99 protein-coding genes, 5 tRNA genes, 1 other RNA gene and 1 CRISPR repeat array (2 of these 106 running past the window's edge) are annotated in these 115343 nt (G+C 50.1%); of the genes, 52 read left to right on the plus strand and 53 right to left on the minus strand.

Annotation, left to right across the window (positions count from 1 at the left end):
• Window positions 1-1203, minus strand: partial view of a response regulator gene (locus PHT49_03260; protein ID MDD5450897.1) — the 5' end (the start) only. It extends 1902 nt beyond the left edge of the window; 1203 of the gene's 3105 nt are visible here — the first part of the coding sequence; it begins with the start codon at window positions 1201-1203; the stop codon falls past the left edge of the window.
• Window positions 1204-1426: 223 nt separating this feature from the next.
• Between PHT49_03260 and PHT49_03265 the strand changes: the two genes are divergently transcribed.
• Window positions 1427-3721, plus strand: coding sequence for an ATPase, T2SS/T4P/T4SS family (locus tag PHT49_03265; protein ID MDD5450898.1), 2295 nt, complete (start codon window positions 1427-1429; stop codon window positions 3719-3721).
• A 17-nt stretch (window positions 3722-3738) separates the two neighbouring features.
• Here PHT49_03265 and PHT49_03270 read toward each other — a convergent pair whose 3' ends face one another.
• On the minus strand, window positions 3739-5028 hold the full coding sequence (locus tag PHT49_03270) for a cytochrome c3 family protein (protein MDD5450899.1): 1290 nt from the start codon (window positions 5026-5028) through the stop codon (window positions 3739-3741).
• Between the two features lie 362 nt (window positions 5029-5390).
• On the opposite strand from PHT49_03270, the gene PHT49_03275 reads away from it, so the two are divergent.
• Window positions 5391-5478: transfer RNA gene (locus PHT49_03275), tRNA-Leu, on the plus strand.
• Between the two features lie 203 nt (window positions 5479-5681).
• Here PHT49_03275 and PHT49_03280 read toward each other — a convergent pair.
• From PHT49_03280 to PHT49_03305, 6 genes are all read right to left on the minus strand, one after another.
• Complete coding sequence (locus PHT49_03280) at window positions 5682-6989, minus strand: nucleotide sugar dehydrogenase (protein MDD5450900.1); 1308 nt, start codon at window positions 6987-6989, stop codon at window positions 5682-5684.
• Window positions 6990-6993: 4 nt separating this feature from the next.
• Window positions 6994-8046, minus strand: a complete 1053-nt coding sequence (locus tag PHT49_03285) for an NAD-dependent epimerase/dehydratase family protein (GenBank protein ID MDD5450901.1) — start codon at window positions 8044-8046, stop codon at window positions 6994-6996.
• A 289-nt stretch (window positions 8047-8335) separates the two neighbouring features.
• The gene (locus PHT49_03290; protein MDD5450902.1) at window positions 8336-11053 is read right to left on the minus strand and encodes an SUMF1/EgtB/PvdO family nonheme iron enzyme; all 2718 of its coding nucleotides are present in this window, start codon (window positions 11051-11053) and stop codon (window positions 8336-8338) included.
• Between the two features lie 24 nt (window positions 11054-11077).
• Window positions 11078-12550 (minus strand): hypothetical protein, encoded by a 1473-nt coding sequence (locus tag PHT49_03295; GenBank protein MDD5450903.1) that lies wholly within the window; start codon window positions 12548-12550, stop codon window positions 11078-11080.
• 225 nt (window positions 12551-12775) lie between these two features.
• Window positions 12776-13132 carry a PilZ domain-containing protein gene (locus tag PHT49_03300; GenBank protein ID MDD5450904.1) on the minus strand — a complete coding sequence of 119 codons (357 nt, stop codon included), beginning with the start codon at window positions 13130-13132 and terminating at the stop codon, window positions 12776-12778.
• Window positions 13133-13242: 110 nt separating this feature from the next.
• Window positions 13243-13319, minus strand: a tRNA-Ser gene (locus PHT49_03305).
• 167 nt (window positions 13320-13486) lie between these two features.
• On the opposite strand from PHT49_03305, the gene PHT49_03310 reads away from it, so the two are divergent.
• From PHT49_03310 to PHT49_03350, 9 genes are all read left to right on the plus strand, one after another.
• Window positions 13487-14623, plus strand: coding sequence for a site-specific integrase (locus PHT49_03310; GenBank protein ID MDD5450905.1), 1137 nt, complete (start codon window positions 13487-13489; stop codon window positions 14621-14623).
• Window positions 14624-14657: 34 nt separating this feature from the next.
• Entirely contained in the window at window positions 14658-14945 is a 288-nt protein-coding gene (locus PHT49_03315) for a cytotoxic translational repressor of toxin-antitoxin stability system (GenBank protein MDD5450906.1), read from the plus strand.
• Window positions 14946-14964: 19 nt separating this feature from the next.
• Window positions 14965-15267 carry a helix-turn-helix transcriptional regulator gene (locus PHT49_03320; protein MDD5450907.1) on the plus strand — a complete coding sequence of 101 codons (303 nt, stop codon included), beginning with the start codon at window positions 14965-14967 and terminating at the stop codon, window positions 15265-15267.
• 244 nt (window positions 15268-15511) lie between these two features.
• Window positions 15512-16369, plus strand: a complete 858-nt coding sequence (locus PHT49_03325) for a hypothetical protein (GenBank protein MDD5450908.1) — start codon at window positions 15512-15514, stop codon at window positions 16367-16369.
• Window positions 16370-16575: 206 nt separating this feature from the next.
• Window positions 16576-17025, plus strand: coding sequence for a hypothetical protein (locus PHT49_03330; protein ID MDD5450909.1), 450 nt, complete (start codon window positions 16576-16578; stop codon window positions 17023-17025).
• Between the two features lie 127 nt (window positions 17026-17152).
• On the plus strand, window positions 17153-17782 hold the full coding sequence (locus PHT49_03335) for a hypothetical protein (protein ID MDD5450910.1): 630 nt from the start codon (window positions 17153-17155) through the stop codon (window positions 17780-17782).
• A 566-nt stretch (window positions 17783-18348) separates the two neighbouring features.
• Entirely contained in the window at window positions 18349-20424 is a 2076-nt protein-coding gene (locus PHT49_03340; protein ID MDD5450911.1) for an AAA family ATPase, read from the plus strand.
• Complete coding sequence (locus PHT49_03345) at window positions 20415-20723, plus strand: hypothetical protein (protein ID MDD5450912.1); 309 nt, start codon at window positions 20415-20417, stop codon at window positions 20721-20723. The genes PHT49_03340 and PHT49_03345 overlap by 10 nt, the downstream gene beginning before the upstream one ends.
• The gene (locus tag PHT49_03350; GenBank protein MDD5450913.1) at window positions 20714-20977 is read left to right on the plus strand and encodes a hypothetical protein; all 264 of its coding nucleotides are present in this window, start codon (window positions 20714-20716) and stop codon (window positions 20975-20977) included. The genes PHT49_03345 and PHT49_03350 overlap by 10 nt, the downstream gene beginning before the upstream one ends.
• Before the next feature lie 39 nt (window positions 20978-21016).
• Here PHT49_03350 and PHT49_03355 read toward each other — a convergent pair whose 3' ends face one another.
• The 4 genes from PHT49_03355 to PHT49_03370 all read right to left on the minus strand — a co-directional run bounded on the left by PHT49_03355 (window position 21017) and on the right by PHT49_03370 (window position 24513).
• Window positions 21017-21529: a PEP-CTERM sorting domain-containing protein gene (locus PHT49_03355; protein MDD5450914.1), complete on the minus strand. Its 513-nt coding sequence runs from the start codon at window positions 21527-21529 to the stop codon at window positions 21017-21019.
• Window positions 21530-21793: 264 nt separating this feature from the next.
• Entirely contained in the window at window positions 21794-23980 is a 2187-nt protein-coding gene (locus tag PHT49_03360) for a tetratricopeptide repeat protein (GenBank protein ID MDD5450915.1), read from the minus strand.
• Window positions 23981-24348: 368 nt separating this feature from the next.
• Window positions 24349-24425 (minus strand) — tRNA-His (locus PHT49_03365).
• 11 nt (window positions 24426-24436) lie between these two features.
• Window positions 24437-24513, minus strand: a tRNA-Arg gene (locus tag PHT49_03370).
• Window positions 24514-24676: 163 nt separating this feature from the next.
• Here PHT49_03370 and PHT49_03375 point away from each other — a divergent pair.
• The gene (locus PHT49_03375; protein ID MDD5450916.1) at window positions 24677-25600 is read left to right on the plus strand and encodes a selenium metabolism-associated LysR family transcriptional regulator; all 924 of its coding nucleotides are present in this window, start codon (window positions 24677-24679) and stop codon (window positions 25598-25600) included.
• An 11-nt stretch (window positions 25601-25611) separates the two neighbouring features.
• Here the strand turns inward: PHT49_03375 and PHT49_03380 are convergent, their stop codons facing one another.
• Both PHT49_03380 and PHT49_03385 read right to left on the minus strand, forming a co-directional pair.
• On the minus strand, window positions 25612-26154 hold the full coding sequence (locus PHT49_03380) for a TlpA disulfide reductase family protein (GenBank protein MDD5450917.1): 543 nt from the start codon (window positions 26152-26154) through the stop codon (window positions 25612-25614).
• Between the two features lie 3 nt (window positions 26155-26157).
• Window positions 26158-26877 (minus strand): creatininase family protein, encoded by a 720-nt coding sequence (locus tag PHT49_03385; GenBank protein ID MDD5450918.1) that lies wholly within the window; start codon window positions 26875-26877, stop codon window positions 26158-26160.
• 82 nt (window positions 26878-26959) lie between these two features.
• Between PHT49_03385 and PHT49_03390 the strand changes: the two genes are divergently transcribed.
• The 3 genes from PHT49_03390 (at window position 26960) to ssrA (ending at window position 28736) form a co-directional block, all read left to right on the plus strand.
• Window positions 26960-27841 (plus strand): PHP domain-containing protein, encoded by an 882-nt coding sequence (locus tag PHT49_03390; GenBank protein MDD5450919.1) that lies wholly within the window; start codon window positions 26960-26962, stop codon window positions 27839-27841.
• Between the two features lie 80 nt (window positions 27842-27921).
• Window positions 27922-28374 carry an SsrA-binding protein SmpB gene (gene smpB, locus PHT49_03395; GenBank protein MDD5450920.1) on the plus strand — a complete coding sequence of 151 codons (453 nt, stop codon included), beginning with the start codon at window positions 27922-27924 and terminating at the stop codon, window positions 28372-28374.
• 9 nt (window positions 28375-28383) lie between these two features.
• Window positions 28384-28736, plus strand: a transfer-messenger RNA (tmRNA) gene (gene ssrA / locus PHT49_03400).
• A 310-nt stretch (window positions 28737-29046) separates the two neighbouring features.
• Here the strand turns inward: ssrA and PHT49_03405 are convergent.
• From PHT49_03405 to PHT49_03415, 3 genes are all read right to left on the minus strand, one after another.
• On the minus strand, window positions 29047-29292 hold the full coding sequence (locus PHT49_03405; protein MDD5450921.1) for a hypothetical protein: 246 nt from the start codon (window positions 29290-29292) through the stop codon (window positions 29047-29049).
• 239 nt (window positions 29293-29531) lie between these two features.
• Complete coding sequence (locus PHT49_03410) at window positions 29532-30128, minus strand: toll/interleukin-1 receptor domain-containing protein (GenBank protein MDD5450922.1); 597 nt, start codon at window positions 30126-30128, stop codon at window positions 29532-29534.
• A 9-nt stretch (window positions 30129-30137) separates the two neighbouring features.
• Window positions 30138-30395, minus strand: a complete 258-nt coding sequence (locus tag PHT49_03415; protein MDD5450923.1) for a hypothetical protein — start codon at window positions 30393-30395, stop codon at window positions 30138-30140.
• Between the two features lie 360 nt (window positions 30396-30755).
• Between PHT49_03415 and PHT49_03420 the strand changes: the two genes are divergently transcribed.
• Complete coding sequence (locus PHT49_03420; protein MDD5450924.1) at window positions 30756-32120, plus strand: cobalamin-dependent protein; 1365 nt, start codon at window positions 30756-30758, stop codon at window positions 32118-32120.
• Here the strand turns inward: PHT49_03420 and PHT49_03425 are convergent.
• From PHT49_03425 to PHT49_03435, 3 genes are all read right to left on the minus strand, one after another.
• A complete protein-coding gene (locus PHT49_03425) occupies window positions 32117-32995 on the minus strand; it encodes a cation diffusion facilitator family transporter (protein MDD5450925.1) in 879 nt (292 codons plus the stop codon). The two genes, PHT49_03420 and PHT49_03425, sit on opposite strands and share 4 nt — an antisense overlap.
• A gap of 12 nt (window positions 32996-33007) precedes the next feature.
• Window positions 33008-33757, minus strand: a complete 750-nt coding sequence (gene larB, locus PHT49_03430) for a nickel pincer cofactor biosynthesis protein LarB (protein MDD5450926.1) — start codon at window positions 33755-33757, stop codon at window positions 33008-33010.
• Window positions 33758-33901: 144 nt separating this feature from the next.
• A tRNA-Val gene (locus PHT49_03435) sits at window positions 33902-33977 on the minus strand.
• Between the two features lie 403 nt (window positions 33978-34380).
• On the opposite strand from PHT49_03435, the gene PHT49_03440 reads away from it, so the two are divergent.
• The 10 genes from PHT49_03440 (at window position 34381) to PHT49_03485 (ending at window position 42259) form a co-directional block, all read left to right on the plus strand.
• Window positions 34381-35037 (plus strand): hypothetical protein, encoded by a 657-nt coding sequence (locus tag PHT49_03440; protein ID MDD5450927.1) that lies wholly within the window; start codon window positions 34381-34383, stop codon window positions 35035-35037.
• 112 nt (window positions 35038-35149) lie between these two features.
• The gene (locus tag PHT49_03445) at window positions 35150-35791 is read left to right on the plus strand and encodes a sigma-70 family RNA polymerase sigma factor (GenBank protein MDD5450928.1); all 642 of its coding nucleotides are present in this window, start codon (window positions 35150-35152) and stop codon (window positions 35789-35791) included.
• Window positions 35792-36310, plus strand: coding sequence for a hypothetical protein (locus PHT49_03450; protein ID MDD5450929.1), 519 nt, complete (start codon window positions 35792-35794; stop codon window positions 36308-36310).
• Window positions 36303-36854 carry a DUF3106 domain-containing protein gene (locus tag PHT49_03455; protein MDD5450930.1) on the plus strand — a complete coding sequence of 184 codons (552 nt, stop codon included), beginning with the start codon at window positions 36303-36305 and terminating at the stop codon, window positions 36852-36854. The genes PHT49_03450 and PHT49_03455 overlap by 8 nt, the downstream gene beginning before the upstream one ends.
• Before the next feature lie 314 nt (window positions 36855-37168).
• A complete protein-coding gene (locus tag PHT49_03460; GenBank protein ID MDD5450931.1) occupies window positions 37169-38263 on the plus strand; it encodes a sigma 54-interacting transcriptional regulator in 1095 nt (364 codons plus the stop codon).
• Between the two features lie 217 nt (window positions 38264-38480).
• Entirely contained in the window at window positions 38481-38957 is a 477-nt protein-coding gene (locus PHT49_03465) for a PilZ domain-containing protein (protein MDD5450932.1), read from the plus strand.
• 494 nt (window positions 38958-39451) lie between these two features.
• Complete coding sequence (ndk, locus tag PHT49_03470) at window positions 39452-39871, plus strand: nucleoside-diphosphate kinase (protein MDD5450933.1); 420 nt, start codon at window positions 39452-39454, stop codon at window positions 39869-39871.
• 148 nt (window positions 39872-40019) lie between these two features.
• Complete coding sequence (gene thiL / locus PHT49_03475; GenBank protein ID MDD5450934.1) at window positions 40020-41063, plus strand: thiamine-phosphate kinase; 1044 nt, start codon at window positions 40020-40022, stop codon at window positions 41061-41063.
• Between the two features lie 15 nt (window positions 41064-41078).
• Window positions 41079-42068: a lytic transglycosylase domain-containing protein gene (locus PHT49_03480; GenBank protein MDD5450935.1), complete on the plus strand. Its 990-nt coding sequence runs from the start codon at window positions 41079-41081 to the stop codon at window positions 42066-42068.
• Window positions 42065-42259 carry a hypothetical protein gene (locus PHT49_03485; GenBank protein MDD5450936.1) on the plus strand — a complete coding sequence of 65 codons (195 nt, stop codon included), beginning with the start codon at window positions 42065-42067 and terminating at the stop codon, window positions 42257-42259. Before PHT49_03480 ends, PHT49_03485 begins: the two co-directional genes overlap by 4 nt.
• Here the strand turns inward: PHT49_03485 and PHT49_03490 are convergent.
• The 4 genes from PHT49_03490 to PHT49_03505 are packed head-to-tail and all read right to left on the minus strand — an operon-like array spanning window position 42256 to window position 47002.
• Window positions 42256-44436 (minus strand): vitamin B12-dependent ribonucleotide reductase, encoded by a 2181-nt coding sequence (locus PHT49_03490; protein ID MDD5450937.1) that lies wholly within the window; start codon window positions 44434-44436, stop codon window positions 42256-42258. The genes PHT49_03485 and PHT49_03490 overlap by 4 nt on opposite strands.
• Window positions 44412-44951, minus strand: a complete 540-nt coding sequence (locus tag PHT49_03495; protein MDD5450938.1) for a methylated-DNA--[protein]-cysteine S-methyltransferase — start codon at window positions 44949-44951, stop codon at window positions 44412-44414. The genes PHT49_03490 and PHT49_03495 overlap by 25 nt, the downstream gene beginning before the upstream one ends.
• Before the next feature lie 10 nt (window positions 44952-44961).
• A complete protein-coding gene (locus tag PHT49_03500) occupies window positions 44962-45615 on the minus strand; it encodes a TrkA family potassium uptake protein (GenBank protein MDD5450939.1) in 654 nt (217 codons plus the stop codon).
• Window positions 45616-45628: 13 nt separating this feature from the next.
• Window positions 45629-47002: a TrkH family potassium uptake protein gene (locus tag PHT49_03505; GenBank protein ID MDD5450940.1), complete on the minus strand. Its 1374-nt coding sequence runs from the start codon at window positions 47000-47002 to the stop codon at window positions 45629-45631.
• A gap of 371 nt (window positions 47003-47373) precedes the next feature.
• Between PHT49_03505 and PHT49_03510 the strand changes: the two genes are divergently transcribed.
• A complete protein-coding gene (locus tag PHT49_03510) occupies window positions 47374-47574 on the plus strand; it encodes a cold-shock protein (protein MDD5450941.1) in 201 nt (66 codons plus the stop codon).
• A 52-nt stretch (window positions 47575-47626) separates the two neighbouring features.
• Here the strand turns inward: PHT49_03510 and rmuC are convergent, their stop codons facing one another.
• The gene (rmuC, locus tag PHT49_03515; protein MDD5450942.1) at window positions 47627-48889 is read right to left on the minus strand and encodes a DNA recombination protein RmuC; all 1263 of its coding nucleotides are present in this window, start codon (window positions 48887-48889) and stop codon (window positions 47627-47629) included.
• 367 nt (window positions 48890-49256) lie between these two features.
• Here rmuC and PHT49_03520 point away from each other — a divergent pair, with 367 nt between their 5' ends.
• The 5 genes from PHT49_03520 to PHT49_03540 are packed head-to-tail and all read left to right on the plus strand — an operon-like array spanning window position 49257 to window position 54296.
• Window positions 49257-49685, plus strand: a complete 429-nt coding sequence (locus PHT49_03520; protein MDD5450943.1) for an Hsp20/alpha crystallin family protein — start codon at window positions 49257-49259, stop codon at window positions 49683-49685.
• Window positions 49686-49726: 41 nt separating this feature from the next.
• Window positions 49727-52105: an endopeptidase La gene (lon, locus tag PHT49_03525; protein MDD5450944.1), complete on the plus strand. Its 2379-nt coding sequence runs from the start codon at window positions 49727-49729 to the stop codon at window positions 52103-52105.
• On the plus strand, window positions 52098-52946 hold the full coding sequence (locus tag PHT49_03530; protein MDD5450945.1) for a PHP domain-containing protein: 849 nt from the start codon (window positions 52098-52100) through the stop codon (window positions 52944-52946). The genes lon and PHT49_03530 overlap by 8 nt, the downstream gene beginning before the upstream one ends.
• Before the next feature lie 13 nt (window positions 52947-52959).
• The gene (locus tag PHT49_03535; protein MDD5450946.1) at window positions 52960-53532 is read left to right on the plus strand and encodes a flavodoxin family protein; all 573 of its coding nucleotides are present in this window, start codon (window positions 52960-52962) and stop codon (window positions 53530-53532) included.
• Complete coding sequence (locus tag PHT49_03540) at window positions 53529-54296, plus strand: ribonuclease Z (protein MDD5450947.1); 768 nt, start codon at window positions 53529-53531, stop codon at window positions 54294-54296. Before PHT49_03535 ends, PHT49_03540 begins: the two co-directional genes overlap by 4 nt.
• A 38-nt stretch (window positions 54297-54334) precedes the next feature.
• On the opposite strand, the gene PHT49_03545 is transcribed toward PHT49_03540, so the two are convergent.
• Window positions 54335-55309, minus strand: a complete 975-nt coding sequence (locus PHT49_03545; GenBank protein MDD5450948.1) for a polyprenyl synthetase family protein — start codon at window positions 55307-55309, stop codon at window positions 54335-54337.
• A gap of 638 nt (window positions 55310-55947) precedes the next feature.
• Here PHT49_03545 and fdnG point away from each other — a divergent pair.
• The 8 genes from fdnG to PHT49_03585 all read left to right on the plus strand — a co-directional run bounded on the left by fdnG (window position 55948) and on the right by PHT49_03585 (window position 65200).
• Entirely contained in the window at window positions 55948-59007 is a 3060-nt protein-coding gene (fdnG, locus tag PHT49_03550; GenBank protein MDD5450949.1) for a formate dehydrogenase-N subunit alpha, read from the plus strand.
• A 5-nt stretch (window positions 59008-59012) separates the two neighbouring features.
• Window positions 59013-59753 (plus strand): formate dehydrogenase, encoded by a 741-nt coding sequence (locus tag PHT49_03555; GenBank protein MDD5450950.1) that lies wholly within the window; start codon window positions 59013-59015, stop codon window positions 59751-59753.
• 171 nt (window positions 59754-59924) lie between these two features.
• Entirely contained in the window at window positions 59925-60812 is an 888-nt protein-coding gene (locus tag PHT49_03560) for a formate dehydrogenase accessory protein FdhE (GenBank protein ID MDD5450951.1), read from the plus strand.
• A gap of 548 nt (window positions 60813-61360) precedes the next feature.
• The gene (locus PHT49_03565) at window positions 61361-61771 is read left to right on the plus strand and encodes a rhodanese-like domain-containing protein (protein MDD5450952.1); all 411 of its coding nucleotides are present in this window, start codon (window positions 61361-61363) and stop codon (window positions 61769-61771) included.
• Window positions 61772-61785: 14 nt separating this feature from the next.
• Entirely contained in the window at window positions 61786-62289 is a 504-nt protein-coding gene (locus tag PHT49_03570) for a DoxX family membrane protein (GenBank protein MDD5450953.1), read from the plus strand.
• 106 nt (window positions 62290-62395) lie between these two features.
• Window positions 62396-62893, plus strand: coding sequence for a TlpA disulfide reductase family protein (locus PHT49_03575; protein ID MDD5450954.1), 498 nt, complete (start codon window positions 62396-62398; stop codon window positions 62891-62893).
• Window positions 62894-63104: 211 nt separating this feature from the next.
• The gene (locus PHT49_03580) at window positions 63105-63839 is read left to right on the plus strand and encodes a carbonic anhydrase (protein ID MDD5450955.1); all 735 of its coding nucleotides are present in this window, start codon (window positions 63105-63107) and stop codon (window positions 63837-63839) included.
• A gap of 95 nt (window positions 63840-63934) precedes the next feature.
• A complete protein-coding gene (locus tag PHT49_03585; protein MDD5450956.1) occupies window positions 63935-65200 on the plus strand; it encodes a hypothetical protein in 1266 nt (421 codons plus the stop codon).
• A gap of 205 nt (window positions 65201-65405) precedes the next feature.
• On the opposite strand, the gene PHT49_03590 is transcribed toward PHT49_03585, so the two are convergent.
• Window positions 65406-66131 carry a hypothetical protein gene (locus PHT49_03590; protein ID MDD5450957.1) on the minus strand — a complete coding sequence of 242 codons (726 nt, stop codon included), beginning with the start codon at window positions 66129-66131 and terminating at the stop codon, window positions 65406-65408.
• A 487-nt stretch (window positions 66132-66618) separates the two neighbouring features.
• Here PHT49_03590 and xerD point away from each other — a divergent pair, with 487 nt between their 5' ends.
• The 5 genes from xerD to PHT49_03615 are packed head-to-tail and all read left to right on the plus strand — an operon-like array spanning window position 66619 to window position 72631.
• Window positions 66619-67515 (plus strand): site-specific tyrosine recombinase XerD, encoded by an 897-nt coding sequence (xerD, locus tag PHT49_03595; GenBank protein MDD5450958.1) that lies wholly within the window; start codon window positions 66619-66621, stop codon window positions 67513-67515.
• Between the two features lie 11 nt (window positions 67516-67526).
• Window positions 67527-70229 (plus strand): CBS domain-containing protein, encoded by a 2703-nt coding sequence (locus tag PHT49_03600; GenBank protein ID MDD5450959.1) that lies wholly within the window; start codon window positions 67527-67529, stop codon window positions 70227-70229.
• Window positions 70230-70236: 7 nt separating this feature from the next.
• Window positions 70237-70902, plus strand: a complete 666-nt coding sequence (locus PHT49_03605) for a site-2 protease family protein (GenBank protein ID MDD5450960.1) — start codon at window positions 70237-70239, stop codon at window positions 70900-70902.
• Window positions 70903-70931: 29 nt separating this feature from the next.
• Window positions 70932-71945 carry a tryptophan--tRNA ligase gene (gene trpS, locus PHT49_03610; protein MDD5450961.1) on the plus strand — a complete coding sequence of 338 codons (1014 nt, stop codon included), beginning with the start codon at window positions 70932-70934 and terminating at the stop codon, window positions 71943-71945.
• Window positions 71924-72631: a segregation/condensation protein A gene (locus PHT49_03615; protein MDD5450962.1), complete on the plus strand. Its 708-nt coding sequence runs from the start codon at window positions 71924-71926 to the stop codon at window positions 72629-72631. Before trpS ends, PHT49_03615 begins: the two co-directional genes overlap by 22 nt.
• A 208-nt stretch (window positions 72632-72839) precedes the next feature.
• Here the strand turns inward: PHT49_03615 and PHT49_03620 are convergent, their stop codons facing one another.
• On the minus strand, window positions 72840-75149 hold the full coding sequence (locus PHT49_03620; protein ID MDD5450963.1) for a response regulator: 2310 nt from the start codon (window positions 75147-75149) through the stop codon (window positions 72840-72842).
• Between the two features lie 44 nt (window positions 75150-75193).
• Window positions 75194-80281: an AAA family ATPase gene (locus tag PHT49_03625; protein ID MDD5450964.1), complete on the minus strand. Its 5088-nt coding sequence runs from the start codon at window positions 80279-80281 to the stop codon at window positions 75194-75196.
• A gap of 522 nt (window positions 80282-80803) precedes the next feature.
• Here PHT49_03625 and PHT49_03630 point away from each other — a divergent pair.
• A complete protein-coding gene (locus PHT49_03630; GenBank protein ID MDD5450965.1) occupies window positions 80804-81208 on the plus strand; it encodes a hypothetical protein in 405 nt (134 codons plus the stop codon).
• Window positions 81209-81290: 82 nt separating this feature from the next.
• On the opposite strand, the gene PHT49_03635 is transcribed toward PHT49_03630, so the two are convergent.
• On the minus strand, window positions 81291-81854 hold the full coding sequence (locus PHT49_03635; protein ID MDD5450966.1) for a hypothetical protein: 564 nt from the start codon (window positions 81852-81854) through the stop codon (window positions 81291-81293).
• Window positions 81855-81877: 23 nt separating this feature from the next.
• A complete protein-coding gene (locus tag PHT49_03640) occupies window positions 81878-82132 on the minus strand; it encodes a hypothetical protein (protein MDD5450967.1) in 255 nt (84 codons plus the stop codon).
• Between the two features lie 491 nt (window positions 82133-82623).
• On the opposite strand from PHT49_03640, the gene PHT49_03645 reads away from it, so the two are divergent.
• Window positions 82624-82866 carry a crotonobetainyl-CoA--carnitine CoA-transferase gene (locus tag PHT49_03645; protein MDD5450968.1) on the plus strand — a complete coding sequence of 81 codons (243 nt, stop codon included), beginning with the start codon at window positions 82624-82626 and terminating at the stop codon, window positions 82864-82866.
• Window positions 82853-83209 carry a type II toxin-antitoxin system PemK/MazF family toxin gene (locus tag PHT49_03650; protein ID MDD5450969.1) on the plus strand — a complete coding sequence of 119 codons (357 nt, stop codon included), beginning with the start codon at window positions 82853-82855 and terminating at the stop codon, window positions 83207-83209. Before PHT49_03645 ends, PHT49_03650 begins: the two co-directional genes overlap by 14 nt.
• Window positions 83210-83512: 303 nt before the next feature.
• A CRISPR array of direct repeats spans window positions 83513-87445; the repeat unit is 29 nt; unit sequence CGGTTCATCCCCACGCCTGTGGGGAACAC.
• A 73-nt stretch (window positions 87446-87518) separates the two neighbouring features.
• Here the strand turns inward: PHT49_03650 and cas2e are convergent.
• The 14 genes from cas2e to PHT49_03720 all read right to left on the minus strand — a co-directional run bounded on the left by cas2e (window position 87519) and on the right by PHT49_03720 (window position 103420).
• Window positions 87519-87824, minus strand: a complete 306-nt coding sequence (gene cas2e, locus PHT49_03655; GenBank protein MDD5450970.1) for a type I-E CRISPR-associated endoribonuclease Cas2e — start codon at window positions 87822-87824, stop codon at window positions 87519-87521.
• The gene (gene cas1e, locus PHT49_03660) at window positions 87805-88728 is read right to left on the minus strand and encodes a type I-E CRISPR-associated endonuclease Cas1e (protein ID MDD5450971.1); all 924 of its coding nucleotides are present in this window, start codon (window positions 88726-88728) and stop codon (window positions 87805-87807) included. Before cas1e ends, cas2e begins: the two co-directional genes overlap by 20 nt.
• Before the next feature lie 289 nt (window positions 88729-89017).
• Entirely contained in the window at window positions 89018-89698 is a 681-nt protein-coding gene (cas6e, locus tag PHT49_03665) for a type I-E CRISPR-associated protein Cas6/Cse3/CasE (GenBank protein ID MDD5450972.1), read from the minus strand.
• Entirely contained in the window at window positions 89695-90474 is a 780-nt protein-coding gene (gene cas5e / locus PHT49_03670; protein ID MDD5450973.1) for a type I-E CRISPR-associated protein Cas5/CasD, read from the minus strand. The genes cas6e and cas5e overlap by 4 nt, the downstream gene beginning before the upstream one ends.
• An 8-nt stretch (window positions 90475-90482) precedes the next feature.
• Entirely contained in the window at window positions 90483-91751 is a 1269-nt protein-coding gene (gene cas7e / locus PHT49_03675) for a type I-E CRISPR-associated protein Cas7/Cse4/CasC (GenBank protein ID MDD5450974.1), read from the minus strand.
• 17 nt (window positions 91752-91768) lie between these two features.
• The gene (gene casB / locus PHT49_03680; protein MDD5450975.1) at window positions 91769-92269 is read right to left on the minus strand and encodes a type I-E CRISPR-associated protein Cse2/CasB; all 501 of its coding nucleotides are present in this window, start codon (window positions 92267-92269) and stop codon (window positions 91769-91771) included.
• Window positions 92244-93821 (minus strand): type I-E CRISPR-associated protein Cse1/CasA, encoded by a 1578-nt coding sequence (gene casA / locus PHT49_03685; GenBank protein MDD5450976.1) that lies wholly within the window; start codon window positions 93819-93821, stop codon window positions 92244-92246. Before casA ends, casB begins: the two co-directional genes overlap by 26 nt.
• 28 nt (window positions 93822-93849) lie before the next feature.
• Window positions 93850-96501 carry a CRISPR-associated helicase Cas3' gene (gene cas3 / locus PHT49_03690; protein MDD5450977.1) on the minus strand — a complete coding sequence of 884 codons (2652 nt, stop codon included), beginning with the start codon at window positions 96499-96501 and terminating at the stop codon, window positions 93850-93852.
• A gap of 100 nt (window positions 96502-96601) precedes the next feature.
• The gene (locus PHT49_03695; protein MDD5450978.1) at window positions 96602-97138 is read right to left on the minus strand and encodes a 3'-5' exonuclease; all 537 of its coding nucleotides are present in this window, start codon (window positions 97136-97138) and stop codon (window positions 96602-96604) included.
• Between the two features lie 197 nt (window positions 97139-97335).
• The gene (locus tag PHT49_03700) at window positions 97336-97713 is read right to left on the minus strand and encodes a GxxExxY protein (protein MDD5450979.1); all 378 of its coding nucleotides are present in this window, start codon (window positions 97711-97713) and stop codon (window positions 97336-97338) included.
• A gap of 40 nt (window positions 97714-97753) precedes the next feature.
• On the minus strand, window positions 97754-98722 hold the full coding sequence (locus PHT49_03705; protein MDD5450980.1) for a YafY family protein: 969 nt from the start codon (window positions 98720-98722) through the stop codon (window positions 97754-97756).
• A 237-nt stretch (window positions 98723-98959) separates the two neighbouring features.
• Window positions 98960-99424, minus strand: a complete 465-nt coding sequence (locus PHT49_03710) for a four helix bundle protein (protein ID MDD5450981.1) — start codon at window positions 99422-99424, stop codon at window positions 98960-98962.
• A 405-nt stretch (window positions 99425-99829) separates the two neighbouring features.
• Window positions 99830-100486 carry a lysophospholipid acyltransferase family protein gene (locus PHT49_03715; GenBank protein MDD5450982.1) on the minus strand — a complete coding sequence of 219 codons (657 nt, stop codon included), beginning with the start codon at window positions 100484-100486 and terminating at the stop codon, window positions 99830-99832.
• Window positions 100487-100756: 270 nt separating this feature from the next.
• Complete coding sequence (locus tag PHT49_03720; protein ID MDD5450983.1) at window positions 100757-103420, minus strand: cation-translocating P-type ATPase; 2664 nt, start codon at window positions 103418-103420, stop codon at window positions 100757-100759.
• 352 nt (window positions 103421-103772) lie between these two features.
• Here PHT49_03720 and PHT49_03725 point away from each other — a divergent pair, with 352 nt between their 5' ends.
• Window positions 103773-104687, plus strand: a complete 915-nt coding sequence (locus PHT49_03725; protein ID MDD5450984.1) for a peptidyl-prolyl cis-trans isomerase — start codon at window positions 103773-103775, stop codon at window positions 104685-104687.
• Here the strand turns inward: PHT49_03725 and PHT49_03730 are convergent.
• The 8 genes from PHT49_03730 to PHT49_03765 all read right to left on the minus strand — a co-directional run bounded on the left by PHT49_03730 (window position 104629) and on the right by PHT49_03765 (window position 113471).
• On the minus strand, window positions 104629-106323 hold the full coding sequence (locus PHT49_03730; GenBank protein MDD5450985.1) for an FAD-binding protein: 1695 nt from the start codon (window positions 106321-106323) through the stop codon (window positions 104629-104631). The genes PHT49_03725 and PHT49_03730 overlap by 59 nt on opposite strands.
• 146 nt (window positions 106324-106469) lie before the next feature.
• The gene (locus tag PHT49_03735) at window positions 106470-107231 is read right to left on the minus strand and encodes a 4Fe-4S dicluster domain-containing protein (GenBank protein ID MDD5450986.1); all 762 of its coding nucleotides are present in this window, start codon (window positions 107229-107231) and stop codon (window positions 106470-106472) included.
• Between the two features lie 24 nt (window positions 107232-107255).
• Complete coding sequence (locus PHT49_03740) at window positions 107256-108752, minus strand: thiamine pyrophosphate-dependent enzyme (GenBank protein ID MDD5450987.1); 1497 nt, start codon at window positions 108750-108752, stop codon at window positions 107256-107258.
• The gene (locus PHT49_03745; GenBank protein ID MDD5450988.1) at window positions 108752-109897 is read right to left on the minus strand and encodes a 2-oxoacid:acceptor oxidoreductase subunit alpha; all 1146 of its coding nucleotides are present in this window, start codon (window positions 109895-109897) and stop codon (window positions 108752-108754) included. Before PHT49_03745 ends, PHT49_03740 begins: the two co-directional genes overlap by 1 nt.
• A 1-nt stretch (window position 109898) precedes the next feature.
• A complete protein-coding gene (locus PHT49_03750; GenBank protein ID MDD5450989.1) occupies window positions 109899-110174 on the minus strand; it encodes a 4Fe-4S dicluster domain-containing protein in 276 nt (91 codons plus the stop codon).
• Entirely contained in the window at window positions 110174-112135 is a 1962-nt protein-coding gene (locus tag PHT49_03755) for a CoB--CoM heterodisulfide reductase iron-sulfur subunit A family protein (GenBank protein MDD5450990.1), read from the minus strand. The genes PHT49_03750 and PHT49_03755 overlap by 1 nt, the downstream gene beginning before the upstream one ends.
• Complete coding sequence (locus tag PHT49_03760) at window positions 112132-113052, minus strand: CoB--CoM heterodisulfide reductase iron-sulfur subunit B family protein (GenBank protein ID MDD5450991.1); 921 nt, start codon at window positions 113050-113052, stop codon at window positions 112132-112134. The genes PHT49_03755 and PHT49_03760 overlap by 4 nt, the downstream gene beginning before the upstream one ends.
• A 17-nt stretch (window positions 113053-113069) precedes the next feature.
• Window positions 113070-113471, minus strand: coding sequence for a 4Fe-4S dicluster domain-containing protein (locus tag PHT49_03765; GenBank protein ID MDD5450992.1), 402 nt, complete (start codon window positions 113469-113471; stop codon window positions 113070-113072).
• A gap of 435 nt (window positions 113472-113906) precedes the next feature.
• Here PHT49_03765 and PHT49_03770 point away from each other — a divergent pair, with 435 nt between their 5' ends.
• The 3 genes from PHT49_03770 to PHT49_03780 form a co-directional block, all read left to right on the plus strand.
• Window positions 113907-114170, plus strand: coding sequence for a type II toxin-antitoxin system prevent-host-death family antitoxin (locus PHT49_03770; protein MDD5450993.1), 264 nt, complete (start codon window positions 113907-113909; stop codon window positions 114168-114170).
• Window positions 114149-114616: a hypothetical protein gene (locus PHT49_03775; GenBank protein ID MDD5450994.1), complete on the plus strand. Its 468-nt coding sequence runs from the start codon at window positions 114149-114151 to the stop codon at window positions 114614-114616. The genes PHT49_03770 and PHT49_03775 overlap by 22 nt, the downstream gene beginning before the upstream one ends.
• Window positions 114617-115153: 537 nt before the next feature.
• Window positions 115154-115343, plus strand: partial view of a glycosyltransferase gene (locus PHT49_03780; protein ID MDD5450995.1) — the 5' portion only. The gene runs 1685 nt beyond the window's last position; only the first 190 of its 1875 coding nucleotides appear in the window; the start codon lies at window positions 115154-115156; the stop codon falls past the right edge of the window.

The following is a 115343-nucleotide window of genomic DNA, read 5'->3' on the forward strand; positions in this document are numbered from 1 at the left end:
GATGCCTTCAGCCGCATTTTCAAAGATGCCGCGGTATTTTTCCTCTGATGCACAGAGGGCCTCCCCGGAGAGGGAGACCCGCTTTATCTCCTGATGCAGTTTGCCATAGAGATTTTTCAGAGTTGCGGCCATGGAGTTAAATGCCTCACCCAGGGCCTGGATCTCATCCCCGGTCTTAAAATCAAAAAATACCTCCCAGTTGCCGTTGGCGAATTCCTGTGTGCCTTCCTTGAGCGTAAGGATAGGCCTGGTTATGCGGCGGGAGAGATAAAGGGTGGCGGCTATCAGCACGCCGATAGCCGCCAGCAGCCATAATGTGGTCTTGAGAACCGTTCTCTTTATGGGGGCATAGATGCTGGCCAGAGGCTGTTCGACTATTACACCCCAGCCCATAGGTTGGATTCGGGTATGTACACCTATTACCTTCCTGCCGTTCCAGGCCCGGTATCGGTCTGATTTGAAGTTGTGAGCATGGTCTATACCGGACATTATATGTTTCACGGAAGCGACTTCAGACCACTTCTCACTTGTTAAGACATGCCTGAAGTCTGAATGGGCTATAACATAGCCCTTTTTATCCACCAGATAGGCGTAGCCTTCTCCGCCGCCTATCTTTACTGTGGATAGAAGGGTTGAATATTTGGTTATGTCCAGGGTGGTATAAATCATCCCTACCGGCCCCTTATCATTATTGATAGTGGCTACTATATTAGTCATAGGCCGGTCTTGTTTAACAAAGACCGGACCGATATAGGATTCGGCGTCCCCGTTTTGCAGGGCATTAGCGAACTGTTTCTTAAACGGGCCTTTTCCCAACGGGTAGGAATGAGGACAGGACCCGGCGCGAAGGATTTCGTGGCCGTTTTTATCCAGAAGACAAAAGCAGACAAAGTCCGGGAAACGGTGCATGGCACGGGTAAAATAGTTTTTTATGCGCGGTATATTCATCTCCTGGAAGCAGTCATCCTGAACTGCCATGTAGAGAAGGGACTGACTGTCTCTGACCACTTCCCGGACTACCTCGGCTATGCGCTGGTTAATGGCGGCCATAGATTGGCATTGATTATCATAAAGAGTTTGCGTCTGGAGGTAAATGAGCGAGGAGCCGACCACGAGGGCGATAAATACGGCGGAACCCACGATGTAAAGCGAAAGCCGGCGGGCCAGGCTGGACTTGAAATGGGATTGTTTGACGTCGGACAATGCCTCTCCTTTAATCCCTCACCGAAAAGGGCACAGGATACAGGGAGTTAACAAGCTTATATAAGAAACAAATATGGAATGCAAATGTATTTTGTTCACTTATGGGCCTTTCATCTCCGTATCGGCTATCGGCAAGATTCCTTGAACCAAAAACAAACGGATCCGGTTCAGACCGTTCAAGGTAAAACCATACATTTCCGAAGAGTAGATGAGGAGAGGTAAAATGGTTGCGAATCCTGAGGCGGGTAGCGCGGTTATAACCAGCAATAAGGTTGTGGTTCGATTTTTAGACGGCCGCATGATCAAGGGCCGGTGCCTGTCCTTTAATCAACAGAATCCGGTTGTAAAGGTCGAGTCCATAGACCGGTCGAGCTCCTGTGACATCAAATGGGATGACATTAAGGCCGTATTTTTCGTGAGGGAATTTGAGGGCCTGGCCCGACCCGCAGATGACTCAGTTCAGCTTCAGACCTCGCCTGTTTCGTCGGTGGGGCGCCATGTGCAGGTAGAATTTGTGGATGGTGAGGTCATTCAGGGATATGCGGAGGCGCTGAAAACCGGCCTGAGGGGATTTTTTATTTCGCCACTCAATCGGCGGGACAACAACCTGCGGATCTTCGTCCCTAAAACCGCGGTAAAGAGTGTGCGTGTAGCCCCTAAGCTGGGCGAGATCATGGTGAAGGAAGGGATGCTGCGCCAGGAGGAACTGGCGAAAGCGCTGGAAAAACAACAAGAAGATCGGGAGATAAAGCTTGGCGGGGTTCTTGTCCAGGAGGGTGTGACCTCTACAGAGGAGGTGGAACGGGCTCTCAAGGTACAAAAGACGGTAGTCGGACAAAAGATCGGCGAGATACTCGTCCAGGCCGGAATCCTGACCCGGGAAGACTTGGAGAGGGCCTTGTCGGCTCAAAAGGAAAACCGGAGCAAAAAACTGGGCCAGATTCTATTGGAGATGGATCTGGCTACACCGGAATCCCTGGCCCTGGCCCTGGCCCTTAAGTACCGGTTACCTTATGTTGACGTTTCGACCTATCCCGTTGATCCCGTGGCTGTGGCCACGGTTAAGGAGGAGTCAGCCAGGAGATTACAGTTTATCCCCATAAATAAGACCAGTGACACGTTAACCATAGCTATCGCTGATCCCATAAATTTTGCCGCAAAGGATTATATCCAGTCAACAACCGGTCTTAACATTAAGGAGGTGCTTTCTACACCCAACGACATCGAGGAGGCCATAAAGCAGTACTTTGGGGCGCCTGCCCTGGACGATGAGATACAGCGTCTTTCCGAGGTAGTAGCCGCGGAAAAGGGAGAGACGGACGACAAGATGGCCGACCTCATTCAACAGGTGGAAGAGGCCTCCATTGTCAAGCTGGTCAATGGGATAATAAGGATGGCTGTGGCCAAGAGAGCCAGTGATATCCATATCAATCCGGAACGGCGATCGACCGTCATCAGCTACCGCATCGACGGCATCCTTCGTCAGGAAAAGGCCATAGACGAGTACATCCATCCCATACTTATCTCCCGTATCAAGATCATGGGCAATATGAACATTGCCGAGAGAAGACTCCCGCAGGATGGCCGGGCCCGATTGCGTGTGGGAGAAAAACTGATCGATCTCCGTATATCTTCCATACCCACCATCTGGGGGGAGAGTATAGTCATCCGTGTCCTGGAAAAAAGCGCATCGGTTATAGGGCTAGAAGACCTGGGTTTTTTCCCTGATGATCTTGGCTTGGTCCGTTCACTTATAAGCCGCCCCTATGGCATGCTCCTTATAACCGGCCCGACCGGCAGTGGAAAATCTACTACGGTTTATAGCCTGCTCCAGGAGCCGGTTTTTAAGGGTAAAAATATCATCACCATTGAAGACCCCGTGGAATATGAACTGCCCAACGTGAATCAGATCCAGGTCAAGCCCCATATTAATCTCACCTTTGCCAAGGCCTTGCGGCAGATTTTAAGGCACGACCCGGATGTGATTATGGTGGGCGAGATCCGGGATGCGGAGACGGCGCGCATTGCCATTCAGGCGGCTTTAACCGGTCATCTCCTCATCAGCACCCTGCATACCAATAACGCCCCGGAGACCCTGAGCCGGCTGATGGACATGGGTATCGAGCCTTACCTGCTTTCTTCGACCGTGCTGGGCGTAATCAGCCAGAGATTAGCGAGAACGATCTGCAAGTCGCCCGAGTGCCGGCAGGTAGATACAAAGGCGCCGGAATCTTTGGCCGCCGCCGGTCTCGCGCCTGAAAAATACCAGGGGCATACTTTTTACAAAGGGAAAGGCTGTAAGGACTGCACAGACGGTTATAAGGGGCGGACCATTATTTATGAATTTATGCGTATAAATGAGCCTATCAAAAGGGCTATCGTAGAGAAGGTATCAACAGAGGAGATACGCGCCCTGGCCAGGGCAAACGGCATGCGCACCATGGCCGAGACGGCGCTCCTCAAGGCCAAAGAAGGAATTACCACCGTGGAGGAGGTATTTAACAACCTGATAGGGTAGGTAGCCGGCAATGTTTGTTAAAATGTACGCCTGGTGGTAGGAGCATAATCACAATCGGTACGAGAGGACCCGTGAAAATGGCAGTTGCTGCATGTCATGGTAGGCGGACATCCGCCACCGGAGCTATGGCAGCCGCCGCATGACACTTGAGTGTACGCTCTGTCTGTGTCGGAATTATGATGAATGTATTCAAACACAGGCCCCCTGGTTGTGCTGCAAGGACTGGTGTCTTCTTGATGGCATCTGGCGCACAGATATTTCCAGTTCGTTGTTGAAAAGGCAGAAATAGTTGCGTCCAGTGTTCCACCGTTCGCCTCTTTTCTTATCAGAAAGGCATTAGGCGACCCATGAGGTTCGTGGCAGTCGGTGCAGGAGAGGACATAACCCATTGTGGTCGAATAGGGCGCATCCACTGTGATTGCTACTTCTGCAAGACCCTTACCATGTTTTTCGTTGTCCCAATCGATGGTTTTTAAATTGCGTCCCAGATTAGTGCTATATATCGTGTTTGTCGCATTGTGGCAATCAATGCAAAAGTTGTTGTAATCCGTCAGGTTGGATCCATTGGTGGTAGCAGAACCGTCAGGCTCATAGGTTGTAGTAGAACCAAAGCGATAAGGGGCCTGGTAAGAGGCGGTATAGTCGCTCATCTTTTCTCCCCCCCCATCTCCCCACAATCCCCAGGTTGCAAGCGTCGCATGCTGGCTTGGCCGGGAGACAGGATATCCCCTTGTGCCGGAACTCTTGGCAGCGCCGCTTGAGTTTGCAGGGTCTCCCTGGACCGCGTGGGGGTTATGACAGGCGCAGCAGGGATTGGAATCGACAGTATAACCCCACCTGCCGGTCGTGAAGGTCTTTATGTCTCCCAGGTTGTGTGATGAAATACTGGGCGGGTTGGAGAATGCCTCCAGGATGTCATTCAGGGTATCGGCAGTCCAGCCGCCGGCACGAAAACTATAACTCCGGTTTATTATTGCGGTTACCGCCACGGTGGTAGTGTTGTCATGGCATTTAAAACAGAAGTTATCGCTCTGGCTGGTGTGATTGGTATAAAATAAGGTAATTTTTGAGGGTGAACCGCCGGTTGGAGCTGGTTCATTCCCCTCAATACTGGCATGCATTTCATGGCAGTGGCCGCAATTACCCTTTGTGTACCCGGACGTGCTGCTCCGGCTTACGCCATAAGTGGTATTTCCGTGGGCTGAGTCCAGATAGGCGCCGGCCCCCAACGGGCTTGCGGACAGGGTAATGAAGAGAAATGTTGCAAGGCGAACAGCACATTTTCTTATCGTATGCCTGGGCCACATATAGTTAATATATCGGCATAACATGGCTATATCTTTAATTAAATTACATCCGAAAACTCGGAAAATTCCGGCCCTACTTTAAGCGCTCAACAGTCAACATGAAGCCGGTTCACCGTTCAGTGTTGACTGTTTACCGAAAAAATGTCGGACAATGATTAACGGTTAACGGATAACGAACATGCCGATCGCTGAAAGCTTGAACATGCATAGCGAGCGCATTCCCCGCAGCTTGCTGCGGAGAGCTTCAATCCGAAAACGGCAGTTTACGGAAGAACACCAATTCTTCATCGGCCGCCGTCGAGGTCGTTTTTTTCTCTCTTGACATAATAGCGGTCACCAATTATAGATAGACCCAATAAAGTGCCGGAGTGGTGAAACAGGTAGACGCAGGGGACTCAAAATCCCCCGACCCTCGCGGTCATGTCGGTTCGATTCCGACCTCCGGCACCATATAATTTCCCGCATATAGCCTGTGCCATCTTTATTACTGCCGATCCGGACATAACCGTGTTTCCGGCTACACGATCACCGACCAGAAGACAGAATTTAGAAGTCAGGAGTAAGAAATATTCCGGGTTGAAAAAACGCTACTCGTAACCCGTAACCCGCAACTCAAAAAGCTGAATGCTGACTGCTGAGCGCTGATGGCTTCCTTACGCCTTCACTACATTTCTTGTCTTGTCGTTGATTTTGATCAGGTTTCGTGTGTCAACCACGAGTCGGGCGTGCCTCCGGATAAAATCCGGGTCATAGTCGGAATGGTTGGTGGCGATGAGGACGCAGTCGTATTTTTTCAGGTTTTTTTCGGTGAGGGGCACCGATCTCATCCTGAGGTCATAGCGCCTCATCTTGTGGGTCCTGGGGACATGAGGGTCGTTATAATCCACCTTGGCCCCTTTTTCCCTTAATAGCTCGATAAGCTCCAGGGAAGGAGATTCCCGGACGTCATCAATATCCTTCTTGTAGGCCAGTCCGAGGACCAGCACCTTTGATCCTTTCAGGCTCTTGCCCCGGCTATTCAAGGCGTCAATAAGTTTGTTTATTACATAGGCCGGCATCGATGTGTTGATCTCTCCGGCCAGCTCGATAAATCTCGTGGCCATGCCGTATTCGCGCGCCTTCCAGGTGAGGTAGAACGGATCAATCGGGATGCAGTGGCCGCCCAGACCCGGCCCGGGATAAAAAGGCATGTAGCCGAAGGGTTTTGTGGATGAGGCGGCAATTACCTCCCAGACGTCAATTCCCATCCGATCAAAGACCATCTTCATCTCATTAACCATGGCGATATTTACGGAGCGGAAGATATTCTCCATGAGCTTGGTGGCCTCTGCCGCACGGGTGGAGGAGACGGGCACGGTCTTGACCACGATAGTATCATAGAGGGCGCAGGCCGCCTTGAGGCAGTTTTTGGTGTAGCCGCCGACCACCTTGGGTATGGTTCCGGTAGAAAAATCCTTGTTGTTGGGGTCTTCTCGCTCCGGAGAAAAGGCCAGTAAGAAATCCTTCCCGGCTTTGAGGCCGGTTTCTTCCAGGATATGACGCATATTTTCATCTGTGGTACCCGGATAGGTGGTGGACTCCAGGACGATGAGTTGCCCCTTACGCAGGTTGTCCCGGATGGCCCGGGTAGTGTTGAAGACGTAAGAGAGATCCGGTTCCCTATTCCTGTTCAGCGGCGTGGGCACGCAGATGAGGATACAATCCATCCCTTTCAGTCCGGAAAAATTGGCAGTGCAGCTAAAACGCCCCGTGGATAGGGCCTCCCTGACCTTGTCGGCAGAAATGTGTTTGATATAAGACATCCCCGCTTCAAGGGCCTTGATCTTTTTTGTGTCTATGTCAAATCCGGTGACCGGAAACCCGGCCCTCACAAATTCCAGTACCAGGGGAAGGCCCACATAGCCAAGGCCGATGATTCCGACTTGGGCCTGCCGTTTTTTGATGCGATCTAATAGGGTCATGACCTCATTTACCTCGTTTTTTTGTTTTCTTTGTCAGTTTATCGACATACCACGCTACGGTCTCTTCCATTCCCTGTTTCACATCATGCGTTGGCTTGTAGCCCAGGAGGCCCCGGGCCTTTTCAATGTCCGCTTGGGAATGCCTCACGTCTCCAGGCCGAAACGGCCCGTATTCGGCCTCAATCTTTGCAATAGCAGGGTAATGCCGGGCCAGAGAGCCGCGTATCATTGTAAAAAGCCCGTTTAATGTTGTCTTCTCGCCAAAGGCGACATTAAAAACCTGGTTTAAGGCCGCCGGTTTTTTCGCCAGGGCGGACAAGAGATTGGCTTGGATGACGTTGTCGATATAGCAGAAGTCCCGGCTGGTCTCACCGTCGCCGTGGATCGTCGGGGCCTTTCCATCCAGCAAGGCGCCGATCCAACAGGGGATTACGGCGGCATAAGCCCCCTTGGGATCCTGCCTTCGGCCAAAGACATTGAAATATCTCAGCCCGATGCACTCCATTTCGTATGTGCGGGCAAAGACGTCGGCATAGAGTTCGTTTACATATTTGGTGACAGCATAAGGGGATAAGGGCCGCCCGATCACATCCTCTTTCTTCGGAAGCCCCGGGTGGTCTCCGTAAGTGGAGGAGGAGGCCGCATAGACAAAACGCTTGATTTTGGCGTCGCGGGCCGCTACCAGCATGTTCACAAAGCCGTCGATATTTGACTGGTTGGTGGTGACAGGGTCATCAATGGAGCGGGGCACGCTGCCGAGGGCGGCCTGGTGGAGCACATAGTCAACATCGGCGCAGGCCTTCCGGCAGTCGTCCAAATTTCGTATATCCCCTCCGATGAAGGTGAACCGGCTCCAGACCCCGTCGCCCGCTGTATTTTTTACATCCTCCAGGTTATGGAGATAGCCGGTGGAGAAGTTGTCCAGCCCGATGACGTTCTGCCCCAGATTAAGCAGTTCCTCCAGGAGGCCCGACCCGATGAATCCGGCCACACCGGTGACCAGCCACCTCCTGGGTGATTTTCTTAGTTGCGCCTTGATGTTAGCAATCTTCGACATTTTTTAATACACTCTTCGGCCGATTCGGTGTCAGTCTTTATTATTACGTCTCCAAATAAATTGCAAGGACTCTTCTGATTAGTGGTCATCCGGAAACTGCCGTTTCGGAATTCACGCTTTCAGCGATCGGCTTTCAGCCATCAGCATATTTGTTATCCGTTATCCGACATTTTCTTTTGGTAAACGGTCAACAGTAAACGGTGAACCGGCTTCATGCTGATAGCTGAGTGCTTACCGCTCCAGCGGGAACCCCTGGGTCTTCGCATGGAGACTGAATAGCGTCCATTTCTCAATATGCCACGCATCTAAATCCGAGTATATTGGAGTGCATTTCAGCCTCCAGTTTAAAGCGGTTGAACAGGCGTATGTCATTGCCGGAAATCCAACTGCCGCCCTTGGCTACATAGTATTTAACGTCGTGTCTGGCATAGGAAGGCGGGTTACAGGGTTCCATTGTCCACTCCAGTACATTTCCTATGGCGTCAATTATCCCGAAATTATTCCCGGAATCCATGTGTCTGTCCACAGGTGTGGTGTCCGCTATGGAGCTGGCCTCAATATTACAGACATCTCTCTGCCAGTCGTTCCCCCAGGGAAGCGCATAGCCGTCAGCCGTCCGTGTTGCGGCCTCCCATTCATCTTCAGTAGGCAGCCTTTTGCCTGTCCAGGCGGCAAAGGCCATGGCGTCTTCCCGGCTGACCTGAACCACAGGGTGATTTCTTTTATTGTGTATCGTAGTTCCGGGCCCTGAGGGCTGATGCCAGCAGGTCCCATATACTGTCTCACAGCTAAGGCCGGACTGGCAGATAAGTCTTATTGAACCGGTTTTTGCATCTACCGTTTTCTTAAAACGTCCGTAATAGACCTTTCCGTATCCAAGCCTTTCAGCGATGGTTTTGTATCCGGTCTTTTCCACAAAAACTTCGAAGAGCGCGTTTGTAACCGGGAACCTGCCCATATAAAAGGCCTCTAAACGCACTTTTTGTTCAGGACGTTCATCTTTGCCGGGAGACTTATTGCCAACGATATAGTCTCCCGCCGGGATCAGAATATACTGATTGTAAAATCTTTCCCTGTCGCCGAGCAAGCGATTAAATTCCTCGGCCAGGAGCCTGGCCCTCGGTATCTTATCCTCCTCTCCAAAAATGCCGTCCGAATATCCCGCCTCTGAACCGCTGGCGGAGAGGCCTGGCTCTCCAGATTTCTCTGTGATTTCCAGCTCCTCAATGCCTTCCTCGGCCTCATCCTCTTCAACTTCTTCGATGTCTCCCATCTCCTCAGGCTCTAGCTCTTCCTCCGGTGCCTTTTCCATTATCTCTGCTTCATCCGCCACTTCTGCATCATCCTGAGTAACCTCTTCCCCTTCGGGTTTTGTTTCTGCAATTTCATCTACGACCTCGGCTTCTTCAAGGTTATCGGTGAGCTCGGCGGGTTCCAGGTCTTCTGTGCTTCCGGTTTCTTCGGCCTCGATCTCTGGTTGGTCGTCTATGACTTCTGCGAGGGTTTCTTGGACGTTATCCTCGGCGACCTCTTCGACTTCCTCCATCTCTTCCGGTACGGCATCTTCCGGTTCGGCATCCGGCAGGAGGCCGGCTTCATCGACTATTTCTGTGTCCCCTTGCGGCTCTGCCTCTTCCTCTGCTTCCACGATTTCCTGGATGGCTTCTTCCACTTCTTCTTCAACGACTTCGTTAGTATCCTGAAGTTCTTCTGATTCTTCAGGCCCTATTTCTTCGGGTTCCAGGTCTTCGATGAGATCGGCTTCTTCCACTACTGCGGGGACTTCTTCGGCTTCTTCCGGTGCTTTCTCTACGAGGTCCTCTACGACTTCAACTTCGTCGAGGTCGTCACCGGTCTCGTCCGATTCAATATCATCTACGATCTCCGTCTCTGCGAGATATTCCCCGGTCTCCCCGATATTTTCGAGTTTTTCAGATCCCGGTTCTTCCGGTATTATCTCTTCGACAAGCTCGACTGTATCGACTACGTCAACCTCATTCGCAGCGATTTCTTCCGGACTAGCGGCATCTTCGGTTGATTCTGCTGCCGGAGCCTCTTTCGATGTGGTTCCCTCTCGCCCATCAGCTTCACCAACACCAGGTCCGTAGCCTTCGACACCGGACTCGATGCCGGTACCTCCCACCTCGTCTTTATTCTGTTCACTGCCCGTTTCTGCGGCATTTCCTGAAATCCGGGGAAGCGTATCAGTCTTTTCACCTGAAAATCCCCCTGTATCCCCCTTTTCCAAAGGGGGAATTTGGCTTTCTTCCTTTTTCAAGGAAGGAATTGAAAGGCCCCCGTCTCTTCCCAACGGGGGGCTTAATATATCTTCCCCTTTAGTAAAGGGGGGTGTAGGGGGATTATCATTGTCCTTTGTGTCGCCATGTGCCATGTGCGTTTCATACGCCCTGACTTCAGATGGCGCGGCAGGCCCATCAGTCAAATCGCCATGTGCTACTTTTAAACCAATTTGTTGCGACAACCCCTGGATTATATTTTTTAATTGGCTTAGCTTGCCTGTTCTGTCCGAATTCCCCGTATTAGCCAAGGCCTCCGGATCCGACAACACTTCGCGGACAATATTTAAGACCTCGTTTATCTGTTCCAGCGTAACGCCTCCGTCCTTTTTCGCACTGCCGGTAAACGAGGTGAGCATCCGGTCTTTGGCCTCATCGGACATAACAAAGATATTGCCGCGTCCTATGATTATGCCCTCAGGATTTTTTCCATCCTCGTAAAGCCTTTTAAAATCCGCATTGACAGAGGATTTGATACTGCTCAGGTTTTTTCGCTTGGGTTTGATCGCAGAAGGATCGTCTCCGGTGTCCCAGAGCGCCGTGACGAGTCTGTCCGTATCAATGCCCTGGAGGGTGGTGACGGCGTTTTCGCTTTCATAAAATTCCCTGACGGCATGGATCAGCCTGTATTTTAATGTCTTATGGTCTCTATAGTTGAGGTTGGATATCGCCTCGTCGATTCCCTTGAGGGATATTACAGTGGTGGCCACAAGAACCTCCTGTTGCCTATGCCGCTATCGTTTTTTGCGGACAAGAACGCGTCTTCTTACCACTTTCCGGCGAGGGTTGGGAGATGGGGGAGATGGATTTGCAGCGTCATGCCGGGCGGGAACTGCGTTTTCTATTTCACCGGCCAGATGTTGCCGGTAACGGCAGGTCGCCCTCGGACATTTTAAGGATATTTCCCCTGCTGAGTCTTCGGTTTCAATTAGAAACGGATTTTTACACTGTGGACAAACAATGTGATGAGGTTTGCCCCAGCTTATAAGATTACAGTCACTGTTGGAACAGGTGTAGAAAGATTTACCCTTGGCAGTCTGTTTCGTCTCGATCTTGCCGATTCTACATACCGGACACGCGGAGGCCAGGTCCTCGGAGAAGGCTGCGATATGCTTTTCAATGATATCATCCGCGACGGCGGCCTCATCCTGTTCCGAAACAGGTTCGATTTCACTTTTTGCCTCGTCCACTGACTGTAAGTCCTGCATCTCACGCGATGCCTTCTCGGTTTTTTCCACCTCCGTTACTGCCGGACGGTCCGGTTCATCTACGACCGGCGTCGGGGCGGACAGATTCGCATCCGCCGGAGAGAGACGGACATCTTCGACATGGGCGAACAGATCCTGTCCGGAAGTCTCATGTTTTGGAGCTGGCTCCGGCGCTGCCTGTACCGGCACAGGAGATTCTTCAATAGAACGTGCGTCTTCAGCAGCGATTCTTTTTCTTTCCGGCTCAGTTGTCTTTTCAGATTCCCTTAGCCTTTGAACTTTGGTGTCACCGGGTTGGCCTATAATATCTTCGGCAGGAACTTCTTTTTTAGCGAAGAAACTTTGGACCCTGATCTGGCTGATATCCTGGGCCCGGAGCACTGGAGATGCAGTGTCCACGTGTGACCTTGTCTGTTCCTGTCTGTAACGGAAAATTTTTGCCGTCGTTTGTTCCGGTTTTGCCGGGGTCTTTTGTTTTGATAAAGGAACCCCCTGCATCTGTAATGTCTGGTCAAACTGGCTGATCGCGGTTTCCAGTTCTTTACGTCCGGACAACACCTCATCCATGATCTGAACAAGGTAGGCGACAAGATTGACCCCGGGCATTTTGGGGAAGATGCGGTCGACTAAGCGGACCATACTGATGGCCGGTTTCGTGGCGGAAAGACTACTATCTAGGGAGGCATCAATATATCCTTTTTGAATTAAATCCCGGAGGGATGCCTTCAGGTCTTCATCCGGGTCAAGGCCGAATTCCGCCAATTCATTCAGGAATGTTTCCTCTGTAAAACGTTCGGGTGGAAAAGATGAAGCGCTTTCGATATCGGTTTCACGTTCTACGGCGAGGATAAGGCATGGTATGGTCGCTACATTCAGAGGCAGCGAGCCGATTCCATACCTGGTCCCGATCAGCCGTTCTATATGCCGTCCCAAGGCCTCATCAAATCGTGCACGAATATTACGTGTGGAAAGCTGCTCTTGCTCAATATTCTGCTGCATAGGCGATCTCCGTCAGTATCTTCTCTCGGGCTTTTTTAAAGTATGATGGCTTCGCAGGAAGTCCGTTTGCTGCGAAATAGCGATCAGCCATCAGCGGTCAGCTTGAGTCGCCATTCTACTTCCTGAAAGCTGAGAACTGAGTGCTGAATGCTTTTGCATGGTGCATACGGACTTCAGATTTCTTATCGACACAAACGACCGGGAGATTAGCGCGCTAAAGGCAGGCTATGCATCGAGCCATCGAAGGCCGTTGTCTTCGCTTGACTCTTCACAAAGGGAGACTACGTTGAGAAATTCTTCCAAGGCCGCTTTGGCCTTAAGGTCTTTAAAACTAAGGAACATGATGCCTGTCCCACCATTGGCAAGATGCCGGGCCTCCCCGGTCACAAAGACATAGCCGAACCCCGGCACATCTATAGCCAGATCTACCTTATCATTTAAATCAAATACCTGGCAGGCAGGTAAAAAGCAGCCTCTCAGGCTGATATCCTTCGTAAAATGGGCCTCTCCGCCTTTAAGGATAACGACCTTGAGGCCAAAGTCAAAGCGCGGGGTTGTCCTCTGCTCTTTTCCCAAAGACATTACCTCCTTTAGGGCGTTTCGGCATGTTCAGGGGATGACTTTAGATTTTATTTTGTTAAAGAAATAAAAAAAGGGTTATCCGCCATAGGCGGATAACCCTTTGATTTTTCTGGGGTGAGCGGAGGGACTCGAACCCTCGACCTCTGGGGCCACAACCCAATCTTTTGCCTATTTTCGTGTTACTCACAGTTTTTCACTTGACTTCACAACTTACTTACTTTATTATCTTTTTCAATATTAAGACGCTAACCTTAACTTCACTGAATTTCACTAAAAATAACACGATAGGTAACTAATAGGTAACTAATTTGACCTCTGGGTAAAACCCCTGGGTGACTAAGGAGGCCCACCAATATGGCAAAATATGTTTCGGTCGATCCTGTCAGACATCCGGGAGTGGTGTATTACGAATCGGACAACCGGAAGCACAACGGCAAACCCGATAGATGTTTTTATATAACCTACAAAGTAGAAGGAAGGCTGACGCGGGAGAAAATCGGCTGGCTTTCCGAGGGGTATTCGGGGAAACTTGCAGGCCAGATACGGGCGGAACGGTTACGCAGTATCCGGCACGGAGAAGAGTTGCCAAAGCAACGGAAAAAGGTCCCTACCTTTGGAGAACTGGCAAAAGGCTATTTCGACCATTATAAAGGACTGCACGGCAAGATTGATTTGATTGATTTGAAACGCTATGAAGTGCATCTGGCGCCGGTCTTAGGCGATAAGAAAGCCGACCAGATTGACCCTTTAACGATCGACCGCATAAGGATTAACCTGAAGAAAGATGGGCGGGAAGGGAGCGTTTATAATGTCCTGGAGCTTGCCCGTCGAATCCTGAACTTTGCGTTTAAGAAGCGCCTTATAAAGACCGTGCCCGTAAAGATTGGTATGCCCAAACGGAACAATGAAAAGACGGAGTGCCTGACCAGCGATGAATTGACGCGGCTGGTTGAGGTTCTGGATTCATATCCTAATATTCAGGTGGCGGGCATATTTAAACTGGCCTTGTATAGCGGAATGCGACGTTCCGAGCTTCTACGTCTGGAGTGGAGAGACGTTGACCTTGAGCGTCGAACTATCCGGCTAAGAGAGACAAAGGGCGGCATCGACCAATCTATACCCATGAACGATCTGGCATATAAATTATTAAGTGAACATCCGAGGGTTGCAGGATCGCCTTTTGTCTTTCCTGGGAAAGACGGAAATAGACGTTATGATGTTAAGCGCCATGCTGACCATATCCGACGTTTGGCAGGGTTACCTGAAGGGTTCAGGCCGATGCACGGCCTAAGACATACCTATGCGTCTCTTCTGGCGTCAAGCGGGCAGGTCGATCTTTATACCTTGAGCAAGTTACTTACTCACAAATCACCGGTAACGACAAAACGCTACGCTCACCTGGCAGATAAAACGCTACAGCAGGCCACCAATGTAATTAGCAACATAATAAGCCAGGCAAGCATTGAACCGGCTATTGAGGCCAAAAAATAACCTTGACCTATACTAAAAGGTGGTATATAGTCCCATGAAATGGACGGTAACGATCAGCCGGGAAGCCGGGAAACAAATTGCGAAACTCCCACAGATGGTCAGGGATTCGTTGATTGCGTTGATTAAAGAGATTGAGGTGAACGGGCCGGTCAGGGGCAACTGGCCCAACTACAGCGCCCTGACGGGGAACCGTTATCATTGTCATTTGAAAAAGGGCCGACCGACGTATGTTGCCGTCTGGGAGCTTAAGAATAAAAAAGACAGGTCTGTTGAGGTGGTTTATGCCGGAACCCATGAGAAAGCGCCCTATCAGAAACGTTGAATTGCGTTTTAGCGGGCCAGTGAAACACAAGAAGAAGGCTATTGATGCGTTGAGGTCTCTGGGCTTCGCAGAGGTGTTTTTTTCTGGTGAAGCCATTCCATGGCGTGCGGCATTCCCGGAATACACCGACGAACAATTGCCGGGCCGTATTCTGGCCGGAGCGCGGGTAAAAGAAGGGATGTCGCAGGTAAGGCTTGCCAAGTTGACGGGCATTCCACAGCGTCACATCAGCGAAATGGAGAACGGAAAAAGGCCGATCGGCAAGAAGAATGCTAAACTTTTCGCAGAAGCATTGAAGGTTGATTACCGAATTTTCTTATAGGGGTAACTTATGGATCAGAGGAAAAGTAAGAAACCGCAATTAAGGGTATTGCCAAAAAAGTCGAAGCCGTCAGACAGAAAGCCGCTGGTGTACCCGGAAGTGCATTGCCGGATAGGGTTTTTGGATCAGCCGTTGCCAGAGAGCTTGCCACCAAAAAACGGGTTGACTTCACCGGAAGAAGAGTAATCGTCTTGGCCCCCTTACGGGACGCCGGAATATTGAAGTGTTAGAATAAGGAGGCTCCATGAACGTTAAGAATATCAAAACTATCCTGATTGTTTTTGTCTTTTTATTCCCTGCCTGTGCGCCCCAATTAACAGTTCAACATACCTTCTTAACCGCGCGTGGTGTGTTGGTACCAAGGGAAGAATTTGCCCCAATACCTAAGTTTGATTCCACATCCACGTTCCGTTCTGCAAAAAGTGTCAAAGAGAATTCTGTTGTTGAGTTAGGAGTGTGGCGGAAAGTATATATTGAAAGGGAAAAAGTTATCAGGCAGATCTTCCTTGCAGACATTAAAATTACCAATACTTCTACCACACCATACATAACGCCGGAAGAACTGATTATTTTCGATGCGGACAAAAACGCTCTAAGACTACTCCGGCCAGATGAATATGTGTATTACATTGAAGGGATGACATCAGAAGACGCATTAGGACAATCCACAGCATTGTCCGCGTATGCGGCTCGCACTCAGGCAAACCAATTTTATAACACCTACACGGCCCAGTCTTATTACGGGAGTACCTATGGAAGCGATTTTGGGGCTTTTTTTTCGGGCTTTGATTCAGGCATGAGTACCGCTGCAAGTATTCATGCTTTAAGTTTAGCACGCCAGGCAGCCGAAATAAATGAAATTATAAGAACCTTCCGGCTTTGCGCGCTCAGACCTATACTGACCTTGCCTGACAGCAGCAATGTGGGGAGAGTTTGGAGTTTGACGGGAAATTTGCCAATTGAGATACATATTTTTGCAGGTGGAGATCACCACATAATTAAACTAAACCACAATAAACCAGGGCTCGGAGGCACCCTCCCGGGTTTCCGTGGAATTTTGGAGGATGAGGAGGAGGTGATATGTAATGGCAGGTGTCAATAGGGTTATTCTGGTAGGTTATCTTGGGGCCGATCCTGAAGTGCGTTATACGAAAAACCGGGGATCGGGGTCCCTGGCCCCGTATGTTTTATACATGCCCCGGAGATTTTTCAACTTTTTTGGGCTTGTGGGGAGAAATTCCCCTTGACAAAGTGGGACAAAATGTCCCATACTTGAGAAAATTTTTCCCCAAAATAGGTGAAAACGGCGTGGAAAAGAAAAAAATTAAACCCAGACAGATGAAGTTTTTGCAGAAATATGTGGAGCTAGGTGATCTTGGAAAGGCATACGTGGCCGCCGGATATACAGCAAAAAACAAGCATTCAGCGTCTCAAGGTGGCAGTATGATGTTGAAAAAGCTTGATAAACTCATGGATTATCGGGAGATTTTCGACTCGATCGGCCTTACGGAGAGGTTTCTAGCCGAGAAGATGAAGGATTTATTGTCCTCGCCCGACCAGCAGGTGGCCGCCCGCACCCTGGCCGTTGCCACCAAGTGCATAGGCTGGCAGAGGGAAATTATAGGTCTCGATGAAGGCTCTGAGATCGTTATCATGACGAGGAAGCAGGCAGCATCACAGCCCGCAAGCGGCGGTGATTCAGACGACATCCAGGCCAAGACAGCGGCATTGCCTGCTTCCCAGGGTATCATGAGGTAATTTCAACACAGCTCAGCAGGGCCTAAGAAGGATATGGCCGTATCCTTTTACGGGTCTGGCGCTCCACCGCCAGGCCCGGCCCCGATTTATTCTTTAAAAGGTGGAAGCCATTGGTGGAGGTGGGTTAATGTCAAAAAGAAAGACCAGAAGTGACCGGCCTATTTTCCTCGAAAAAACATTTAAACTTCTTTTTTTTGAAAGAAAAGTGCCTGTTTCGCTTAAGATAGGCGCCACGTTACAAGACTGGGAAACCCTGTATACATATTTTTCGGACGATCCTGAAAGTCTGGGAACCCTGATATCCAGCCTCTTCCTGCATCCTGTCTTTAATGAACATCTTAAAGATACTTATTCGCCACGTCCACGGGGGGTGCATTGTGTAGAAGGGAAAGGCGGGGAAACAGAAGAAGAGTTCATGGCAGAAGCCAGACGGTACCTGGCCGCTGCGTATGTCATATGTCAATATTGGTTAAAAAAGGATGAACAGCCGCAATTCTTTAGAGACTTGATGCAGAAAGAGAAAATTGTCACGGCAAGAGGGGGATATAGTGCCATAAGAGCTACCCTGGAACTGTTCGAGGAGAAATTCGGAGAGCGTAGGCGCCAGCTTGGATTGCTTCAAAAAACCAAGCTCCGTGGTTTCAAAGAAACGTATCTAAGACAGAAGACCAACCCGCACCTGGTGCCAGCTCAACACTTCTTTGAAAAAACCGGTCATAAATTGACCATCGATGAACTCACTGACTATCTACCCTAAGTAACATCTATCCAAAACACACAGTCTAAGGCTAACTTGTTTGAGACAGGTTAGCCTTTTTTATTTGGGGGTTTCTAAAATGTCATTTTTGGCATCTTAAGAAACCCCCTAACTAACTGATATACCGTTGATTTTTACGCTAATTGTGATATTATGTTCATCCATAATGAGCACATATCTTAAAGGAGGTTGAATATGCAGAAATCTATCATTCCACAGGCTTTATCCCCCGCTCAAGTCGAGCAATTCTTTGGCATTCCTACCGGGACACTGGCAAATTTGAGGTGGAGAAGGGAGGGTCCCAGATTTTTTCGAAGTTTATCGAGAAAAGTTATCTACAAAACTTCCGATATCCAAGCTTGGCTCTTCTCAAGTCCTGTGCAGACGAGGGATTCGATCGGGAGGTCCGGCGGCCATGAATAGCCTGAGAGGGAATCAGTTAAAGCGATCAGGCCGCCGGGCCTTACGTTGGATGGTTTTAACCTTATTGGATTTGCTGCGCTGGCCCTGGTGCCCGCGGGCTTCCAGGCTACTTGACCGATTGGACAATGAGCGTGGGGCAAGGAATGGATAAACGAGATATTCTTTCACGCCTGGACTTCAAAAACTTCTACAAGAGACTTGTTCCCACCCTTAGGGAGCATGGGGGGCAAGCCATAGGTCTTTGCCCCTGGCATGATGACCGGAGTCCCTCTTTAAGTGTAAATCTCAAAACCGGCCTTTATTATTGCCACGCTTGCGGTGCTAAGGGAGATGTCTTTACTTTCTACCAGCAATTAAACAATGTAGATTTTCACACCGCCTTAAAGGAGATTGGAGAGATGACCAGTATTAAGACTGAACCGCAAAGGGTGGTGTCCCGGTTCGAATACAGCGACCTGGCCGGTAATATCCTGTATGCCAAAGAACGTTTGGAACCTGGCAGTAACGGACGTTCAAAAGAGTTCCGCTTTAAACATCCGGTGGGGGACAAGTGGCAGTCTGGCCGAGGCGGGGAAGCCGTCCCGTACAGGTTGCCTGAGTTGGCCAGGTCAAAATACGCCTTCATCGTCGAAGGTGAAGCGAAAGCCGATCTCTTGCATTCATGGGGCCTGGCGGCTACCTGTCTGGATAGCGGGGCTTCCAGTCCGTGGCATAACCATTATCTTCAATATTTCGCAGACAAGGAAAAGATGGTCATTTTACCCGATAACGATACCCCGGGCCGGGACTATGCCAAAAGGATAGCCGTGGTTTTGCATGGCAACGTAGGGCAGATAAAGATAGTGGCCTTGCCTGGACTTCAAGAAAAGGGAGACGTTATAGACTGGACAACAATAGAGGGCAACAATAAGCAGAGGCTATTAGCCGTTGTTCAAGAAGCCGATGAATGGAAGCCGCAGGCTAAGGATTTAAGCTTTCTGATGAAGGGCTCAGACCTGGCCGGTATGGACATTAAAGTCGAATGGGCAGTCAAAGACTTTATCCCAAAGCAGGGTATAACGCTTCTACATGGCAAGGGTGGTATCGGCAAAACGTGGTTAAGCTTTATCCTGGCTGATGCAGTAAGTAAGGGTATGCCATTTACGGGGATTGAAACCCAGGCCATGCCGGTCGTTTATATTGACCTGGAAAACCCTCTACCTGCTGTAATCGAGCGTGTAAGAAAGATTGGCTGTGATAACGTCCTTTTTTGGCACGCAGGAGGAGGCAAAAAGAAACCACCTAAGTTGGACGGGAAGGATTTCCTTGAGTATGCAGACTTGCCACCCGGGGCATTGCTGATTTTCGATACGTTACGGGCAGCGCAAAGTGGGGATGAAAACAAGAGCCAGGATATGGCCCTGGTTATGAATAATTTGAAGACTCTCAGGGATGGCGGATTTACTATCCTGCTCCTGCACCACACGCCCAAAGGAAACGACCGGACTTATAAGGGGAGCACGGCCATTTTTGACTTAGCCGATCACGTCTTAGGACTTCATAAAGTGCGTAGAAACAACCTGGACGCAGAAGTAGATGACGACGAGGACACGGACTGCTACTACCGCTTTGGAACTAAAGAGAAGACCAGGTATCAGCCCTTTCATGTTTTCCTGGCCTTCGATCCTGAGAAGGGATTTGTCCCGGCGCCTGATCCGGATGAGGAGGCCATGAAAGATTTACATGGGCTAATAGTTGAACTTAAAGCCTCTTCAGGGGATTGGCCTATTCAGGGGAAGATTGTTGAGAAGGCCAAAGAGGTAATTGGACTAAGCAGGGATAGAACCTTAAGACTGCTGGGCAAGGGGGAGAAGGAAAAACTTTGGACTTCCGAAAGCCTGCCCTCTAAGAAGAATGCAAAGGTTTATAGGGCAAGTTCAGTTTTCGAGTTTTCGGGCACTATATATAGCCAGAAAACTAGAAAACTGGCTGAGACAGAAGACCAGTTTTCTGGAAAACATACCCCACCTAATAGCCCTGGAGATAGCATAAATACTGAGTTTTCCAGTTTTCGGGAGGGGTTACAGAAAACTCAGAAAACTGATTCTTCCGGGGTAGGCTGTCTAACCTACCAGGAAACTGGTCGTTGTCCTGGGGCGGATTGGATTGAAGAGCAACTAAAGGACGAGGCTTTATATCTTTCCCTTGAGGAAGAGCAGGGAGCCTTACCATGGAGCTAATCTCTGAACTCAGAAGCCAGGGTATAACTATCTCTCTTGTGGGAGACAGGCTTAAGATCGAACCACGGGAGAAGGTCACACCGGAACTTATCACAAAAATAAAGACCCACAGGCAGGAGATAGCCAGGGAGCTAAGGCAGCCCCAGGAGAAAAAAACGAATACGGCTTACTGCTCATGGCTAAAAAAGAAGGTCGAGGAATGCGGGCCGGTATGTTGTGAGGAACGGCCCGGACGGGGTGTCACATATTGTTGTAACCACTTAAGGACTTATATGGCGAAGATCGGACGGTGGAAGTGATGCAGAGAAAGTCTTCAGAACTTTTAGAACAAGTAAAAGAAATAATTGAAAGCTATGACTTTGCGGTAACTCTGAGACAGATATACTACCAGCTCGTGACAAAACAGATCATACCCAACCAGCAAAAGTATTATGCCAAACTGTCAAGGTTATGCCTGAGCAGAGGCTACCGGGTTGGGATAAGGGCTGTTGGGGATCAATGTCAAGGCCCCGAAGTTTTTGGAGGGCTACAGGGTTGGCAAAACGTAGAATGAGGAGATCGTCAGGGCTGGTTATGCCTGGCTTCCGTTGATCTATATTTTTTTGCTTCTGATTCTGATGCCAGCAAGGACCGCAAGACCAGAGCCGATAAGAAGCATGGTGGCTGGTTCGGGGATGGGGTCGGGGACTAGGTCAGGTACGGGGGCGGCGACATTTCCGTCACGCACGGCAATGGCGTAGTAGTCGCCCCCGCGCGTACCGATCTCGCGCTGGCTGCCGTCGTAAAAATAGAAGCCCAACGCGGACTTCAGAGTGAAAGGATTCTCCGTACTCGACCAGTAGAAGTCGTTAATTAGATTCTGAAAATCACCGGTGTTTATTAAGCCATAGCCCGATTGACGAACGTTGTTCAAGGTGTCACGCCATCCCAGGTTAGCAAGCTCTGTATAGAACAGGTGCCCCATCTCACTGCTCGTGATGTTGTAGCCGAGGTTGGTGGTGCCGTCATAACCCCACACATATAGGCCATCCACTGTTGACGGCAGACGCCAGTCATCATAAATATGCCCGCCGAAATTCACAGTCAAATCAGATGCCCAAGTCATCTGATTTTGCCACCTATCATGGGAATTCGTGTAATCGTACCACGTAATATTAAGGTCATTGTCATAGATAAGTCGATTGCCGAGGATGTCAGTCCCACGGTTGAATAGTTCGGCATGGGCACAGATCGAACCCCCAAAAACCATTACGAACGTAACGAATACCACTAATCCCCTCTTCATCTTTCCCATCCTCTTGCGAATAAGGTCATCACTTACCTCCGAGCGGCGGTCCCGAGGTTTTTGCATGTTACAGATAAGGACAAGCTACTTCTCCTCCTTTTCTTTCTTTAACGGTACATCGGGATAGATTTTAGAGTAAAGTTTTTCGTATAATGGTGAACCTGTCGTGCTGAGGTTATGGAGGGCTCCGACTGCGTTTTCCCGATCGCCTTTTTGTAGATATATGATACCGGCCCTATAGTAATAATCAGCCGCAAGCACCCCTTGACCTCTTCGGCCGTAGCAACATCCGAGATTCAATAATGCTGCGGCTTCGTCCTTATCTATTTCCAGCGCCTCTTTGTACGCACCTTCCTCATCCTCCAGCCTTCCCAGCTTTGAGTAAACAAGCCCGAGATTAAAATAGAGGCTACTGAGGATAGCGCTTGAAAGATCACTCTTGAGATGGATGGCTTTCAAATAGGCTGATTGAGCGCTGTCGTAATTTTTATTCTCATAGTATGCACGTCCTAAAAAGTAATGGGCATACGGGTCATCGGGCGCGGCCTCAATGTACAAGTTAAGGACAGATATGGCCTCTGGATATTGGCTAAGGTTGAAATATGACAAACCAAGCATATGCAGCGCATAAGTGTCTTCCGGGTCAAGTTCTATTACCATCTTATATGCGTTGACGGCCTTGGCATACTCGCCTGTTTGACAATAAGAATAAGCCAAGCGACTGTAAACGTGGATTTGACGACTACCCCTATACTGGCTCCAATCTGGAGATACAGAACCATTTGATATTAGAAATAAGAGCTTTTCGTAACATTGAATGGCTTGCTTATAATTACCAATCTTATAATATCTGGCAGCCAGATACTCTATGTATTCACCGTTGTCAGGTTCAATTTTAACAGCCTGACTTAAGGCTTTTATAGCCTTGTCGTGTTGACCAGATTTCTCGCAAGATCGTCCAAGACAATAGTAAGTCTCCGCTAAAATATCCGGGGAAGCCATTGGATTGGCCTTTAGCTTATCAACTATTTCCTGCAAAGTCTTGGCGGCGTCTTTCTGATGTCCAGTGTTTAGATATGCAAAGTATATCATAACCGAGGTTTGTCTTCGGGGATTTTTTGCGGTCGCGAGAAACGCTTGACGGGCTTTTTGGGGATTACCAGCAACCAGATACGCCCTTCCGAGCCTTACATGATAGCGGGCATCGGGGTTAAGACCTATAGCCTTTTGGTATGCTTTAATAGCCCCGGCGTTATCCCCCGATGCAGATAGGGCTTGCCCCAGGATGTAATGGGGTTGGGCTAAGTCCGGCTTATTCCGAATAATCTTGTTACACAACTCGGTGATATATTGTACGAGTTGAGGGCAACCTACAGGTTCTTCCGGGACTAAGGGTAAGTGTACAGACAAATCTTCTAATAGAGGCAAAGCCCCAGCGTAGTCTTTGCTATTTATCTTATGTAGCGCCTCTTGATACCAGTCATAACATAATTCAGGAGTCATAGGCTCTGTCATAGGCTCTGGAGCGGGAGCTGCCTCAGGAGCGGGAGCTGCCTCAGGAGCCGGAGCTGCCTCAGGAGCCGGAGCTTCGGCTGACAATTTCACAGACGAATTCTCTTCGTTTTGTCCGGGAAGAAGGTTTGCCACATATTTAACAGGGATTGCAAAGTTAAGGTTTTGTCCGCCTTCAACAAGGAAGCTTGCGATACCAATTACTTCGCCCTTTGTGTTAAATACAGGGCTTCCACTGCTCCCCGGTGAGACAGGGGCCGTTATTTGAATAAGGCCACTTTGTCTGCGCACGCCGCTTATAATGCCATTAGAAATCGTAGTTTCATACCCAAAGGGACTTCCTATAACTATGATATCCTCGCCTATCTCTGGTTTGTAGTTTATTGCCAACCTGACCGCCGGGAGTTCTTTGCTTTCTACCTTTAAAATGGCAATGTCATTTTTTGCATCAAATATGATAAGATCCTCTATGCGAAGAACCGCGCCATTTTCCATCTTGACAAAGGACGCCGCCTCTGGTGATTTTGTTGACCCTGTCAACACATGGTAGTTGGTTGCAATAACGCCATTGGAGCCAACAATAAACCCGCTTCCTATAACATCCGCTTGTCCGTCTTTATAAGTATAAATGGTCACAACGGAGTTTTTCTGCTCCAAAACTGCGTCCGGGATTTTAGCATCGGCCAATGAAGCGATAAAAAGAAGAAAGCTGAGGATAAAGAAAAGTTGCTGTAGGTACCCCTTTCTTAGTTCTATCATCATCTCCACCCCCATTTATGTCATTTGATCCTATAAGAGTCTATTAAAACAGTCAACGAATAACTGGCTTATTGTGCTTTGAAAATTTTCGCCCCGGCGAATCTGTTCGCCCAGGTCGAAGATACGCCTTAGGCGTGCGAATCTGACTATGGTGCGACTGGTCAGGAGTGGTTCGTAAGGCAGGGCGTTAACTTAGGCGATTTTCTGGCTGGCGGATATTGCGTAGGAACAAAAGTGTAAGGCTAAAACAGGCTGTATTAGATTCCTGTGCAGCCTGCTTCCGCCTGAATTTTTGCTTCCAGGGTAACTAATAGGTAACTAAAATTAAAAGGGCTAGAAGCTCAATTTCTTCTAGCCCTTGATTTTGCTGGGGTGAGCGGAGGGACTCGAACCCTCGACCTCTGGGGCCACAACCCAGTGCTCTAACCACCTGAGCCACGCCCACCATTGAAGATCTGGCGCGCCTGAAGGGATTCGAACCCCTGACCTACGGATTAGAAGTCCGTTGCTCTATCCAACTGAGCTACAGGCGCAGGCTATTACAGCAGCCATCTTTAACAAGATTTTGGCGCCTTGTAAAGACAAAATTCAGCGCTGGCGTCTGCTTCGGTCGCATATTAAAAAGTTATTGCAAGGTATTCACTTTACCGCTATGGTTACGATCACGCCTCATATCTACGCCAGGGTGAAAAAGCCATGTTTGATCTTCACCAGTTAGAAGTTTTCTGCCGCGTCCTGGAATTAAAGAGCTTTTCAAAGGCTGCGGAATCAGTATATCTTACCCAGCCGACGGTGAGCGGGCATATTCAGGCCCTGGAGCAGTTTTTGGATACGCGTCTCTTTGATCGTCTGGGTAAGGAGGTTGTGCCTACCAGGGCCGGAGAATTGCTTTATAAATATGCCAGGCAGATGTTGAGCCTGCGGTCCGAGGCCCGGCGAGAGTTAGAGCTTTTTCTGGGCAGGGTCAAGGGAGAGATGACCATCGGCGCCAGTACCATCCCGGGGGCATATATCCTTCCTGAGCTGATAGGTTCTTTTAAAAAAGAGCATAGCGACATCTATATCACCCTGACTATAGCTGATACTACGGGCGTTATAGAAAGCCTTCTGGCGGGAAAGATCGAGATAGGGGTGGTGGGGGCTAAAATAGAGGATAAAAGGCTCCAGTACCGGGAGTGGGTAAGGGACGAGATGGTGATTGTAGTCCCCTCCGGCTATAAGTGGGCAGGACGACGTTATGTCGAGGCAGATGAACTCAAAAAAGAGGCCTTCATGCTGCGCGAGCCAGGCTCCGGCACGCGTATGACCAGCCTCAAGGCCCTTGAGAAACTGGGCATGGATGCAAAAGAACTTAACATCATTGCCGAGATGGGCAGCACCGAGGCCGTGCGCCAAGCCGTGAAGGCGGGAATAGGCATTAGTATTTTATCCCGGCGGGCGGTCAAAGACGATATTGCCGCGGGTTCCTTGCACGGACTGAGGGTAAAGGGGTTAGACTTATGGCGTGAGTTTTATGTCGTAGTTCTTAAAGGGCGTACGCTTTCTCCGATTACCGATTCCTTTCTTGATTTTTTGTTTTTGCGTGCAACCGGTTTTACCGGGGAGGAAATCCCGGCATAATGACTCGCCCCTTATCTCTTTAAGAGCGGCGCCATATCCTTTTCGAGGACATCCATTTTAAGCTCGCCTATGTATCTTTTTATTATATTCCCTTTTGAATCAACAAGAAAACTCACGGGGATGTAGTAGATACCCCCGTAATCCTTACATACCGCATTATTGCCTATCAGAACAGGGTAGGTAATGCCGGCTCTTTTGATAAATTCGGCCAGGATTTTCTTGCCGGCAGATGTGGTAACATCGTCAAGCGAGATACTGATAATTTCAAATCCCTTGCTCTTATATTTCTTGTACACAGCAATGAAAGCGGGTATCTCGGCCCGACAGGCAGGACACCCCGTGGCCCAGAAGTTAACCAGGACAACCTTGCCTTTAAAATGGCTGAGGCTTACCATGCGGCCATCCATGTCTTTCAGGGAAAAATCGGCGGCCCTGACGTTTTTTGCCTCTGAATCAGGAGATGTATAAAGTTGTACGGAAACTAACAAGATGAATACTAAAGCAATAAACCACCTTACTGAATGTCCAAAGTAACGACTTAAGTTATCTGCCATGTTTTACTCCCTGAACTGTTCGATTCTTTCTGCCAGGTTGACGAGTTCGTCCGCTGCCGCATATAACAATTTTTTGCCTTTTTCCGTATTGGCCCTGGCCGGGTTGCCCCAGACACCATTCGGCCAGAATTTTCTCTTATTTCTTACCAGGATGAGATTGGGGAATGCCGGATATTCTTCCGGACTTGTGCCCTTGACCCATTCCGGGCGCAGGTAGAGCATGACTGACGTTTCTACCTCTCCGGCATGCGAATCACCGGCTGTTTCTACAAGACCCCGGGCGGCCCTTCCAACAAGATCGAGTATGCTTAAAACCGCTATGTTGGCCTCAGGCAGGGCAGAGAGCAATTCCTCTCCGGCATCGGTAATAGCGGCCAGGTGTGTCCCGCCCGCGTGTCCGGAGATGAGGATGAAATTCCTCAACCCCTGGGAATAGAGGGACGTAACGATGTCTATAGTCAGCCTGCGCAGGGTTCCTGCTTTTATGGTGATTGTGCCGGGATGTCCGCTTGTACTGCGGCACAGGCCATAATGGATGGGCGGAGCCACAAAGAGGGGCCTTTTCGAAGATGCGGCCCTGGCTGTTTCGTAGATATGTACGGTGTCTGTAGAGAGGGGCAGGTGGAAACCATGCTCTTCTACCGAGCCATAAGGGATGACGACCGTACGGGTCTTTTTCAGCCCTTCGACAAATTCAAGCATGGTAAGTTCTTCGAGGAGCATAGTGGAATCTTTGTACGACCTGGAATGACGCCTTTTTTGAAATCTAATTGACTTTCAGGGGCATGTCAATAATAATTGCCGGATGATTGACTTACACATACATACCATAGCCAGTTCCGACGGACAGCACGCCCCGGAGGAGATATTTGCCCTGGCCGGGAGGCATGGCCTTAAGGCTATTGCCTTTGCCGACCATAACAGCGTGGGCAGTGTGCCGGAAGGGGTTCGCCTGGGAAAAGAGACCGGCATAGAGTTCGTGCCGGCCATAGAGATCAACACCTTCTATTCAGACCTTGACCTGCACCTCCTGGCCTATTTTATCGATTATGAAGGCACATCTGTTCAGGACTGGCTGGCTGCCATACGGGTAGAAAAGGAAAAGCAGGCGCTGGGGAGGATCGCCAGGCTGCAGGAATCGGGTTTTGTCCTCACGGAAGAAGATGTACGCAGGCATTCGGGCGGTAAGATTCCAACCGGATATTCTTATCTCAAGGCCATCTTGGACCGAAAAGAAAATAAGGAAGACCCAAGGCTCAGGACATATACTGAAGGAAATGGCGCCAGGTCGCCTTATTATCGATTCTATCATGATTGGCTGAAGGGCGGGAGACCGGCCTACGTGCCCATTGAGGCCCTGGCTACACCCGGCGTCATAAGGCAGGTACTGAAGTGGAAGGCTGTTCCTGTTTTGGCTCATCCCATAGACACGCCGGATGCAGTCATTATGGGCCTTATAGGGGCCGGTTTGATGGGTCTGGAGGTCTATAACAGCTACCACAGCGCGGAACGGGTTAAACATCTCGAGGTCATAGCCGGGAAACACAACCTCCTTATGACCAGCGGCTCTGATTTCCACGGCCAAAAGATGAAGCCGGATATCGAAATGGGGAGATTGCAGGGAAACAAGATGTCCCTCCTTGACGCCCTCAAAGCGGCTAAGGCCCGTCTTGATGCGGCTTCCTGATGTATATTTCCCGGGAGTAGTTCAAGCCGATTGCTTTTTACATGAAATGTATTATTATTTAATCAAAAGGAAGTGTATTCTTGAGTGTAAAGGTAGTCTGCCAGAATAAGAAGGCAGCGCATGAGTATTTTATCACTGAAAGATATGAAGCAGGTTTGGTACTTACGGGAAGTGAGGTCAAGTCTCTGCGGCAAGGAAAGGCAACCCTGGCCGATGGTTATGCGCAGGTGGTCGGGGGTGAGGTCTTGCTGTATAATGTGCATATAAGTCCGTATTCTCATACGCACCATGAGGAGCAGGACCCGACCCGCACACGCAAGGTTTTGTTCCACCGGCAGGAGATAAGAAGGCTGATCGGTAAGATACAGGAGAAGGGATTAACGCTCATACCGACCAAGATATATTTTAAAAATGGCTGGGTGAAGGTAGAGCTGGCCCTGGCCAAGGGTAAAAAGTTATACGATAAAAGAGAGAGTATAAAGAGGAGGGAAGAAGAAAGGGAGATAGCCAAGCGCTATCGAGGTCGAAACTGACATATCCATGGGGGCGAAACGGCTTCGACGGGGATATGGAAGTTTAAGCTGCATACCGAGGTCCTGTTGGCTCGTTAAACAAACAGGAAAAAACAAAAGCAGACAACTGCGAATACGCACTGGCCGCTTAATAGGCCAGCGTCCTTCTGATTCGATCCTGCGGAACTAGAAAGGACGACGGATAGCGGGATAGCATCCCCTCAATCGCCTGCTGAGAGGGGAAGCGAAACTTTATGCGGGCTAATCTCCTGGTTGCCTTGCCCGGGGTGGAACCAGGGGGTGAAATTGAACCCCAGGCTATGTATGTAGATGCTTAAATGGAGTATCTTCGGACGCGGGTTCGACTCCCGCCGCCTCCACCATTTTGATTTAGACAACCCGTTTCTCCGGAGTGGTTCTCCGGGTGAACGGGTTTTCTATTTTCTTCCTGTTTTCAGTCGGAACTTAGTCAAAACAACTATGAAAGCTCTGTACGAACGAGAGTCGAGGACGCCGGGGGCGTCTATACGAGCTTTGCGCGGCATGTTTAATGCCTATATCATAAATAAACAAGAAAAGCATATTTACACGACCGTTGTTCCCTGACCGTCCCCCCTTGTTCCCGTCCCCTCTCCCATTCCCCGCTGCTTGCTACCAGGTTCGACACTGGCGGGCTGCGGGGAGTTTCAATCGTTAGGCGCTTTTTTGATTTTTATAGTGTGAAGCATACCAATCTATAACTTGTCTGATCATCTTTTGATACGAGGTGTGCTGTTTCTTTGCTTCTTTTTTAAAAAAATCAATGCTCGATTTTTTCAAGGCAATCGTTACCTTCACGTTTTCCTCTTTCAAGACCAACTGGTCCGGCGGCAGAAGAAAATCCTTAACAACTCTTAACTCACCCAGCGGTTCATTCGTGTACTTTATTTTGCTCTTCATATATCTGCCTCCTTGGTACGTCGCGCAACGCTGCCATATCGGTGGAATTAAGTCGCAAAGGCTGCTGGCGTCTATCCCGAACCCTGGCCACACAAACCGGCATGACGAATCAATGGCTGAAGGAACAAGGGCTGGTTTCCATCAAAAAACTGTGGGTGGGCATTCACTATTCCGCCTCAGGCGGATGCTAGGTGGTGTGGGGAGGGGGAGAACAAAGCTTCCCCTTACCCGAACACCCTTCAATTCCATTTTTTGATTAGCGCTGTGATCCGATCAGCGACGCCCCAGGCATCGGAGATCTGCGAATTGCTTCGGAGCGCGGCCTTGAGTCGTGACGTAAAGGAAGGCTTCCACGTCTCAAGCTCTTCCAGGTAGCTCAGGTGTTCCTTGGCGGCGGCGAACGTGTTGCTTTGCTCGAAGAGGCTCACCAATGCCTCTGCCATCAACGCCTGCGTCTGCTTGTTCTTCCGATACGTGTCGAACAGTTCGCGGGCCACAATCGCGGCAGACTTACCCGTGCCGTCAAAGGCCTGAAACCGACCGATAAACCCATATGGGTCCTGCCCAAACCGGATCGAAAAAACCGGCACGCCTCGACCCATCCCGAAACCGATCTCCTGATCGGTCCAGTTGCTCTCATGAAAATCAGGATGGAGGAGAGCCACGAGCGCATCGCACGTTGCCAGTGCCGTCTCGATCTCCGTCTGCCATTCCTGTGTCGGCTCAATGTCGTTGTGAGCGACGAAAGCGGAGATGCCGTAAGCCCAGAGCGCTTCCTGGAGATCCGCCGAGAACTTACGATGGGCGGCCAAGTGGGTGACAAACAGCTTAAGCATGCCCGGGCGCTAGAACGGGGGCTCGATGCGGGGCGCGCCGCCAGCAGGCAGTTGGAACCCGACATGACGTGCGAGGTCGACGAGGGTTTCGCCCGAGCCCCCCTCAATCATTTGGAGCACGTACGCGTCCTTGCCTCCACTCCATTCGTTCGTCCACGGAAGCGAGAACTGCTTCAGCGTGACATCGATCAACGGCCAGTCCTCGCCGGCAAGGCGCTGAGAAATCTCCTTCATCAAGACGATTCGCTCGGACGGTGTTAGTGCCATATGGCGGGAGCTTATATATTATATAGACTCTACTTTTTTCATCTGAGCTGAATATGAGAAGTATGGTATAGAAATTTGCTAAAAAACACAACAGGATAAAATTGTAATTAAACGAGGCTCTTGCAAAAGTCCCGGTTCTGTCATTCCCACAGCGATTCTGAGCGGAAATCTGGTTCTAACTGTTCGCTTCGGCGAATCTGCCTTTGACACGACAGAAAAAAAAGCGCTCAGAGATGCTTGGATTACCCACTTGAAATGAGAGAGAACCATTAATGATGATTTGTTATTCGGGGCTGTAAGTGGAACATTCACAGGGTGCCCCGGTTGACGCGGCAGACAGAGTGATTTAGTATGCAGGCCATGCTTGGGCCACGCCTAGTACTTATCAATCCCTGGATTTATGATTTTGCCGCCTATGACTTATGGGCGAAGCCTTTAGGTCTGCTCTATTTGGCGGCCATACTGCGCCGCAACGGATTTAGGGTGGATTTTGTCGATTGTCTTTATACCCGTCACTCAGAGACTTCAGGGGGACTTAAAAGTGGGCGCGGTAAAAGACGAAAATTCGGGACCGGCAACTTTTTGAGAACACCCATCCCAAAACCGGCCGGATTAAAAAATATCCCCAGGACATACAGTCGTTACGGCATAACCCCGGAAGACTTCAATGCCGGACTTAAGGCGATAGAAAGACCCGATGCCGTTCTGGTTACCTCCCTCATGACTTACTGGTATCCGGGGGTATTTGAGGCTATTCGTCTGGCAAAAGAGATTTTCCCCGGTGTCCCGATTATCCTGGGCGGTATCTATGCCACCCTCTGCACGGATCACGCGCGTGAGCGCTCCGGCGCTGACTACGTCCTTTCCGGGCCGGGTGAGGCACAATTATTAGACCTTCTATCGGATATTACCGGTCACAAACCGGCCTTTGTGCCTGAAACAAACACCCTGGACGGCCATCCCTATCCGGCGTTTGACCTCGTAGGCGACAGGGACTATGTCTGCCTCCTTACCTCGCGGGGTTGCCCTTTCCGGTGCGCCTATTGCGCCTCGCATAAGCTGACGCCTTTTTTTACGCAACGTTCCCCGGAGGCGGTGATCGGAGAGATTTATTACTGGCATCAAAACTACAATGTACGTGACTTTGTCTTTTATGATGACGCCCTTCTTATTAACAAAAAGGTCCATATCTGGCCCATACTTGAAGGGGTAATCAGAGAAAAATTGCCTGTAAGGTTTCATACCCCAAACGCCCTCCATATCCGGGAGGTCGATGATTATACTGCCCGTCTCCTTTTCCGGGCCGGGGTTCAGACCATCCGATTCGGTTTTGAGACGGCCAACATGGCGCGGCACAAGGATATGGACGGAAAGATTTGCGAAGGCGATTTGATACAGGCCATTAAGTTTCTCCGGCAGGCCGGATTTGAAGCCAAGGACATAGGTGTTTACATCTTGGCCGGCTTACCCGGTCAGGAATGGCGGGAGGTAGCCTATTCCATTGAGTATGTCAAGGCGGCGGGCGGGGCGCCTTATCTGGCCGAGTACTCTCCCATACCAGGTTCCCCCCTCTGGCCAAAGGCCTTAGAGACCGCCCGTTTCCCCATTGCCAGCGATCCCGTATATCAAAACAACTCCATTTTCCCCTGCGCCGGGGACTTTTCCTGGGAGACCGCGCAAAGGATAAAGATGCAGGCGCGCGCGGCCCGGGGCATAAGCTGCTAAGATGGGATATCCTCCGGCGCGGGCTCGATATGGATGGTGACGTCCTTGACGCCGGGGATGTTTTCCTTGATTGTGTTTTCCACCACATGGGCTATCGCATGCGCCTTTTCTAAAGAGATATCCCGCTTCATGTGACAATGCATATCCACGTGGATATCCCCCTTCCTTCCCCGGCTCCTGATTTTATGACAATATTCAATGCCGTTCACGCCCATGACGATGGCCCGTATCTGTTCTTCATCTATGGCCGCCGCATCAAGTAAAATTTGGGAGCTGCTTCTGATGATCTCAACCCCGGCATAACCGATGAAGATACTGATAAAGAGGGCCACGACAGGGTCAACGATAGGGTAGCCGGCCCGGATGGCCAAAAGCCCGATAATTACCGAGCCGGTCGTAAATATATCGGCTCCGGTGTGGAGGGAGTCAGAGATCAATATCTCACTCTGGAAAACCCGGCCCTGCCTGCGTTCGTAAAGCATCACGAAGATATTGACAATCAGGGTGACTCCCATGACGGCAAAGCTTACCGCATCCACTTCAGGGTGGACAGGATGGTAAAAGCGTTTTATGGACTCACTCAGGACTTCGACACAGACAAGGAAGAGGAGCAGGGCAATGCCCACTGAAGTCAGGGTCTCGTACTTACCATGACCGTAGGGGTGGCGCTCGTCCTTGGGCCTGGAGGCCATCCATATACCGAAGAGGCCGATAATATTGGACGAGCCGTCAGAGAAGGAATGGTAGCCGTCCGCCATGATGCTGGCGCTGTTTATAAACCAGCCGTAAAAGAGCTTGGAGGCGGCCACGGCAAAGTTCAGGATCAATATGATCCATAAGACCTTGCTGATCTGGCGGAATCTATCCTGTTCCATAGTTTATGGCATTTATAACCGGTTTATAAGACCGGCGATATAACCGGCGCCGAACCCGTTGTCTATATTGACTACGGCCACGCCTGCCGCGCAGGAATTGAGCATGGCCAGAAGGGCCGCAATCCCTCCGAAGCTTGCCCCGTATCCCACGCTGGTGGGCACGGCAATAACCGGTTTGTCCACAAGCCCGCCAACTACGCTGGGCAGGGCGCCTTCCATCCCGGCCACTACAATGAGTACAGAAGCAGAGGCAATTTTTTCTTTGTGACTGAGAAGCCGGTGGATACCGGCTACACCCACATCATAGAGATACTCCACCCGGTTGCCCATTATCTGGGCCGTAAGGTAGGCCTCTTCGGCCACGGAGATATCAGAAGTGCCGGCGGAAATGACCATGATGGTCCCTTTGCCGATGATTTCCGGCTCTTTTTTCTTGAGGATCAATAACCGGGATACCGGATGGTAATCGGCTTCCGGGAGAGAGGAACGGATGTGTGCGGCATTGTCTTCACTGATTCTGGTGACCAGAACCCGGTCGCTGTGTTCATAGATGGAAGCAACAATCTTAAGCAGTTGTTCGGCGGTCTTGCCTTCGCCGAAGACCACCTCCGGAAACCCTTGACGCAGGGGCCGGTGATGGTCGATTTTGGCATAGGTCATATCCTCAAAAGGCAGGTTTTTCAGGGCCTGGAGGGCCTGTTCAACCTCTGTCCGGCCTTCCTGTACCGACAAGAGCAGATCTTTCAATTTATCCATATCCATATCAACCGGTTATCCGTTTACACGTTAGCACGTTCGAACGTTAGTTGCATCCCTTACTTGCAAATCTATGCCCCGGTTGCAGGCGCTGTCAAGGTATTTATGACACAAAAGGCCAGTCCAAAGACTGGCCTTTTGTTTTGATCATGGTGGGCGGTGCGGGATTCGAACCTGCGACTTCCACCGTGTGAGGATGGCACTCTAACCACTGAGTTAACCGCCCGGTTGTTCTACTTCTACCCAATACCCGGAGAAATTTCAAGGTTATTTTTGTCCTGCCTACTCTGGCATTAAGGTTTCTGGACTTTCCCCAAAATATCAACGTATTTTATTTAACATATTGATGTTTCTTAGAATATTTCATTCCAAAATGGAATCCGTTGTTCCTTCGCTTCATGGCTTCCGCAGTGACCCTATCGGGATTCGCAGGCGGGGAACACCTGCCCCTTCCCGCCTCTAAAGGGCGGGCTTTCCCCTTCCTGCTCACCCTCGATGGGGCCCCCCTGCTCCAGCAAATTTCGCTCAGGAAAATCGGGTTCCATAAAAAATGGGGAAAGTCCGGTTAGGGTTTCATTTGCGGCCATACTTTGTTATATTATTAATTAGTAACCTGTCTGGAGGAAGCCATGAAATGGATAGCGAAGTTATTCATAGTAGTGTCCCTGGCCGTGTTGTTTCTTCCTGCGTGCGCGGCAGATCGCGAGTTTCAGGTGGGGTTGACTTATTGGCCTCCTACTGCGCTGCGTTCCTGTTACACCTTTAAGGAGCCACCCTCCATAGCCCTGGCGCCCTTTACTGATAACCGTGTCGAAAGAAAGCTTCTCTTTAAAAGATATAATAATCTGGGAGGCGAGGACTTTTATTACCTGAGGGACGAACGGCTGGATACGGAGTTTGCTGCGTCCATAAAGAGGGGACTGGAAGAGGCCGGCATCAAGGTTATTGATATTCCGTCATGGGACCGGAGCGCAGACGGTTTTACGGTCACGACAGTTAACGGCATATTAACCGGAACTATCGAGGAGTTTAGTTGTAAAAGAGAGGTCGGCACCAGTCCACTTTTACCCGCCCTGGTAGGAAAGGCCCGGTTAAGACTTTATTGGGGGGATAAACAGGGCCGGCTCATAAAAGAGGATATTCTTGAGGCTAAATTTCAATCAGAAGAGTTCTTATTTATAACTGAGGCCGAGATAGAGCACATCCTCAACCTGGTTATGGCGGACCTGGTGGAAAAGGCGGTCAAGAGTAAGGCCGTTACCGAGATAATAAAAGGTAATCTCTGACCATGAATGCATATTTTTATAAGGCCGGTCCACAAGTTATTAAAACTGCTGTAAACCATCCGGGACTTTTTTCGTCTAACTTCAGTAAACCGCACCGGAGTCGAATGGCTACATGGATGGACTTTGCACGCAACCGCAGTTCTCATACGTGGATTTTATGACCGATAATCCCTCCTGTCCATCAGTGGTTGCCCGTAAGGATACTTATAAGGACTTTGACGAGTTTGTGGCCAAGTATCAAAAAAGGGCTTTTTTCATCGCCTTCGACCTGGTCAATGATGTAGAGGATGCCCGGGATCTTTCACAGGAGGCGTTTGTCCGCGCCTATGAGCGTCTGGGGCAATTTCGCGATGAGTCCTCTTTATACACCTGGTTTTACCGTATCCTGGTCAACCTGTGTATGGACTTTAGACGTCGGAAAAGGCGCTGGTGGAAGATATTTCAGCCGGAAGGAGATACCAGAGAGGACCCGCGTTGCTCGTTAGCCGAGAAGCCGGCCCTTACCCCCGGCCCGGTGGAAAGATACGATCAGAAGGAGTTGTCGCAAAAGGTAAGGAAGGCATTAGATGTCCTTCCTGCCAAGCAGAAGGCGGTATTTATACTGAAAAACTATCACGGGATGCCCATCAAGGAGATCGCAGCCATCCTTAAGATAGCCGAAGGGACAGTTAAAAGCCATCTCTTTCGTGCCGTGAGAGAGTTGCAGGCAAGGTTAAAAGACGATTACGGCTATAACTATGGAGAAAAGAGTTAAATGAAAAGCTGCCGCCATTTCCAGGATGACGCCATTTTAAGGCACTATAGTGAGCTTCCTGCGGGTGAGGAGAAGAAGCTCACGGAGCACCTGGCCCGTTGCGAGGCTTGTTCAACTTATGTCCGGGACATGGAAAAGATGCTGGCCCTTACAACCAGGGGGAGGAATATGGCCGCGCCTTCATCCGTGTTCTGGCAGGCTTACCAGGCCGGAATTAGAGAAAAGATAGATGAAGAAACAAAACGTTGCTGGTGGTCGAAGATTCGCCTGGGCGGAAAAGTTCCAGCCCTGGCCGCCGTCTTTTCAGTCCTTCTGTTTCTGGGGATCTGGTTTTTGTATCCAGGAGACGTGGCGGAAAGGCCTAAGATGTACGATCTACCTGTGAGTGCGGAAGAAGCGCATCTGGTTGAGCATCTGGATATGCTCCAGGAGTATGATTTGATAAAAGACCTGGATGCTATTGAACAGATACAGGATACCTCACAGCGGTCTGTACCGCAGGGTTATGTCCATGCCTAGGATTATATTTTTCCTGAGTATATGCATTATGTTTTTTGCCGCTTCTGCTCTGAAAGCGCAGGCGGAAGTTCGCCCCGGCGAATCTGCCGGAGGCATGAACGGACTTATTCCGGCTGATAATATGGTAGAGACTGTGAAGCGGACGGAAGAGGAGGCAAATTGGCAGAGATGGCAAAGGCTTTCTCCGGAGGAACGTGCCCGTTTGAAAGAAAGATACGGGGAGTATCAAAAACTTCCAACAGAGGAAAAGGAAAGATTGCGGCGGAATTTTGAGCGGTTTCGCAGTCTCTCTCCAGAAGAGAAAGAGCGTTTGAGGGAACGCCATCGCCTCTGGCAATCCCTGCCGCCGGAGGAAAAGCGTTCTTTACGCCGGCATCAGAGTGGGCAGGAAGGCCCTTCGTCTTCTGAAGACCGGGAAGGGCCGGATAAGAGACAGTTCAGAGGCCCATCCAAATGGCAAGGTTCATCCCCCGGCGAGAGAAGAGGTTTTCCGCATGATATGCGAAAGAGGGATTATATGCGTTCGAGAGGCCACAGGAGGTGACGGCTTCGCAAAAAGTCCATTTGCTGCGTTGATGTCAGCTCAAAGATGAAAGCTCAAAACTGAAGGGAAGAATTGTAGTACCTACCCCTTTTAGCTTTTAGCCTTGAGCTATTTCTACTGTGCCGTCCCAATTTTGACTTTTTACGAGTTTATCAAGCTTGCCTGCCCGATGGGAACACGTATCAGCCTTCCACAACCCTCAGCCGAATATTTTCCGAACGTTCTCCATTTTTTGGGAATCCTTCATTCCTTCACTTCATGGCTTCCGCAGTGATCCGCCTTCGGCGGACTCCAGCAAATTTCGCTCAGGAACATTGGATTCCATAAAAGACCGGGAAATTACCCAGACAATATTTGGGCTTGATTTATCGGTGGTCATCTGTGGTATAATCCAGGCCATGCAGAAGATAAAAACTAACGATATGGGAAGACAGATGAATGTAACGATTTTAGGCCATCCAACTCATGTTTCCCGTCTGACGAGATTTTTTGAGGTTATTGGGGCCAGCGACGGGTCATTGCTGCTTACGGGGCCATTTGGCTGCGGCAAGGAAATCTGGCTTGATTACGTGATTGCCAATAGTAAACGGAGTCAGCAGGCCATCATAAAGGTCAACTGCGCCGAACTGGCCGAGTCCGATGCTACGCGGGAGATATTTGCGGATACTGCCGAGAGTCCGCTTGGCCGGGCGCAGGGAGGCACACTGGTATTGGATGAAGCCCAATATCTGCCTATAGCTACACAGGCAAGTCTGGGCAAATTTTTAGAAGACCGGAAGGTGTCGGATCGACGTACGGGAGAATCACGTTTTATTGATACACGCATAATGGCTATGGCTACAGACAGGAAGGCCTTGGCGTCTATGCTTATGTATCGTTTTACCTATCGGGTGAGCATCCCTCCCCTGGCCGGGCGGAAAGAGGATATCCCGTATTTATTAAAAGGGCTTTTACGTGATACATCCATACGCTATATGCGCTATATCGCCCTTTTAAAATTATTCTACAACCGTTGGGATGGAAATGTAAGGGAATTAAAAAGTTATCTTGCCCAGACTATGGCCTATTACCAGTCCACTGCGGCAGAAAAATTCCATGCCGCAGGCCTCTGGGGTGAGGTTTCCACCCGCTACTTCCAGGATGTTTTTGCCGAGGAGACCTGGTACTATGATTACAATTTTGAAGAGGACTTCCGGAGATATTTTTCAGAGATCCTCACCAGGACGACCTTCCGCGAGGAGATCATAAATGAGGGGCTGGTGGTGCCCTTAGAGAAAAAAGACGCCAGTTATCTCGCGCTAAATATCTGGGAGGAGGATTTTGAAGAAAAGGCCTGGCGTATTTATCGCAAGTTTGCAGACTATCTGGAGAAATGCAAGGCCGGTGTAATTAAGGACACCGGCCTATGATATGGCAGGGGAGAGAGTTTTTCTGAGTACCGCGCTTACAGTGGAATCTTTTTTCCACTTTGGGTGGAAATGAAATTCCCACTTTGTGAATTTTATTTCCGTTTTTTCTTATCTACTCAAGAAATATTTGTAATCTCAAGGGGATTATTGCAGTAAAAAGTTAAATCATATCTGGCATTGAAATTGCTAGTCCAAAAGGTCGTCGAGGAGGTCGGCTATGCAGAGAAAAGATGTGAGCGAAAGGCGCTGTAATGAAAGAGTTCTTCTCTCCGTGCCGCAGGAGTTAGGCCTAGAAAAAGCAAAAAATGTTTACTTGGTGGGCCTCTCTGTCCATGGGGCGGAGATAGCCTGCCTGGAAGAGCCCCGGTGGGATGGAGCCTTACAGTTTTGCCTTCAGTTGCCGGAAGGCATGCATACCCTTTCTATTACGAGCGAGGTAGTCTGGCAGAGAAAGGAAAGGGCTTGGCATGCCGGAATTAGATTTGTTTCTCTCTCCGAGATGGACAGACAAATACTCGAGGCTTACGTAGATTATTTAAAACGGGAAAATGTACTCCTGGAGGCCCGTAAGACCATCAACATGCACCTGGGGACATTTATTAGAAATTTTGAACGGCTTCTTGAACTTAAGGATTTATGGGGAGGCATAAGTAAAATCCCGGATCAGGAACCAAGACCCAGGTATCTGCATTAGAGACATAGCCGTTATCAGGCAGCCTTCTTTATGTTATTGCTTTTTGGGAAGCCAGGAGTCAGCATACAAAATTTAGAAGATAAAGAAAGATGGTTTCGTAACAAGTCGAATTTTCTCGTTTTTCGTCATTCCGGCGAAAGCCGTAATCCAGTATTTTCAATTAGTTAAATGCGTTCTGGACCCCGGTTTTCACCGGGGTGACGACTTTTGCAAGAGGCTCATAATAAAAGAAAAAATATCAGTGATGATCAGCGTAGATCGGCGGCTGAGTAGTTACAAATAAAGAAGTTATAGATTATCACTTGTCCCCACGTCCCCACATTGTCCCATCTTTAAAGTTTTTTCCTGAGAGCTACCCCTGAAACAGCCCCTTGAGAGGCGACAAACCGGTATATACAGAAAGGGCGTTGGATTTAGGATGCGTCGCCGGTTGACAGGCCGCGTCTTTTCTGGTAGGTCGTAAGGTCAATTTCTCAAAGGAGGCTGCTAATAATATGGAACGAACCCTATCTATCATCAAACCTGACGGCGTTTCGAAAAGACTTATCGGTGAGGTCATAAAGCGTTTTGAGAAAAATGACCTCCGTGTTGTGGCTATGAAGATGGTGCATCTGAGCAAGAAGGAGGCCGAGGGTTTTTATGCGGTGCATCGGGAGAGGCCTTTCTTTGACAGTTTGACGGGCTTCATGTCCTCGGGACCGATCGTAGTCATGGTCCTGGAGGGAAAGGGGGCTATAAAGAAAAATCGGAACCTGATGGGCGCTACCAATTACAAAGAGGCCAAGCCCGGGACTATCCGGCACGAGTTTGCCTCGAGTATAGAGCAAAATATCGTGCACGGGTCTGACAGCCCGGAGACGGCGGCTACCGAGATTGCCTATTTTTTTAATGCCCTTGAGATATTTGATTATTAGCAGAAAAGACGGCTTCGTAAAAAATCCAAAATATCAAGCAACGCCGCCGAGTACGCTAAGTTTTTTCTTGGATAAACAATATATTGTCTTCGCGGTCTTTACGCCTTTGCGTGAGAAATCGACTTTTTCGAGTTCATCATAAAAGAGAATGGCAAGATTGAAATCATACCTGAACGGGGCCGATCTAAAGGCCATAGGTGAACAAGGACTCTTATCTATTCTAAAGAAGAACTTTTCCCGTGTGGAGAGACCGGACGTCCTGCGCGGTATCGGCGAGGACTGTGCCGTAATCCCCATGAGCCGCACCCGGTATCTGCTGGTAACCACAGATACGCTGGTTGAAGGCATCCATTTTCGCCTGGATTATACCACGCCCTATCTACTGGGCAAGAAGGCTATGGCCGTTAATTTGAGCGACGTGGCCTCGATGGGAGGGACGCCTACGCACGCCTTTTTAAACCTGGCCCTGCCTGAAGAGACACCTATATCCTTTGTGCGCCAATTAGCTCAGGGCATCAATTTTTGGTGCCGGCGTTATAACGTGCCCATTATCGGCGGAGATACGGTCTCCTGCCTCTCTGGTGTTGTGCTCACTATAACCGTACTGGGTGAAGGATATAGGGGAAAAATCGCCTTGCGGTCCGGGGCCAGGGAAGGGGACCTTATCTTTGTTTCCGGCTGCCTGGGTGATGCGGCGGCCGGACTGGCCTTGCTGGAAGGAAAGCGTAAGCCGGAACCGGCCTACCGGAGACTTTTTAGGGCACAACTGGATCCTATACCGCAACTGGAATTGGGAAGATACCTGGCCGGCCATAAGCTGTCTTCTGCCATGATCGATCTCTCGGATGGTCTGGCTACTGACCTGGCGCATATTGCCGAAGAGAGCGGTGTAGCCGCAGAAATTGACGCAGAGAAGCTTCCGGTTTCCACTGCCTGCCGCAAGCTGGCCGAAGAATCCGGCGCTTCCGCACTGGCCTGGGCCCTTTTTGGGGGGGAGGATTATGGTATTTTATTTATAGTTTCACCGGATCATGCCGAAAAGATAAAAAAAGAAGTGAAATCCTTGACCAGAGTAAGCCCGTTCTGTGTGGGTAAGGTAGTCAAGGGAAGAGGAGTTTTTTTGCGGGAAGACGGATATAAAAAAGATATCACCCATAAGGGGTACGATCATTTCGCAAAAAGGCAACCTTAAAAGGAGGTATCCGGGGTGGCTAATACCAGATTTAATTTTTCCACGATAGCGATCTCTTTGGGCCTTTTCATCGTAGCAGTATTTTTCTTAATCTTCATCACCGGCCAGTCTCCGGTCAGAACTGTGGGTGTTGTGCCCATTTTTGACTTGCCCGCCGGTCTAAGCTTCTGTGGTGAGCCGGTCCCTCTTGAAAGGCAGGACGTCCGGGAGATGCTGGACCGGGAATTTGTTATTTCCGTTTATGACCATGCCCAGGTCATCATGTGGATGAAGCGCGCCAACCGGTACTTTCCTTATATCGAGAAAAGGCTTAAAGAACGGAATATGCCGGGTGACCTCAAATATGTAGTCGTAGTCGAAAGCGCGCTGAAGACCTATGCCTTCTCCGGTGCAGGGGCGGCCGGCCCATGGCAATTTATGGAAAAGACCGCAAAACGTTATGGACTGAGGGTCGATGACTGGATTGACGAACGGTTGAATTTTGAGCGGGCTACCGAAGCTGCCCTGGATTATTTCGGAGATCTTTATCAAAGGTTTGGCAGCTGGACTGTGGCCGTAGCGGCATATAATTGCGGCGAAGACCGGATGAATAGGGACATTACCGGGCAGAATGTTAATAATTTTTATGGTCTTAATCTGCCCCTGGAGACAGAGCGGTATATCTTCCGGGGATTGGCCGCAAAGGTAATTCTTGGCGCTCCTGAACTCTATGGTTATAACGTGCCTGAGAAGAGTCTTTACCCTCCCCTGGAATATGATCGTCTTGATTTTAAGGCGTCAGGCGAGGTACATCTGCGTAACATAGCCTCTGCATGCGGTACGACCTTCAAGGCCGTCAAGGAAATAAACCCGCAAATAAGGAACAGCACTATCCCCGCGGGATGCTATGCCCTGAATGTGCCCAAGGGGACGGCGGAACAGTTTAAGGCTAATTTTGCAAGCGCCTTGTCCCGGGGTAAGCGGGATAACATCTTGATTTGCAAGAAGAAGGACCGGGATAAGTGAAGATTACCGGCGCGCCCGGCTGCTCTCCATACTACCGGTCGAAGATGTCCGCCTTAGGCGGATGCGAGCCTTCGACGCATGCGGGTAACCAGCAGGTGGGCGAGCCGTGTGAGTTCCGGGATACGATAGCGGGCTGTGCAGGCCAGGGTATAGCCCATCCCAGGGGTGCAGGTTATCTATTTTCATCCTAATCGCATCGGGAAAATCCGCAGGACCGGCAGACGAGACATCCGCCTTCGGATTCCAGCGTCCCTCCACAGTCCGGGCAGGCCCCCATGGTCTTGTCATGCGGTGAGATGGGAAGATTGGTCACATTAGCTATGGCGCGGGCCACGGCGTCAGGGCAGGAAAGGATCATTTTCCCCTGATCCCAGATAGGCGATGGGCAACGTATTCCCGAAAGCTGTCTGATGATCGCCTCCACCTTGAGGCCGGAACGTAAAGCCAGAGAGATAAGCCTGCCGATGGCCTCTATTTGAGAGGCAGCGCAACCACCGGCCTTGCCTATCTGGGCAAACACTTCACATATTCCCTTTTCGTCTGAGTTTATGGTGATATACAGGTTGCCGCATCCGGTACGCATACGTTCTGTAATGCCTGTGGTGCGCATAGGCCGGGCGCGCGGGACGATTTCTTTTTTTTCTCCCTCTTTTTTAAAACTTAGCACCTGACCCTTCCGACTGCCGTAGCGATAGATGGTCAGCCCTTTCAATCCCTGTTCATAAGCCAGAAGGTAGACCTTGTGCACATCTTCGATAGAGGCTGTGGAGGGGAAATTGATGGTTTTGGAAACGGCATTATCTGTATGTTTCTGGAAGGCGGCCTGTAGCCGGATGTGCCATTTCGGGCTGATGTCCATGGCCGTCATATAGACCTTCTTCAGTGAATCCGGAATGTCCGGGATGCCTTGAATGGAGCCGCCTTGCGCGATGTCCTCCATAAGCTCTTTGGTAAGGATACCAGCCTTCTTGGCCGCTTCCTTGAAGTAGGGGTGTACTTCCAGGAGTTCGCTGCCATCTAAGACGCGGCGCACAAAGGAGACGGCAAAAAGCGGCTCTATCCCACTGGAACAACCGGCGATGATGCTGATCGTGCCGGTAGGGGCGATAGTGGTAGTGGTGGCATTACGCATAAAAGGGGTTTTTGGATTATCGTATATGCTGCCTTTATAGTTGGTAAAGTTGCCGCGCTTTCCGGCTAAGTCGGCTGAGGCCAGTTTGGATTCACGCGAGATAAAAGACATGACGGTCTCTGCCGTTTTAACCGCATCCTTTGAATTATAAGGAATACCCAGTTGTATGAGCATGTCGGCAAATCCCATTACCCCCAAGCCTATTTTGCGGTTGGCCTTGCTCATGGATTCAATCTGCAACAGGGGATATTTATTGATGTCTATAACATTGTCCAGGAAGTGCACGGCATGATGTATTATTTTTTTAAGGCCGGCATAATCTACCTTGTCCGCCTTAACGAAGCGGGAGAGGTTGATGGAGCCAAGATTACAGGCTTCATAAGGGAGTAAGGGCTGCTCACCGCAGGGATTGGTGGCCTCTATCTCGCCCAGTTGTGGAGTGGGATTGTCCCGGTTTATACGGTCGAGGAAGATTATACCCGGCTCGCCGGTGGCCCAGGCGGCCTCGACTATTTGGGTAAAGATATGGACGGCGGGGACAGATTTTACTTTATGTCCATTCCGCGGGTTGATAAGGTCATATTCTTCGCCTTTGGCCAGGGCTCGCATGAATTCGGCGGTTATGGCCACTGAGATGTTAAAGTTGTTGAGCTTATCCGTCATCTGTTTGGCATTTATGAACTGTTCTATATCGGGGTGATCCACACGGAGTATTCCCATATTAGCCCCGCGGCGGGTCCCCCCTTGCTTGATTGTTTCCGTGGCTATGTCAAAAACCGTCATAAAGGAAACCGGGCCGCTGGATACGCCCTGTGTCGTGCGCACCACATCATTGGCCGGACGGATGCGGGAGAAAGAAAACCCGGTCCCTCCTCCGCTTTTGTGGATTATGGCGGTCTGTTTAATGGCCTCGAAGATGCTGTCAATTGAGTCTTCTACAGGCAGGACGAAACAGGCGGCGAGTTGTCCCAGCCTGCGGCCGGCATTCATCAGGGTGGGTGAGTTGGGCATGAAGAGGAATTCGGTCATCATCCGGTAAAAGGTGTCTTCTGTTTTCTTAACATCGGTCTTTTGGCCATGGATGGCGTCGGCAGCGGCCACGGCGCGGGCCACGCGGAGGAACATCTGTTCCGGTGTCTCTACGGCCTGGCCCTGCTCGTTTTTTTTAAGATAGCGCTTTTGCAGGACAGTGAGGGCATTTGCGGTCAGTTTCAATCCGGTTTTGGGAAGGGGCATGATCTCTTCTCCTTATACGCATTTTCCAGGGTGAGGAGCTTTGTTTTCAAGTTCAGGCCGGAACTAAAGCCGACGAGTTTACCGGTACTTCCTATGACGCGATGGCATGGTATTATAAGCGGGAGTGGGTTGGCACCTGCTGCCTGTCCTACGGCACGGGCCGCCTTCACTTTTCCGACAGCCCTTGCTATTTCCTGATAAGAACGGGTCTCACCGTAAGGAATGGCCATTATGGCCTCCCAGACCGTCTTTTGGAAGGTGGTCCCTGTTACATCCATAGGCACAGAGAAGATGCGGCGTCTGCCGGCAAAGTATTCCCTGATCTGGGTTATGACCGGGCCGTGTATTTCGGCATTTTCTTCCAAAGTTACCGCGCTTGCATGTCTTTTCTGTAGCCCGGCGGGGGTGCAATCCTTGGCCTCAGGACAGAAAATTATATAACATAAGCCCTTGACGTTGGACAGAAAAGTGAGACAGACGGAATTAATTCTGGCCTGCGTAAAAAAGAAGCGCATGATGTTTTTACTATAACTTCTCCAATTTTGCGATGTTATCCCTGTGGCCAATTACAAATAGTATGTCGCTATCTTTTACTACAAAGTCGGCGGGTGGAACCAGGATAAAATTATCAGTAAGGACTTCCTTTACGCCGATGACATAGACGTTATGTCTCACCCGCAGGTCAAGACCGCTCAATGTCTTCCCGATAAAGGCGGTAGGGGGCGCCAATTCTACCAGGGTGTAGTTTTCTACCATAGGGATGAAGTCCAGGATGTTCGGTGTAGAGAGACTCCTCGCCGTCTTCAGGGCCATTGCCTTTTCCGGATAGATTACCTCGGTAGCTCCGATCCGTTCCAGTATCTTGCCATGATCCTCATTCATGGCCTTCACTAAAATCTGTTTGACTTTTAGCTCCTTAAGGTAGAGGGTAACGAGGATGCTGGAGGCGATGTCTTCTCCGATGCTGACCAGCACTGCGTCCATCTGATCTATCCCCAGGGTTTTTAATATTTCCTTGTGTGCAATGTCAGCAACCACCGCCTGGGTGGAAAAGGGTTGAATTTCCTGTACCCGGTCCTTATCCTTATCGATAGCTATGACTTCGTGTCCATCTTCAAACAGGGCCTTAGCCAGGTGGAAGCCGAACTTTCCCAGACCAATCACGGCAAATCTTCTCATAGCCCGCTCCTTTTTAACCAATCATAACCTTTTCTTCTGAATAACGGAATTCAAATTCGGGCCGCTCTCTTCTGACTATTACATAGGCAAAGGTCAGTATCCCTACCCGGCCCATGAACATGAGGGCGCTTAAAATGAGCTTATTCATGCTGTTGAGATAAGGGGTAACCCCCATGGAGAGCCCTACCGTGCCAAAGGCCGAGATGGTTTCAAAAAGATACGTAAGAAAACAGCCTCTGGCCGGATGCGAAGTCGGGCATGCCATTTCGCTGAAGAGCATGAGCATGTGGATGGTCAGTACGGTAAATACCGAGAGCATATACAGGGAGATACTCCGCATGACCACTTCAGAAGGGATAGTCCGGTTGAAGACATGCACGTGGGGCCTCCCGCGCAATTTGTTCCAGACCAGGGCGGTCAGTACGGCCAGGGTGCTGGTCTTGATCCCGCCGCCCGTCGATCCGGGGGAGGCGCCGATAAACATCAGGAGGATGATTATATAGAGGCAACTGTCTGTAAGGGAAGTGGTATCGACCGTGTTAAACCCTGCGGTCCGGGGGGTTATGGATTGGAAGAGGCTGATGAGACATTTTTCATAAAATGGACGATGGGCCAGGACATTGTTGGCCTCAAACGCCCAGAAGAGCAGGGTTCCGGTTAAAATCAGTATCCCGGTGGTGACGATAACCATACGGGTATGCAGGGAAAGCCCTCTTCTTTCCGGGTGGCGCCTTACTCGCTGGTAAAGCTCGTAGATAACCGGAAATCCCAGACCGCCCATGACTATATTCGCACATATAGTGAGGTTGACACCCGCATGGCCGGTGTAGTTCATGAGATTGTTGCTAAAGGTGGAAAAACCCGCATTGCAGAAGGCGGATATGGAATGAAAGAAGCCATGGTACAGGGCGGTCGGAAATGGATAGTCCCTCCAGAAGCACAAGGCCAGAAGAATGGAAGCAGCCCCTTCCACCAAGAAAGTAAAAAGAAAAATGGATTTTATAAGGGTATGCATGTCTGTAATGGGTGCAGGGGTAAACGATTCCTGCATCAACCAGCGTCCCCGGACGCTTATTCCCCGCCCCATAGAGAGGAATAGAAAAACAGAAAAGGTCATAACCCCTAACCCGCCTACCTGAATTAAGGTAAGGATAACCATTTGTCCGAAAGTGCTGAAAGATTTTGCTGTATCCAGGACGGTTAGACCGGTCACACAAAGGGCGGAGGTAGAGGTAAAGACGGCGTCAACGAGAGAGATGGGTTGAGTGGTGTGGGATATGGGTAGATATAGCATACCTGCTCCGATAATATCTATGACCAGGAAGCTCAGGATCAGAATATGGGCGTGATGGAGCTTTTGTAAATATCTCTGGAATACGGGATGCAAATTAGTTCCTTTCCGGATAGAATGTGCCCTATTTTATCCATAGTATTTTAAAAAACAAGGTAATTTTGAGAACCGTGCCGGTCCGTAGCCGGAGGAAATTACTGTTGCTGATTAAATAAAAAATGATAGCTTAGCGGAAAAAGCTTGACAGAAGGTCAGATAATCGTTAAGTGTAGATATACTTTTATGTTTAGGAATAGTTTTTGTTTTTAGGAATAGTTTTTGTGTTATAGAGGTCGTATAGAGTTAGCCACCGAGGTCGATAGGGTCCGAAGTGGCTATTTTTTTGAAAATTTCCATGTCAGGATTATCTCATAGGGATTTTTCCCGTTTATTTTTTTGTTTGCTAGTAAGAAAGGGGGTTTTGGTTTATGGCGGAAGGTAAAGTGAAATGGTTTAATGAGAAGAAAGGTTTTGGTTTTATTGAGCAGGAGGGCGGTCCTGATGTCTTTGTGCATCACTCTGCTATCCAGGGCGCCGGGTTTAAGACCCTGCGCGAGGGTCAAAAGGTAACCTTTGAGGTCCAGCAGGGCCCCAAGGGGCCCCAGGCCGTTAACGTCGTTGGTGAATAGATAAAGACAGGGCCGAACCGGGTTTGTTCAATCTGTGTTCGGCCCTTTGTTTTTAGCCTTCTTTTTTATCCACGGACGAAGGCAGTGTCCGTTCTTCTTCCAGGTGCAAGACCTGTCCGGTTATGCCGGCCATCTGGTCGTGTATCTTTTCTGCACGTTTGTGTGCCTCTTCATATTTACGCTGGGCGAGGTCTATATTCCGACCAACGGCCGTAAACTGTTCGTAAAAAATGCCGAACAGTTTTTGCAGTTCACCTATGCTGCCCCGTATCTCCTGTGCCTGTTTTTCAATATGAAATCCCCTTAAGCCGAAGGCTATGGCCATAAGGTAGGCGTAGAAACTGTTGGGAGAAACAGGAACAACATGCCGTTCCAGGGCATAAGAGGCAATGGATTTTTCCTCTCCCAGTTGTTCATCTTTTACGATTACTTCATAAAATACGTTTTCGGCCGGGATATACATGAGGGCGAAGTCATAAGTGCCTTCCTCCGGCTTTATATATTTACGGGCGATTTCATCTATTCTGGTCTTCACCGAAGTCATAAATTCCCTTTTGGCTTTCTTGCGTTCTGCTTCGGTTTCAGCCTGTCGCAGACGTTCAAAGCTCTCCAGGGGAAACTTGGCGTCCACCGGTACGGTGTTGCTGCCTAAACGGATCAGGACGTCTACTTTTTCCCCGGATTTAAAGGCATACTGCGCTTCGTAGTTGCGCTGGGGCAGTATCTGAGACAGAAGGTCTTCCAGGAGATATTCGCCGAGCCCTCCGCGTAGTTTGGGGGCCCTGAGGATATCCTGCAGCCGGCTGATGTCCTTGCCCAGTTCCTGCATATGTTTAGCGGTTTCAAATAGTTCCCCCAGGCGTAACTGAACCTTGGATATTACCTCTGTAGCCCCCTGTAACTGCTGGCCTATGTTCCCTTGGGTCTTGGTAAGTTGTTCGTTCATGGCCTGAAGGAGCCGCCCCAACTGGTCATTAAGGGTGCGCGTAGTATCTTCTAACCGTTGATTCAGATTTTTTAATGTCTCCCCCTGACCCTGGTTGAGTTGTGCGGTCAGTTCACCAAGCTGGGTATTGAATGTGCCCACTATGGCGGCGAACTGGGTTTGCACGGTTTCCAGATGCCTGACCTGACCTTGCGCCTGTTGGTCACGCATGTCACCTATTTGCCGTATGATTTCCAACAACTGCTCTTGTAAAAGGGAGGAGGTGGAGGTCTTTTCTTTCAGGGTGCGTATCTCCCGGAACAATAATAAGGCCCCGATTCCGGCAATAAGCAGGATGGTCAAGAAGATAAGGATAGTTTCAGCAGTCACGATTTAATCTCCGGAGATTTTCTTTTTAGATTAATTAGTTTTCGTCCGGAAACCGAAAATCTCCGGACGAGCAGTCAGCACTCAGCTATCAGCGTTCAGCTTACGATGCTATTTGTCTTGATTTTTTGCTGAGAGCTGACGGCTGATGACTGAAAGCGTTAAGCCGGAAACGGTAGTTTCCGGATGAACACAGATTACTTATATGGTTACTTATAGCCCATTTTTCTTATATTTTCCATTTTAAATCCCCCAAAACCTCTTCTTGCCAAAAAAGGGGGGATGACATTAGGGCGATAACTCCCTTGACATTAAGCAGAGGATGACTATTTAATGATAATATCAGGGGAAGCCCGACTAAGGAGGCAGTATGGCAATTATTACCATCCGCACCGGCAGGATATTGGGAGATATCCATCGGGATATGCTCAAAATGGTGGGCGACGTCTTCAATACGGCTGGAATGATGCCGCCTAATAGGGCCTGGGTCCCGCCGGTAGATATCTATGAGACCGAGAAAGAGGTCATAGTCCTAGTTGAAGCGGCGGGAGTCAAGCAGGAAAGTCTGGATATAACCCTGTATAAGGACCTGCTCCGGATCGCGGGCCTGCGTGAAGGCGAGAGCGGCTCCCGGTCCAGAAAATTTTATCAGATGGAGATAGCCTATGGCGCCTTTGAGCGGGTGTTAAGGCTTCCTTCTGCCGTGGAAAGTGATGAGGCCTCGGCCTCCTATAAAAACGGTCTGTTATCCATAACCCTGCCTAAAATCAGAAAGACCCTTCGTGTGGAGATAGCATAGAGTTTGCAGGGACCTTAACCTTAAAGGAGTAGATAAAGCTCATGACTGAACAAAAAGAAGAAATAAAGGTCGAAGAGATACGGGATGAAGGCATTAAATGGCCCGAAGAATGGCCGGTAATTCCTGTGGAAGACACCGTCCTTTTCCCGCAGATGGTTATCCCTTTGACCATATCGGATAAGAAACTGGTTAAGCTCATTGATGACGCCCTTTCCGGCGAGCGCCTGGCGGCCGTATTTACAACCAAGTCTGAACCCAAGGGGGAGCTCTATGATGTGGGAACCTCGGCTCAAATCCTGCGCATGATGAAGGTCCAGGAAGACCAGGTGCGCCTGCTGGTGCAGGGGGTGGCCCGCATGCGGAATGCAGGCATAACCTCCACGGAGCCGTATATGAAGGCCCGGTTAGAACGTCTATATGATAAGATGGCTAAAGACAAAGAGGCCGAGGCCCTTGTTTATAACCTGCGCAATCTCTTTCAAAAGATATTGGAATTAAGCCCCCACATCCCTTCTGAATTGGGTACAATTGCCTTAAATATCGAGGATCCGGGGACCCTGTCGGATATGATTGCCTCCAGTCTGAATATCTCCATATCCGAACGCCAGGACATACTGGAGACCCTGGAGGTCAAGGCCAGACTGGAAAAGGTGATGCGGCTGGTTACCCGACAGACAGAGATTCTGGAACTTGGCCGAAAGATACACACCCAGGTCAAGGGGGAAATTGATAAGACGCAGCGGGAATATTACCTGCGGGAGCAGTTAAAGGCTATTAAGAAGGAGTTGGGTGAAAAGGATGAACTGAGCGTCGAGATAGATGAAATGCGGACCAAGATAGAGGAGAAGAAGCTTCCCGATGTAGTAAATAAAGAGGCTATGCGCGAGCTCGACCGTCTGGCCAGGATGCACCCCTCTTCGGCCGAATATACGGTAGCCAGGACATATCTGGACTGGATTCTGGATCTGCCTTGGCATGAAAGCACCGAGGATAGTCTGGACATAGCGGATGCCCAGAAGATATTGGACGAAGATCATTATGATCTGGAGAAGGTGAAAAAACGGATTATTGAGTATCTGGCGGTAAGAAAGCTCAAGGCCGACATGAAGGGGCCCATCCTCTGTTTTGTCGGGCCGCCCGGTACGGGTAAGACTTCCCTGGGACGATCTGTGGCCAGGGCCCTGGGGAGAAAGTTTATGCGCATCTCCCTGGGCGGGGTGCGGGATGAAGCAGAGATCCGGGGGCACCGGAGAACCTATATCGGGGCGTTGCCCGGCCGTATTATCCAGGGCATACGTCGGGCCGGTTCCAATAATCCGGTTTTTGTCCTGGATGAGATAGATAAGCTTGGCGCCGATTTCAGGGGAGATCCGGCCTCAGCCCTCCTGGAGGTATTGGACCCGGAACAAAATAATACGTTTTCCGATCATTACCTGGATGTTCCGTTTGACCTCTCTAAGGTTATGTTCATTACGACCGCCAACCTCCTGGATACGGTTCCGCCTGCCCTTCTCGATCGTATGGAGGTCCTGGAATTGCCGGGTTACACTGACGAAGAGAAGATGCGGATCGCCCAGAAATACCTTATTCCCAGGCAACTGTCTGAACATGGCCTGAAACCTAAACAGGTACGTTTTGAGAAGAAGGCCATACAGAAGATTATAAGCGAATATACCCGTGAGGCCGGTTTGAGGAATCTGGAGCGGGAGGTGGCGGCTATTTGCCGCGGTATTGCCAGGAAAGTGGCTGCCGGTGAGATGGAGAAGTTTGCAGTGCGTGCCGAGGCGGTGCCGGAGTTTCTGGGACCACCCCAGTTTTACTCGGAGGTAGCGGATCGTACGGCTGTGGCCGGGGTGGCTACCGGACTGGCCTGGACACAGGCCGGCGGTGAGATCCTTTTCATTGAGGCGACAAAAATGAAAGGCAATGGGCGGTTGTTGCTCACCGGAAAGTTGGGCGAGGTGATGAAAGAGTCGGCGGAAACAGCCTTGAGCTTTGTCCGCTCCAAGGCCAAAGGCCTGGGAATCGACGAGGGTTTGTTTGAGAAAAATGATATACACATCCATGTGCCGGCGGGCGCTATCCCTAAAGACGGACCTTCTGCCGGCGTGGCCATATTTACCGCCCTGGTGTCTCTTCTGACCAATAAGCCGGTCAATAGCCAGGCAGCTATGACCGGGGAGATAACTCTGCGCGGCCGCATCCTGCCGGTGGGGGGTATAAAGGCCAAGGTCCTGGCGGCCAGCCGGGCCGGGATAAAGACGATTATTCTTCCAAAGCGAAACGAGAAGGATATGGAAGAGATACCGGATGATGTTAAAAAAGGCCTGGATTTTAAGTTCCTGACAAGAATGGAAGAGATTATCCCCATAGCCTTTGCTGGGAAGGGTTCCAGCCGGCGGAAAGGTCGGCATGCCTGATCTGATCGATCTCCATTGCCATACCACGGCCTCGGATGGAAGCCTGACCCCGGCCGAACTGGTCTGTAAGGCGCGGGAAAGCGGCCTCAAGGCCGTGGCCATTACCGATCATGATACGGTAGAAGGTGTGGGTGAGGCCCTGGCTGAGGGGGAGAGGCTTAATTTCGAGGTTATACCCGGTATTGAGATCAGCGCGGAGATACCCTCCGGCTCCATGCACATACTGGGTTATTTTATCGACCATAACTCTTTAGAGCTGCTTGCGGTGCTCCGGAAACTGCAGGATTCCCGGGAAACCCGCAATCAGCGAATAATAGAAAAACTCCATTCCCTGCACATGGAGGTAAGCTACGCAGAGCTTTTGCGGGTAGCCGGAGGCGGACAGGTGGGCCGGCCGCATATTGCCGAGCTCCTTGTACAGAAGGGTTTTGCCCCCAGTTTACAGGCGGCCTTTGATATTTATCTCAAGAAGGGGCGACCGGCCTATGTAGAGAAATTTCGCCTTACGCCGGCCGAGGCCATTAAACTCATTACCCGGGCCGGTGGGATGGCTGCGCTGGCCCATCCCGGATCTTTAAAAAAATCTCCGGAAGAGGTGGAGAAGGTAGTAGGCGAGTTAGAAGCTGCCGGTCTCAGGGGATTGGAGGTCTTCTATACCGAACATGCACCGGAACAGACGCGGGGCTATCAAAGGATCGCCAGCAGGCATCATCTTATACCTACAGGGGGTACGGACTATCATGGAGACTATAAGCCCGGAATTAAACTAGGTCGGGGGCGGGGGAGTCTGCGTATTCCTTATGCGTTGTTGGCTGATATGAAGAAAAAAATGGGCAAGTGAGGTAAGACGGGTTTTGAAGGTTATCGGCATCTATTCCAGCCCGCGGGTCGGCGGCAATTCGGATCTGCTCCTTAAGGAGATGCTGCGCGGGGCTGCCGAGGCCGGGACGTCAGTTGAAGAAATATTTCTCCGGGAGTTCCACTTTGCTCCCTGTATGGAATGTAGTTCCTGCAACGAGACCGGCGAATGCGTGGTCCAGGATGATATGCAGTTGATCTATCCCGGGCTGGAATCCGCAGACCGTATTATTATTGCTTCACCGGTATTTTTTTACAGTGTTACGGCCCAGCTTAAGGCCATGATCGACCGCGGCCAGGCCCTGTGGTGCAAGAATGCCTATCTCCGCCAGATTCCAGCGCCGGAGGTGAGCGGCCGCAAGGGTTTTTTCCTGTCTGTGGGCGGCACCAAGGGCAAAAATCTTTTTGATTGCTCGGTCACCACGGTGCGTGTCTTTTTTGAATCCATCGGCATTGCCTTCGTGGGATACCTTGGTTATCGCCGGATTGATCACAAAGGGGCCATACTGGAACATCCCGCCGCCCTGACCGAGGCCTTTGAGGCCGGGAAGAGGTTTTGCCGGGAATGATCGAGGTTATCGTAGCCGGTTCCGGTACCGGCGCCCCGTCTCTGCGCCGGGCCGCGCCCTCTACCTGTGTTAGGCACAACAATTATACACTGCTTCTCGATTGTGGCTCGGGTACGCTGCGTCAGCTACTAAAGGTCGGGATTTCCCCTGAACAAATCGATGCCATTTTCTTAAGCCATTTCCATCCCGATCATGTGGGAGACTTGGTGCCTTTTCTTTTTGCGACCAAATATAACCTTGGCTACCGGCGCACCGTACCATTTACTATATTAGCGCACGGCCGGGTTACCAGCCTGTATGAAGACATGAAGAACGCCTTTGGCCATTGGGTGGTGCCGCCGTCAGGCCTCATGCAGATTCAAGAACTGGAGGCAGACACAAGGAAGATCATCCCTCCGGGCGACCTGAAACTGAGTTTTTCTCCAGTGCCGCACACCCCTGAGAGCCTGGCCGTTCGTATCGATACGGAAGATGGCCGGTCAATAGTCTATTCCGGGGACACGGATTATTCGGCCGGTTTGATTGAACTGGCTAAAGATGCGCATCTCTTTATCTGCGAGTGCGCCTGTCCTGAAGGTATGAAGATGGAAGGGCATCTGACCCCCTCCCTGGCCGGCCGGATGGCTGCGGAAGCCGGTTGCAAGCGGCTGATGCTGACGCATCTTTATCCGATCTGCGATGATAGTAATTTAATCGAACCCTGCCGCCGCCATTATGATGGTGAATTAATCATAGCCGAAGACCTTCTTAGGCTTGTTATCTGATAGCTGATGGCTGACTGCCGACCGCTGAAAGCTTAATCTTACTTGCGGCGGGTAATTATGTAATCAGCCAGTCCCAGAAGTATATCCTTGGTCGGGGAGGGAGGGAAGACGGAGAGGCTATCCCTTGCCCTTTCGATCGATTTCTGTGCCCGGGCATAAGCATAGTCAAAACCGCCATATTTTTCAATCAGTCCTCGTGCGGTGATGAAATCATCCTGACTGATGTGCTCCTGCATGAACAGCTTTCTCAGCTTATCATGGTCGGCCTTTGTGCTCTTATCTAGGGCAGAGATAAGAGGCAGGGTGACCTTGCCCTCACACAGATCATTTCCCACTTTTTTGCCAAACTCCTTTATGTCTGCCGTATAGTCCAGGACATCGTCGGTCAACTGGAAGGCTATCCCCAGATTTTCACCATAGGAACGCATGGCCTCTTCTTTTTCAGCAGGCACATTGCCTAGGATGGCGCCTACTTCACAGGCGGCGGCCATGAGAACAGCCGTCTTGCGATGTATAACCTGCATGTATTCATCTTCGGTAATTTCAAGGTTTTCGGCGTTGAGTAATTGCAGGACTTCTCCCTCGGCCATGAGGGTGGTGGCCTTTAAGAGGGCCTCCATGATGCGGATATTGCCCTGGAGGGCAGAAATGAACAGGGATTTTGAATAAAGGAAGTCGCCTACCAGGATAACCGCTTGATTCCCATAAACATCTTTGGCCGGGGCCTTTCCCCTGCGGATTTCCGCATTATCCACCACATCGTCGTGTAATAGTGTGGCCGCATGGAGATATTCAAAAATGGCGGACAGGTCAAACTTATGGTCACCGTGACAGTCGCACATCCGGGCTGATAGGATCATCAGGAGCGGACGAATGCGCTTGCCCCCGCTAAATAATATATAGCGGCTGACGTTCGAGATAAACGGTACATGGGAGGACAGATTATGGGCTATAGCCACTTCAATACGTTGGAGATCATCTTTTACCAGGGATAAGAAATGGTTACCGTTCACGGCGTGCAACATAGTCTAAAAGTAGGTCGTTGTCAAAAAGATTCTCCTTAAAAATCTTACAATTAGAGGCTGTTGGGATTTGCCTATCTAGTGTTTATCCGGAAACTACCGTTTCCGGTCGTGCCATAGGCAGATTCGCCGGGGAGAAAAAAATCTAAGACAAGCAACACATTAAGCTGAACGCTGATAGCTGAGTGCTGATTGCTCCATCCGGAATCCTTGGGTTTCCAGATGGGAACTATCTATGCCGGAGACTTAAATGTCTATTTGGAGACCGGAAATAATTGTTGACCTTTTTAGGTCTTTAATGATAGCCTATTATGAAATAAATAAATGTTGGTTATGAAATAAATGAATTTTGGTTGAGTCCCAAGAACTGCAAAAGAAACTTGTGGTAAATTAAGTGAAACATATCACAAATTAATTTTGAAGGGCTGTTCTTTGTTGAGTTTCGCTGACTAGTGGTTGGACAGAACGTGTAAGCATCTCTTCCTTATACGGTAGATAACTTCTGGAGAGTTTGTATAAAAGTTGACATAATTATGAAGAGAGAAGGGGGGTGGGTTAAAGATTAGCTTGCATGTTGCCGATAAGTCTAATGTTAAGGTAAAAACTTTTGACGAAAGGGGGACGCTATTGTGAAAATCTCACGTCGTAACTTTATCAAGGCCTCCGGCGTGGCCGCAGCAGGGCTGGGACTGAGCCAGCTCGGCTTTGACCTCTCCCCGATAGAGAGTTATGCGGCTGAACTCAAGATCAAAGGCGCCAAGGAAACCACCCATGTCTGTTGCTATTGTTCGGTGGGCTGCGGCCAGATCTCCCATGTATCAGAGGGAAAGTTAATCAACTTTGAGGGAGACCCTGACCATCCCATCAATGAAGGGGCCCTGTGCGCTAAGGGGGCGGCAAGTTATCAGATTGCCGTCAACGAAAATCGTCTAAAAAAGGTACGTTATCGCGCCCCATACAGCGCCAAGTGGAAAGAGGTGAACTGGGATTGGGCCCTGGAAAAGATAGCCAGGAACATTAAAAGAGACCGAGACGCCAGTTTTACAGAGAAGAATGCCGAAGGGAAGGTGGTCAACCGAACCAACCGCATTGCCTCGGTGGGTAGCGCTGCCCTGGACAACGAGGAATGTTGGCTGTATTCGAAGTTCCTCCGGTCTCTGGGGCTGGTTTATATCGAGCACCAGGCCCGTATCTGACACAGCGCCACTGTGGCGGCTCTGGCAGAGTCGTTCGGACGCGGTGCTATGACGAACCACTATATAGATTTCAGAAATGCCGATGTCATCTTAAACATGGGCAGTAATGTCTGCGAAAATCACCCTGTGTCTTACAAATGGATAAAGGCAGCTCAGGATAAGGGGGCGGTATTTATCCATGTTGATCCCCGTTTCACCCGCACTTCGACCAAGGCCGATATCTACGTCCGGCTCCGTTCAGGAACGGATATCGCCTTTTTGGGCGGCATGATCAAGTACATCCTGGATAATAATCTTTACGATGAATTTTACGTCAAAGGTTATACTAACGCCTCTTTTATCGTTACCCCGAAATACAGTTTTAATGACGGTCTGTTCTCAGGCTATGATCCGAACAAGAGGGCCTATGATGCATCAACCTGGGCCTTAGAAAAAGATGAAAATGGGATTCCGAAAAGAGACCTGACCTTACAAGATCCCGGATGTGTCTTCCAGCTTCTGAAGAAACATTATTCCCGTTACACATTGGAGAAGGTCTCTCAGATCACCGGAACCCCTGCCAAGGACTTGGAAAAAGTTTATAAGGTCTATGGTTCTACCGGCGCTCCTGATAAGGCGGGTACAGAATTATACGCCATGGGTTGGACTCAACACACGGTGGGTGTACAGAACATCCGGGCGATGTCCATGATCCAAACCCTTCTCGGAAATATGGGAATTGCAGGCGGCGGGGTCAATGCCCTGCGCGGAGAGTCCAACGTCCAAGGTTCAACCGATCAGGCCCTGCTTTATCATATCATACCCGGGTATTTGCCGAACCCACGGGCTCAGTGGGCGACGCTCGCCGATTATAACAAGACTACGCCTTCTTCCAAAGATCCCCGGAGCGTCAACTGGTGGAAAAACCGGCCCAAGTATGTGGCCAGCCTTTTAAAGTCCTATTATGGGGATAAGGCCGTCAAAGAAAATGATTTCGGATATGCGTGGCTTCCCAAACTGGATCCCACTCAGGATGCCTCATGGCTAAATCTCTTTGACGAGATGTATAAGGGGGTCTTTAGTGGCTTTCTTGCCTGGGGCATGAACCCGGCCTGTTCAGGCGCCAATGCCGGCAAGGTCCGACAGGCCCTGTCCAAACTGGACTGGATGGTCAATGTCAACGTCTTTGATAGTGAGACAGGGTCCTTCTGGCAGGGGCCGGGGATGAACCCCAAAAAGATCAAGACAGAGGTGTTCCAGTTGCCCTGTGCTGCTTTCCTGGAAAAGGAAGGCAGCATCAGTAACAGCGGCCGGTGGATGCAATGGCGCTATAAGGCCGTTAATCCTCCGGGGGAGGCAATGCCGGATGGGGATATCATTTATGAACTCTTTAAAAAGGTCCGGAGTCTGTATGAGAAAGAAAAGGGCGCCTTCCCCGCACCAATCCTGAGTTTGAAATGGGATTATGAAACTAACGGACATTTTGATATCCATAAGGTAGCCAAAGAAATCAACGGGTATTTTCTGGAAGACATACCGGAACATCCGGTGGACAAGAAGGCTTACAAAAAGGGGACCTTGGTGCCAAGCTTTGTCTTTCTGCTGGATGACGGTCGGACATCATGCGGCAATTGGATCTATTCCGCCAGTTACACCGAGGCCGGCAACATGGCTGCGCGCAGGAAAAAATCTGATCCCACCGGGTTAGGACTATATCCGGAATGGAGCTGGACCTGGCCGGTCAACCGGAGGATCATATACAACCGCGCCTCAGTGGATCTGGAGGGAAATCCGCGTGATCCCAAACGGCCGTTACTTAAGTGGGATATGGAGGCCAAGAAGTGGCTCGGTGACGTACCGGATGGTCCGGCGCCTCCTATGGGCGCCAACGGCATATATCCCTTTATCATGAAACCCGATGGAGTGGCTTCTGTCTTCGGACCGGGATTAAAGGATGGGCCATTCCCTGAGCATTATGAGCCGCTGGAATGCCCGGTTGAGCGGAACCTGATGTCCGGCCAGCGCATTAACCCGGCTATTAAGATTTATGCGGGAGATTTGGATAAGTTTGCCACTTGCGATCCTAAATACCCGTTGGTCTGCAGCACTTACCGGGTTCCGGAGCACTGGCAGACGGGTGTGCTGACCCGGTGGCTTCCTTGGCTTATTGAAGCCGAGCCGCAGATGTTCTGCGAAATGAGTTATGAGCTGGCGGAGCTTAAGGGTATCCAAAATGGAGAGCCGGTGGTCGTGGAGACGCAGAGAGGCAGTGTAGAGGCGGTGGCTATCGTAACCCACCGTCTTAAACCCTTCCAGATCGCGGACCAGACTGTACACCAGATAGGCATTCCCTGGCATTTTGGCTGGAGATGGCCGGAGAGTAAGGACTTCTCACGGGGGGGAGACAGCGCTAACCTGTTGACTCCCACGGTAGGCGATCCCAATACCATGATTCCGGAATCCAAGGCCTTCATGGCTAACGTCCGCAAGGCAACAAGAAAGGCGAGGAGGTGATCTGAATGGCTGGTAAATCATTTTTCATAGATACAAGTTTATGTACGGCCTGCCGGGGCTGCCAGGTAGCCTGCAAGCAGTGGAATAAAAATAAGGCAGAGGTGACTACCCAGCGAAACTGGGGCAATCATCAGAACCCGCCGGATTTCACCTCTAATACCTTTAAACTGGTGCGGTTCAATGAGTTGGAAGAGGGTGGCACGGTAAAATGGTATTTCTTTCCTGACCAGTGCAGGCATTGTATTGATGCGCCCTGTATGGAAATGGCCCAGGGGCTTGGGTCCAAGGCTATTACCCGGGATGCGGCTACCGGCGCTGTCTTGTTTAACCCTAAAATAAAGGTCAGCAAGACTGATTTCGAGGAGATCCGGTCGGCCTGTCCCTATGACGTCCCGCGCCGGAATGAAAAGGCTGGGACTATGGCCAAATGCACTATGTGTATCGACCGTGTCACCAACGGCCTGTTGCCTGCCTGCGTCAAGACCTGTCCATCCGGCGCCATGAATTTCGGGGATCGGGACAAGATGCTGGCTTTAGCCAATAAGAGGCTGGAAGAAGTTAAGAAAAGGTATCCCAAAGCGCAACTCCTTAATGCGGATGATGTGCGGACTATCTTTTTGGTAGTTGATGATCCTGTAAAATATCACAAATTCGCCGCGGCGAGCGACACCTTTGGTGTCACCAGGCTGGCAGCCATCAAGAAAATGATACGGCCTCTGACCAATCTGGCGAATTGGCCGGGTTAAGAATCAAGCATAATGGGGGTGACACGCCTAGTGTCACCCCCATTATGTCATTAGTCCATGGTCGTTTGTCACTGGTAAAAGCGGTCAATCTTCCGCAGTTAACCAATGACTAATGGCCAGTTGCGACACCTATATTTTACCAAAATCCCGCGTAGCAAATGGTTATATATAATGGATAACGGTCTCAGCCAGATTAAAGAAAGGATCGCGTTGTTTAGGGAGAAGATGCCTGTTTACAGGCAAGTTCTGGATTTCTATGAGGGCATCCGGGAGGCACAGAATGAAATAAAAACAACCGTTGATATCCCGCCGGTAGAGATAGAGAGAAAACTAAAAAATAACAAATTCCGTGAGGGGGTTTCATTATTAAATAAAGAAGACTTCCAGGTGGACGTCTTAAACGCTAGAAAAGTCTTTGAATCGATATTGCAGCTTGGCGAAAAGGCCCCACCCAAGCTGAGAGAAGAGATGGTAAAGATTAACCAGGCCGTTTTGCAGAAGGACTTGGATATTGAAGCTGTGCTATCAAATCATCTTGATGAAACATTCCTTCAGGACACCGCGTATCAACTAAAAATAGATTCCGCTGTGCTTTCCTTTCTGGTTAGAACGGGCATTGAACCATCTATCAAGGCCTACGCCTCGGCGTATCTTCGAAATGTCAGGCAGTTTAAAGAACCTATACCCATAGATATCTGGTCTAAGGGCTATTGCCCGATCTGTGGCTCTGCGCCATGTATGGCCTTGTTTGGAAAAGATGGCGGCAAGAGATACGTTCTGTGCTCCTTCTGTGGTCACGAATGGCAGATACAACGTTTGATTTGTCCCTTCTGCGGGAATAACGACCACAAAACCTTGCGTTATTTCTTTGCGGATGGCAATGAAGACTACCGGGTGGATCTATGTGACCAGTGTCATCAGTATATTAAAACCGTAGATTCAAGGAATCTTGACTATGAGCCCGTGTTGGCGTTGGAAGATCTGGTAACCCTCCATCTGGATATTTTGGCCTCACAGCAAGGTTTTCAAAGGCCTGTGTCTTCCGTCTGGGCGCCCTGAGCGTTTACCCCGGCCCTTTCCACCTTTTAGACCCAATTAATGTTCATCCGGAAACTACCGTTTCCGGATGAACGCTTTTAGCCATCAGCCGTCAGCTCTCAGCATGAAACCGGTCCACCGTTCACCGTTTACCGAAAGAAAATGTCGGACAACGGTTAACGGATAACAAGCATGCTGATAGCTCATTCGAGATTTTTGGATTTCTGGATGAAAACTAAAATAGGAATAATATTTCCACACATTATGGATAAAAAATTACTCACAAAAAAGTAGAAATATTTTCCATTTTCCTGCCATTCCCCGCCACCTATTTTTATTAAATAAAATATAACATACTGATATAAATGAATATATTTGTTTCCACTCAAGGCATTGGTTAATTTCCGGCACAGATATTGCTTTATGCATAGCTGGCCTGCGGTTAATTTGAAAATTGATAAAAAGTTCACATAGTTATATTTGTCTTGCGCTTTTGCCGATGATAATTTAGTAAGTCTTTGTTTCTTACTTAGCGCTCATCCTGAAACAACCTAGAGGTGATAATAATCATGTGGAGAAGAGTCATTTTTGATTTGATGATAATTATGTGCGTGGGTATCTTTAGCGGTATTATAGTAAATGAGCTTCGGGCAGACGGGATTCCATTGTTACCCGCCCATATGGGTAGCAGTTTTCATCGTGAAATGGGTTTAAATGCATTCAAGAGAGAAAAATGTAAAAATTCCTGCTGCCTTATCTTTGACGCCCGTCCCCATGAGTTTTATGAGAAAGATCATTTAATGGGTGCGGTTAATTTCCCACCTGTGCAGTTCGACTTTTTTCACGGTCTTTATCTGGCTGATGCGCCTCCTGATGCCCCTATTTTTGTTTACGGCCGGACCATCAGCCGGGCCTGTGACCGGGAACTGGCCTATCTTTTGGCTTTAAAGGGGCATAAAAACGTGACCGTGATTTTCTAATGAGTTTTTAATATATGGCAAATGTCGAAAGGGATAAGAGATCACTCAGCAAACAGTCGATTCCTCAGCGGGGTATTATCATATTAATATTAAGACTGGGCCTGGGCGGATTGTTTATATATGCGAGCCTTAGTAAGATCCGGGACCCCATTCGATTTAAAAACATAGTTGCCAATTATGAGGTGCTGCCTTATTGGATGGTAAATATAACGGCGGCGGTATTACCTTGGATCGAGCTTTGGACAGGCGTCCTGGTTTTGATGGGTATCCTTGTCAGGGCCTGTATAGTCATGCAGGGTAGTTTGCTGGTATTATTCATCCTGGTTACCGGCCTTAACCTCGCCCGGGGCATGGAATTTTATTGCGGTTGTTTTGCTGAGGACACCATAGCCGGCGGCATAAGCTATTGGCATATCATGTTTAATGTGTTTTGGCTATTAATGGCCGGAGCCCTTTTTATTTTAGAAAGGAGGCGGGTTAGCCATCGTTTTCTCTTCAGCCCCAACCCTGCAAAGTGACATAAAGCCCAGTAGATGTCGGGCCGTACCTTATCTCCTTTGTATTCTTACTCTGTTATCCTGTCTGCTTTCCCAACCCAGCTTTGCCAGCCAATATCCTGCGGTTATCAAGGCCGGCGACTCTTTTCCGGATATCCCGCTGTCCGGTTCATTATCTTCGAATGACGAAAAATATCTTGGTCTTTTGGGTCGAAAGGCATTTTCATTAAGTGACATTCGGCCCAAGGTCTTATGGATAGAGGTTTTTAGTATCTATTGCGCCGTCTGTCAGAGACAGGCCGCCAAGTTTAACCGGTTGTATGAACTTGTCCAAAAGGATGATCTTATCAGCGGGAATATGAAAATGATCGGAATAGGGACAGGCAACAATGACAAGGAGGTCGCACACTTCAGGAAATACCATGATGTTATGTTTCCCCTTATTGCCGACCCTGATTTCAAGGTGCACGAAGCCTTAAAGAAGGCAAGGACTCCCCTGGTTATACTGCTCGATAAAAGATCACGCCCTTATAAGATATTGACCATATTAGACCCGGCCAGCCCGACCGAAACACTTATCAAAGATATCCGGGCCGAACTTCATAAGATAAACCCTGCGCATTAAATCAGAAAGTCATTCGTCGATTGGGGAGGCTTGGATTGTAGTTGTCCCTCTCGTTCCCAGGCGCTTCTTTTTCCATATGTCAATGAGAATCCTGTTATATCTCAATAAGATTTGTAATTTTTGTTGACACATAAACATACTTTTTCATATACTCACCGCTACAAATGAATCCATGTTCAAATAATAATTGAGCTGAAGGAGGATTAACAAAATGATTTCCCGTCGTGAATTACTAAAAGGTTTTGGTGCGGCAGCAGTCGGCCTGGCAGTTTCCAGGGTGGATGGCATGCTGTCCTGGGCATCTGAAGTCGGAGGCCATGGGCATCATGGCGCGGAGAAACTGGTTTCTCCGGAAGAGGCCCTAAAGCTTTTAAGGGCCGGCAATGAGCGTTTCGTGACCATGAAGAGAAAATCTGACCCCGGTGTTGGGCCGAAGGTACGTGAGAAACTCACCAAGGGCCAGTGGCCGTATGCGAGTATCCTTTGTTGCGCAGATTCCCGGACCCCTCCGGAGATTATCTTTGATGAAGGGCTGGGGCGTCTCTTTGTAGTGCGTGTGGCCGGTAATATGATAACCCCGGAGTTATTAGGCAGCCTGGAATACATCTCCCTCCATTCTACAAGCCGGCTCATCATGGTCATGGGGCATGAGTCTTGTGGTGCAGTGGGCGCTGCGGTGAAGGCGGCCGAACATCCCGGCCCTGCGGAAACTCCGGCCCTCGGCGACATTGTTAAGCGCCTTATGCCTGCGGTCATGGAAGCCAAAAAGACGGGGGCGCATGGTAAAGATCTGGTAGAGGCCGCGGCTAAAGAGAACGTGCGCATGACGGTCAAACAGATTGCAGAAGAGAGCCATGCCCTGGCCGAGATGCAAAAGAAGGGCGAGCTCAAGATCGTGGGGGCCTATTATTCATTGGCTACCGGGAAGATCGATTTCTGGACATAGCCATTTCACATCGCAGTAAGCTTTAAAAGGTGAAAGGAGAACTGAGGGTGAAAAGAGCAGCGACTATAGGATTCTTCTTATTATTTTTCTTATGTATGACATGTGCTTCTGTATTCAGCGAGACCCTCGAAGAGCGGTTGAACCGTCTCGAGAAAGAGATCCAAGGCCTGAAGACCCAGGCGGCGCAAAGAGAGGCTGAGCTGGCTGAAATTAAGGCCGCGGCTAAGGCCGCTCCGCCCGCTGTGGCCGCTCCGGCAAAACCTGTCGAAGGTGATGTCTGGACCAAGTACAATATGCGGCTCTATGGCCGGGTGAAGGTTGATGTTAATTATGATACCGCCCAATTCGAGAAATATAATGACTTCATAGGCGCGGTTAAGGCGGGGTCCAGTTATACCAATGACTCTACCAACTTCAACCCGAGAGACACCAGGTTCGGTTTTGAGACCAGTCACACGGACGGCGATTGGACCGGAATCGGTCGTTTTGAGGTGGATTTCTACGGGACCAATAGCGGGAACAACCTTATCCCCCGGATGCGTCTGGCTTATGTGAAAATGGTTCATAATCCATGTGATACCAGCATCCTGGTTGGCCAGGACTGGATACCGGTGGCCCAGTTGAACCCTAACACGGTGGACTTCGGTATCCTGACCGCGGCCGGCAACCTCTGGTGGCGAGTGCCGCAGGTCACTGTGCGAAAACAGATCGGTGATTTTGAGGTTCTCGCCTCTGCAATGAAGCATCGTCGCCAAGAAACTACGGAGGAAGGTCGTATGCCCTGGGTATTGGGCCGTATTGCCTACAATGGGGACTTTCTTGGCAAAGGCAACTCCATAGCCCTGGGCGGTGGTTACCAAACCGAGTCCGTATATAAGACAACCACGAGTGCTAATGGCCACCGGATAGAGCGTTACCTCTTGGCGGCCGAGTTTAAACTGGCGCGTGGGCCGTGGTCGCTTCGCGCAGAGCCCTGGATTGGTCAGGGTATCGGAGATGAATTCCTGCGCTATGACCTGGGCGTCAATTCACACGCCAGCGATGCGGCCGATCCGGAGGCCATCTGGGCTATAGGTGGATTTGTAGATCTGACGTATAAAGTCGATCCCAGGCTGAGCTTCACTGTGGGTTACGGCGTTGATGATCCCAGGGACGAAGATCTGGCAGGGATTAACTTTAATGACAGCAACGCGGCGCGTGATCGCCAATTCACCATGAACAGCCAATTATTTTTTAACACATGGTATCAGTTAACCAAGGCTATAAAGGTCGGGGCTGAGCTTACCCATTTAAAGACGGAACGCCTCAGCGATACTAACAGCGGCAACCGCTTTACCGTATCTACCTGGTATGAATTTTAAGGGTTGACGGCTTCGTAACAAGTCAATTTCTCACGCAAAGGCGCAAAGACCGCGAAGGAAAAATGAAAATCTGGAAATCAAGAAATCAGGAATAAAAGATTTTTTTATGAGTTTCTGAGTTCCAAATTTTATTCTTTTTGCGTTCTTAGCGGCTTGGCGTGGTATTCTGGAAATAATTTTCTAATTAGATAGCGGGGATGGGTTACTACAGGCCCATCCCCTTTTTTAGGTGTCTTCTCCGGTTCTGATATGCCTTTTCTGCCAGGTGTTTGAGTTTGGTTTTTACCTGAATCAATTTGGGCAACGGCGGGATTTCCACTACATCTTTCCCCGGACAATTCAGTTTAGAAATCGCCAGTTTTTTTTCTAAATCCTCCCGTTGGGTGGGCACTATGGTCTCCCCCAGCACCCCGGCCACAGAACCGACGTCTTCTATACTACGAACGAAAGTTAATATCTCGTTGAGATTGTAATTTGCTGTTAATTGGTTGATCTCTTCGTTAATTATCAGACACTCTTCCATTAAGTCCTGATACCCTTCCCGGTATTGTTTCAGATCGTCCAGAAGGCGTTTATAGCAGTCCATGAGGAGATTTTTATATCTCCCCGCTTCTGTCAGGCCATATACTTTTATGGGTGCGAAAAGACATGACTTTATGGCCCCGGTTTCCTGAAGATAACGGTCATAAAACGGCCGGGCCTCCAGTCCGACTATTTTCCAAAACTCTTCAACCAGTTTTTCCATCACGAGCAACTGATAAATCCGGCAGAAATCCTCATAGACCATCTTCCCTATAGTATCCCGATGGGCCTGGATGTGTTCCTTTAAGGATTTCTTCCCCTCCTCAATAGCCTTACGGGTCCCGAAGTAACGCTCGGCTATCTCTTTTTTGACCTGGTAGAGGAGGGCGGCGGAGATGTCGTTTGTCATAGGGTTGTTCCTTAGCCGTCAGCAATCAGCAGTCAGCTTTCAGCAAAAAAACAGGCGCATATTTTAATATGGGTCTTCGCGTAATCGAGCGGGTAATTTTTTGCTCTTTTCTAATCCCCTCTTTGGAAAAGAGTTAGAGGAGATTTTATAATCGCCCGCTTTTCAAATCCCCCCTCGCCCCCCTTTGCTAAAGGGGGGATAATAAGAGGCATGCCTTATTTTAAGAGAAGATTACCCATACTCTTTCACGATGAGCCGTTATTATTTGTAACACTTAGAACAACTTTCAAGGGGCTAAACTGTTACTTTTTTGTCCGCCGGGCTGATAGCTGAAGGCTGAAAGCTGATTGCTTACTAAATACTATGCCATGCTTTTATCGGTTTGAAAAGGGAACAAGGGGAACTTCCCAACCAGATAAGACCATAAAACAGTTGTCTTGTCACGGAAACTCCGGTATAACCATGTGTACAATCTGGATTTTTGGCTATGGCCACGATGGAAGAGCACTTAGACCGCTTTATGCATTTTTTAACCGTAGAGAAGGGGTTGGCCAGAAATACACTTTCGTCTTACAGCCATGACCTGCAGAAATTCCGGCAATTTCTTTCTGCTGAGGGGGTCAGGAAGGTTGAAGATGTCCTGGAACTACATGTCTTTTCCTTTCTCCGTTACTTACGGGATAATGGTCTTTCGTCCCGTAGTGTGGCCAGGACGTTGGTGGTTGTCCGTTCCTTTTTCCGGTTTTTGCTGAGTGAAAAAATAATCGACACTAACCCAACGCGCTCCATAGAATCTCCGCGCTTCCGGTCCAGACTCCCGGATACATTAAGTGTGGAAGAAGTGGACAGCCTCCTCAAACAGCCTTCCCTACAGGATGTTTTGGGACAAAGAGATGCCGCTATGCTCCATCTGCTCTATGCCACCGGACTTCGGGTATCAGAATTGGTCGCGGTTAAAGCCGGTGATGTGAACCTTACTGTGGGTTATTTAAGGACTATGGGGAAGGGGGCGAAGGAACGCATTGTACCGGTGGGTGAAGCAGCCATAGAGAGGCTTACAACCTACTTAAATATTATGCGTCCCCGCCTTTTAAAGGGGAGAAAAAGTCCCTTTCTCTTTGTCAACCGTTCCGGTAATGGATTATCGCGTCAGGGCTTCTGGAAGATAATCCGCAAATATGCCGGTACGGCAGGGATCACGAAAAAGATTACCCCTCACACCCTGCGGCATTCCTTTGCCAGCCATCTCCTGGAGCGTGGGGCGGACCTGCGTTCTGTGCAATTGATGCTGGGCCATACCGATATATCTACCACACAGATTTATACCCATGTGACCGGCGAACGCCTCAAGGCCATCCATAAAAAATACCATCCCCGCGGTTAATAGTCTTGCGTATGAATGTGAAACAGGTTTCCGGATCAAAAAAAGGCGTTGATAGAAGGTCGGCCGGGGATCATAGGCAGATAGAGCTTATCACCACGCACCTCAATGCTGACTTTGACGCCCTGGCTTCCATGCTGGCCGCCAAGAAACTCTATCCCGGCGCCATATTATCTTTTCCCGGCTCCACGGAAAGGACTATCAGGGACTTTTTTGTACAATCGACGGCCTATCTTTATGATTTTACCCGCATAAAAAATGTCCCCATAGCGGACATACGCCGGCTCATTCTGGTGGATACCAGACAGCCGGGGCGTATTGGCCGGTTTGCGGAGGCATTGCAAAACCCGGGCATAGAGGTCCATATTTATGATCACCATCCTTCTTCCGCCGAGGATATTAAAGGTAGCGTGGAAATCATACGTCCGGTAGGCGCTGCGGTTACTATTCTGACGGGGTTATTACAGGAGAAAGGAATAGACATCACCCCGGAAGAGGCCACTATCATGGCCCTGGGTATCTATGAAGACACCGGCTCCTTCACCTTCACTTCCACTACTGCCGAAGACCTGAAAGCCGCATCCCTTCTGCTCGAAAAGGGGGCGGACCTCAACATTATTTCAGATATGCTGGCCCAGGAGCTTACGGCTGAGCAGGTCTCCATACTTAATGACCTGATTCAGTCGGCTTCAACCTATACCATCCGGGGGATCGATATCGTCATCAGCAAGGTCATAGCCAATAAGTATGTGGGTGATCTGGCCGCGCTGGTGCACAAACTTATGGACATGGAGAATCTGGAGGTCCTTTTCTGTCTGGCTTCCATGGAAGATCGCATTTTTATTATTGCCCGCAGCCGCAACCCGGAAGTTAACGTGGCTACGATCCTGGCTGATTTTGGCGGCGGGGGGCACCCCACTGCGGCTTCTGCCACGATAAAGGAACTAACCATACTGGAGGCGGAAGAAAAACTCATCGGCATTCTGCATAGGGAAATAAGCCCGCAGAAGACGGCGCGGCAGATTATGTCCGGCCCGGTTATCCATGTCGCCCCGGATCTCCCCATGAAACAGGCTAATGAGATGCTGACCCGCTATAACATAACTGTCCTGCCGGTAATAGAAGACGGCAAGATCGCGGGGCTTATTTCCCGCCGGGTCATTGAAAAGGCCATTTTCCATGGATTAGAGAATCTGCCGGTCAGCGAATACATGACTACCGAATTTGCGGTGGTTGGTCCGGAGGCCAGTTTCTACGAAATCCAGGCTATCATTATAGATCACAAACAGCGTTTTCTCCCGGTCGTAGAGGCCGGCCGGGTAGTGGGGGTTATTACCCGCACAGACCTTCTGAATATTCTGGTAGCCGATGAGTCACGTATTCCCCACCATATAATAGAAGAACAGGAAAAAGGATATTATGCAAGGGAAAGGAATATCACCGCTCTTCTCCGTGAGCGGCTTCCGGCGCATATAATATCCTTACTGGAGGCCATTGGTAAGATAGCAGATGAAGTTAATTGCAACGCGTATGTCGTGGGAGGATTTGTCCGGGATCTCCTCCTGCGCGTGCCTAATCTGGATATGGACCTGGTTATTGAAGGCGACGGCATCAGGTTTGCCCAGCGGCTGGCGGAAAAGTTTTCGGCCCGGGTCAAAAGCCATAAGAAGTTTGGCACGGCTGTGGTCGTTTTCCCGGACGGTTTTAAATTAGACGTGGCCACCGCCCGTCTGGAATATTACGAATATCCGGCGGCTATGCCCACCGTTGAGTTAAGTTCCATTAAACTGGATCTTTATCGACGGGACTTCACCATTAACACCCTGGCCATAAGACTTAATCGACCGCGTTTTGGCACCCTTGTTGATTTTTTTGGAAGCCAGCGAGACCTAAAGGACAGGCGCATTCGCGTCCTGCATAATCTAAGCTTCGTGGAAGACCCTACCCGTGTCTTCCGGGCCATACGATTTGAACAGAGATATGGCCTGGAGATAGGAAAACATACGGCAAACCTTATCCAGAATGCGGTGCGTATGAATTTATTCGACCGGCTTTCCGGCAAAAGGCTTACGAGTGAACTGAGGCTTATACTATCTGAAGAGAACCCATTGCCTGCCGTCAAACGCTTGGCCGGGTTTGATCTTCTGAAATTTATTCATCCGGCCATTTCGTGCACCGGTGAAATAGAGAATCTGTTTAACAATCTGAAGGCCGCCCTTTCCTGGTATCATCTGTCTTTCATCGATAAACCGGTCGGGAGCTGGGTGTCTTATCTTTTAGTCCTGACGGAGCGCTTGGCTGACGCAGAATTCGGGGCCCTCTGCGACCGGCTGGCCGTTTCACCCCGTCAGAAATCAGGTTGGATGCAGGAACGGGAACTGGCGAATAAGGGCCTGGCTCACCTGAATCAACGGGAGCACATACTGCCTAGTGAAATTTGCACGCTCTTAAGACCGCTTAGCGCTGAATTCATATTATATATGATGGCCAAGGCTGCAAAAAAGACTGGCCAAAAAGCCATTTCTTTGTATATTACAAAGCTCAGCAGCGTAAAACCGCAGATCACCGGAGATGATCTCATTGCCTTGGGGCTCGAGCCAGGGCCGCAATTCAAGACCATCCTTGAAGCCGTATTAAAGGCAAAACTAGACGGCTCGGTGAAGTCTAAGCCTGATGAACTAAGATTTGTCCGGGAAAACTATATAAAGAAGGGATAATTACAGATTGGAAGAGACCATACAACGTCTGGTGATACTGGTTCCGGCTGTATTGCTGGCTGTCACGGTGCATGAGGTCGCGCATGGTTGGGTGGCCGACCGCCTGGGGGATAAGACGGCGCGTCTGCATGGGCGGCTGACCTTTAATCCCATAAAACATCTCGATTTGGTGGGTACGGTGGTATTTTTTCTGACGCAGATGATCGGCTGGGCAAAACCGGTGCCCGTTAACCCGTATAATTTTCAAAATCCCCGGAGAGACATGGTCTGGGTATCTCTGGCCGGTCCCCTTTCCAACCTTATCCTGGCGGTCTGCAGTGCGATTCTGTACCACTTACTGGCTTCCGGTTTCAGTTTGGGCAGCGGGGGCCTTTCCACTTCGCTGGCCTTTATAACGGAGCCGCTTTTATTGATGAGTTATGCTGCGGTGCGCATTAATGTCGGGTTGGCTATTTTCAATATTATTCCCATCCCACCTTTAGACGGCAGCAAAATTCTGGCCGGTATTCTCCCGGCCTCACTGGCCGATAGTTACGCCCGCATAGAGCGTTTTGGTTTTTTGATTTTACTTTTATTACTGTTCACGGGCATTATCGACCGGCTGGTTTTTCCTGTGATAAGAATGCTGACCGGGTTGCTGTTGCAAAGTGATATGGTTTTCGCCTGCTGTTAACAGAGCAATTGACCGGTAAGGAGATATTCATGGCGGAACCGAAGAGGATCCTAAGCGGTATGCGGCCTTCAGGCCGCCTCCATCTCGGACACCTGCACGGTGTACTTAAGAACTGGTTATCCCTGCAAAAGGAATATGATTGTTTTTTCTTCGTGGCCGACTGGCACTCGCTGACCACAGAATACAATAATGCCGGAGAAATTCAGGGCAATATTGTCAACATGGTTATTGACTGGCTGAGTGTAGGCATTGATCCGGTGAAAAGCACTCTCTTTATCCAGTCAGAAATCAAGGAGCACGCTGAACTGCACCTGCTGCTGTCCATGATTACCCCGCTGCCCTGGCTGGAGAGAAACCCTACTTACAAGGAACAGCAGGAGCAGCTTGTCAATAAGGATCTGAACACCTATGGATTTTTAGGTTATCCGGTGTTGCAGGCGGCTGATATTATCATGTACAAGGCAAACGGGGTGCCGGTGGGCGTCGATCAACTGCCCCACGTGGAGCTGACCCGCGAGATAGCAAGGCGTTTTAATTTTATTTACAAAGAGGTTTTTCCCATACCGGAACCAATGCTTGCCGAGGTTCCGAAGCTGCCGGGCATTGATGGCCGCAAGATGAGCAAAAGCTATGGCAATGCCATATTTCTCTCGGATACGCCGGAAGAAATGTCACACAAGATAAGCCAGATGGTGACGGATACCAACCGTATGCGGCGCAAAGACCCGGGCGACCCGGAAAGGTGCTTTGCCTTTGCCCTGCATCGCCTTTACTTTCCGTCTGTGGTTCTGGACGAGATCACGGATGCCTGCAAAAAAGCGACTATAGGCTGTGTGGAGTGCAAAAAGAGGCTGGCATCTGCCGTCGTTTCCGCTATGGAGCCAATCCGGGAGAAGAGGCGGTCTCTGCTCAAAAAATCGGAGTGGGTTATAGAGATTCTGGAGAAAGGATCACACAAGGCCCGGCAGCAGGCCATGGCCACCATGGAAGAGGTGCGTGGCGCCGTCTGGGGTACTCAGAGATGGAATATCAAGTCAAATTAGATGCCTTTGAGGGCCCGCTGGATTTACTCCTCCATCTCATTAAAAAGAACAAAGTCAATATCTACGATATCCCCATTGCTGTAATAACCCGGCAATACCTGGAATATCTCGACCTTATGCGTGTCCTCAACATTGAGGTGGCCGGAGAGTTTCTGGTTATGGCGGCCACCCTTGCCCATATCAAGTCGCGCATGCTCCTCCCCCAACCTCAGGCAGAAGATGAAGAGGACCCCCGCCTGGAAATTCTACGTCCCTTGCTGGAACTTTTGGAGATCCAGGACGTCGCCGGGGAACTGGTAAAACGCCCTCTGCTGGACAGGGATGTCTTTTGCCGCGATTTTGTGCCGGATGAAGTAAAGGAAGGAGATGAGGAAAAGGAGCCGGCCGCATTTGCCGTGGGGATCTTTGACTTGATAGACGCCTTTCGCCGCCTGATGGAAAAAGAGTCTGTCGAGCATTTCATGGATATTACCCTGACCCGGATCAGTCTAAGTGAGAAGATAGATGAGATATTAAATCTTCTTTCGCCGGGGCAGCCTGTTTCTTTTCACGCCCTTTTTACCGATCCATTGACCCGCCGCGGGATGATCCTTACCTTTATCGCCTTGCTTGAAATAGCCCGTTTGGGCCTGATCCAGATATGGCAGCGCCCTGCCGGCGGCGAGATAGAGCTTCAACTTAAATAAATCAGACTTGCTATTTTGAAGGATTTCCCGGATCTCATCGCCATGCGCATGAGCTTGTTACAACGAGTGCACTTTGTTTTTTTGCCCCCGTTTTTTTATTTACTGGACAATTTTGTGTTTGTGTTGCCTTTTCGAGGGGGGTTAGCCTCGTGCTTACAGTCCGTCTTTGTGTCTCTATTGGGCGTGAGTAAAGTTGCTGTGTATATCTTTAACCCGGGTTACTCGCCCTTCCCCTGATTACCCCATGCAATGTCTCACCCAGTTCTTTGATTCTATATGGTTTGGCAACCACGGCCCGAAACCCGTATCTTCTAAAATCGGACATTACCGGGTCATTGGAATACCCGCTGGAAACGATGGCTTTAACGTTAGGATCTATTTCCAGCAGTTTCTCAATGGCTTCCTTGCCTCCCATCCCGCCCGGGACGGTTAAATCCAGGATAACTGCATCGAAAGGCTCACCGCTTTCCTTGGCAATTTTATAGAGTTCTATGGCCTCGACGCCATTTTTAGCAAACTCCACGCTATATCCCATATGGCTGAGCATCTCCCCAGCCACATCCCTGACCATCTCCTCATCATCCATCAGGAGCATTCTACCTGTTCCTTTAGATATCTTATCGATTTCCTTGTCTTTTATCGCTATGCTATGCTCAGAAGCAGGTAAGCAAATAAAAAAGGTTGTCCCAACTCCTAACTTGGATTTTACATCGATATATCCGTTGTGTTTCTGGATAATAGAATAGGCAACCGTAAGCCCCAGACCGCTCCCCTTCCGTTTGCTGGTAAAATAGGGGTCAAATATTTTTGAGAGATGTTCTTTCAGTATGCCGATCCCTTGATCTTCAATGGATATCTTTATATACCTTCCCTCTTTTAGAGGAAGACCCTGTCCGGCGTCTACAACCATATTTTCAGCCCGTACCTTGATTATCCCGCCTTCGGGCATGGCCTGGCTGGCATTGATTATCAAATTGTTGATGACCTGACTGATTTGCCCTTCATCGATCTCGACCGGCCAGAGATCGTCTGGTATCGTAAATTCACACCGGATATTGGAACCACTTAGGGCAAAAGGGACTGCATCCCTTAGTGATTCTGAGACAGAAGCTATTTTCTTAATCGGTGCTCCGCCTCTGGAGAAGGTAAGTAATTGTTGGGTCAAATCCTTTGCCCGCAGGCATGCCTTTTCTGCCTCGGTCAACCTTTCATAAACTTTATGTCCTGGTTTTGTATACGCCTTTGCCAGCGTAATATTACCCAAAATTGCCGTTAGAATATTGTTGAAATCATGGGCGATACCGCCGGCCAGGATACCGAGAGATCCAAGCTTATCTGCTTTCAGGAGCTCCTCTTCCATTTTCCGCTTTTCAGTAATGTCGCGAAAGACCAGCACTACGCCGATAATGTTCCCGTCTTTATCACGGATAGGCGCACCACTGTCAGCTATAATTCTCTCTGTATCATCTCTGGCCACAAGGACTGTATCGTTAGCCAGACCAACAATACCATTGGTTTTAATTACCTTCTCAAAAGGATTTTCACAGCGTTTCCGGGTGTTCTCATTGATAATATGAAAGACCTCCGCCAGCGGTCTGTCCATGGCCTCTTCTTGAGTCCAGCCGGTTAAATCTTCTCCGACTTTGTTGATTAGTACTATTTTCCCTTTTATATCGGTGGTAATTACGCCATCCCCAATGGAGCGCAGAGTAACCGCCAGGCGTTCCTTTTCAGTGGCCAGCGCTTTTTCCGCCTGGCGGCGCTCGGTGATGTCGCGGAAGACCAAAACTACACCCGTGATATTTCCTTTGTCATCTCTGATCGGTGCACCGCTGTCATCAATAGGCCGTTTCATTCCGTCTTTGGCTATCAATACGGTATGATTGGCCAGCCCGACGACCACGCCTTCTCGGAGCACCCTGGTGGCCGGATCCTCCACCTCTCTACCGGTTTCCTCATTTACTATATTGAAAACCTCTTTCAGGGGTCTTCCGACCGCGTTTTCCTGCTTCCAGCCCGTCAGGGCCTCGGCCACGGGATTCATAAATATTACGCAACCGTGGCTATCGGTGGCCATCACCGCATCGCCTATACTTTTAAGCGTGGTGGCCAGCCATTGTTCACTCTCTTTTAACTTCCTTTCCATCTTATGCTTGAAAAGGCCCATCTCGATGGCAGTGTGTAATTCTCTTTCCTGGAAAGGCTTGAGTATATAGCCATAGGGCTCTGTTATCTTGGCCCGCTGCAATGTTTCATCATCTGCATAGGCAGTGAGGTATACTATCGGGATATCAAAACGAGCACGGATTTGCGCAGCCGCCTCCACGCCGTTCATATCCCCTTCCAGCACGATATCCATCAGCACTAAATCCGGGTGCGTTTCGGCTGCTTTTTTAACGGCCTCCTCGCCAGAGGAGGCGACAGCAGAAACCGCATATCCCAAAATTTTCAACGTATTTTGTATATCTTTGGCGACGATGCTTTCATCTTCGACAATCAGGATCTGTGCCTTCGCCATGGTCTTAACCCCCTCCCGCATACCTTTTGATTACCTAAACTTCTTCATTTGTAACGGGCAAATGTAATCTTAAATTCTGTTCCACTCCGCCCTGGTGGACTATCCAGCTCGATCGTACCCTTGAGCTGTTTTACCAGGGTAATTACTAACTGCAGACCTAATGTTTCTGTATTCCGGAAGTCCAAATCTTTCGGGAAGCCGACGCCATTATCACTGACAATTAGTGTAACCCTCTCGCCGGTCTCTGTGTCGCGCACAGGCAAGTCCTTGTCCAAACGGAGCTCGACGTGGATTTTGCCCTTTCCCCCCCGGGGGAAACCGTGTTGCAGACAATTTGAAACCAGTTCATTTATGATCAAACCACAAGGAATGGCCATATCAATACCCAGAGAGACATCGTCCACGTTTATCTCCGAAGTTATGGTCTGTGGATAGATCGCATACGAACGGAACAAATAAGTGGTGAGGTTTCTGGTATATTCCGCAAAGTCAATCCGCGTAAAGTCTTTGGACTGATACAATTTTTCGTGGATCAGTGCCATCGATCGGACACGGTTCTGGCTTTCCTTGAATATCTCAAGCCCCTGTTTGTCCTTGATATGCGTAGACTCAAGCCTGAGCAGACTGGAAATGACCTGTAAGTTGTTTTTAACCCGATGGTGAATCTCCTTCAGAAGCACCTCTTTTTCTTCAAGCGAGGCCTTAATTTGCTCTCTCGCCTTTTTCATCTCATCTACCAGGCGGGCATTTTCCAGAGAGATGGCCGCCTGGGAGGCCAGGAGTTCGGTCGTTCTCGCCTCTTCCGACGTGAAAATCAGGTCGGCCAAACGGTTTTCGAGGTATAGAATCCCAATCAATTTAGATTGCTTGGTCAATGGGAGACAAAGTACGGACCGAAGCTGCAGGGTCTGAACCTCCGGGTTATCCTTGAACTTCCCCTCTTCTGAAGCATTGTCCAGTACCACCTTCTCTTTAGTTCGATACACATAACGGATGATAGCCTTACAGACATCTGTGGCCTCTTCCAGGCCATATTTGACAGTCCGGGCCACATCTTTTTCGATGATGTGACTTTCAGCGCGGACCATCAGGCTGCCATCCTCTTCCGTTAAAAGATATCCGTGCTGCGCCCCCGAGGCCTCCAGAACCACGTTCATAATCTTTTTCAACAGGACATCGGTGTCCATCTCTGCGGAAATGGCCAGGGAGGATTTCATCAGGTAGTCAACATCCAGACAGGGAAGGGTGTAGCCAGCAGGTTCGGCTTCAACCGGCAGGTGAGCCGGGACCTCTTCCTCAAAATACTCCGGGTGTTTCTCCATGAGAAAGGCCTCTTTACGTTCTGCCCGGCATCTTTTATACAGACGGGCGGCCTCGGCAAAGTAGACCCCAGCCGTCCCCACCCCGGCCTCCTTGAGGAGTTCACCCCGGCATTCATTAAGGTGCCCTTCCAAGAGGGTGTATCGCTTTTCATGGGCCATAGCTATGGCATCAAAGTAGAGGCTCCGGGCCTTTCTGAACTCCCCGGTGACTCTTTCCAGTTCAGCATAGACAAAGGCCAGATAGGGTTTTAACAAAGGCCCCAATTGGGCCCAGGTCTCGACCTTCTCTATGATTGGTTGGATGTAAGACAGCAATTCTTCCTTGCTCTTGTAACCGATCCCCCTTTCATACAGCCGGAGGGCATTCAGCGCCTGAAAGACATACCACTGCCGCTTCAGTACATTGTCGGTAAGCCCGGTCAGATACCGCCTCACTTCCAGCAAATACTGTTCAGCCTTTTCATACTCCCCGAAATAATAATGGGCTAGGGCCATGTGGACATAATAGCTTCCCGCCGAGGCAATATGATTGTCCCTCTCCCATTTTTTGATCCTATCCTCCATGGGGATAGGCGTATAATTTTTCTTCATCGGCGCAATCCACCCGGCCTGCATGGCCTCGGCCAGACCAACGGAAAAGGCTAGATTATATTTTTGAGAAAACTGAAGACATTCCTGGGCGTACTCCTCAATGGCCGACAGGTTGCCTCCCCGCACCTGGAGGTTCCACATCAAGGGGCCGTAAGATAGCCCGGCGTTATACAGGTCACCGCAATTCTTCCCGCACTGGATCGATGTCAGGCAATATTTAACCACCTCTTCGGGATGACTCCTGGAATGCATGTTACACCAGACCACCCCATTCATCCCCCGGGTGGCGCCAAAGGTATTTGGGTACTTTTCAGACAGATTACGCGCCAGGTCTTCATAGCGGAAGGCCTGCTCAAATTCTCCCTGTTCCCCCAAATAGAGACCCATGATCGAAAAGGAGTAGATTACTGACTCATCCATACCGCCTTCCAGGCAGTGTTGGGTGGACTGTACGGCCGAGAGATAGAGTTGAGGCACCAGACCGGACATATATAAGTCCGGGATAAGTTCACTATAGAAGGCCAGTTCAATCTTGCCCTTTCTTTCCTGGGTAAACGGCATATTCAGGATAATGTCCCAGATGTTGTCGCCATATTTAGAGGTGATTTCATTCATCAATTGCTCTCGTTTTTTCTCCGCCAACTCAGGATCGTCGGGGATCGATTTTTCGAAAAAGGCGAGGCCCCGGTTGGCGGTTTCAACGGCCTTTATAAAATTGCCTATGGATGAGAGCGAGGTGGTCTGTTCGGCCAGGGCCTCGGCCTTGTCCAGATCGGTTTGGGCATGGTCGAGTAATTGATTGAGCAGTTTTTCCGAGCCCTCATATCTTCCGCACATCAGCTCGGTCTTGGCCAGTTTCTGGAGTATCTTAAAGGTACGGTCGTACTCTACCTCCCAGCAGTCATCCGGCAAAACCTCAAGGCTTTGCCGAAAATACTCATTGGCCGCTTCTGTAGCCAGCGAGTCCAGGGACTTGTTACCGGCGTGATAGTTGATATCCGACAATTGGTAGGCCGTTCCTCTGTCCAGCATCCTCTCCCTTCCTAAGTTTAGATGGGAGGCGATGGTGAAGAGGCTATCCAGTTTTTCCAGATCTGTTCCTTTGGAGACCGCCGAAAGGAAGTGGTTCCCGATCTGCCAATGTATCTGCCGCCGCCTTTCCGATTTTATGGTGCTCAGGACCGCCTCCTGTACCCGGTCGTGCACGAATTGCAATTGATCCTTGCTCTCTATCAGAAGCCCTTGCCTTAAGGCCGGCTTCAACTTCTCAAACGTATCCAATAATGTGATCTCTCTGACCAGGGCAATTTCATCTGGTGCGAAGCGGTTTCCCATGCAAGCGCAGTATTCAAGCAGGTCAATCGTATCCGGAGGCAATTTTTGTACCTTGGAGCTAAAAAGCGCCACCACCGTGGACGGCATGTCAGACCGCCGGATCTTATCCATGTCCCATTGCCATTGCCTGTTTCCATCTAAAAAGAGCAGATCTTCATTATATAAATAGGCCAGCATCTCGCTTACAAACAAAGGGTTTCCCTCGGTAAGTTTGGTTATAAAATCGGCCAGGACCACAGTTTGTGAAAGAGGAGAATCGAGGATATAGGAGACCATCTCATCACAGTGCTCGGGTTTAAGGGCTTCCAGCCTGATTTCTTTCAGAGGTTGCGCGTTCTCCTTGACGTTTTTTATTAGCTTTGCCAGGGGATGGCTTGAATCCACCTCATTATGACGATAGGCTCCTACCAGAAAAAGGTACGGATGCTCCTTATAGTTGGCAAAGATGTTGGCCAGAAAATCAAAGGAGGCCACATCGCACCACTGAAGATCGTCGATAAACAGCACCAGGGGGTGTTCCTCTCTGGCCAGGCAGGTCAAAAAGCGGCCAAAGACATCATGAAAGCGGTTTCTGGATTCCACAGGAGGAAGCGGCTTAACCTCCGGCTGAGACCCGATCAGTATCTCCAGTTCCGGGATCACGTCGGTGACCACCCGACCATAGTTTTCCACCGCCTCGATAATCTTTTGCCTCCAGAGAGCGACCCTTTCATCACTTTCCGTTAAGAAGGTCCGCACCAGATTTCTCAGGGCCTGGATAAGGGAGCTATAGGGAATGTTCTTTTGATAGACATCGAATTTCCCTGAGGTAAAATAGCCCCGGTGCTCCACGATTGGTTTCTGAAGCTCTTGAATCAAGCGGGTTTTCCCAATGCCGGGCAGCCCGGAAATAAACAGGCAGCGGAAAACCCCTTTAGCCGCTTTATCATATTCCTCAAGGATAATCCCGGCCTCACTAGCGCGTCCCACCATTTTAGAGATGAAGGCCACTCGATGGGTACGATCGTGAATCCCTAAAGGAAATGCGCTGATTGTTCTAGTGGCTGAATATTCATCCCGGCACCACCTGAGGTCGGCCAGAAGCCCGGAGGCGCTCTGGTAACGTTTCTCCGGCTGTTTGAGCATTAATTTGGCTGTGATTTCACTTAAAATAACGGGAAGTTCGGGATTTAATTCGTGTACGGGCGGCGCTTCTTCCGCCAGGTGGGAATGGATCAATTCCAGGGGGTCGGTAGAGAAGAAGGGAAGCCGCCCGGCCAACAGTTCATAGAAGGTAATCCCCAGCGAGTAGAGGTCACTGGAAAAATTGACTCTATGGTGGATGCGCCCGGTCTGTTCGGGAGAGGTATAGGCGAGAGTACCCTCCACAAAACTGCGGTCATAAATGAAATGGCTCACATCTCTCACATCGAGGGGGGTTATAAAGTCAATCAGCCGGATATCGAGGGCTTCCGCCTGAATTAATATATTATGGGGTTTGATGCCGCCATGAATAATCCCTGCTTCATGAACTTTATTCAGGAGTTCAGTCAGCTTACAAGCTATGGTGAAGAAATCATTTATGGTAATCTTAGCTTGTTTTTGGGCCCACTCATCGAGGGTTATTCCCTCGAAATAGTCCTGAGTGAAAAACTGGATATCGCCTCTCACCTCAAAGGATAAGGGCGTAATAAGCCCGGTATCATGTAAGACCCTAAGATGCTCGATTTTCTGTCGAAAGTGTCTTTTTTGATTTTCGGATAGGGAGACTGCTTTTAGAATCTTGAGCGCCAATGGCCGATGCGGATTTTTTTTGTGAAAGGCCTTATAAACGATGGATTGGGGGCCTTCACCCAACTTTTCCACCAGGTCATAATTGGAAATTATGGTTATCATTTTGTCCATGTTCAAGGTTCACATCCTTAAGCTCCTGTCTGGGCTGGGGAATAATTTGCGGAGGCGACAAGGGAATCTCATCCATAATTTCAAACAGTTAGACAGAATCGCCCTGCTAGCGGGTATGTGAAGTTATATATCTATCTGTTACGGCAGTTTTACTACTTTTCTAAAAATTTTTGCAAGGCAATTGTGATAGTTGTCAATGGCTGCTATTTTATTTATCTGTCAAAACCGCTGATATGGTCAGTGGTGGGGCGTGGGGGGCCCCACGCCTTTGGCGCATCTACCGACGTTCAGCTAACGCCTTTTTCTCTAAATTTTATCCGAATTCAATTGAAACACTATATTGACAACTCCTCTGCATAATAATAACTTGTTGACAGGATTTTGGTAGAATGCAATATATATATTATTTTTATGTTAAAGATGTAGAGTTTATAGTTACGGGATGGATTACTTAATTGATGAGGCGTAGAACTCTACACATACGACATGAATTATAGGGTCACACACAAGGAGGACTGGATCGTGGTTTGGAAGAAGACAGTAGCGAGTTTAGTTCTGACGATAGTTATCAGTTTAGCTTTCTTCAGTATTGCCTCTGCCCAACTGGGGGAATTAACAGAAATAGCCGGTGGGCCGCTACGGGTGGGAGAGACTCTCACTGTCTCTGCGTATCCGGGACATGAGGGACATGGAGACCATAAGACATACTACTGGGTGGATTGTGTCGCCCAGCCCGAAGGCGCGAAGGGAGACATCGAAGTCTATGTCGGAGACAAGAAGATTGACGCCTTTTCCGTTAATAATAAAGAGATGCGGATGCTTTATTTAGATACCGGCTTCAGCGTGAAATATGCCGGCGGCGAGGCCGAGTCCATGAAGGTCTCTGTCCGCATAGCACCATACACCGTAGGGCCGGGTGGGCATTAAAAGGGTAAGTATCACCCTAAAACCCTTTTCCACTAAATCACCAGGTGCGCACGCCTACGGCGTATCTTCGACAGGTGCAACCTTACCAGTCATGTGCTTCTTGCGGGACACTGCTTCTGTTCATCAAACTGATGGCGTTATTCTTACAGACAGCCCGGCATATACCGCACCCGTAACAGTTTATGGGATTAACAGAGCATTTTGCATTTTGCCGGTCATACGTGATCGCATCAAAGTAGCACCTTTTTAGGCACTCCTTGCATCCGTTGCACAGAAGGGGATCGATACCTGCAACATATTCACCTTTCCACATGGCCTTACCGATCTGCATTTTCAACTGGAATCTGTACGCCATGCAATCCCTGTCGCAGTTACACAGGGCGCCGATAAAAGGGGTATTGAACGTCCAGACGCTGTGTGTTTGCCCCTCGGCATCAAGATGCCTGATGTATTGTTTTGCTTCTTTGCTTGATAGCCGGTCAAAGTCGCTGAGATCAGGGATATCTTTAAATACCGGGGTCAGATCCATGCCGATGCCAAAGCAATACCTTTTGTTTTCGCCTGTGGTCACCTTCCGGCAAATACACGGCAATCTTACCACGGATGTGAAGTTATCCAGGATATTTTCGATATCTTCGACAGGCACAATCTGTCCGAAGTGTGTTTTCTTTAAATGCCGCATTCTCTACCGAGCGGAGCGAGGGAGAGAACCAGGGGATAGACAAGAAGACGGTAAATACGGGGAAGACGTTTTTTCCATGTATATGCCCTTTGTACATCTATGCTCAGAGAATGAAAGAAATTCTTGAGATAGGCCTTCAGCTTTTTTTCGGAGCTTACCTGATGAAACATCTCCTCGGTATAATTGGTGATATTTTCATACCACTTCTTACCTTCTCCGTGTTTTATACAGAATTCACACATGAAAGACTTCCCTTATCGGCATGAAGCCGGTCCACCGTTCACTGTTGACCGTTTACCGAAAGAAAATGCCGGACAACGGTTAACGGATAACAAACATGCTGACAGCTAATCGCTGATCGCTGAAAGCGTGAAGCCGGAAACGGTAGTTTTCGGATGAACACTAATTATTATACCTCAGCAGATGCCGCTCAAGGAATCTTTTTCTTTCCGCACCCATCTTGGTTGTTATAGGGCGGTCAGCTACGTAGGGTGGGTCTTGCCCACCAAGCGGGAGAGCGAGTTTCAATCCTCACCCGCCCTTGCGGGCGCTCTCTCTGCGGTTCATCCCCACGCATGTGGGGAACACGGCGCGAGTCGTAGCCTGATCCGCCGTAAAATCAAACCTAAAAGGGGAATTTCCCCAAAAAATTAGCCCTATTATATGTCCCATTTTATTAGGTCTTGATTTTATCCCCATTCTGTGGCAAACAAAAAAGAAAAAGGGGGATTCCATGCTGAAACCAACCAAGGTTCAAATTGATCCCAAAGACTATGAGTTTATTAAGAAGGCATATAGGCGGCTTCGTTACAAAAGTCTGAGCGACTATATGAGAAAAGCGGTGGCAGCCAGAGTGCAGGAAGATCGCAAGAAGTTTCGGGAACTGAAGAGAAAAGAGGCTATGGAAATGTTGGATGCCACGACATACCGCAACGTCTTCGAGTCAATAGAAGGAGACGATTTTGAAAACCGGTGAAATTTACTGGGTAAATCTCGATCCGACAATCGGAAGTGAAATCCAAAAAAAGCGCCCTGTAATCGTTCTAAACGGTGGCCATAAAAAGCATCTGAAACTTGCTATTGTAGTACCCTTGACCGCCTGGGACTCCCAATGGACAAATAACCCTCTCTTTGTTCCTATCGAACCTGACAAAAACAACCAGCTGCAAAAAATATCGGCGGTCGACTGCTTTCAAATCAGGGCAATAAGCCATCAACGCTTTGCTGAAAAGATCGGAAGCATCCCGGAAGAAAAAATACACCTCATAAAACAAGCGCTGTCTTTAATCCTCGACATAGAACCGGAACACTGTGAGTAAACTCCCAAAGCCGTAAGAAGCGCTGAACAAGCGCATATTGTTCCCTTCGACCCACAGAAGATTACTACGGCCACCCTGAAAACAGGCCGGGTTACGGGCGAGTCCGATGAAAAAGCAGGCCATAGTCCGGTTCATCCCCACGTGTGTAGGGAACACGAGCGGCGTGGTGGGCGAAGCCCACCCTACATCTACATCTGGCCCGGTATTTCAATATCAGCTGGCCTTCTGTGTCCCAGGCTATCCAACGAGGTGAACGATTTGCCAAGAAAAATGAGGTTAAGCTATTAAACTAACTCCGTCCCCATTACTCCATTCACGCCTGTGGGGAACACTCACTCGTTATCAATAATATCGGGGTTTTTAGCGGTTCATCCCCACGCCTGTGGGGAACACTGGGCTGCCTGCCTTTCGGTCAGGTCTTACGTCGGTTCATCCCCACGCCTGTGGGGAACACATCTCCATTGTCAACCGTTCCTGGGACCAGCCCGGTTCATCCCCACGCCTGTGGGGAACACTGTTGTAAATCAATTTTGGCATTATCCATTCACGGTTCATCCCCACGCCTGTGGGGAACACGCCCTTAAATCTATTGCAGGTAGATCCCCTGCCGGTTCATCCCCACGCCTGTGGGGAACACTAGGCACGAGGTTGTCTGATATAAGATACCGGCGGTTCATCCCCACGCCTGTGGGGAACACGGCGCTGTGGTGTTTGACCAAGGGATTCTATACGGTTCATCCCCACGCCTGTGGGGAACACATGATGGACGTGATAATCACGTGATAAAATTACGGTTCATCCCCACGCCTGTGGGGAACACCATTTTGGCTCGTTGTAGTTTTTCTGGTGTGCCGGTTCATCCCCACGCCTGTGGGGAACACTAGCGTGAGATACATAGTCTCGGTATCTATCCCGGTTCATCCCCACGCCTGTGGGGAACACAAGGCCAGGGAGGTTATAGCTCAATACATCACCGGTTCATCCCCACGCCTGTGGGGAACACTGCGTGCTGACTGCGACGAAATACTAGACGAACGGTTCATCCCCACGCCTGTGGGGAACACAAAACCAGCCAGCTGCGGCAGTCCAATTGTGACGGTTCATCCCCACGCCTGTGGGGAACACCATGAGCATGAGCTCATCGCGGGAAAACATACCGGTTCATCCCCACGCCTGTGGGGAACACATCACGCCCACAGCCGATATGTCGTTGGCCGCCGGTTCATCCCCACGCCTGTGGGGAACACACCTCAAAGTTTACATTTTCTAATCTTGCCAGCGGTTCATCCCCACGCCTGTGGGGAACACGTATCTCATAATCGGCGTCGGTGGATTCAATGAGGTTCATCCCCACGCCTGTGGGGAACACGGCAGTATCGAGGTCTTCCAAGATAATCATACCGGTTCATCCCCACGCCTGTGGGGAACACACAAATTTCATGGAATGACTGAGTAAAAGCATCGGTTCATCCCCACGCCTGTGGGGAACACATTTTCACCTTCCGCCTTCCACGCCTCAATCTCGGTTCATCCCCACGCCTGTGGGGAACACAAATTTTGGTTTGGAAGATGTTTTTTCTGCCGCGGTTCATCCCCACGCCTGTGGGGAACACCGAACATTCAGAACTGCCGATGATGAATACTACGGTTCATCCCCACGCCTGTGGGGAACACGTTATAGCCGGCGCGCTTTGTTTTAAGAAAGACGGTTCATCCCCACGCCTGTGGGGAACACTTCAAAATATTAATCATTCAAGGAAAGCCGACCGGTTCATCCCCACGCCTGTGGGGAACACTGCTGGATTTTATAATTTTTATGTTACAACTACGGTTCATCCCCACGCCTGTGGGGAACACTGGAGGAGGCCGGGGTAAAAAAGGTAATAAAACGGTTCATCCCCACGCCTGTGGGGAACACTCCCTTGGTTGGAGCATTTCATCTCTGATATGCGGTTCATCCCCACGCCTGTGGGGAACACTTGGACGAGAATCTGGAGGTCACTCCTTACGTCGGTTCATCCCCACGCCTGTGGGGAACACTCCACGGAATCGGCGGCCAGGAATTTAAGCACCGGTTCATCCCCACGCCTGTGGGGAACACCTTTCGGTTCCGGCTTTCGGCAGCGGTTCCGGCGGTTCATCCCCACGCCTGTGGGGAACACCAGGATGTCCAGAGGGCCGCCGTCATAGATGGCGGTTCATCCCCACGCCTGTGGGGAACACGCGGGACAACGTGGCATAGCAGTAATATCCGCCGGTTCATCCCCACGCCTGTGGGGAACACCAGCCCGTCATCAAATTCCGAATCTACATCCCCGGTTCATCCCCACGCCTGTGGGGAACACCAGGCGGTCTGGTTCTGGCCGGGGCCTCCATGCGGTTCATCCCCACGCCTGTGGGGAACACATTTCTAAAGGAAAAATAAGAGGAGAAAAAATCGGTTCATCCCCACGCCTGTGGGGAACACCAGGATGTCCAGAGGGCCGCCGTCATAGATGGCGGTTCATCCCCACGCCTGTGGGGAACACGTGATCTCCGGGGGAAATAATGTGGAAATCAACGGTTCATCCCCACGCCTGTGGGGAACACACAATAATACCTGTGGGAGCACAGGTCGGCATCGGTTCATCCCCACGCCTGTGGGGAACACTTGCATGTGATGTATTCGGTCATTATACCACCCGGTTCATCCCCACGCCTGTGGGGAACACTTTCTGGCGGGGAGCCTACGCTTTACTCTGGACGGTTCATCCCCACGCCTGTGGGGAACACGGCGCAGACGTCCCAAAGATGTCATGCAGGTACGGTTCATCCCCACGCCTGTGGGGAACACAGATTTGATATTTGAGATTTGAAACTTGAGAACGGTTCATCCCCACGCCTGTGGGGAACACTCAACAACATCAGACCCACAACAAACACGGGTCGGTTCATCCCCACGCCTGTGGGGAACACATCCAAACCCACACTGTCTTACAGGAAATACACGGTTCATCCCCACGCCTGTGGGGAACACAGGTCCAAATTCTCCATCCAAACCCACACTGTCGGTTCATCCCCACGCCTGTGGGGAACACTTCTACTCCCGCGGAAGACATTCTTTTATATTCGGTTCATCCCCACGCCTGTGGGGAACACTTGAATCTGATCGGTTCGCACTCCATTTAGACCGGTTCATCCCCACGCCTGTGGGGAACACTCGAGTCGAAGGGATCCGATGCCCTCATTGACCGGTTCATCCCCACGCCTGTGGGGAACACTTATGAGGGTACATAAAGGAATGCAGAAAAGGCGGTTCATCCCCACGCCTGTGGGGAACACGTCTTGGCCGCAAACATGATCTGCTCGACCAGCGGTTCATCCCCACGCCTGTGGGGAACACGTCCACCCGAATGTACGGACCAGGTTGGCCATCGGTTCATCCCCACGCCTGTGGGGAACACGTAGTGATCTCGTGCGTAAGGAGGATGGTAGTCGGTTCATCCCCACGCCTGTGGGGAACACACGTAATTTAAACGTTCAAACGGGTTGAACGGCGGTTCATCCCCACGCCTGTGGGGAACACGACGGTGTTTCTCTTAACGCCGCTCAAGCTGCCGGTTCATCCCCACGCCTGTGGGGAACACGTCTCAGATTTATGCTGACTGAAAGAAAGCCCCGGTTCATCCCCACGCCTGTGGGGAACACAAGTGTTATGCCCTAACTGCTTTGGTTTCATACGGTTCATCCCCACGCCTGTGGGGAACACTTTTAGTCCGAGAGAGGCCGTGGACTCGGTCACGGTTCATCCCCACGCCTGTGGGGAACACCTCGTCGATGTTGGTAAACGCTATGTATCCGTCGGTTCATCCCCACGCCTGTGGGGAACACTTGCTGGCTCGCTAAGGCCGTTGTTAAGAGACCGGTTCATCCCCACGCCTGTGGGGAACACTCCATTTCCTGCGTGGGCATGTTCCACTTTACCGGTTCATCCCCACGCCTGTGGGGAACACCCGGTGTCCAGGGTTGTAATGCCGTCCTCTAACGGTTCATCCCCACGCCTGTGGGGAACACCAATCAACACCAAGGGCATGTCGTCTTTTGAACGGTTCATCCCCACGCCTGTGGGGAACACTGGTCTCGGTCACTACCAGCGTGCCGTATGAGCGGTTCATCCCCACGCCTGTGGGGAACACCTCGGAGGCCCTCATGAAGCCCTCCCTCCCTGCGGTTCATCCCCACGCCTGTGGGGAACACCCTTCTTCTATCCCATTGATTTCCTATTTAATTTTCAAAGAGCAAAATTCTACCGAAAAAATAGCGCTAAAAATCATGTTTCAACTATGCCTTGGTCATCATTCTCCGGCAGAAAGGAAACAAGTTTAATGCCGTCCATTTCTACAGGAATCCGGCGGTTCTGGCCCAGGGTCAAAAAGTCAAAACCGGATTCGGTATTCGTGCTCCAGACCATGACTGCATTGCCGTCTTCAATTCCTTTTCCAATAGTATCCCAAATCATTTCTCGCACCCGCCTTGACACCTTCCCCACATAGACGCCTGCTCTGACTTCCAGAAGCCATATTGCTAATCGGCCCCGCAGACGGGGCGGCGCATTTTCAACCACGATGACCAGCATCGCCTATACCTTCCTTGTTGGGGATTGCCGGCGCTATGGATTCTTCAGGCGGCTTTGGCATTGACAGTCCGCCTGCCGCCAACACCTCTTCTATCGTCGGGATAATGCGGTGAAGCAACCTGGTCTGACGAAAGGCGTCCCTGCATGCCAGACGGACTTCCCGTTCAGGATCGTAAGGCTTTCTGGCTGCAATGCGGAAAGCAACCGGCACAACGGTTTCAAATTTGAAGATGTCCCCAATGTCATAGACAAACGACTGCGGTTTGCCCGTATGAATAAAGCCGACGGCGGGGGCGTATCCTGCGGCCAGGATAGCGGCCTCGCAGATTCCGTAAAGGCAGGCCGTGGCAGAACTGAGGCAGCGATTGGGGACGTCCCCGCTCTCCCATTGGGTGTAGTCATAGTTACGGCTTTTCCATTCCACTCTGTATTGGCGGGCCAGAAGCTCGTACATCTTACGTACCCTTACCCCTTCGATGCCACGTAACTGTTCAACGCTCCGCCGCTCCGGCGGGGCTTCTTTAAATCGCATGGCGTACATCTTGCGGACAACTTTCAGACGCGCATCGTCATCCAGCGCCACCTTTGCCTGGTAGAGAAGCCGGTCTGCTCTCGCGCCTCCCGGCTGTCCGGAGGCATAGAGCCGCACCCCGCCGTCGCCGATCCAGACGAGGAGGCACCCGACCCGTGAAGCCAGGGTAACAGCGGCATGGGAGACACGCGTTCCCGGTTCCAACATGAGACACGCCACTCCGCCCACAGGGACATGCGTGCGTACCCCGTTTTTGTCCACCACCACAAACGCCCCGTCCAACACGTCGAGATTTCCCTTCTCCACGAACAGGACCGAGACGCGGTCCTTCATAGGGACAGGTTTGAGGGGAGGGAGGATGGGTTCGGTCATGGCGCAATCCTTTTTCCGGTTTTTTCCCTGTCGCGCTTCATACGACCGCCGTGCCAGCGGCAGTTGTCCGGAATTTTCGGACAACTGGTGCGATGCAAAAATAATTAGCTGCGTTGTTGACATATGAACTGTTGCATCTTTTGCAACAGCTCGTTGCCAAGAGTTGTCGACATCCTGTCGACGACTGAACCTCCAAGGGGGGTACAATTTGTACCCCCTTCCCAACCCATCGTCGCTACCCGTGACAAATTGTCACGACTTCACTTCCCATCCGCACGAGCCCGAACGCTCACACCCGCCTCACCAGCATGAGACCGCAGCCGAAGGCTTTGGCAGAACCTATCCCTTGAAATAAAACTTTCTTGAAGCCTTCAGGCGACGTCACAAGAAGTGTTCCATCTAAATCCAGCGAGGAAAAAGCGATATCAAATGTGCCAGCTTTATTTGTCTTCCTGAACTCATGCCACTCATGCTGGGTCACTTGGAAGTCAATTAATTCAAACCCATTATGTTCGCCTTGACGTTTCATCCATTCCGAAGCTGCCATATGTGCTATTTCCTGATTTGAAGGCATTTCAATCGGGGCCCGTTCATCGCGCAATTTCTTCTTTTTTGCAATCACGATGTCTGTCTTTTTTAGTTTTCCGTTTTCTTCGTATCTTTTTTTGCAAGCTGAGACTCGTACAGAAAATATGAGTCGTTCGCCATTTACAATCGCCGGATTATATGGCTTAGCATCCACATACCATGGTGAATTATCAGGGGCAAATGGTCGTTTGTGCGATACTGTATAGATAACCGGATTTCCCCTGATCTTTTCCGTACGAAATAGAAAATCTCGTCCACCTCCGTTAGTTGCTAATAAATCCCAGACAGTTTGATGAAGGGCATAATCCTCGGTGCTTACGTGAGACCATACACGTTCTACTGGATTAATGCCATCTTTAAGCATAATTCTGCTAAAGATCATGGCAACGCCTCCTTTGGCCATGCAGCATATTTGACCATGCGCGATGAAAAAGTCCACGATGTTCGCGACACTGGCAAGTCATTATGCGTTCTCGTCATGATCGGCATACCTGCAAGAGGGTTTCCTAGTGAAATACCTTCTTCCCAATAAACAACAGACTCTTTTCGGTCCTGTAATGGTTTGATGCTGTCAAATTGCTTAAATCGCGTCTCGGCAGTGAGAAAAGCTTCCGAGAGCGTATTGCATGGCACTGTCTGAGGTTCGAGCGGCAATCCTACAGGGCAAGATTTTCTCCCGAGATATAGCGGAAACCTTGGGCATGTCAACTTTTCTGTGACTGTTTGAAATGTCGGGAAGCTTTCATTTTTTCGCCAGATAACGACTGTAGCGAGAAAATCAAGAAGGTAATAGCGACTCGTTAAGATAAGGGAGTTTTTCCAGTCGTCTTTTTTCTCCTTAAGCGCTTGCCTTATTCGTTTTATTTCCTCATGGCGTGTGGCACACAACGACTCCTCATTTTGCTTATAAGTGAACACTGTATGATAATCACCGAGGGGTTGTTCTGCCGCATGATCAACTTTAATAGCCATGCCGAATGATGTGGCAAATTCACTCCAGAAGCCTTCCGGTTCACTTCTTCTCAGGCCAAGCGCAGCTCCAATGAGACCGGCGATTGCTGATTTTGTAGGGGCATGGAGAGTTGGCCGCCGCCTCGTAAGGGTTGTATCACCCCAAGATGCCATCGGGCCGAATAGTCTGAAGGCTAAGAATTCCATTGTTCACCTCACTCTTTATTCAATTCGGGAAGGTCGCGGCAAAATTCAGCCAGTTTTTCACATGAACCGACTCGTTTGTGAATATCGAAAATGTATTCACCTGTTTTCTCATCGGGTTTGGCGAATGAGTAAGCTGAATCGAAATCGGTCTTAACCTTTTTTAGTGCTTCTATCGAATCATTAACGACATCCTCACTTCGGATCGGTTTCAGGAATGCCGCGGCAAGAGAACGGGGTTGAATCGGCCCTTTTTCGGCAAGTACAAAAGATGCAAGAGCCCGTGATGCGTGTGAATTTTGCTTTCCCCCTGGTGAAACAGAGACCAAAGAGTAAACAAGGGCATCTACAACATCTTTTGCAAGTTTACGGTCCTTCAAATTTTCTAAAAGCGTTTTCGTGTCGAGGCATACGTACAGATAATAAACGCCGGAATTGAAACCAGCGGAACTAACAAGCGCTGCGCCTCTTTTGTTAATGTCGTCAACAGCCGTAAAATAATCGACTTCATTGACAATAGGATGCACTGTGAAACTATGGGCAACCTGACATGCTGCTTCCACATTCCAATCAGGGCGTGATGCCGACATACGACCGAAAAGTGAAATATCAATGGAAGGAGCATAATCCTTTGCGTAGATCTCCATTTGTTCAGCCAACTTATCTGCAACAGGATTTTTTTGGGCTTGGCTTTGTCTTTTCTTGTTGCCCTTGTCAGCTTTTTCTTCCTTTTCTTTTTTTGATGCTACATCCTTGCGCAATTTCTCGATTTCGTCGATATAAGCAGGATGCTCTTTCTTTTTCACATAGGTGGCGATGTCCGCAGCAATTTTCTCAAGCGCTTTGACTTCACCAGCCTTGATAACAATCACCTGGTTGTGCGAAAATTTAGCCCATTTGCCATCGTCTATTTCTGGCTCCGTTTCATCGAGATTCTCGCTTTTTGGATCGGATGCGTCTTCGTCTACCTTGCCGCCAAGCATCTTAAATACATCCGTAGACCAAAGCCTAATTTCCGCTTCTGGAACTTCATGTTCCTCCAAGCATGGCGCAAATATTGCGGAAACATATTTCCTCGTGTGCAGACCCTTTACTAGACTTCCAAATACATCACCATTTCGATACCAGTATTTATTGCACTGTGACGATATTCTTCCACGATTGACACTGCCAAATTTCGCAGTTTTCGGCATCCCTGACTCATCACGATTCAAGTTCGACGGTGGATAGGCCGTAAGAATGTGAAGCTGCAGAAACGTATTTTGTTTTTCTAGTTTCATATTGTTTTCTCCTTTTCTTAAATGTCTGTATTACCATGATATCTATAAAGCCAATCACGCCGTGTCCAGTCATTCCAATTGACAACAGCATCCGCTAGATCAGTAATGTTTGCACGGTCTCCCATTATCCGAATGGCCGAAGAAAGTTCCCTTATTACGTCCTCATGCTCTTCTGCGGCGAGGATACGCTTCAATCGCATTTTCGATATGAAAGGCGTGCCCTTAAATTTTTCTTTTGCCATTTGTGCCGCAAAGAAGTTATTACCGTTGTGATACCTGATCCGCGCAACAAGGGCAGCCGCAACCGCCACTTTATCTGAGTTATATGAATTTAAACCGTAACCTGCTTTTCTGAGCCTGCGAATTAGGACATGGTAAAACCCAACTTGTGCAACATCCAAAGGCGTTTGCGCTCGCCTAAGCTCGGCCCGGGCCGCTGTGTGCTTCGCCAATTCTTTGCGCCATGCCATAAGAATATCACAAGCCTTCTCGTCACCGTGGAATCTTATTCTTTCCACTTTTGTCCTCCTTCCTCGTCTTATAGAGATTACTTAATGATTTTATTAGAATAGCTCTATGCTCTGCGACAATACTCATCGTTCCTGAATTAAAGGCATCAAACTCAGCGAACGAATCGAATACATTGATGGCATGGAATTTTACTTGTTTGCTCCAACTCAGCAATACTTCTTCCAGGCTTATATCGCCAGAGACAACATCCAGCAATCTTTTTACATGCAAATAGAAATCTTGCTCTGAAACCTGCCAGAAGCGAGTAGAAAACGGCTCTTTATCAATTACGGGCAACTTCACCTTTCTCCCTTTCTCGCCTTTAGCAATCAATGCTATCGCCTTACCTGCGTACTTTTGCAAATGTTCTGCAGCCTTCGTAGCTATGTCCACCAATTGATGTACCACATGCTCTGCATCTTTTTCTGCTAATTTATCTCCAGTGGGGAGAGAAATAATAGAAAACTCTCCATCGTCCCAAAAAAGAGCCATTTTTGAGCTACAAACATATCCGAACGCCCATAGTTTTTCTGCTTTATTTCTTTGCTTCGCAGCAATTATGCAGGGTGCAGGTTCTGCCCGCGTCAATGCAAGCCAATGCTTGTAGCGCGCACCATATTCGCTGTGGTCAAATAACTTGTAAAATGGTTTCTCATCATTTATCTTTACTGGTGACAATGGATGAAACCAATTCTCGCCGGTCTGTTTTCTGCCCTTTGAATCGATACCGTAATAGTGCACACCTCTTGGGCTTGAAACTACCTTTGTCACACATGTGTCCTCGCCATGACAAAGCATACAGTTACCCTTATTAGTGCTCTTTAGAAAAACCCTCCGAGGCATTTGCCAGTAGCAATGGAGAAGTGACACATCTTCTGATTTTAATTCGACCCGCTCCGTTGATGTTAGAGCCCAAGGGAATATATCTTCAGGCATGCTTTTCTTGGCGTTTCCATACTTTTCGACTGTACTCTTCCCCATAACGTTGAGCCAACAAGTTTCCCACAATGTTTCCCCCTTCACAATAGTTGTAAATGCATTGGCAGCGCGTATATTTTGTCTGTGACCGCTTCCCCCGGAATAGGCTCTTACTTGCAACGTGTAAAGCACAGCGGTCATACATGAAAGACAGAGGGATTCCATTCGTTGTTTTCTGAAATGAGACCGGTTAGCGTCAATATCGATGAGAAGTTCGCCAGGATCGAGTTCTTTCTCATTTGTTTCATCACGAATTGAACGATCTTGCATAAATCTGATACCGTCACCAAGCAGATTGAAATATGGCGCAAAGGGTTCAAAGGCAGCATGCAGTTTATCAGAATCAGGATTATTGTAAACATACGACCAGTCCATACCTTTGACACGCTCATCCGGGCAATAGAATGTTTGTAGCATCCCGATAAGCATTTCTACAACGGTTGCATCAAGGTCCGGGCGGTTAAAAGCAAGGGAGACCGCCGGGTTGCTCCGGGGGTTCTTCGCTAACTCATACGGCGCAATCTTCACTCTCCGCCCGTCCTTCAGATAAACCGGCAACCAATCACTCAAAAGGATATTCACATATACCTCCACAAAGCCTGGCTCAATTTCATTGTTCGGTAACCTGCAATCCTTTGCTATGACTATACTCGATTTTGACCACTTTCTCCTTCTTATTTACTGCCCGGCCGACCCACCACTCTCCGTTTTGCGACAGAACAACAAACACTCGTTTTTTCCTTACAGTCTTGGTAGCTGCAATCTCTTCCTTCTCGGCGGAATTTTCCTCGTAGATAAGGGCGCTCCTTATCGTAAGGCTGGACGCATCCCATCCGTGCTTTCCAATGTTATGCAAAGGACAAATTTTCCCGCTTTTATCCCTTTTGCACAGAACAACGGTAGATGTAGGTGCGCCAAGTCTTGTCGGTGCGCTCTCATCATCAAGCCATGTTTTCCATCCTTCCGGCGAATAGCCCTCATCGAAGTCAAGGGCTTTCAACCTTCCCATTTGCGCATCTGCGGCATCGTCGCCGATGCTCCGGGTTTCCGATGATAACAGCGGTTTCGGTATTTCAGTATCACCTCTATAAACAAACTCGATCATTTCACGAGCATCAAATGGCATCCGAAAGCTTCCATGATCCACAAGCCAGCGTGCGGTTAACCACAGTTGCCCCCAGTGACGATAGACATAGTGGGCAGTCCTCGGGAACATGAATGAGTACCAGTCACGTCTGTCAACCTTATCAGGATCGGGCATAAGAACATAGAGAATGCGCTCATCTCTGATACGATGGCGATGGAGTCTGCCCGAACGCTGAATAACTGAATCGATGGGAGAAAGGTCTGTAATCATAACATCAAAATCAACGTCAAGTGACTGTTCAATGACTTGTGTTGCAATCACAAGCTTCCCTCTCCGCTTTTTAGTTGATGTTTTGATTCCGAACAAAGTTTCCACTTCCATCCCAATCCGTAGCCGGTCCCCGAGGGTGAATCTGGCATGAAATAGGATGGGCTTAAACTCAAGACATTTCTCATAGGCTTCATAGGCATCAATTACTGTATTTCGAACCCAACAAACACATTTGCCATTTGATACAGACTGCTTGATAACTTGTATGGCTTGATCGAGACTGTGAATCGTTATAACTTTGACTGGCCGGTAAGAAGGCCGTTTGTCCATTTCAGCATCGTTTGGCAATGGAATTGGCAACGGTGGCTTTATATTTTCATCATACTGCGTGATAAGAGGAAACGAACCCTCTTTTAAGGTTACAACATCATTACCTCTTCCCTTTGCAAAGGCATTTACAAGTTTCATTCGCAGCCCTGTGGGAATCGTCGCCGATAGAAGTATTGCGCTCCCCCCTTGTGCAGCGTGGTAAGCCAGCAACTCCTGAAGTATCTCCAGAACGTAAGGTTCACACGCATGTATCTCATCGATCACAAGAACTTTTCTCGAAAGCCCAAGGAGCCTCATAGACTGGTGTTTGACTCTGAGCGCACCCATAAGGGCTTGGTCTATCGTCCCTACCCCCACATGCGCCAGAAGTGCTTTTTTACGACTATCGGCTATCCATGCACTGCATTCGGTAACCGAATCCTCCTCATGGTCTTGTCCGGTGGCAATATAACGTTCCAAAGCAAGTGCTGTCGCTCCCGCACTATGAGCAAGCACAATACTGGGCCTACCGCCTCTATAAAATTTTCGGTAAACTTTGCGTATTCGCTCATACATTCTATTTGACGTCGCCATGGTAGGAAGGGCGAAATATATTCCATCTCCTCGTCCAGCCATCATCAGACGATGCGCTATCACAATCGCGGCCTCGGTTTTACCTGTCCCCGTAGCATCTTCAATAATAAAAAGAGTCGGCGTGGCATCGATTTCAACTGTTTGTGCCAGTGTTTGCAATTCTGTAGGCTGTTTAATAGTTGGGAAAAGGCGTCTCATGCCTGTTTTCGAAGATACTCCAATGGGTTTCAATCCGCATTCACTGAGGGCTTTTTTAGCATTTGGCAGAGCTTTTTTCTCCCAGTACATCTTCAACGTATCAACGGGCTTACTGTTGGTTGGTAGATCTGCATATCGAAACCAAGTAGGATTTGAGCCTATCCAGTCGGATATTATTATAAGCCCAGCTATGATCCATGATGCGTGATTATAGTCGGCCTTTACTTCACTCCCTATGACAGGCATTTGGCCGTTTAGGAAGATTTTTGCAAGATCGTCGATTAATAGCTCTAGCTCGTCACATCTATCAGGTGGGAAACATTGTCGTAACATGACAGAAGTTCCATCCTGCCGAGGCGGATGACCATGATGGGCAAGAGATGCAAAACACCAAGCATCAAACCTGTAGCTCAAGTCAATTTTGTCACGAAGCTGCTGCATCGAAGGCAGTTCGTTCCAGATACGCCACCCCGGCAACACGTGTCCGATAAATGATCTTTCCCCCTCCCGGTTATCATCACAGGGCTTTTGTATGGATATGGACTCTTGAAAGGGCACGCTTAGTTTTCCTATATCATGAAAAGATGCAAAAAATGAAACGACATCAAGAATGTCATCAGGGGTTGCTCGCAAAATAGCGCTTAACGAAGACAAGAGATTGCTATGCATTTTGAGATAAGTTCGCGCCACCGCCGCAACATCCAGACAATGGTACACCAGCGGATGCCATTTCGGCTCGCTAGGATAGTTCGGGTCAGCCTTCCCCCAATACCGATAGTAGCTTTTGAGTTCCGCTTCTTTCATACTGCTCGTAAGATATATCACCCGTCAAATTATGTCGTAGTAGATTTCCACCACACGGCTACCGGAAGCCCAGCGTTTGTGGTGGAAAATCAATCGCTTTTCATCTTTTCATCAATTCCAACCACACCCGCGCCACCATTCTGGCATCGCTGAGAGCACGGTGTGCCTGCATTTCTGTGGTCGTTTTACCAAACAGATGCCGGAATACTGTTTCCAGTTTGTGATTCGGGAGCCACGGATAACGCTTTCTGCTCATTTCCAGCGTACAGCGGTATCTGTTATTCAGGCCCAGCCCCAAACGACCAAGTTCATGTTGCAGAAACCTGATGTCGAATTGCGCATTGTGGGCCACCAGAATACTGTTTCCGATGAATTCCTGAAACCGTGGAAATACCTCTTCCGGTTCCGGATTGCCGACCAGCATCTCATTCGTTATCCCATGTATCTGCTGAACCAGCGTAGGAATAGGTTTTCTCACAAAAACAAGGCTGTGAAATTCGGCAAGAGCGATCCCTGCGTCAATAGCCACCGCCCCGACTTCTATGACCCGATCCCCATTTACCGGGGACAAACCGGTGGTTTCAACATCCACCACAACACAACGCATTCCCGCAAAGCCTTCCTGTCTATTTTGCACTATACCAAACCCACTCCCCCAAATAATTACCGAGTGAGAATTTTTTATTTCACCGCAAAGGCGCAAAGTTACGCAAAGTAAAACCATAAACATTTTTCAGCACATCTCTTGACACCTTCGCCTCTGTGACACGTGCAGGCACAGAACCACGGGTTCTTTTTAAACGTTGCGTCCCATTGCGTCCATTGCGGTGAAAACTACAGTCCGTTGACCATCCTCTTTATCCCGTCTTTCAAAAGCGTGACATTGAAGTTAAGTAAGAATCCCAACTTGCACCCGCTCAACTTGAGATAGGTTAGGAGTTGAGCCTCATGAATGGGAGCGATCTGATCTACAGACTTCAATTCCAGAATGATCTTGTCCTCCACCAGGATGTCAATCCGGTAACCGGCATCTACCTGGACGCCTTCATATGAAACCGGGAGTAAGCACTGATTCTCTACCTTCAGACCTGTGTTCTTAAGCTCATACACCAGGCATGCTTCATACGCACTCTCGAGCAGGCCTGGACCAAGTGCCCGGTGGATCTTGAAAGCTGCATCCAAAATGATCTTGCTCAGTTCATTTTCAGTCATATGGTTACTTTGAGGTCCTTTGCGTTCGTGGCGGTGAGACCTAATAAATACCCCCCATCTTCTCTATCTCCGCCTTGATTTCTTCACGGAGGGCGGCAGGCGCCAGGACTTCCACGTCCGCTCCGTACTTCAGGATTTCCCGCTTGATCTCCCGGAGGTCGGAGACCGGTATCCTCAAGACCAGGCGGCCGTCTTCCTTATGCTCCAGCGCCTGTTTCTTGTGCCATATCTGCTCTCTTACAAAACCCGCTACCCTGGGTGAAAAACAGAGAGCCACCTCAATGCTTTCTCCGCCGTAAAAGATCCCGAAGTTTTCCCGGATATAGTCTTTAAGGCGCGGAATGTCCTCCGGTAGAGGAATCCGGCCGTCTGTGGGATTGTATTCCTGTATTCTGGAGAGCACGAAGGTGCGCAGGGCCTTCTTCTGCGTACAATAGGCAATGAGGTGCCAGTTGCCCATATAGTTCAGGAGATGCAGGGGGAGGATTTTTCTCGCAGAGGTCTGGTCCAGGTGGGGCGAGTAATATACAATTTCCGCCGGATGGCCCCTGAAGAGCGCGGTGAGCACTTTTTCGAAGAGGGTCTCGTCCGTACCGTAATACTCGACATTCTTTAAAGATATCTTCTCGGCGATGTCCTCATACTCAATACCTATTTTATTGGAGAGATGCCGGAAGAATGTCTTCAGAACCTTAGCCAGAGAATCCTTCAGTTTCCGATTCGGGATTGATGCGGCAAGTTGCCGGGCCAGGGTGAGGGCAATGATCTCTCTTTCATTCAACCAGATAGCCGGAAGTTCGAAGGAATCATCCGTATAGAAATATCCCTTCTGTTTGTAGGAATACTCAAGCGGGGCGGCCAGGCGGTCCCGAAAGAATTCGATATCGAGCTGGGCTGTCTTGGGTGAGACCTCGAACTCCTCAGCCAGCTTTCGGGCATTTGGATGGCGCCCGGCCTTAATCTCGCTATGGAACCAATAAAAACGCTCATAGGCGAGTTTTTTCGCCATATAAACACCTTTGGTGGCAGTAAGAATAAGGTGCGGGGCAACCTCGTTTTCTGCTCTGCCACGTTGATGGGCTTTTTTACTTTTTTCCGCCACACGGCTACCGCAATCCCAGCATTTGTGGCGGAAAAGTGCAAGGCCTTCCTTTGATTAGACCGTTTGAACCGTTCAAACAGTTCAAACAGGTTAGACCGTTCAAGCAGTTCGAGCCGTTTAAGCCGTTCGAGCCGTTTAAGCCGTTCAAACCGTTTTGTTTTTATCGGACTTAAATTCCTTCATAATTTCTTCCATCTCTTCTTTCATACTCTTTGGTCGCGGCATCTTGTATTTCGCGCCCTTGTATGGGCTTCCTTTCAGATATTCCATGAACTTATTGATCATGATGGAAAGTCTTTTAAAGGCGTCGATTAGCGACTCACATTGTTCCTTACTCACATACCCCTGATCCATTGCCACATATAATTGAGAACGTACCTCACCGCACGATCCCTTAGCTATTGACAGGAACTGAATTAATTCCTGATTGCCGCCCCGCTCATATCCTTCTGCGATATTGGACATGACGGAGACTGCCGCTCTTCTTATCTGATCTCTCAGTCCATAATCTTTTGAGAAGGCGCCGTCGGTAGTTATTCCATAAATTTTGTTGGTTAATTCCCTGGCTGATTTCCAGATTTCGAGGTCTTCAAAGTACCTGGCAGGCATGGTTATCCTCTCCATGAGTGTTTAAACCGTTCAAGCTGTTTAAGCAGTTTAAGCTGTTTGAGCAGTTCGAGCCGGTTAAGCAGTTTAAACTGTTAAAGCCGTTTGAACCGTTTAAACAGTTAAATATTTGTGGATTGTAGGGCAGGGGGTGTTCAAATGTCAATTAAATTGCAGTCCCCTGAACACCAGCAAGACATCATCTGCGGCGTTGCCTTCGATCGCTCCTCCTTGCGGCGTATTGCTCCATACGCCTCAGTTGTCGCTCCTCGGCGCCTTGCATCTAATATCTTGCTGGTGATCAGGAATACTCCATAATCTGCTGATTTTAATCTTGATAGCCAAATTAGACGGTGGATTTGGGAGTTCCTGAAGGCAGCGGGGGATTGGGCGGGCTATCGGGATGGCTTACCGCAGATAATCTTCCGCCTTTTGCACCAGGGCGTTCAGTCTGTCTTCCAGTTCCTTGCGGTATTTCTCTAATTCGGCGCCTCGCGCGGTGGGTGGGACAAATAGGGGTTCGCCGTAGAAGAAGGCCATGCGTGAAAAGGGCAGGGACAGGACGGTTTTATCCCAGCTATTAAACCGGATGGCTCCCTTTGTGGCATGGGTAACCGGGACGATGGGGGCGCCCGTCTCGCGGGCGATGACCATTACGCCTTTTTGTACCACGCGGGCCGGGCCTTGCGAGCCGTCGGCTACGATTCCGCCTCCATATCCTGCCTTCACCAGGTTTATGATTTCTTTAACGGCAGTCAGTCCCCCTTTGGTCCTTGAGCCTCGTACGGTTGTATAGCCGAGGCGCTGCATAACGCGGGCCATTAGCTCGCCGTCTTTACTGGCGCTGACCATGGCCACCCCCTGCCGATGCCGGAAGTGGTAAGTACAGTAAAAGAGGCTGAAATGCCAGAGGGCGCAGAGCACCGGCTGACCTTTGCGCATAAACTCTTCCTCGTATGCCCGGCCAAAGACCTCGATGCGGCAGGTCTTATAGAGGGCGGAGAGCAAGGAGGTAAAAAGGGGCGGCCCGAGGCGGAGGATCAGTTTGTTCTGCCAGTCGTTCATGGCATCATTCGCAGTTCGTAACGCTTTAGTTGTTTGAAAGTAGCTATTCAGCCTTTGTATTTTAGACAGCGATCCCCATAAATCCGAAATCCTAATTTCGAAATCCGAAACAAATTCGAAATTAAGATGTTCAAATGACCAAAACAAAATCGTCTAGAATTTTGAGTTTTGGTTATTTGGTATTGTTTAGAATTTCGTGCTTCGAGTTTCGAATTTAAAATCATACCAGACATAGTAGCTAAATACGTATGTAGAACAATTTGCAAAAAGCTAACTTGTTACAATAATTCTACTTATATTCCGGCGCTTATACCACTTCTCTATCTCCACTGCCCAGAAGACCACGGATGACAGAAGAAGACAGGCCATAAGTTCTGAAAAACTCAGGGCTTGCGTCTTGAATATACCATGAAGCGGCGGGATGTAAATGGTCGCCATCTGGAGCCCAAAGGTGAGCAGAAAGGCTCCGAGCAGGGGACGGTTGGTAAATATCCCCTGCTTAAAGATCGACTCGGTTTCCGACCTGATAGCCAGGACGTGCCCCATCTGCGAAAGACAGAGGACGGTAAAGACCATGGTCTGCCAGTGGGCGTGACCGGTCCGGATAGACCAGGCCTGGGTAAAGATAGACGCAAACCCCATGAGGAGCCCTACCCAGATTATATGGACGCCAAGACCATGGGCAAAGATGCTTTCCTGAGGGTGTCGCGGCGGCCTGTTCATCACGCCTTTTTCTGCCGGTTCGGCGGCCAGGGCCAGGCCGGGAAGCCCATCCGTGACCAGGTTGATCCAAAGTATATGAATCGGCAAAAGAGGTATAGGGAGTCCCAGAAAGGGCGCAAGGAATATGGTCCATATCTCTCCGGAGTTGCTGGTCATGGTATATTTTATAAACTTGCGGATGTTGTCAAAGATCCGCCGGCCTTCCTTGACGGCCTTTACAATGGTGGCAAAGTTGTCGTCGAGAAGTATCATATGGGCGGCCTCTTTTGAGACGTCGGTCCCGGTAACGCCCATGGCGATGCCGATATCGGCCCTTTTTAAGGCGGGGGCATCGTTAACGCCGTCCCCGGTCATGGCCGCGAATTGGCCTTTATCCTGTAGGGCCTTGACTATCTTCAGTTTCTGCTCAGGGGCCACCCTTGCATAGACGCGGATATGCTCAACCCTTTTTTCAAAGTCCTCCAGGGATAATCTATCCAGTTCTCTCCCTGTGATTACGGCCTTTGAACCATCCTCAATAATGCCGAGCCTCCGGGCTATGGCCTTTGCCGTAAGGGGGTGATCCCCGGTTATCATTACCGGCCTTATCCCGGCTGTCTTGCATAATGTTACCGCCTCCCGGGCCTCTTCCCGGGGCGGATCCATCATGCCTATAAGGCCCAAGACAGTAAGCCCGGTCTCGACACTCTCAGGAGACATATCCTCAGGCAGGCTATCCCACTCTCTCATAGCCATGCCAAGGACCCTCAGTCCGTCAGCGGCCATCTTTTCATTTATCTTGATAATCTCTTCTCTGTTCATTGATCTTGGCCCTTCCGATGTCAAAACATCCTTTGACCTATCCAGCAGGACATCTATAGCGCCCTTTGTGAAGGATATGTATCCGTTCTTTTCTCCAGACTCCAGACTTCTGACTCCTGACTTCTTGTGGAATGTAGTCATGCACTTTCTATCAGAGTCAAAAGGAATCTCGGCAACCCGCGGGAAATCCCTTTCCAATTCCCCTTTATCAAAGCCGTTGTCCTTTGCGATGTTATACAGCGCGATCTCGGTGGGGTCTCCGATTATATTTCCTCCGGAATCCGGCCGGGAGTCATTGCTTAAGGCGAGCGCCCGGAAGAGGGTGATGAGTGATGAGTGATGAGTAATGGGTTGTAACCCGTCGCTCGTTACTACCTTTCCATCTACATAGACTTCTTCCACGGTCATCTTGTTGAGGGTGAGTGTGCCCGTCTTGTCGGAGCAGATGTAAGTAACAGAACCGAGGGTTTCCACGGCCGGTAGTTTTCTTATGAGGGCGTTTTGCCCGACCATCTTATTCGCGCCGAGGGCGAGGGATATGGTTATTACCGCCGGGAGCGCCTCCGGGATGGCTGCAACGGCCAGGGAGATAGCGGTAAGGAGCATCAAAAAGACCTGTTCTCCCCTCATAATGCCCACGGTAAAAACAATAGCGCATATAGCCAGGACAGCAAGGGCCAGCCTCCGGCCAAAGGTCGCCAGTCTCTTTTGCAGGGGCGTCTTGACCTCTTCCTCCTCCTGTAGCATGGTGGCAATCTTGCCAAGCTCTGTATCCATGCCTGTGGCTATGATAACACCCGCGCCGCGCCCATAGGTTACAAATGTGCCTTTGTAGGCCATGTTCTTACGGTCGCCGACGGGTAAAAGCTCATCACGGAGCGCCTTTGTGTGTTTTTCAACGGGCACGGATTCACCGGTGAGGGCCGCCTCTTCCACCTTCAACTGGGCGGCCTCAATAAGTCTCAGATCTGCCGGCACGACCTTCCCGGCCTCAAGGAGCGCCAGATCGCCGGGGACGAGCCGGGATGCAGGGATATTTTCAGGGGTTCCGTTTCTCATGACCGTGGCCGTCGGGGCCGCCATTTTTTTAAGGGCGGCCATGGCCTTTTCCGCACGGTATTCCTGGACGAATCCAATAATGGCGTTCAGGATGACGATTACCGCTATGGCGATGGTATCCGAAGGCTCGCCGATGATTCCCGATATAACCGCGGCAGCCATGAGGACAAGGATCATGAAGTCCTTGAACTGGTCGAGGAACATCATGAAGGGGGTCTTTCTCTTTTTTTCCTTTAATTCATTAGGCCCGTATTCCCGCAGCCGTCTCTCCGCTTCCTCCGAAGAGAGGCCCTTAAGTGAGGAACCCAGCTCTTCAATAACCTCGTCTATCTTCTTCTGATGCCAGCGCATAAAACTCCTCTTATACTCGTCGTATTGTCAAAAGATTAACCACAGAGCGCACAGAGAAAATAAGAACAAATAACAAACAAAAAAACCCTTACCACGATTGAATAATCATCGTGGTAAAGGTCTCGCTTGTTAGGCTTGCCTAACCGGTGGTACCGGCTCGCCTCAGGCGAACGTGCTGACGATAGCCGCCGATTCAGCTACTCCCCTTTACTGTTGGGAATGAATACTATCTGAGAGGCCGGATTTGTGTCAAGCTTTTTATTCGAAATGGGGAAAGCCCAAATGAAGATTTCCTTGCTTACTTCACCGGGTTGTGCTAAATGATGCCAGAAATCCAGAGAAGGAGTCTCTTATGCTGAAAAAATCAGGCTACATAGTTCTCATGCTTATGTTGTGTGTCGCGTTTTGCTCCTGTGGCAAGGAAGAGCCGAAGCAGCCGGAAGAGGTCGTGGTTACTGAAGGGCCTGCGCAACCGGATGCCTCGCCGGTGGTGGCTGAGATAGGGGAAGAGAAGATTACCTTAAATCAGCTTGACCGGGCCATTCAACGCCTTCCGTTGCCTTATCAGGAACGGTTTAAGACTGAAGAAGGCCGGAAATATATTCTTGATGATCTCATTACTACCGTCCTTCTCAGCCGGGAGGCCGAGCGCCTTAAGCTCGACCAGAAGCCGGAGATAAAGGAACAACTGGTGAACATTAAAAAACGAATCTTGTCGGCAGAACTGCTCAAGTCTGAGATGGCCAAGGAGCCTGTTCCAGGGCAAGAGGAGGCCAGGCAGTATTATGAATCGCATAAGGAACAGTTTACTGAGCCGGAAAAGGTCAGGATGAGGCAGATTGTGGTCCGGACGGCAGAGGAAGGTCAGGGCGTTATAAATGCCTTGCGGGAAGGGCATGACTTTGTCCAACTGGCTAAAGAAAAGTCCGTCGATCCCTCGAAGGCAAACGGCGGCTATATCGGATGGGTAAGCCGCGACCGGATGAAACCTGATTTTGCCGAAACTATCTTTAAGTTAGGCAAGGGAGAGTTCAGCGCGCCTATGCCTACGGCAAAGGGTTATGTGATTATATTGATTGAAGATAAAAAGGCCGCCGCGCCGGTGGACTATAGCAAGGTAGAACCGGCTATCATCCAAAGGCTCCGCGCGGAACGGGAGGAGAAGGTGCTTGGCGCCCTGCGCACCAGGCTTTTCAAGGAGATGAATGTCACGATTTACGAGGATAAACTGGCGCAGAGCGGTGGACGTAATCAGGAAGCAAAATAGGGGCAACCCGTTTTGTCTTTACGCCTGTTTTTATTAAACTGTCGTGGTAACTCCTGACATGACCAAGAGAAAGCCGGTTGCCCTTTTTTCCGGCCTTGATGAATTCGCTGACCTTTACCCCGACCCGCCGCCCAAAGACATGTATGTCCAGAAGGGAATTCCCCATAAGACGGTTGTCGCCATGTATGCCTCCGGTTACTTCCCCGGCGGCAAAGAGCCCGGAAATTCTGGTCGCTCCCCATTCATCAATTTCTAATCCCCCGTTCTGATAGTGAAGAGTCGGATAAACGATAATAGGCTCGATGGAAATATCTATGCCATATCGTTTGAACTGCAGATACTTGGCGCTCAGTTCCTTCTCCACTGTCCCTTTGCCCCGCAGCAGGTCAATCATCGGGGTATCCAGCCAGACGCCGTAGTGGCTGGTTGGAGCCGTAACACCACCGCTTTTCTCTGCACATTCCCGGATAATACATGAGGAGGCAATGTCCCGGGGTTCGAGGGGATGGGCAAATTCCCTGCCGCGCGCGTTTATAAACTGCGCGCCAAGGGTGCGCACCTTTTCTGTAATGAGCAGGCCGAAGTTCTGTTCCGGAAATACCGTGCCTGTAGGGTGGTATTGTGCGTAACGCATATTGACCAGCGGCACGCCTGCACGATAGGCCAGCGCTAACCCATCGCCGGTTGCCCCATAGTGGTTGGTTGTGGGAAACCCCTGAATATGGAGGCGGCCAAAACCACCGGTGGCCATGATAACGGCTTTGGCCTTGACTATACTGTACTCCCTGGTTTCAAGATTATAGAGTACGGCTCCGCTTACGGCCTTTGTCTCGTCGATGAGCAGTTCAACGGCCGGCGAGAATTCCAGTACCTGTATTTCCTCCGGGTGATTGCGTATTTCATCCCTCTGGACACGCATTATCTCGGCCCCGATCATATCCGCGGAAGAGTGCATACGCCTCCGGCAGATACCCCCGCCTTTAAGCTCGATCATATTACCCGCGTTATCCTTATCAAACATAACGCCCAGACCTTCCAGCCATTGGATGATAAGCGGGGCATCCATGGTCAGGGCCTTTACCAGCCGGGGGTTATTGGTAAAATGGCCACCGCCCATGGTATCCAGGTAATGGTAGTATGGCGAGTCAGCCGGCCGGTCTGCCGCCTGTATTCCGCCTTCGGCCATAATGGTGTTTGAGTCACCATGGCGAAGCTTTGTGGCAATAACGACCCGTAGGCCGTTCTGACGGGCGAAGAGGGCGGCCACCGCACCCGCCCCACCGCCACCGAGGATCAGGACGTCAGTCTCATAATCAGGTTTTTTCAGCCGGTTATCGAAGGCATCCGGATCGATACGGCTATAGGATTCCAGGAGGTCGGCTACTTCATCAGCCAGAATTTCGCCTTTATTGACGCCGACCTTGAGTCTGCGGCGTCCACCCGGCCTGTAGTCCGGGTGGTAAGACTTGAGCACTTTTTCGCCTTCTTCCCGGGTTAGCCTGGGGAAATGTTGGTTGGCCTTTATCCGCGCGAGGCGCTCAGGTCTCGTCTGCTCTACTGCCCGGATAAGTTTTTTCAGCTCCGGGGGATAACCGATGGCCTGCCCTTCCACCATTTTGGACTCCTTTGTCAGCATACAGCACTCAGCTCTCAGCGTTCAGCTGAATGTGTTGTTTGGTTTAGGTTTTTGCTGACAGCTAATCGCTGATCGCTGAAAGCGTGAAGTTCGCCTCGGCGAATCTGCCTGTGGCACGACCGGAAACGGTAGTTTCCGGATGAGCACTAATCCAATACCAGATATTTCGTTTCTTCCGGCCGCCAGTCCGGATTTTCATAGGACTCCGGCTCCCATTCCCGCCGGGCGTAGCGCTGTTTCAGTTCATGGTTATTCAAGGACATGATTTCGTCCATCATGGGATCAAATTTTCCTTCTTTTATCTGCTTAACCCGTTTTTCCAGGTGCCTGGCCCGCGGCTGGAGGTACCGGCCATAGAGCCGGCGGGCCAGCATGGCCATGTGGAATTGCTGCAACTCGGCCGGACAACGGAGGGCGCAGATACCGCACATGGTGCAGCTATGCGAAAGGCGGGCGCACCCGGCGATATCGCCTTTGAGAAGGGCCTGCACATAGTCCATCACACTGATACCCATGGGGCAGGCCTTGCTGCAGGTATTGCAGGCCAGACACCGGTAGAGATCAGGATAAACCCGGCCGATGCTGTTAATGTCCGGTGTGAGTTTTTCAATATCATATATGGCCTTGTTTGCCGGGACAAACGGTATCTGTGCCAGGTACATATCCGGGGCCACCACGGTCTGACAGGCCAAGCCGAATTTGAGACCATACTCCCCGGAGAGACGATAGACCGTAGCACAGGCCCCGCAGATACCGCCGCGGCATCCGCAGCCCCGGATATGCCGGTAGCCTGCGTATTCCATGGCTGTAAGGATAGTTAAGGTCTCAGGTACCTCATACTTTTTACCCATTATGTATATCGGGATCATTTTCGCCCCGTTTCCTGTGGCTTGTTTCTTACCGGCCATCGCTATTCCTCCGACCTTGCCATCTCACGCCCTATCACTCGTCCCTCCCCTGCCGTAGTCATAGCCTGTTTCAAAGGCGCGCAGATTGAGTTCTTCCGTCCCTTTGGGGATTGAACCCTTCAATGCCTTCTGCATAGCCGTTAAACTGATGTGTGGAACAAGCGCCGTAAAAAAGCCGAGGATGACGATGTTGGCCACCACTTTCTGGCCTATTTCCTCGGCCAGCCGCGTGGCCGGTATGGCCTGTATCCGGACGGAATCAGGCAGGTCTTTGGGCCTTACCAGGTCTTTATCTATGATGAGACGGCTTCCCGGCCGCACGTCCTTCTGGTATTTGTTGTAGGCCCCTTGGGCCATAACAACCATTATATCCGGTTCGGTAACGTAGGGCGCATGGATTTGTCCCGAGGCGACGATTATACTGGAAGCCGACGCCCCGCCACGCGCCTCCGGGCTGTATTCCTGGGTATAGACGGCCTGGTTGTGGTCGAAAATCGCGGCCGCCCGGCCGATGATGAGACCGCAGAGCCCTATACCCTGGCCACCCAGACCGGCCAGCTTGATCTGGACGGGGCGCTCGATTATGGGTCTTTCCGAAGGAACCTCCGCTGGTTTCCCGGGAGCCTTGGCTGCTGCGGGTTTCACCGGCGCTTCCTCCAGCGGCACCCGTCCGTCCCCCCGGAAGTCATAGACCTTGACCTTGGCGGATATTGCCTCTCTGAGGGCTGCCAGGTACGAAGTCCGTTCCAGGTCCACGAACTTACCGCACAGGATGGGTGAATCCAGTTCTATATCCGCCTTTGCGATATCGGGTTGGGATTCGAGAACGGCCTGCTCCAGATAGCGCTGGAGGAGCTTAATGTCCCGGAGTTTATTCCGGCGACCGAAATTGGTTGGGCAGGGCGCAATAACCTCCAGGAAGGAAAAGCCTTCCTTTTTCAGCATCTCGCCCATGGCGATCTTCATATAATGAGGATGGGCGGATGTCCAGCGGGCCACATAAGACGCGCCGCAGGCCGCCATCAACTGGACGAGGTTGAAGGGTTTTTCCACATTTCCATAACTGGTCGTGGTGGTACGGGCCAGCCGGGGGGTAGTCGGTCCGCCCTGTCCGCCGGTCATGCCGTAGTTGAAGTTATTAGCGCAGATGACCTTTAAGTCCACATTGCGGCGGGCTGCGTGGATGAGGTGGTTGCCGCCGATGGCGGCCAGATCGCCGTCTCCGCTGAAGACGATGACCGTCAGATCCGGGTTGGCCAGTTTCAGTCCGGTGGCATAGGGAATAGCGCGGCCGTGGGTGGTGTGAAAACCGTCCAGGTTGAGATAACCGGCGGCGCGGCCGGTGCAGCCGATACCGGATACGACCGCCACGTTTTTAAGGTCCAGACCGGAAGTCCTCAAGGCATCCATCAGGGCCGAAAGCACCGATCCCAGGCCGCAGCCGGGACACCAGATATGTGGGATCCTCTCTTTACGCAGGAGCAGATCCTTGGGATGGTCTAAAATCTGTGGTTCGATCATTACGCTATCTCCTCAACGGCCTGAAAGACTTTTTTGGGGTCGTGGACCGTCCCGCCGCCATGTCCAACGAGCCGCGTTAGACATTTGCCGGCAGCACAGCGCTCTACCTCCAAAGCGATCTGGCCGTAGTTGATTTCCACGGTGAGAAATGCCTTGATGCGGCCGGCCATCTCTCGTACCCGTTTTTCCGGGAAGGGCCAGATGATCTCCAGCCGGAGCAGGCCAAGATTTATACCCTTTTCACGGGCCATTTCCCGGACGGCGCGGCATATCCTGGTGGAGATGCCGTAAGAGACAAGGACAATCTCGGCCCCCTCCACGCCGGTTTCTTCCCATGATGCGATCTTGGCGGAATTGAGGCGGATCTTTTGCACGAGACGGGATACCAGCTTTTCCTGCGCCTCCCATTCTATCGCCGGGTAGCCCCGTTCATCATGGGTAAGGCCGGTGACATGAACGGCATATCCCTGTCCGGCCACGGGCATCTCCGGGATGAGATCCTTTTTAGACTTAAATATCTTAAATTTGCCGGGGGGTTCGCTCGGCCCCCGTCTGTTCGCCACCTTTATATCCTTTTTCTCAGGGATGACCACGCGCTCGCGCATGTGTCCCACTACTTCGTCCATGAGCAGGATTACCGGTACGCGCCAAGTCTCCGCCAGGTTAAAGGCCCTTATGGTGTAGTCGAAGGCCTCCTGCGGTGAGGAAGGAGAAAGGGCTATAATCTCGTAGTCGCCGTGGCTTCCCCATCTGGCCTGCATGACGTCGGCCTGTCCAACCAGGGTGGGAAGGCCGGTGGAAGGCCCGCCGCGCATAACGTTGACCACGACGCAGGGTGTTTCCGTCATTACCCCGAGACCGATATTTTCCAGCATGAGGCTGATGCCCGGCCCGGAGGTGGCGGTCATACTCTTGGCCCCGGCCCAGGATGCGCCCAGTATGGCGGCCATAGAGGCGATCTCGTCTTCCATCTGGATATAGACTCCCCCTACCTGGGGAAGGCGGATGGACATCCGTTCCGCTATCTCACTGGATGGCGTGATGGGATAACCGGCGAAGAAACGGCAACCGGCGGCCAGCGCTCCTGCCGCGCAGGCCTCATTCCCGGTCAGAAAATAAGTCCCTGTAAGTACATCCTTCCCCATGTTATCCCTGCTCCTTTTTGTCGATTACATAGATAGCGAAATCCGGGCATACCTCTTCGCAGAAACGGCAGGATATGCAATATTTCTCTTCTGTCTCTTCGATCACCGGATAACGGTAGCCTTTGAAGTTGTAGTCCGTTGACCAGGCCAGGACCTTATTCGGACAGTACTCAAGGCAGAGGCCACAGCCCTTGCAGCGTTCGGAAATGATCTGCACCTTGCCGCGGGGGACCTGATATTGATCCAGGTTGAATAACTTGCGTTTTACCGGGGACATCAGACCATCTCCTCCAGTTGGGCAAATATCTGTTTAAATGAAGAGCCCCTAAGGTTTATAGCCCCGGAAAGGCAACCGGCCGCGCACAGGCCGCACCCCTTACACAAGACGGGGTTGATACCGGCCACCATTGCGCCGGTTTTTTCTGACGGAGACATCGTTACCGCGCCGAAGGGACAGATGGAGGCGCAAAGTCCGCAACCGCGGCAGAGCCCCTCTTCCACCTTGGATACCGTGGGCTCGAGTTTTATAAAATCATTGGCCAGGAGAGACAGGGCCTTGCCCGCCGCACCGGTGGCCTGGGAAACGGTGTCGGTAATATCCTTGGCAAACTGCGCCGCTCCGGCCAGAAATATGCCATCAGTATTGCTTTCCAGCGGTCCTAATTTGGGGTGCGCCTCGCTAAAAAATCCGCCGAGGTCGCTGGCTATGTGTAAGGTACGGGCCAGCTTCTGACTGCCGGACGACGGGATAACAGCCATGGCCAGCACCACCAGATCGGCCTCAATCTCTACCTGACGGCCGGACAGGGTATCTGCTCCCCAGACCACTAATTTATCGCCGGACTTAAAGATCTTTGAGACCTTACCCCGCAGATAGAGGATTCTTTCCTCGCTCATGACCTTTTGCACAAATTCTTCGTGTCCCTTTCCGGCGGCACGGATATCGATATAAAATACGTAGGCCTGGCCGTCCGGCACCGCATGCTTATACAGCAAGGCTTGCTTGGCCGTGTACATGCAGCAGACCTTTGAACAGTAGGGGACTCCGTGTTCAGGGTCGCGCGAACCCGCACACTGGACAAAGACCACGTTTTGGGGGATGCGGCCGTCGGAAGGCCGGCGCACCACGCCCCCGGTGGGGCCGGAGGCCGAGAGCATGCGTTCGAATTGCAGGCCGTCGATCACATCTTCATACCCATCGCCTCCGTATTCGCCGATATGGGCCACGGGCATCAGTTCATAGCCGGTGGACAGGATGATGGCCCCCACCTCGAAGGTTATTTCCCGGGGCTCCATGAGGAAATTTATGGCCCTGGCCTCGCAGCTCTTATAGCAGTTCTCACAGATAATTAATTTATCGGTGTTGAGGCAGGCGTCCCAGTCAATGGTATAGACCGCGGGCACGGCCTGCGGAAAGGGCAGATAAACGGCCTTTCGGGCCCCCAGCCCCTGGTCGAATTCATTGGGTACGACCACCGGACAGGTTGGCACACAGTCGCCGCAACCGGTGCAGAGCGTCTCATCAATGTAGCGGGGTTTGAAGCGCACGGTGACCTGGAACTGGCCGATGTTACCTTCGACGCGGGTTGCCTCGGCATAACTGAAAAGATGGACGTACTCGTTCTGGCTTACCTCTACCATCCTGGGCGTAAGGATACAGGAGGAACAATCAAGCGTGGGAAAGGTCTCTCCCAACTGGGCCATGTGTCCCCCCAGAGATGGCGATTTCTCCACGAGATAGACCTCGTGGCCGCTGTTGGCTATATCCAGGGCGGCCTGTATGCCGGCGACGCCGCCCCCGATTACGAGCACCCTTTTAGTTACCGGGCTCTGGAAAGGCTCCAGCGGTTCGGCATAGTGCAGTCGGCCCAGACTTCCTTTGATGATAGAAAAGGCCTTCTCTGTGCCTTCCGCCCCGTCTATATGCACCCAGCTACAGTGCTCCCGTATGTTGGCCATATCCAATAGATAAGGGTTCAGGCCGGCCCGCTGTGCGGTTTGCGCAAAGGTTTTCCCGTGGAGCCTGGGGCTGCAGGCGGCAACCAGCGCCCCGTCCAGACGGTGTTCGCGGATGTCATCGGCAATCATGGTCTGACCGGGTTTGCTGCACATATAGAGGTAGTCTTTGGCCAGAACTACATCGGTCAGGGTTGACACCTTCTTCCTTAAGGCTTCTATATTCACGGTGCGGGAGATATTCTTTCCGCAGTGACATATAAAAACGCCGAGGCGGGTCATTTTGCGGCCTCCCATGCCGATGCCCGGCATCGGCCAGGGGGGACGCTGGTTGGCGTCATGTTGGCTGCGTCTGTTTGGTAGTTCAGCCCCATGGCCCGGGCCATAATCTCGGTAAAATAGATAATGGGCATGGCCTTTGGGCCGGACTGCCTTGAATTCGTCGCGTTTTGCAAGGCGGAGAGGTTGTAGTGACAGAGGGGACAGCTCACGGCTATCATGTCCGCGCCTTCAGACTGCGCGGAACTGATTATCCGGCAGGCCCGCCGGGCTACGGCCTCCGGATGCATGGCAGTCTGGTAAGCGCCGCAGCATTCGTTATTAAGAGGGAAATCTATTACCTTCGCTCCGAGCGCCGAGAGGAAGGGTGTTAATATCTCCGGTTTCTCGGGATCGTCGATAGCTATCTCTTTTGGCCGGAGAAGCAGACAGCCGTAATAGGGGGCCACGGCCAGTCCATCCAGGGGTCTTACCACCAGGTCTTTGACCTGTTCCGGTTTTATCTTTTCCCGCAGGAATTCAAGGAAGTGATAAATCTTTACCCGGCCGCTATAGCCGGGATCCAGACAGAGGAAGTCATTGATGGCCGTGCGCCACGGCGCATCTGCGACAACGGCGCTATTTATTGAGGTAAAAAGGTTATTCGTCCGCTTAAGGGTGTTATAGCACATGGAGCAGAGGGTCATTATCTCAGAAAAACCTTCTTCCTCTGCCCGGATAAGGTTGTGAACGGAAGCCAGCCTGGGCATGAGATTTACGGCATCAAGGGAGTAAACCGTACCGCAGCAGTTCCAGCGGCTTAGCTCGGCCACTTCGATGCCCAGGGCCCCGGCTACGGCCAGGGCGGAGGACTCAAAGTCACGGGCGTCGGTTTTTAATGTACATCCGGGGAAATATCCTACACGTAAACCTTCAGGCAAGAAAGGTTATCTCCTGACTACACATTAAATTTTCGGAAATGGCTGACGAGGGCGATCTGAGGCAGAGTCCCGGTATCCTCACAGGATGGTTGCTCTGTGATGGGCTTGCCGTCCATCATTTGTATTGTACGCACTGCCTCCATGATCCTCGCTATATCTATCCCCTTGGGGCAGCGCACCGCACAGGCAAAACAGGAGGAACAGAACCATACCGCGCGGCAGGACATAAGGACAGGCCCATTATTCAATTGCGCTTCCCTGATGACCCGGTTGGGCAGAAGGTCCATGGATTCAGCCATGGGACAGCCGGAGGAACATTTGCCGCACTGGTAGCAGGCAAAGAGTTTCTGCCCGCTGAGCGCCTCTATCCTCTGCGCAAAAAGTGACTGCGGATGTGAGTTGCCCAAGATAATCTTCACGGCATTTCCTATCACTTACACAAACTTGACGGCTTCGTAAAAAGTCCATTTGCTGCGTTGTCCGCCTCCGGCGGATCACTGCGGCGTAGCTACAAGTACGCCTCATTCCTCGGGATTTGCGCGCCTTGCAACTGGAGCTTTTTACTGTGCCGTCCAAACCTTGACTTTTTACGAGGTCATCAAACTTTATTTGATTAACAAATCGACCGTCCCTTGTCAATAATAAGAATGTTCCCTGTTATGCAAGGCCATTTTGCCTGTTATGGCGTCAAAATTATGACTATTTCCCTACCACAAAGCCGTATTTCCATGCGTTATCGATATAGCTGGCAACCGCAAAGAGTATTTCCCTCATCCCTTACGGTTAAACTTCTTCTTGACATGTTGAAGTGAAGTAATTACTATTTACTCTAAATATCTACTTGGATTGGTAAAATGAATACAATAACCGCAAAGCAATTGAAACAAAAAACCGGTGAGGTTATTAAAAAGATAAAGTTGGGCGGGCGATTGACTATCACATATCGGGGAAAACCTGTGGCCACTATTACCCCAGTAACAACAGAGGAGAAAAAAGACGTTGAGGAATTAAGGCCATATGGCGAGGCATGGAAGGACATTGAAGAGACTTTACAAAAGACAAAACCGGCTTTCAAGGGATGGCGGGAGGCCACGGCGTGGGTTCGAAGCAGGACTTAGTCCTTATCGATACCAATATTTTTGTTATAGACCTTCGTTATAAAAGGGATGTGCATTATAAGAAAAATCTGGCCTTTCTCAGTGACGTGGCCCAGAGAAAAACGGGTTTTACAACCATTGTGAACCTGTTAGAGCTTTGCGGCATCCTGTCGTTTAATCTGAACGGAAGGCAACTGATCGAATTATGGTTCTACTTTCAAGATAGGTACAAAATTACGGTCCTCCCCTCCCCGGACCTTAAAAATAATTTCCCCGACATAGGACTTAGCGAATTATTTGATCTTCTCAGGGACAGAACTGCTCTGGGCGATGCCTTAATGATAGCGGTTGCCCGTAAGCATTTACCCTTCGTTTCAAAAATGATTACCTGGGATAAGGAGCATTTTGATGGCAAATTTCCCGGTACGGTACTGACCCCTAAAGAATTTATGCAGAGGACCAAATAATCCTTCCAGCGTCAAAATCCTGACTTTTCCCGCCTACCACAAGGCCGTATTTCCGTGGCGTTTGACCTGCCGGGTTATCACCAGCTTGCCTAACTCGTTGAGATCATGCATATTTGCCTATCTTATCTCCTCTGGCATACAAGTTGCTAAAAACTTAGGATTAACTCTCACATCCCAAAATAATACTAACTCCATAAGGGGACGCGGCAGTTAGTTTCCATTTGGAACCCCAAAAGTTCTCCTCTCCCGTCGAAGGAGATGGAATATAGCGGTTCTGGATGGGAACTAATTAAGTTAAGTAACGAAGAGGTAGATGAGGAGGGTTGGGCATCAAAATTCAAAATGAAGCCCGCAATTTCACTGCCTGTGCGGTGCATGCAGACAGGGAAAATAATCTCAAGGCCAGCAATATCAAAGATCAACGGGAATACTCATATGCAAAAACCTAACCGGACAATGCTGTCTGATTATAAAACCCAAGATTTTTTTACCGGCGAACGGGCGATGCCGCTTGCCCCAAATATGGACCAGCAAGTTATGCGAGAGCATTGGGCAAGGTATAAATGCGTGGTTCCTATCGTTGAGGGGAAACGGGTTTTAGACATTGCTTGCGGTGCGGGCTATGGTTCAAACCTGTTAGCGGAAACGGCTCAGCTGGTAGTGGGCGGTGATATTTCGCATGAGACAATCACATACTGCAAGGCACGCTACTACCAGAAACCCAATC

Source organism: Desulfovibrionales bacterium, from assembly GCA_028715605.1.
GTDB lineage: Bacteria > Desulfobacterota > QYQD01 > QYQD01 > QYQD01 > QYQD01.

What these genes read in the sequence shown, in the direction of transcription:
- PHT49_03405 (MDD5450921.1), bottom strand. Translation starts at nt 29,292, where the DNA reads ATGAAGAGCAAAATAAAGTACACGAATGAACCGCTGGGTGAGTTAAGA.
- PHT49_03375 (MDD5450916.1), top strand. Translation starts at nt 24,677, where the DNA reads ATGTTTGATCTTCACCAGTTAGAAGTTTTCTGCCGCGTCCTGGAATTA.
- PHT49_03755 (MDD5450990.1), bottom strand. Translation starts at nt 112,135, where the DNA reads ATGACCCGCCTCGGCGTTTTTATATGTCACTGCGGAAAGAATATCTCC.
- PHT49_03355 (MDD5450914.1), bottom strand. Translation starts at nt 21,529, where the DNA reads ATGACTTGGGCATCTGATTTGACTGTGAATTTCGGCGGGCATATTTAT.
- cas2e (MDD5450970.1), bottom strand. Translation starts at nt 87,824, where the DNA reads ATGCTGGTCATCGTGGTTGAAAATGCGCCGCCCCGTCTGCGGGGCCGA.
- PHT49_03590 (MDD5450957.1), bottom strand. Translation starts at nt 66,131, where the DNA reads ATGACAAACGACATCTCCGCCGCCCTCCTCTACCAGGTCAAAAAAGAG.
- PHT49_03315 (MDD5450906.1), top strand. Translation starts at nt 14,658, where the DNA reads ATGAAATGGACGGTAACGATCAGCCGGGAAGCCGGGAAACAAATTGCG.
- PHT49_03735 (MDD5450986.1), bottom strand. Translation starts at nt 107,231, where the DNA reads ATGGCCGGTAAGAAACAAGCCACAGGAAACGGGGCGAAAATGATCCCG.
- PHT49_03705 (MDD5450980.1), bottom strand. Translation starts at nt 98,722, where the DNA reads ATGGCGAAAAAACTCGCCTATGAGCGTTTTTATTGGTTCCATAGCGAG.
- PHT49_03500 (MDD5450939.1), bottom strand. Translation starts at nt 45,615, where the DNA reads ATGAGAAGATTTGCCGTGATTGGTCTGGGAAAGTTCGGCTTCCACCTG.
- PHT49_03530 (MDD5450945.1), top strand. Translation starts at nt 52,098, where the DNA reads ATGCCTGATCTGATCGATCTCCATTGCCATACCACGGCCTCGGATGGA.
- PHT49_03570 (MDD5450953.1), top strand. Translation starts at nt 61,786, where the DNA reads ATGGCAAATGTCGAAAGGGATAAGAGATCACTCAGCAAACAGTCGATT.
- PHT49_03445 (MDD5450928.1), top strand. Translation starts at nt 35,150, where the DNA reads ATGGATGGACTTTGCACGCAACCGCAGTTCTCATACGTGGATTTTATG.
- PHT49_03265 (MDD5450898.1), top strand. Translation starts at nt 1,427, where the DNA reads ATGGTTGCGAATCCTGAGGCGGGTAGCGCGGTTATAACCAGCAATAAG.
- PHT49_03740 (MDD5450987.1), bottom strand. Translation starts at nt 108,752, where the DNA reads ATGATCGAACCACAGATTTTAGACCATCCCAAGGATCTGCTCCTGCGT.
- PHT49_03600 (MDD5450959.1), top strand. Translation starts at nt 67,527, where the DNA reads ATGAATGTGAAACAGGTTTCCGGATCAAAAAAAGGCGTTGATAGAAGG.
- PHT49_03620 (MDD5450963.1), bottom strand. Translation starts at nt 75,149, where the DNA reads ATGGCGAAGGCACAGATCCTGATTGTCGAAGATGAAAGCATCGTCGCC.
- PHT49_03450 (MDD5450929.1), top strand. Translation starts at nt 35,792, where the DNA reads ATGAAAAGCTGCCGCCATTTCCAGGATGACGCCATTTTAAGGCACTAT.
- PHT49_03270 (MDD5450899.1), bottom strand. Translation starts at nt 5,028, where the DNA reads ATGTGGCCCAGGCATACGATAAGAAAATGTGCTGTTCGCCTTGCAACA.
- cas1e (MDD5450971.1), bottom strand. Translation starts at nt 88,728, where the DNA reads ATGACCGAACCCATCCTCCCTCCCCTCAAACCTGTCCCTATGAAGGAC.
- PHT49_03335 (MDD5450910.1), top strand. Translation starts at nt 17,153, where the DNA reads ATGTCAAAAAGAAAGACCAGAAGTGACCGGCCTATTTTCCTCGAAAAA.
- PHT49_03420 (MDD5450924.1), top strand. Translation starts at nt 30,756, where the DNA reads ATGCTTGGGCCACGCCTAGTACTTATCAATCCCTGGATTTATGATTTT.
- PHT49_03565 (MDD5450952.1), top strand. Translation starts at nt 61,361, where the DNA reads ATGTGGAGAAGAGTCATTTTTGATTTGATGATAATTATGTGCGTGGGT.
- PHT49_03715 (MDD5450982.1), bottom strand. Translation starts at nt 100,486, where the DNA reads ATGAACGACTGGCAGAACAAACTGATCCTCCGCCTCGGGCCGCCCCTT.
- PHT49_03425 (MDD5450925.1), bottom strand. Translation starts at nt 32,995, where the DNA reads ATGGAACAGGATAGATTCCGCCAGATCAGCAAGGTCTTATGGATCATA.
- PHT49_03720 (MDD5450983.1), bottom strand. Translation starts at nt 103,420, where the DNA reads ATGCGCTGGCATCAGAAGAAGATAGACGAGGTTATTGAAGAGCTGGGT.
- cas3 (MDD5450977.1), bottom strand. Translation starts at nt 96,501, where the DNA reads ATGAAAGAAGCGGAACTCAAAAGCTACTATCGGTATTGGGGGAAGGCT.
- PHT49_03345 (MDD5450912.1), top strand. Translation starts at nt 20,415, where the DNA reads ATGGAGCTAATCTCTGAACTCAGAAGCCAGGGTATAACTATCTCTCTT.
- PHT49_03410 (MDD5450922.1), bottom strand. Translation starts at nt 30,128, where the DNA reads ATGCTTAAGCTGTTTGTCACCCACTTGGCCGCCCATCGTAAGTTCTCG.
- PHT49_03640 (MDD5450967.1), bottom strand. Translation starts at nt 82,132, where the DNA reads ATGTGTGAATTCTGTATAAAACACGGAGAAGGTAAGAAGTGGTATGAA.
- PHT49_03455 (MDD5450930.1), top strand. Translation starts at nt 36,303, where the DNA reads ATGCCTAGGATTATATTTTTCCTGAGTATATGCATTATGTTTTTTGCC.
- PHT49_03390 (MDD5450919.1), top strand. Translation starts at nt 26,960, where the DNA reads ATGATTGACTTACACATACATACCATAGCCAGTTCCGACGGACAGCAC.
- PHT49_03540 (MDD5450947.1), top strand. Translation starts at nt 53,529, where the DNA reads ATGATCGAGGTTATCGTAGCCGGTTCCGGTACCGGCGCCCCGTCTCTG.
- PHT49_03730 (MDD5450985.1), bottom strand. Translation starts at nt 106,323, where the DNA reads ATGCTGACAAAGGAGTCCAAAATGGTGGAAGGGCAGGCCATCGGTTAT.
- trpS (MDD5450961.1), top strand. Translation starts at nt 70,932, where the DNA reads ATGGCGGAACCGAAGAGGATCCTAAGCGGTATGCGGCCTTCAGGCCGC.
- PHT49_03495 (MDD5450938.1), bottom strand. Translation starts at nt 44,951, where the DNA reads ATGCGCTTCTTTTTTACGCAGGCCAGAATTAATTCCGTCTGTCTCACT.
- PHT49_03415 (MDD5450923.1), bottom strand. Translation starts at nt 30,395, where the DNA reads ATGGCACTAACACCGTCCGAGCGAATCGTCTTGATGAAGGAGATTTCT.
- xerD (MDD5450958.1), top strand. Translation starts at nt 66,619, where the DNA reads ATGGCCACGATGGAAGAGCACTTAGACCGCTTTATGCATTTTTTAACC.
- PHT49_03465 (MDD5450932.1), top strand. Translation starts at nt 38,481, where the DNA reads ATGCAGAGAAAAGATGTGAGCGAAAGGCGCTGTAATGAAAGAGTTCTT.
- PHT49_03385 (MDD5450918.1), bottom strand. Translation starts at nt 26,877, where the DNA reads ATGCTCCTCGAAGAACTTACCATGCTTGAATTTGTCGAAGGGCTGAAA.
- cas7e (MDD5450974.1), bottom strand. Translation starts at nt 91,751, where the DNA reads ATGAAACTAGAAAAACAAAATACGTTTCTGCAGCTTCACATTCTTACG.
- PHT49_03285 (MDD5450901.1), bottom strand. Translation starts at nt 8,046, where the DNA reads ATGTCGAAGATTGCTAACATCAAGGCGCAACTAAGAAAATCACCCAGG.
- PHT49_03725 (MDD5450984.1), top strand. Translation starts at nt 103,773, where the DNA reads ATGCTGAAAAAATCAGGCTACATAGTTCTCATGCTTATGTTGTGTGTC.
- PHT49_03555 (MDD5450950.1), top strand. Translation starts at nt 59,013, where the DNA reads ATGGCTGGTAAATCATTTTTCATAGATACAAGTTTATGTACGGCCTGC.
- PHT49_03490 (MDD5450937.1), bottom strand. Translation starts at nt 44,436, where the DNA reads ATGCCCCTTCCCAAAACCGGATTGAAACTGACCGCAAATGCCCTCACT.
- ndk (MDD5450933.1), top strand. Translation starts at nt 39,452, where the DNA reads ATGGAACGAACCCTATCTATCATCAAACCTGACGGCGTTTCGAAAAGA.
- cas6e (MDD5450972.1), bottom strand. Translation starts at nt 89,698, where the DNA reads ATGATCTTTAGCAGAATTATGCTTAAAGATGGCATTAATCCAGTAGAA.
- PHT49_03310 (MDD5450905.1), top strand. Translation starts at nt 13,487, where the DNA reads ATGGCAAAATATGTTTCGGTCGATCCTGTCAGACATCCGGGAGTGGTG.
- larB (MDD5450926.1), bottom strand. Translation starts at nt 33,757, where the DNA reads ATGGATATGGATAAATTGAAAGATCTGCTCTTGTCGGTACAGGAAGGC.
- cas5e (MDD5450973.1), bottom strand. Translation starts at nt 90,474, where the DNA reads ATGGAATTCTTAGCCTTCAGACTATTCGGCCCGATGGCATCTTGGGGT.
- PHT49_03710 (MDD5450981.1), bottom strand. Translation starts at nt 99,424, where the DNA reads ATGCCTGCCAGGTACTTTGAAGACCTCGAAATCTGGAAATCAGCCAGG.
- thiL (MDD5450934.1), top strand. Translation starts at nt 40,020, where the DNA reads ATGGCAAGATTGAAATCATACCTGAACGGGGCCGATCTAAAGGCCATA.
- PHT49_03770 (MDD5450993.1), top strand. Translation starts at nt 113,907, where the DNA reads ATGAATACAATAACCGCAAAGCAATTGAAACAAAAAACCGGTGAGGTT.
- PHT49_03380 (MDD5450917.1), bottom strand. Translation starts at nt 26,154, where the DNA reads ATGGCAGATAACTTAAGTCGTTACTTTGGACATTCAGTAAGGTGGTTT.
- PHT49_03645 (MDD5450968.1), top strand. Translation starts at nt 82,624, where the DNA reads ATGCTGAAACCAACCAAGGTTCAAATTGATCCCAAAGACTATGAGTTT.
- PHT49_03700 (MDD5450979.1), bottom strand. Translation starts at nt 97,713, where the DNA reads ATGACTGAAAATGAACTGAGCAAGATCATTTTGGATGCAGCTTTCAAG.
- PHT49_03585 (MDD5450956.1), top strand. Translation starts at nt 63,935, where the DNA reads ATGACATGTGCTTCTGTATTCAGCGAGACCCTCGAAGAGCGGTTGAAC.
- PHT49_03300 (MDD5450904.1), bottom strand. Translation starts at nt 13,132, where the DNA reads ATGTCTTTGGGAAAAGAGCAGAGGACAACCCCGCGCTTTGACTTTGGC.
- PHT49_03625 (MDD5450964.1), bottom strand. Translation starts at nt 80,281, where the DNA reads ATGGACAAAATGATAACCATAATTTCCAATTATGACCTGGTGGAAAAG.
- PHT49_03295 (MDD5450903.1), bottom strand. Translation starts at nt 12,550, where the DNA reads ATGCAGCAGAATATTGAGCAAGAGCAGCTTTCCACACGTAATATTCGT.
- lon (MDD5450944.1), top strand. Translation starts at nt 49,727, where the DNA reads ATGACTGAACAAAAAGAAGAAATAAAGGTCGAAGAGATACGGGATGAA.
- PHT49_03340 (MDD5450911.1), top strand. Translation starts at nt 18,349, where the DNA reads ATGGATAAACGAGATATTCTTTCACGCCTGGACTTCAAAAACTTCTAC.
- PHT49_03580 (MDD5450955.1), top strand. Translation starts at nt 63,105, where the DNA reads ATGATTTCCCGTCGTGAATTACTAAAAGGTTTTGGTGCGGCAGCAGTC.
- PHT49_03510 (MDD5450941.1), top strand. Translation starts at nt 47,374, where the DNA reads ATGGCGGAAGGTAAAGTGAAATGGTTTAATGAGAAGAAAGGTTTTGGT.
- PHT49_03615 (MDD5450962.1), top strand. Translation starts at nt 71,924, where the DNA reads ATGGAATATCAAGTCAAATTAGATGCCTTTGAGGGCCCGCTGGATTTA.
- PHT49_03360 (MDD5450915.1), bottom strand. Translation starts at nt 23,980, where the DNA reads ATGATAGAACTAAGAAAGGGGTACCTACAGCAACTTTTCTTTATCCTC.
- PHT49_03325 (MDD5450908.1), top strand. Translation starts at nt 15,512, where the DNA reads ATGAACGTTAAGAATATCAAAACTATCCTGATTGTTTTTGTCTTTTTA.
- PHT49_03560 (MDD5450951.1), top strand. Translation starts at nt 59,925, where the DNA reads ATGGATAACGGTCTCAGCCAGATTAAAGAAAGGATCGCGTTGTTTAGG.
- PHT49_03750 (MDD5450989.1), bottom strand. Translation starts at nt 110,174, where the DNA reads ATGTCCCCGGTAAAACGCAAGTTATTCAACCTGGATCAATATCAGGTC.
- PHT49_03440 (MDD5450927.1), top strand. Translation starts at nt 34,381, where the DNA reads ATGAAATGGATAGCGAAGTTATTCATAGTAGTGTCCCTGGCCGTGTTG.
- PHT49_03745 (MDD5450988.1), bottom strand. Translation starts at nt 109,897, where the DNA reads ATGGGGAAGGATGTACTTACAGGGACTTATTTTCTGACCGGGAATGAG.
- PHT49_03280 (MDD5450900.1), bottom strand. Translation starts at nt 6,989, where the DNA reads ATGACCCTATTAGATCGCATCAAAAAACGGCAGGCCCAAGTCGGAATC.
- PHT49_03520 (MDD5450943.1), top strand. Translation starts at nt 49,257, where the DNA reads ATGGCAATTATTACCATCCGCACCGGCAGGATATTGGGAGATATCCAT.